We start from the raw sequence: 109,444 nt of genomic DNA, 5'->3' as shown, positions 1-109,444 counted from the left end.
TCGCGATCCTTGGGCGGCACGGAATTCACCAGCCGGTCGCCGATGCGGATCTCGCCCGAGGTCACACTTTCCAGCCCGGCGATCATGGCGAGCAGCGTCGATTTTCCGCAGCCGGAGGGGCCGACCAGCGCAACGAACTCGCCCGGCTGCGCTTCGAGATTGATGCCGCGAAGCACCTCGACGGCGCCGTAGCTCTTCTGCAGGTTGCGGATGGTCAGCGCGGATTGGTTGGTCATTTGATGGCGCCCTGCGTCAGTCCCCGCACGAAATATTTTCCGCCGAACAGGTAGATCAGCAGCGGCGGCAGCGCGCCGATCAGCACGGCTGCGCTCATCACGTCGTAGCTGCGGGCCGTGGTGCCGCTCGCCGTGAGCGCGACCAGCGCGGCGGTGATCGGCTGCTGCTGGCCCGAGGTGAAGACCACGCCGAACAGATATTCGTTCCAGATGCCGGTGAACTGCCAGATCACCGTGACGATCAGGATCGGCGGCGACAGCGGCAGGATGATTTTTCGGAAAATACGCCAGAAGCCGGCGCCGTCGATGCGGGCGGCTTTGATCAGGTCGTCGGGGATGCCGACATAATAGTTGCGGCAGAACAGCGTGGTGAAGGAGATGCCCTGGATGACGTGCACCAGGATCAGGCCGTAGGTCGAGTTGGTGAGGCCGAGCTTGCCGAGCACGAAAGCCCACGGCATCAGCGCAATCTGGCCTGGCATGAACACGCCAAGGAGCATGCAGGTGAACAGCACTTCCGAGCCGCGGAAGCGCCATTTGGAAAGCACGTAGCCGTTGATCGCGCCGAGCAGCGTCGAGAGGATGGTCGCCGGAATGGTCATCCACAGCGAGTTCAGGAAATTGCGCTTCATGCCTTCGCATGTGCCGGCGATGCAGTAGGTGCCCCAGGCGTCGCTCCAGGCATTCAGCCGGAAAGACTGGGGCAGGGAGATCAGCCCGTTGCGAGCGATCTCTTCCTGCTCGCGGAAGGAGTTGAGCACGACCACCAGCAGCGGCACAAGATAGATGACGGCAAACAGAGTCAGCAGGCCGTAGATGGCGAAGCGGCTCCAGAAGTGCCGGCGGCTCGCGGCGGCAGCTTCGGCGTCGAAGGGCAGGGCGATCGCCGTGTCAGCCATGGCCGCTCTCCCGCCTGCGGCGCCACACCACCCAGAGGGAGTAGGGCACCAGCACCACGGCAAGCGCGGTCAGCATCATGACCGCAGCGGCCGCGCCCTCGCCAATCTGGCCGCGCTGGAACATCAGGTCGTAGACATAGATGGCCGGGAAGGTGGTGGAGACGCCGGGGCCGCCGCGCGTCAGCGCCGCGACCAGGTCGAATGTCTTGATCGCGAATTGGATCTGAATGACGGCCACCGCCAGGAAGATCGGCGCGATGGTCGGCAGGATGACCCTCCTGTAGGTGCGGAAAGTGGAGGCGCCGTCGATCTGGGCGGCCTTGATCAAATCCGGATCGACCGAGCGCAGCCCGGCCAGGAACAGCGCCATGGCGAAGCCCGACGACTGCCAGACGCCGGTGATGATGATGGCGTAGATCGCCAGATTGCGGTCGCTGGTGAGCGCGAAGTTGAAGCTGCTCCAGCCGAGACCACGCACCAGCGCCTGGATGCCGTCGGCCGGATTGTAGAGCCAGCTCCATACCGTGCCGGTGACGATGAAGGAGACGGCAAGCGGATAGAGGAAGATGGTGCGCCACACGGCCTCGCCGCGCACCCGCTGGTCGATGAGAATGGCAAGCAGCAGGCCGACCGCCATCGAGCCGAGAATGTAGAAGCCGCTGAAGAAGAAGAGATTGGTGTAGGCGATGTTCCAGCGGCGGTTGGCCCACAGAGACATGTAGTTGTCGAGGCCGGCGAAGCCGTAGCTCGGCAGCAGCGACGACGTGGAAACCGACAGATAGAGCGTCCACGCTGCGAAGACGAAGACATAGACGAAGCTCGCGGCCAGCGACGGGGCGAGCACGAGGATGGGTATCAGCGTGCCGAGACGCTCCCGCCAGGGGCGCGCCGGTGCGGCGATCGGAATGGTCAGGTCGTGGGTGGACATCGCGCCGCCTGGAAACGAAAGCGGGCGCGGGAAACTCCCGCACCCGGCCCGGAGGGCAAGCTACAACTGCGCTTCGGCGGCGTCCGCCATGGCGTTGGCGGCGTCCTGCGCCGACATGCCGGGCGTGGCCACGAACTCGGTGATGGTGTCCATCATGGCGCCGCGCAGCTTCTGCGGCACGGTCATGTTGTGCGCCATAGACCGCACCAGCGTGCCGCCGTCGATCGATGCCTGCAGATCCTTCTGTGCGATCTGCTGGCAGGGATTGAAGCCGTTGGACAGGTCGACGTCGAGCCTCGCCGGGATCGAACCCTTGGTCTGGTTGAAGATGGTCTGGAATTCCGGCGAGAGGATCGTGCTTGCCAACAGCTTCTGGCCCTCCTGATAGTCCGGGTCCTTCTGCTGGAAGAACACGACCGAGTCTGAGTTGAGGATGAAGCCGGGCTTGCCCCAGTCGGTCGGCGCCTGGCCGCAGACATAGTCGGTGCCCTGCTTGAAGCCGCCGGCGGTCAGAAGCCCGAGCGTCCAGTCGCCCATGATGTGGAAGGCGGCCTCGCCGCGGCCGACCAGATGCGACATGGAATCCCAGTCGCGACCGTTCATGCCGGGATCCATGTACTTGGTGGTCATGGTGCGGAACTGCTCGAACGCCTTGACCATGCCGTCGCTGCGCATGGCGTCGATGTCGCCTTCGACGAACGCCTTCTTGTAGAGATCGAGATCCTGCCCGTAGACGACGACCTCGAACACGGTCGAGTCGGTCCAATCGGCGGTCGAGTGCGAGAGGCAGATCTTGCCGGTGGCCACGATCTTGTCGCAGGCCGCGTTGAAATCGGCCCAGGTCTTCGGGATCTCGGTGACGCCGGCGGCTTCCATCACCTTCGGCGAGGCCCAGATCCAGTTGATGCGATGGATGTTCATCGGCGCGGCGACCCATTTGCCGGTCGGCTTCATCACCGGCAGCAGCTCCGGCGCCACCACCTTCTCCCAGCCTTCGGCCGCCGCCAGCTCGTCGAGGTCGGCGGTCATGCCGGTCTCGTTCCACTCGGCGATCTCGGGGCCCTTGAGCTGCACGGCCGGGGGCGCGTTGCCGGCGATCACGTCGGCGCGCAGTTTTGCCAGCGTGTTGGCGGTGTGGCCGGCGATCGAGGTCTGCTGCCAGGTGCCGCCCTTGGCCTGGAACATCTCGCCGAGCTTGGCGATGGCCTGCGCGTCCGAGCCGGTCGCCCATTGATGCAGCAGGTTGGTCTTGGGCTCGGCGAAGGCGGAACCCGCAAGAAAAGTGCATGCCGCGGCGGCGGCGGCCGTCCTCAGATAACTCATCGTTTCACTCCCATTTGGTTCTGCACGGTTCGTTGCGACCGTTTCGGCAGAGACCGGCGGTTCATGCACGCGATCTCTAGTTTTTTCTAGAATGATCAAATACAACGTTCAGTCAAGGAGCTTTTAGGCCTTTATGACAAAAACCCTGCTCAAATCCCTGTTGATCGATCAGCCTTCCGGAACGCCGGAAAGCGTCATTGTGCGCTGCCTCAGCCAGCGCGGCGCCATTTCGGCGGCGCAGATCGCGCGAATGACCGGACTCGCTCGGTCGACGGTGTCGACGGCTCTGACAGGCCTGAGGAAATCAGGGATGGTGGTCGAAATCGTCGGCCCACAGGAGGGTACGAAGGGTGTTGGACGTCCGGCGGCGGCCCTGGCGCTCAACCCGGAAGCCGGCACCTGCGTCGGCATCCACATCAGCCTCGACGAGGTCCGGCTGATGGTGGCCGACGTCTCGCATTCTGTCATTGCTGAACAAAATATCCCTTTAGGCGTGGACTACACGCCGCAGCAGGCCGCCAGGATGGCGAAGGAAGTGATCGCGCAAAGCTATGCTGACAAGGGTCTGCCGGTATCGGGCCTCCTCGGGGTCGGCGTTTCCGTGTCGGGCCCGGTGAGCCCGGATGGCGTCGTGCAGAGGGCCAGCATTGTCCCAACCTGGGCCGGCGTCAACATCCGCAACGTGTTCGGCCCTGTGCTGCAGCAGCCGATTTTCGCCGACAACGAAAGCAACTGCTCGGCCATCGCCGAGATGATGTGGGGCGCGGCGGTGGGCCATGAGGACTTCGTGCTGTTCAAGATCGATCTGGGTGTCGGCGGCGCGATCGTGCAGAACGGCCGCATCCTGACCGGCATCGCCGGAGGGGCGGGGGAGTTCGGGCACATCAGCATCGACCCGACGGGCGATCTCTGCCGTTGCGGCAACCGCGGCTGCCTCGAGCTATATGCCAGCTTTACGCGGCCGCTCGAGCAGATCGCCAGGGTGGTCGGCCGCAGCGTCACCATGGATGACGCGATCCTGATGGCGGAGCAGGGCGACGTACGGGCGCTGCGCATGATCGGGGACACGGCGGAGATCGCCGGGCGCGGCCTCGGCATGATCGGCTCGGTGATCAACCCGCCGCTGATCATCATCGGCGGACGCATGGCGCTGGCCGGCGACATCTTGCTGGCGCCGCTCGTCGCCTCTTACGAAAAGCACACGCTGATCAAGGCGCGCGATCTTCCGCCGGAGTTGCGCACCCGCATTACGATCGGCAAGCATACCGAGAACGACGTCCTGCTCGGAGCGGTCGGCCTGGTGCTGCGCCATCACGGCCGGCTTCAGTAGCGCATCGCCTGACTTCCCAGGTTCGTCCTGCTTTCGCCGACGACGCTTTGTCGGCGACGGCTTCCTGTTTGTAGATATGTCTTCATTCTTGACAATAACCTATTTGAATGTAGGTTTTGCTTCGCCTTGCGCCATCGGCCGGGGTGGAGCTCCGCGGCAATGTGGCCAGCACTGCTCCAGCGATAGTCAAGGCTCTCGGCAGGACCGAGGATTGGGGTCGGCGAGAGCGCAAGCCGGCCTGGAATCCGCAAAAGCAGGTTCGATGCCGAGTGATGCGGCAGTCACGGCGGGCGGCACGGGGGAAGAATGACGATCCGCGACCTGTTGATGAACGAGGGGCTGTCGCTCACGCCGTCGGAAGAGAAGATCGTGCGGCTGCTGCTGGCCGAGTATCCGACGTCGGGTCTGGGTACGGCGACCAGCCTCGCCAGGCGCGCCGGCGTCAGCGATCCCACGGTGGTCCGCCTGGTCATGAAGCTCGGCTATGACGGCTTCGCCGATTTCCAGGCGAAGCTGCTTGCCGAGGTCGAGGCGCGGCTGCACTCGCCGCTGCTGATGATGGAGGCCAAGCGGACGGCCGGCTCGGAGGACAATGCCATCCTGGCCTATCTAGGCTCGGTCGGCACTGCGATCGAGAAGTCGGTGAGCACGACACCTCTGCAGAGCTACGAGCGCGCGGCCAGGCTGCTGATGGAGGCCAAGGGCGACGTGGTGCTGCTCGGCGGCCGGTTCAGCCGCTATGTCGCCGGCATGTTCGCGGGCTACATGCTGCAGTTCCGCCCAGGTGTGCGTGACCTCGGCGCGTTGTCCGCGCAGGCATTCGACGTGTTGGCCGATCTCGGCCGCAGGGACGTGCTGGTGGTCTTCGATTACCGCCGCTACCAGCTCGACGTCGTCGATTTCGCCCGCCAGGCGTCGGCGCGCGGGGTGCGTGTCCTTTTGTTCACCGACCAGTGGCTGTCGCCAGTCGACGAGCTTGCCGAGGTGACGATCGTCAGCCCGCTCGAGGTGGCCTCGCCCTACGACACGCTGGCGCCGGCGATCGCGCAGATGGAGGCGCTGGTCGCCCACATCCTTTCGACGCTGAGCGACGACGCCCGCGTTCGTATCGAGCGGCTGGAGGAAGTCCGGCATGCCAACGCCGTGACGCTTGACAGCGATCCGCAGGAAAACCGGGCGCGCCGCACGCCCGGACCCAAATCAGCAAGGCAGGACCAGAAATCATGACGCCACCCCTCCCGAAGCGGGACGAACCCTATCGCGCCGGCGAGACCGCGCTGCTGGTCGTCGACATGCAGCGCATCTGGCTGGAGCCCGGCGCCGATCCGGATCATCCCGAGCGTGGTCCGGACCACTATTTCTACCGCCAGACGGCAAGCCAGACGATCCCGAACCAGCAGCGGCTGCTCGCGGCGGCCCGCGCCAACGGCGTCGAGGTGCTGCACACCATCATCCAGAGCCTTACCGAGGACGGCCGCGACCGCTCGCTCGATCACAAGCTGACGCCGATCCACATCCCGCCGAGCCTGCCCGAAGGCCTGCCGATCCCCGCTTTGGCACCGGTCGGCGACGAGATCATGCTGCCGAAGACATCGTCCGGCATCTTCAACTCGACCAATGTCGACTACGTGCTGAAGAATCTCGGCATCCGCTATTTGATCGTGGCCGGCGTCCTGACCGACCAGTGCGTGGACATGACGGTGCGCGACGCCGCCGATCGCGGCTATCTCGTCACCTGCGTTTCAGACGCTTGCGCGACCATCACGCAGGAACGCCACGACATCGCCCTGAAAGCGTTCGGCGGCTATTGCTGGATCGCCGACACCGACTCCGTGCTCGCCCGCATCGAAGCCCTGGGGAAGCGCGCATGAACGCCGAATCGCTCGTAGCGGTCGTCACCACCGACCTTGCTGCCATCACGCGCGGCCGCTTCGTGGTGGAAAGCAGGCTGGACAAGATCGCTGCCACCGGCGTCGGCTGGCTGCAGGCGAACCTGTCGCTGACGCCGTTCAACTCGATCGTCGACCCCAATCCGTGGGGTTCTTCGGGCGACCTGCGGCTGATCCCGGATCTCGGAGCGCGCTTCCGCACCGCCGGCACCGGCTCGGCCACGCCGTTCGACATGGTGGCCGGCGACATCGTCGAGCTCGACGGCAGCCCGTGGCTCGGCTGCACGCGCACCATGCTGAAGGACGCGCTCGCCGCATTGAAGGCCGAGACCGGCCTGTCGGTGGTCGCCGCCTTCGAGCAGGAGTTCCAGCTTCTCGGTGGTAGCTTCGCGCCGGCGCATTCGCTGTCGTTCGCGGCGCTGCGGCGCACCGATCCCTTCGCACCCGGGCTGATGGCTGCGTTGGAGGAGGCGGGCGTCTCGCCGGAGGTCATCATCGCCGAGTTCGGCAGCGAGCAGTTCGAGGTGACGCATGCGCCGACCGACGCGCTGGCCGCGGCCGACCGAGCCGTCGCCATCCGCGAGATCACGCGCGAGCTGGCGCGCAACGCAGGCTGCCGCGCCTCATTCGCGCCGAAGACGGCGCCTGACGCCGTCGGCAACGGCGTGCACATCCATTTCAGCTTCGTCGACAGGGAGGGCAAGCCGGCGACCTACGATGCTTCCATGCCGGGCGGTCTGTCGGGGCGGGCAGGAGCCTTCTGCGCGGGCGTGCTGCGGCATCTGCCTGCGATCACAGCGCTGACGGCGTCGAGCGTGCCGTCCTACCACCGCCTCAAGCCGCATAGCTGGAGCTCGTCCTATACCTGGCTCGCCGACCGCGACCGCGAAGCGACGCTGCGCATCTGCCCGACCGTGACCATCGGCGGCCGCGACCCGTCGCGGCAGTACAACGTCGAGTACCGGGCGGCCGATGCGACGGCCAATCCCTATCTGTCGCTGGCGGCGATCGTGCGCGCCGGGCTGGAGGGACTGAAATCCGGGCTGCCGACGCCGCCGCTGGTGTCCGGAGACCCGACGCAGATGAGCGAGGCGGAACTGGACAGGCTGGGCCTCGAGCGCCTGCCCGAGACCTTGCCGGCGGCGATCGACGCGCTGGTCGCCGACGAGACCGTCACCGGCTGGTTCGCGCCGGCCTTCGTCGAGACCTTCGTCGGGCTGAAGCGGCACGAGGCGGAGCATCTTGCCGATCTCGATGCCGAGGCGGTCTGCGAGCTCTACGGGAAGCTCTATTGATGGAGCCCGCAAAAGACTGGCCGGAGGCGGTCGAGGTTCTCAACGAGGACGGCCGCTCCGACATCGTGCTCCTGTGCGAGCATGCATCCAACCACGTTCCCGCCGAGTACCGTGGCCTAGGCCTCGAGCCCCGCCATCTGGAGCGTCACATCGCCTGGGACATCGGCGCTGCCGAAGTCACCCGCCGCCTGTCGGAGCGGCTCGACGCGCCGGCCTTCCTGGGCACCTATTCGCGGCTGCTCGTCGACCTCAACCGGCCGCTTGGCCTCGAGGGCAGCATTCCCGTCCATTCGGAAGACACCGCCATCCCCGGCAATGTCGGCATCGACGTCGCCGAGAGGGCGAGGCGGGCGGCGATCATGTTCGCGCCTTTCCACGATCGCGTAGCGGCGCATCTCGACCGGCGCATCGCCGAAGGCCGGCCGACCCGGATCATCACCATTCACAGCTTCACGCCGGTATTTTTGGGCGTCGCGCGTCCCTGGCATGCCGGCGTGCTGTTCGGCGAGGCGCGGCAATTTGCGACCGCCATCCTTGCCGGTCTCAGAACCGACGGCTCGCTCGATGCCGAGGCCAACGTGCCCTACGTGATCAGCCGCGACGGCGACTATGCCGTGCCCATCCACGGCGACGACCGCGGAATTCCGGCGGTGCTGATCGAGATCCGGCAGGATCTCGTCGCCGATGCGCAAGGCATCGAGGAATGGACCGATAGGCTGGTCGCTGCGCTGCCGGTCCTGCAAACGGAGAGAGCCGGATGAGCACGCCCAGCCTGCGCGAACGGGACGCAAGGGTCATCGCCGAGATCGGCAGGCTGCGCTTCTCGCCGCTCAGCCTGGTCGGCGGCAGGGGCAACCGGCTGATCGAGGAGGGTGGGCGCGAAGTGCTCGACCTCTCCGGTTCGGCCGGTCCGGCCGCGCTCGGCTACGGCCATCCGGCGATCGTCGAGGCGGTGGAGAGGGCGGTCCGCGACATGGCCGGCGCCAGCCTGCTGCTCTATCCCAACGAGCCGGCGGTGTCGCTGGCGGAGCGGCTGCTGGCGGTCACGCCGGGCAGCGGCGAGCGGCGCGTCTGGTTCGGACATTCCGGGTCGGACGCCAATGACTGCACGGTACGCGTGCTCGCCGCCGTCACCGGGCGCTCCCGCTTCATTTCCTTCATCGGCTCCTATCACGGCAATCTGTCCGGCTCGATGGGCATTTCCGGCCACACCGCGATGACCCACACGCTGCCGCGGCCGGGCGTCCTGCTGCTGCCCTATCCCGACCCGTTCCGGCCGAAATTCAGCGCCGAGGACGTGCTGGCGCTGCTCGACTACCAGTTCGAGACGACCTGCCCGCCCGACCAGGTGGCGGCGGTGTTCATCGAGCCGCTGATGTCGGACGGCGGCCTCATCGTGCCGCCGCACGGCTTCCTGAAGGCGTTGCAGGACCGATGTCGCCGGCACGGCATCAAAATCGTCGTCGACGAGGTCAAGGTCGGGCTGGCGCGCTCGGGCCGCATGCACTGCTTCGAGCACGAGGGGCTGGAGCCGGACCTCGTCGTCTTCGGCAAGGGGCTCGGCGGCGGCCTGCCGCTCTCGGCGGTGGTCGGCCCGGCCGAGATCATGGACCATGCGCCGGCCTTCGCTCTGCAGACAACGGCCGGTAATCCGGTGGCGACCGCAGCAGGCGGCGCGGTGCTGAAGACCATTGAACGCGAAGGCCTGGTCGAGCGCTCGGCAAGGATCGGAAAGCTGTTTTCGGACGGGCTGCGCGCGCTGGCCGAAAAACACGAGATCATCGGCGACGTGCGGGGCAGGGGGCTGGCGGTCGGCGTCGATCTCGTCGCTGACCGCGGCACGCGCGACCCGGTGCCGGCGACCACCACCGCCAAGATCATCTACCGCGGCTACCAGCTGGGCGCTGCCTTCACCTATGTCGGGCTGAAGGCCAATGTGCTGGAATTCATGCCGCCGCTGACGCTGACGGACGACGAGGCCGCCGAGGGCGTCGCCATCGTCGACCGGGCGATCGAGGACGTGCTGGCCGGCAAGGTCGCCGACGCCGACGTCGCTTCCTTCATGATGTGGTGAGGACGAGCCATGGGCCTGGGCTGGCGGACCATTCCCGACGACATGCGTGCTTTTATCGAGGCGCAGAAACTGTTCTTCGTGGCGACGGCGCCGACTGACGGGCGGGTCAACCTCTCCCCCAAGGGCCTCGACACGCTGCGCGTGCTCGACGAGCGCACCGTCGCCTATCTCGACCTCACCGGCAGCGGCAACGAGACGGCCGCGCATGTCACCGAGAACGGGCGCATGACCATGATGTTCTGCGCCTTCAACGGCGAGCCGATGACGCTGCGCCTCTACGGCAGAGCCGAGTTGGTCCGCCCGGATCATCCGGAATGGACGAACCTCCTGGCGCTCTTTCCCGAGTTTCCGGGAACGCGCCAGATCTTCCGCCTCGCTGTCGACAGCGTTGCCACCTCCTGCGGCTGGAGCATCCCGGCCGTCGGCGAGATGCGGGAGCGTGACGAGCTGATCGACTGGGCGAAGGCCAAGGGCGAGGATGGGATCGAAGCCTACCGGCTCGCCAACAACGTCGTCAGCATCGACGGCCTGCCGACCGGCTACGTGTCCGACGACTTCTGATGAGCCTTTCCGACGCCATATCGCTTGCCTTCGCCGACGGCGAGGTCATGCATTTCCCTGCTGTGACGGGAGACAGCGTGCTGGCGTCCGCGGAGAAGGCAGGCAACGTGCTCGCGTCCAACTGCCGCGAAGGCACCTGCCGGACCTGCGCGGCGCGCAACAACGAGGGCGAGGAGGTGCTGCTGTGCATCGAGCCTGCCCGCGGCGGCCTATCGCTCAAGCTGCCCTACCGCCGTACCGACGTGACGCCGCCGTCGCTGCGCCGCGCCAAGATCAACGGTTTTTCGCGAGTATCCAGTTCGGTCTGGGAGCTGCGCTACCGCCTGCAGTTTCCCCTGTCGTTCCTGCCCGGCCAGTATGTCGAGGCGACGTTTCCCGGGCTGGACGAGCCGCGCCGTTTCTCCATGGCCAATGCGCCTTCGGAGAAGGAACAAGTTCTGCACGTCCGGGAGCTTCCCGGCGGCGGCATGTCCGCCTATCTCGGCGGGCGGGCGAAGCCGGAGGACGCGTTCACCGTGCGCGGGCCGTTTGGCGTCTTCTACCTGCGCTCGACGTCCCGGCCGAAACTGTTCGTCGCCGGCGGCACCGGACTGGCGCCGATCATGTCGATGCTGGCGAGCATCGATCCCGATACCGCCCCGCCGCTCGCCGTCGTCGCCGGCTTCACATCGGACGAGGACGCCTATGCGATCGAGGAGCTGCGCGGCCTCGGTCAGAGGCTGCCGCTGCAACTGATCCTTGCCGCCGACCGTGCCGGCTCGTCGTGGAGCGGCATGAAAGCCAATCCGGTCGAGGCGGTGCGTTTCGTGAAAGCCGTTCCGCTCGGCCCCGGCACCGAAGCTTATCTGTGCGGCCCGCCCGGAATGGTCGCGGCCGCCCGTCAGGCGCTGTCCGCACATGGCCTGTCGGATTCCGACGTGTTCAACGAGGCATTCACCCATGCTCCCTGACCGATACGGCACCGTTCCAGGGGTGGTATGGACCACTGAAGAGAAACAAACATATCAAATGAGAGATATCATTGGTGAAGAGATATTGACGCAGAGGAACGCCTCGTTCTAGCGTGCGTGCAACAGCGGAGACTGTGGGGAACCCAATGGGGAACGGAAGCGACGTCATCGTCGTCGGCGCCGGCATCGTCGGATCGAGCGCGGCCTATCACCTCGCTGCCGAAGGCGCTTCGGTCACGCTGATCGAGCAGTCGCATCCGGCCGGCGGGCCGACCGGCAAATCCTCCGCCCTGCTGCATGCCTTCTACCTGATGCCCGAACTGTCGCAGCTCGCCATCCGCGGCCGGGACATCCTCGTTTCCTTGCCGGAGATTGCTTGCGAGGGGGCCTTCGTCACCCAGATCGGCATGATGTGGGTATGCGGAAAGGACAATGCGGAAAGCTGGAGTGCCGCCGCCGAGCGCATCCGCGGCGAGGGCGCGGCGATGGAGACGCTGACGCCGCAGGCTTTCGCCGACGCTGCTCCGGGCTTTGCGCTCGACGACGTGGCGCTTGCCATCTGGGAGCCGGAATACGGCTATGCCGACGCCTTCGGTGCCACCAACGCCATCGCCCGCGCCGCGCGCGGCAAAGGCGCCAGGCTCATGCAGAACACGCCCGTTACCCGGCTGCTGCGGCAGGGCGACCGGGTGACGGGCGTCGAGCTGAAGGACGGCGCCTGTCTGGAGGCGGATACGGTCGTGCTGGCCGCCGGGCCGTGGACGCGGCGGCTGCTGGCGACCGTCCAGCTCGACCTGCCGCTGCATGTCGAGCGCCATCCGATGGCGGTGCTGGACGCCGGCGGCAAGGCGCGGCAGGTGATGCCCTTCGCCTGGTGCGACGACATCTCCTGCAACTATGCTCGGCCCGACAATGACGGCGTCATCCTCGCCGGTACCTGGGCCGGCGGCGGCACCGGCGTGCGCCACGAGGAGGCCGTGCGGCCGCGTTTGGTCGAGGACCCCGATCACTACATGGAAGGCATGGACGAGGCCGAGTCGGTGGAGATCGTCGAAACCTTCGCCACCCGCGTCCCGGCCATGCTCGAACTCGGCATCCGGCCGGGCTACGCCGGGCTCTACGACATGAGCCCCGACGATCTGCCGGTGATCGGCGCCATGCCGGGCGTCGAGGGGCTGGTCGTCTCGGCGGGCTCGTCCGGGCACGGCTTCAAGACCGGTCCGGCCGTCGGCGAGGCGATCGCGCATCTGGTGACGCGGGGGCCGCAGCCGATCCTGGCGCCGTTCTCGCCCGCCCGCTTCAGGGCGGCATGATGGTGTCGGTGACGGCGAGCGAAACGAGGTCGCGGCCGTTCCTGCCGGCCGCCTTCCGCAATGCCTTTGTCGATGCGCTCGCCATGGTCGCGGTGCTGGTGCTCGCGGGCTTGGCTGTCTTCCTGTTCGGCGGGGCGGCGATGCAGCGTGTCGTCACTTATGCCGCGATCATGCTGACGGCGGTGCTCGGGCTGCAGATCTTCTCCGGCAACACCGGCATCGTCTCCTTCGGCCATGCCGCGTTCGTGGGGCTCGGCGCCTACGCCACCGGCATTCTCACCATGCCGGCCGCCTTGCAGCGCACCGCGCTGCGCGACCTGCCGCCATTCCTCGCCGGCCACGAGCTCTCCTTCTTCGCCGCGCTCGCCGTAGTGCTGGTGCTGGCCGTGCTGATCGGCCTCCTCACCGGCACGCCGCTGCTGAGACTTTCCGGGTCGAGCATGGCGATCGCCACTCTGGCCATGCTGATCATTGTCTACACGCTGCTGGTGGCGAGCCGCGAGATCACGCGTGGTAGCCAGCCCTTCTACGGCGTGCCGCGCGAGGTGGGCCTGTGGACGGCTGTCGTCGTGGCGTCGATCGCATTGCTCGCGGCGCGGCTGTTTCGTGAGACATCGTTCGGCCTTGCCGCCCGCGCCGCCGCGGACGACGAGCGCGGCGCCGCGGCCGTCGGCGTCGACCACCGCACAGCGCGGATCGCCGCCTGGGTTCTGAGCGCGGTCGCCGCCATGGCCGCCGGCGCGATGATGGCGCAGTTCCTCGGCGCATTCTCGCCGCGCGACTTCTATTTCGACCTCGGCTTCACGCTGCTCGCCATGTTGATCGTCGGCGGCATGAGTTCCTCGCTCGGTGCCTTTGCCGGCGTCGTGGTGACGATCGTCGTCGTCGAGGTGGTGCGCCGCTTCGAGGGCGGCGGGGTGGTGCTCGGCTTCCAGTTGCCCGTCCTGTTCGGCCTGACCCAGGGTATGCTCGCCGTCGCCATGATCCTGGTCATCTGGCGGCGCCCGACCGGCCTGTTCGGCGACCGCGAGCTCGACCTGCTGCGTCGCTCGGAAAGCGCTTCCATCGCAGCCTCGGCGGAGCCGGCGCGGCGGGCGGACAGCGGCCGGGTCGCCGCCGACCATCTGACCCGGCGTTATGCCGGCGTAGTCGCGGTCGACGACGTGACGCTTTCTTTTGGCACCGACAGCATCACCGGCATCATCGGCCCCAACGGCGCCGGCAAGACGACGCTGCTCAACATGCTGGCCGGCGACGTCCAGCCGAGCGCCGGCAGCGTCTCGATCGGCATACCGGTCGGCAAGGCATCGGCCTTTCGTTTCGCCCGCGCCGGTATCGCCCGTACTTTCCAGAACATCCGCATTTTTCCGCGCATGACGGTGCTGGAGAATGTCGTGGTCTCCGCCCGCCAGGTCGAACCGGACCTCGCCGCCGCCGAAGCCGCCGCCATGCGCGAGCTCGCCCGCATGGGGCTGGAGGCGTTTGCCGATCGGCCGGCCGCAGGGCTCGCCTACGGCTTGCGCAGGCGACTCGAGGTGGCGCGCGCTCTGGCGCTGAAGCCGCGCTTCCTGCTGCTCGACGAGCCGGCGGCGGGCATGAACGCGGTGGAGACGGCGGAGCTGGTTGCCATCCTCGCGACGGTGCGCGCCGAGCGGCGCATCGGCGTCATCCTGATCGAGCACGACATGCGGCTGGTCATGAATCTGTGCGAGCGCGTCGTCGTCATCGACCACGGCCGGGTCATCGCCGACGGCGCGCCGCCCGAGGTGCAGACCAATCCGGCCGTCGTCGCCGCCTATCTCGGCAGCCGCACCGCCCGCGCCCACATGGACGCCAAGACAGACTGAACCACAACCGGGAACACAGAAGGAGACAAGACATGCCCACGAGCCTTTACCGCCGTCACCACGCAGCGCTGTGCGCCGCCGTCTTCGGCATTGCCCTGACCGCCGCTCCGGCGCTCGCGGAAGAGATCATCATCGGCGCCGCCACCGCCCAGACCGGAGGGCTGGCGCCCTACGACCAGCCGGCACTGGCCGGCCTTCGCATGGCGCTGGACGAGCTCAACGCCAAGGGTGGGCTCGGCGGCAAGTACAAGGTGAACCTCATCATCAAGGACACCCGCTCCGACACCGCCCAGACCGCTACCGTGGCGCAGGAACTGATCGACGCCGGCGCCAAGATCATGATCACGCCCTGCGACGCCGACCCGTCGATCTCCGCCGGCCAGCTCACTCAGCCGCTCGGCATCCCGACGCTGACGCTCTGCGGCTCCGCGCCGGTGCTCACCGAGGCGGTCGGCGACGTCATGTTCGGCACCTACCCGGCCGACAACGTGCAGGCGACCGCAGTCGCCGACTTCGCCATCGCCGAGGGCAAGAAGAAGGTCTTCCTGCTCACCTCGCCGGACGCCACCTACACCGCCAATCTTCCCGAATATTTCGGAAAAGTGTTCGAGAAAAAGGGAGGAACCGTCGTCGGACGCGGCACTTTTACGATGGGACAGCCTGATTTTTCGGCTGAAATCACCAACATTAAGGGCCTCGCCGACCAGCCGGACCTGATCATGACGGCGGCCTACGAGCCGGATTTCCCGGCTTTCATCCAGCAATTGCGCGCCGCCGGCGTGACCATCCCCGTCTACGGCGCCGACGCCATCGGCACGCCGACCATCAAGGGGCTCGGCAGCCTGGTCGACGGCGTGGTGTTCACCGCCGCCGGTTACGCAGAACCGGGCAGCAAGCTGGAGGCCTTCAACGCCGCCTTCGCCAAGCATGCCGGCCATGCGCCGGAATCGACCTATGAGGTGAACGGCTACGAGATCGGACTGATCCTCGACGAGGCGGTGAAGACGGCCGGCTCCGACGATCCGAAGGCGATCCGCGACGCCATCGCCAACCTCAAGGATTTCGAGGGCATTACCGGCAAGATCACCTATGCCGGCACCGACCGCATGCCGCTCAGGCCGGTGGCGCTGATGCGCTACGAGGGCGGCGAGCAGAAGCATGTCGAGACGGTCACGCCGGACGCAGCCGACGTCCCGGCGCCGTGACGCCATGCTTGCCGTCGAAGCCCTGAAGATCCGGTACGGCGAGGTCGAGGCGGTGCGCCGCGTCGACCTTTCCGTGGGCGGCGGCGAGATCATCGCGCTGGTCGGCGCCAACGGCGCCGGCAAGAGCTCGACGCTCGGCGCCATTGCCGGCCTGGTGGCGCCGGCGGCCGGCCGGATCGTCTTCGACGGCACAGACATAACGGGGAAGCCGCCGGAGACGATCTCGCGCCGCGGCGTCTCGCTGGTGCCAGAGGGGCGACGCATCTTCGCCAGCCTCAGCGTGGCAGAGAATTTGCGCCTTGGCGGGGCGATGCATCTCGCGGCGCCTGAAGCCAAGGCGCGCGAGGAAGAGATGCTCGATCTTTTTCCGATTCTGAGGCGCTACCACCGCATCAAGGGCGGCAACCTTTCCGGCGGCGAGCAGCAGATGCTGGCGATCGCGCGTGCCCTGATGGCCAAGCCCCGCCTCATCCTGCTTGACGAACCGTCGCTTGGGCTCGCGCCGCGGATGATCGACACGGTGTTCGACCTGATCGCCGATTTACGCCGCAACGGCCTCACCGTGCTTTTGGTCGAGCAGAACGTGGCGCTAGCGCTGGAGATCGCCGACCGCGCCACCGTGCTTGCCAATGGCGAGGCGGTGTTGGCTGGCACGGCGAAGGAACTCGCCACCTCCGACCTCGTCCGCCAAGCCTATCTCGGAGCTTAGGAAAAATGGTCGCGCAGCAGATCATCAATGCGGTGAGCCTCGGTGGCGTCTACGCGCTGCTGGCGCTCGGCCTGGCGATCGTCTTCTCCATCGTCGGATTGATCAACTTCGCCCATGGCGAGCTGATGACTGTCTCCGGCTATGCGCTGCTGGCCTCGCTGTTTCTCGGCTTTCCCTTTCCGGCTGCCGTTCTCGCCGCGGTCGCCTGCGGCGCGCTGGCGGCGGTCGCCATGGAGCGTGTCGCCTTCCGGCCGATGCGCGGTGCCAGCATAACCAGCCTGCTGCTCACCAGCTTCGCGGTCTCCAGCCTGCTGAAGGTCGTCTTCCAGAACGGTGTCTCGGCGCGACCGCAGGCGATCGCCATGCCGAGCTGGATGACCGGCGCCTTCTCACTTGGCGACTTCACCATCGGGGTGGGGCCGACCATCTCCATCGTCGTCTCCGTGCTGGCGCTGATCGCGCTGGAGGTTTTCCTGCGCCGCTCGGTCACCGGCACGGCGATGCGTGCCGCGGCCGAGGATTTCGACGTGGTGCGGCTGCTGGGCATTCCGGCGAGCCGGATCATCGCCACCGCCTTCCTCCTCTCCGGCCTGCTCGCTGGGCTCGCCGCCATGCTATGGGTGGCGCAGCGCGCCTCCGTCGACCCGCTGATGGGGTTTACTCCCGTGCTGAAGGCCTTCATCGCCGCCGTCGTCGGCGGCCTGGGCAGCCTGCCCGGCGCGGTCGCCGGCGGCTTCCTGCTCGGCGTGATCGAGGTGTTTTTGCAGGCGACGCTGCCTGCGGCGGCCGCGCCTTACCGCGACGCCATCGTGCTGTCCGGCGTCATCGCCGTGCTGCTCGTCCGCCCACAGGGGCTGATCCCGGCGGTGCGCATCCAGCGGAGCTGAGAAGATCGCCAATCACTGGGCGTCGTTCATCGCGTCGTAGAGCATGCATACGTTCCCGCCCAGCCGCCGCAGCGACGGGCATTTGCCTGCTTCGAGGCCCGGTGTCGGGGATGCGGCTATTGTCCGGTATAGGCGAAGCCATGACCGCGCGTAGGCGGCGGGCTCCTGCGGTGCGCCCGCCGCGTCCGCGAGCGTGGCCGGGTCTTTCGCGGCCCGGTCCACCAGGGACATGAGGCGTGCCAGCCGCGGGTCCTGCACGAAGGGCTCGCCGGCGGATTTGGTCAGGACGAGGGTCAAGCCGAAGAGCGCCTGCGCCGCGAAGGCGTGGTAGGAGGTTGCCTTGCTTCCGCGCTCCAATTCCATCGGCAGGGTGCCGTCTTCCTGGATCGAGGATAGCGCTTCCTCCGCGACGCCCTTGCTCCAGTCCGTCAGTTCTGGATCGTCGAGGAGATAGCCCGTCGCGGCGACGGCGAAACCGATCCAGTGGTAGATGTTCGTCCGCGCCTTGGCGCCACGGTTCTCGACGCGGCGCTCGGCGTAGTCCAGAAGCTCCCGGGCCAGCGCGGAAAGCCATTCCTTCACGATCGCCGGCTGCTCGCGGTTGGTGAAATCGAGCTTGATGAGGCTCGCGGCTATCGTGCCGGCCGCCCAGACGCGGACGGCGTCCGCCTGGGCGGAGAAGGACGAGCCCAGCAGCGAACCTTCCTTCGCCCAAGCTTCCACCAGACCCATCGCGCAGCGCCGGTCGGCCTCGTCGCCGGTGCGTCCGTACCGGTCGGTCGTCTCGATCAGCAGATCGAGAAAACGCTCCAGCGATTGGCGCTTGGCGGTATTTTCGGCGGCGATCTCCGGATCTGCTACGGATCCCTGCCGGTCGACATAGACGTTCTTGGTCTGCAGTTCAGTGACGGCGTCGGGCGGCACCGGGCAAGCGGATGCAGCGCCGATGCCGCCGGCCAGCAGGAGCAGGACCAGCAGGGAGCCGGCAAATCCGCCTCTCATTCCGGACGGCTCATGGGCGATCGGTTCCTTTCCGTCGTGGGGCGCTGGGGAGCATCGAGGGGGAGCCTATCGATGGATCGCAACCATGTCTTCCCCGCAGCCGCGTCTTCGGCCGCTCAACTTCTCCGTGTCGTGGCACGCTCGATCAGGGGCGCCGAGACGATCATCGGCGCGACCGCCGGCGCGCCGCCGGCAGTGGCTGCCGTCACGACCGCGACAGCCTTGTCGACCATGCCCGCGGCATCGTGCAGGAATGTGGTCAGACCGACCGAGGCCCAGGACGCGGCGGGGATGTCGTCGAAGCCGGCGACCAGCACGTCCTCAGGAACGCGCAGGCCGAGCGACTGGCGCAAGGCGTCGATCGCGCCGATGGCAAGCAGATCGTTGGCGCAGAACAGAGCCTCGGGCCTCTGCCTGCCTGAAAACATCCTCAGTGCGGCGGCGAAGCCGCCTTCATAGCGGTAGTCGCCAGGTTCCACGGCCGGCGGCCGGGCGCCGAGTTCGGCCAGCCTGCCCTCGAAACCCTTGCGGCGATCGATGTTGGCACGGCTGCCGGCCGGGCCGGTGATGAATCCGAATGAGCGGGCGCCGCGCGCCACGAACAGGTCGGCGATGGTGCGGCCAGCCTCGACATTGTCGCAGGACACCGACGTGACCCAGTCGTTCTGGATGGCGGTATTGAAGGAGATCACCGGAATCCTCAGCCTGGCAAGCGCATCGGCGGCCTGCGGCGACAGGACGGCCAGGGCGCTGACGATCGCGTCGACCCGGTAGCTCGCCAGCTTCGGGATGACGTCGTCGAGCGCGTGGTCGCTATCGGCATGGACGATGAGGACCTGCTGCCCGGCGGCCTGGAATCTTACGGTGAACTCATCCAGCACCGTCGTGTAGAAGGGGTTGTACAGGCCGCCGACGACGATCGCCACGAGGTTGGACTTGTGGGTGAGCATGATGCGCGGGATCAGGCTCGGCCGGTAGTCGAGGCGCTTTGCGGCGTCCAGCACCTTCTGGCGCGTGACCTCCGAAACCTTGGCGCCGCCGCTGAAGGTCCGGGAGACAGCCGACTGCGACACGCCGGCCATGCGCGCGACATCCACCGAGGAGGCGTATTTCTTGCCGGCCTCGCGCACAAGATCCGCGTGGCCGGCCTGGCCCTGCGTGGCAGCGGCGGATTTCTTTCGGGCAGTCATCGAGCGATGTCCGACGTTCTGTGCTGCTGCCGGATTCCGGTATGGTCCACGCGATCTCCGAGAATTAGACGAAAATTCGGCTGCCAGCATCGCCGGCCCAGGCTTTTGGGACAACTGCCGGCCGTCTGCCCGCTCAGCTCATCCAGTTGCCGCCGTCGACGTTCAGCGTCTGCGCGACGATGTAGTCTGCGTCGTCGCTTGCCAGAAACACCGCCGCGCCGGCGATATCGGCGGGAACACCCATGCGGCCGTATGGGACGGCCTCGCCGACCAGCCGCTTTTTCTCGCCGATCGGGCGGTTCTCGTATTTGGCGAAGAGCGCGTCCACCACGTCCCACATCGGCGTGTCGATCACGCCCGGCGCGATGGCGTTGACGTTGATGCGGTGCTTGATGAGTTCCAGCGCGAGGCTCTGCGTGAGGCTGATCACGGCGGCCTTGCTGGCGCAGTAGACGGCGACGTTGGCCTCGCCGCGCCGGCCCGCCTGGCTGGAGAAATTGATGATCTTGCCGCCCTTGCCGGCGGCGATCATGCGCCTGGCGACGGCCTGGGCGGTGAACAGCAGGCCGCGCACGTTGATGTCGAACTGCCGGTCGAAATCGGCTTCGGTGATCTCGGCCAGCGGCGCCATGTTGAACACGGCGGCGCCGTTCACCAAAATGTCGACGGGGCCGAACCGATCCTGCACGTTCGCCGCCATCTCCTCGATCGAAGCGAGGCGGCTGACGTCGACGGCCGTGGCCGAAGCCTGCGGCCCGATCTCGGCAGCTGTCCTGGTCGCCTCATCGATCAAAAGATCCGCGATCACGACCCTGGCGCCTTCCTCCACATAGCGTTCGGCAATGGCGCGGCCGATGCCGCGGGCACCGCCGGTGATCAGCGCGAGCTTGTCCTTGAGCTTCATGTCTCTCCCCCTTGCGGATGTGGCCATTGACAGCGATAATCGATCGTGCATAGCTATGCACACCCATCGCAGGGGCGTCAATCCGCCCTCCAAGGACTGGATTGTCGATAATGTCCGCGACGGGTCAGGCGGGAGGAGAACCGCCTTCATGCATTGACGGCCGGCTATGAGAGGACATCGCCGGCCGATCCCAATTCGTCAGGAGAATGCAGGGCCGGGAGCCCATAATTCGGGAGGAGACGTCCATGACAAAGCATATCCTTGCCGTCACGATGCGCCGCTCGCTCGGCCGTCGCGATTTTCTGAAAGGGGCCACGCTGCTCGGCGCAGCCGGCGCGTTCCCCGCCATCATCACCAGCCGGAGCCTTGCGCAGGACAAGCCGACGGTGGTGAATTCGATCCGCTCGCTGTCCAATCCTTATCACGCGACCTGGAACAAGGGTGGCGCCGCCTTCGCCAAGTCCGTCGGCACCGAGTATGTGACGCTGGTGACCGAAGGGAACAGCGAGAAGGGTATCGCCGACATCAAGGCGATCCTGGCCAAGACCGGCGGCAATTGCGTCGTCAATGTCGATCCCAATGACAGCCCAGACGCACGGCCTATCGTCGAGGCCTGCAAGGCCGCCGGTGCCTATGTGGTGACGCAGTGGAACAAGCCGGCCGACCTGCATCCCTGGGACTTCGACCCCAACTACGTCGCCCATATCTCGTTCAGCGGCGTGCCCTATGGCAAGGCGATGGCCGAGACGCTGATCAAGGCGATGGGCGGCAAGGGTGGCATCGTCGCGCTGGGCGGCATCGAATCCAACGTGCCGGCTATCGAGCGCAAGGCCGGGCTCGAGGAGGCGCTGAAGGACAACCCGGATGTCAAGCTGCTCGACATGCAGGTGGCCAACTGGTCGGCCACCGAGGCGCTTGAGAAGACCAATGCCTGGCTCACCCAGTTCGGCGACGAGATCGGCGGCATCTGGGCGGCCAATGACGACATGGCGCTCGCCGCCGTGGAAGCGCTGCGCGCCGACGGCCGCGCCGGCAAGGTGCCGGTGACCGGCATCGACGGCATCCAGCTTGCGGTGGAGGCGATCCAGAAGGGCGAACTCGCCGGCACCGTCGCCTGGGACCCGTACTGGCAGGGCGGAATGGGCCTGTCGATCGGCTACCACGCCAAGACCGGCACCTTCGATCCGGCCAAGGAAGGGCACGAGCATCGCGAATTCTACGGCACCGGCGTGATCATCTCGGCGGAGAACGCCCAGTCCTTCTACGACAGCAACATCAAGTCGGAGCCGCAGCTCGACTGGAACGACATCTGGGGCCGCGTCAGCGGCCAGATCAAGTACTGATCGAGGCAGCGCGGGCGGCCAATTCTCGCCCGCGCGTCTTCCGCTCCGCCCCGTCCCGCAGCCGCCGGCTTTTGTTTCCAAGCGCGATCAGATCACGGAATGGCGACCCTGAGCACGACCGAAGCGACAGAGCATGCCCAATCGCCAAAGCCGGTCCGAAAATTCCGGCTGGCGTCGTGGGCGCCGTTGGCCATCCTCCTCCTGCTTTGCGTGATCATCGCGCTGATCAACCCGAACTTCCTGAGCTTCGGCAATCTGGTGCGCATCAGCCAGGCGGCGATGATCCCGCTGGTGCTCGGCCTCGGGGCGACCTTCATCATCCTGATGGGCTCGATCGACCTGTCGGTCGAGGGCGTGCTGACGTTGTCGGCGGTGATGCTGTCGATGCTGGTGCTGAACGGCGCCAACGTCAACGATTACGGCTTGCTGGCGGTGCTGTTCGTGCTCGCGGCCGGCGCGGCGGTCGGTTTCGTCAACGGCGTGGTGCATGTGCGGCTCAAGGTGCCGTCCTTCATGACGACGCTCGGCGTCTGGTTCATCGGCGTCGGCGTCGCCAATGCGCTGCTCGGCGGCATGGCGATCCGCGTCAACGATCCGTGGGTGAGGGGGCTGGCGATCGAGCGTTTCCTCGGCTTTCCCTGGGGCGTCTGGCTGGCAGGCGCATGCCTTGTCGTCGCGCTGGTCATCCAGAACCATACCCGTCTCGGCCGCCACATCTATGCGCTCGGCGGCGGCGAGGAGCTTGCCGCGCTCTCCGGCATCTCGGTGGCACGCGTGCGCATACTGGCCTTTACGCTGGCCGGTATCTTCTATGCCATAGGCGGCATCCTCGCGGCGGCGCAGCTCGGCCTCGGCAATGCTCAGATCGGCAATGGCCGGCTTTTCACCACCGTGACCGCCGTCGTCGTCGGTGGCACGGCGCTGTCGGGCGGGCAGGGCGGCGTGCTGCAGACGCTGGTCGGCGTGCTCATCGTCGTCGTGCTCGCCAACGGCATGGTGCTGATGGGCGTGCCGCCGAGCATCCAGATCGGCGTGCAGGGCCTGATGATCATCGCCGCGGTGGCCATGTCGATCGACCGCAAGCTGATGCGGATCGTCAAATGAGCGCCGCCGTCGTCCAGCCCGTACTGTCGCTGGTTGGCGTCGACAAGCGCTTTCCCGGCGTGCATGCGCTGAAGCACGTGTCGATCGACATCCGTCCCGGCGAGGTGGTCGGTTTGATCGGCGAGAACGGCGCCGGCAAGTCGACGCTGATGAAGATTCTTTCCGGCGTCTACCAGCACGATTCCGGCGAGATCCTGAAAGAAGGCAAGCCGACCCGCTTCCACGATGCCGCCGATGCCAACAGCAAGGGCATCGGCATGGTGTTCCAGGAGCAGTCGCTGCTCACCAACCTGACGGTGGGCGAGAACATCTATCTCGGCAACGAGAAGCAGTTCACGCGGCTGGGCATCGTCGACTGGCGGCGGCTCTACGACGCCGCGGCGCGGCAGCTCGCCAAGGTCAAGGTCGACGTCGATCCGCGTACCCGCACCGACGAACTCGGCTTTGCCACGCGCCAGATGGTCGAGCTCGCCAAGGCGCTGACGCTGGAGGAGAACGCCGCCGGCCATCTCGTCATCCTGCTCGACGAGCCGACCTCGGTGCTGGAGCGGGCCGAGATCGACATCCTGTTCGCGCGCGTGCGGGCGCTGAAGGCACGCGCTTCCTTCATCTTCGTGTCGCACCGGCTGGACGAGGTGCTGGAGCTGTCGGACCGCATCTATGTGATGAAGGACGGCGCCGTTGTCGGGGAACTCGAGGCGGCCGGCGCCGATGTCACCCGGCTGCACCAGATGATGGTGGGGCGCAGCCTGCAGGCCGAGTACTACCGCGAGCCGCTGCAAAAGCCGCACCGCAGCGAGGTGATGCTGGAGGCCGACGGCCTGACGCTGGCTGGCGCCTACAAGGACATAAGCTTCAAGCTGCATGCCGGCGAGATTCTCGGCATCGCCGGGGTCATCGGCTCGGGCCGCGAGGAACTGACGCGCACGCTGGCCGGGTTCGCGCCGCATGACGGCGGGCGCCTCTTGGTCGAAGCCAAGGAGGCGGTGCTGCGGACGCCGGCCGAGGCGGTGGACGCCGGCATCGGCTACATACCGCGCGAGCGCCGCGTCGAGGGGCTGGTGCTGTTCCTGCCGGTCGCGGCGAACATCACGCTGGCCGATCTCGGCGGGCTCACCCGCCATGGCCTGATCGACGCGCGCGAGGAACGCCGGCTGGCGTCGAACTGGGTGGACCGGCTGAAGATCCGGACGCCCTCCATCAACGCGCTCTGCCTCAACCTGTCGGGCGGCAACCAGCAGAAGGTGGTGCTCGCCAAATGGCTCAATGCCAGGGTGAAGATCCTCATCCTCGACCATCCGACGCGCGGTCTCGACGTTGGTGCCAAGGAGGAGGTGTACGAGCTTGTCCGCGCGGTCACGGCCGAGGGCGTCGCCGTGCTGCTCACCTCCGACACGCTGGAGGAAACGATCGGCCTCAGCCACACCGTGCTGGTGATGCGCGACGGCGAGATCACGCATCGCACGTCGGCCAATCCTGGTGAAAAACCGCGCCAGGTCGATCTGATCGGACACATGGTATGAACGGACGTCTCGACGGCTTGAGTGCTGAGCGGCTGCGGCAATGGCTGCCGCTGGCGACGCTTGTCGTCCTGGTGGTTCTGGTCGGCACGCTGCAGCCTGTCTTCCTGCAGCCGGCGACGCTGCTGCAGCTCGCCAGCGACACCGCGGTGCTGTTCATCCTGGCGACGGGCGTCACCTTCGTCATCATGCTCGGCGGCATCGACCTGTCCATCCAGTCGATGGCGTCGCTGGCCAGCGTCGTCGTGGCACTGACGGTGGCGCGGCTGGGCTACGGGGCCTTCGCGCTGGCGATCGCCATCGGGCTGGCAGCCGGCTTCCTCTCCGGGCTGGCGCATGTGCGGCTGAAAATCCCGTCCTTCATCGCGACGCTCGCCATGGGCGGCGTGCTCTACAGCGCTGCCCTGGTGATCTCGGGCGAGCGGTCGATCACGCTGGCCGATGCCGAGCGCTCCTATCAGAGCTGGATCACCGGCACGCTGTTCGGCGTGCCCGGCGTCATTGTCATCGGACTGGTCGTGCTGGTCGGCGCCCATGTCCTGCAGAGCCACACGCGCTTCGGCCGTTACAGCTCGGCGATCGGCGCCGGCGAGCCGGCGGCCTACGCGTCGGGCGTCAAGGTCGGCCGCCAGAAGATCATCGCCTTCGTGCTGTCGGGCGGATTCGCCGCGCTCGCCGGGGTAGTGCTCGCGGGGCGGCTGGCCAGCGGCTCGCCGACGCTCGCCGCCGAGCTGCTGCTGCCTTCCATCGCTGCCGTGGTAGTCGGCGGCACCGCGATCACCGGCGGCGTCGGCAGCATCTGGCGCACGCTGGTCGGCGCCCTGATCATATCGGTCGTGCGCATCGGCATGACCTTCCTTGGCGTCAACATCTTCGCCCAGAACATCGTGTTCGGCATCCTGCTGGTCGCCGCCGTTGCCATCACCATCGACCGGTCGAAGATACCGATCGTCAAATAGGAGTTTAGAGATGGACTTGAACCTTCGCGGGAAAGTCGCGGTGATCACCGGCGGGAGCATCGGCATCGGGCTGGCCGTGGCAGATGCGCTGGCCGCGGAAGGCGTCGACGTCGTCATGGCGGCACGCCAGCCGGAGCGGCTGGAGGAGGAGGCGAAGCGCGTTGCCGGACGCCATGGCGTCAGGACGCTGCCGGTCGCCTGCGACGTCGCCACCGCCGAAGGCACGCAAAAGCTGATCGCGGCGGTCGAAAGCTTCGGCGGCGCCGACATCCTGATCAACAATGCCGGCTCGGGCAGCAACGAGACGATCATGGAGGCGCCGGACGAGAAGTGGCAGCACTATTGGGAACTGCATGTGATGGCGGCGGTGCGGCTGGCGCGGGGCCTCGTGCCGGGCATGAAGCGGCGCGGCGGCGGCGTCATCCTGCACAATGCCTCGATCTGCGCTACGCAGCCGCTCTGGTACGAGCCGATCTACAACGTCACCAAATCGGCGCTGATGATGTTTTCCAAGACGCTGGCCAACGAGGTGATCAAGGACAATATCCGCGTCAACACCGTCAATGCCGGCCTCATCCTCACGCCGGACTGGATCAAGACCGCCAAGCAGCTCACCGCCGACAAGGGCGGCGACTGGGAAGGTTATCTCCAAGGCGTCGCAGACGAATACGCGCCGATCCGGCGCTTCGGCAAGCCGGAGGAACTAGCCGCCTTCTTCGTCTTCCTGTGTTCCGACCGGGCCTCCTACTCGGTCGGCTCGACCTACTATGTCGACGGCGGCATGCTGAAGACTGTGTGAGGCCGTCGCGGCGTACGCGATCCCGAAATGCCCACCGCAACGCTTGTGCCGGGAATCTTTTTCCGGCGGAGTACTTCTTGTGGAATGAATTAACTCTACAAGAACGATAGAATTAAGGGATCATGGAGGTGTCATCCTTTGGAGGTCACATCCATGTCCATTCTTTCCCGGCGCATGCTCCTGCTCTCGACGGCGGCGCTCGCCGCCGCGGTCACCGTCGCACCGGCCTCGGCCGACGACCTCAAGATCACCATCGCCTACCAGACGGTCGTCGAGCCATCAAAGGTGCCGCAGGCCGACGGCGCCTACGAAGCGGCGACCAAGGCCGCCATCGACTGGCGCAAGTTCGATTCCGGTGCCGACGTCATTGCGGCGATCGCCTCCGGCGCGGTCGACATCGGCTATGTCGGGTCGAGCCCGCTGGCCGCCGCGGCCAGCCGCGAACTACCGATCGAGACGATCTTCGTCGTCGGCCTCATCGGCGAATCCGAAGCATTGGTCGCCCGCAACGGCTCAGGCGTGGAAAAAGTAGCCGACCTCGCCGGCAAGAAGGTGGCCGTGCCCTTTGTCTCGACCACCCACTACAGTCTGCTGGCGGCGCTGAAGCATGAGCGCGTCGATCCCAAGTCGGTCGAGATCCTCAACCTCAGGCCGCCGGAGATCACCGCCGCCTTCGAGCGCGGTGACATCGATGCAGCCTATGTCTGGGATCCGGCGCTCGGCCAGATCAAAACCCGCGGCAAGACGGTGCTGGATTCGGCAAAAGTGGCCGAATGGGGCGCGCCGACCTTCGACGCCTGGATCGTGCGCGCCGACTTCGCGGCGGAACATCCGGAAGCCGTGCGCGACTTCGTCAACGTCACCGGCGCGGCCTATGCAGAGTATCTCGCCAAGCCGGAAGCGTGGTCGACGGCGTCGCCGCAGGCGGAGAAGATCGCCAGGCTGACCGGCGCAAAGGCCGAGGAGGTGCCGCGACTGCTGAAGGGCTACGTCTTCCCGACGCTCGAGGAGCAGGCATCGACGACGTTCCTCGGCGGCGGCACCGTCAAGGCGGTCGCCGCTACGTCCGAGTTCCTGAAGGAGCAGGGCAAGATCGACGCGGTGCTGCCCGACTACTCCAAATTCGTCACCAGCAAATACGTCTCCGAGGCGCTCGCCTCCAACTGACGGGGATGCGGCTGGCCTCAAGCCGCGCCCCGTCCGCACGCCGGACGGGATGAGGGCCGCCGGCGGGCGGACGTTCTTTCGTAAAAGCATGATCCTCGGGAAAGCCGATGCCGAAACTCGTCCTCGACCAGGTGTCCATCCGCTATGACGGCCAGCCGCGGCCGGCCGTGGAGCGCGTATCGCTCTCGATCGCCAACGGCGAGTTCGTCGTGCTGGTCGGCCGTTCGGGCTGCGGCAAGACCTCGCTGCTCAACGTCGCCGCGGGTTTCCTATCGCCGGCCGATGGCAAGGCGGCCGTGGATGGCGAGCCGATCGTCCAGCCGGGCGCCGACCACGCCGTCGTGTTCCAGAACGACGCCTTGTTCCCGTGGCTGACGGCGCGTGAGAACGTCGCCTTCGCCCTGCGGCTGCGCGGGGTGGCGCCGGCGCAACGGAGCCGGCGGGCGGACGATCTGCTGTCGCTGGTCAAGCTGCAGGGCAGCGGCGACAAGCGCGTCTGGGAGCTGTCCGGCGGCATGCGCCAGCGCGTAGGCCTTGCCCGGGCGCTTGCGGCCGAGCCGAACTTCCTGCTGCTCGACGAGCCGCTGGGCGCGCTCGATGCGCTGACGCGCGAGCGCATGCAGACCACGCTGCTCGATATCTGGGCCGCCAGCCGGGCGGGTGTGCTGATGGTCACGCATGGCATCGAGGAAGCGCTGGTCCTTGCCACTCGGATCGTCGTCCTGGCGCCGCATCCGGGGCATGTGGTCGGCGTCTTCGAGCCGACGTTCGGCCGCCGCTATCTTGCCGGAGAGCCGATCCGCAACATCAAGGCGGACCCGGCCTTCGCGGCGGCCCGCGGCGACCTGACCGATGCGATCTTCCAGGGAGAGCCGGCATGACGATGTCCTCCTATTCCGAACGGCCGGTGGCCAAGGCCGAACGTCCCGATCCGGTCGCCGTGCCGTGGCCGCCGGTCCGCCGGAGGAGCGGGACTGTCTCGGCGCGCACGATCAGCGCCGTCACGCTGCTCGCGCTGCTGCTCGCATGGACGCTGGCGGCGCGGCTGCAACTCGTCTCGCCGGTGTTCCTGCCGTCGCCGCTCGCCGTCTGGGGCAAGTTCCTGTCGGTGGCTCAGCAGGGTTTTGTCGACGCTACGCTGTTCCAGCATCTTGTCGCCAGCCTGGGGAGGGTCTTCGCCGCGCTGGCGGCGGCGGTGCTCGTCGGCGTGCCGGTCGGCTGGGCTATCGGCGCCACCACGATCGGCCGCGGCATCTTCGATCCGCTGCTGGAATTCCTGCGGCCGATCCCGCCGCTCGCCTATCTGCCGCTGATCGTCATCTGGTTCGGCATCGGCGAGCCGTCGAAGGTGCTGGTCATCGCGATCGCCATGCTGGCGCCGATCGCGCTGTCGACGGCGGCGGGCGTGCGCGGCGTCTCGCGCGAACGCATCAACGCCGCCCGGTCGCTCGGCGCGACCCGCGTCCAGGTGGTGCGGCATGTCGTGCTGCCGAGTGCGCTGCCTTCCACCCTGACCGGCCTGCGCATCGCGCTCGGCGCCGGCTGGACAACGCTGGTGGCGGCCGAACTGGTGGCGGCGACGCGTGGCCTCGGCTTCATGATCCAGTCGGCAGCCCAGTTTCTGGTGACGGACGTGGTGGTGATGGGCATCCTGGTGATTGCGGCGGTGGCGTTCGCGCTGGAATTCGTCATCCGCAGGATCGAGCGGGCGCTGGTGCCCTGGGCCGGACGCGACTAGTCGCCGATGGCGTTCGATTCGTCCGAGGATGCGAGCCGACGTCCCGACTTGCGCCCCGTACGACTGCGGAAATTTTGCCCGTCGGCCGGGCGATCTTTGGTTCGGAAATCTTCCCTTCGCGAATCCGCGAGCTGCCCGATTCCTTCAGACGCGTCGGCAAGCATGGCACTGTTTCGGCGTCGATGCCGCCTGTCATCAGAGGCCGCCCGGAAGAGTATGTCTCGGCCGTCACGACGGCGCTGCATCGCGGCTGCAGGGAAGGACTCCACCATGACCAGACTTGTACCAGTCCTCGACCTTTCCAGTTTCGACAGGGGGCCGTCAGAGCGCCGCGCCTTCTTGGCGGATCTGCGTTCGGCGGCCAGGGATGTCGGATTCTTCTATCTGTCCGGCCACGGCATTCCGATCGACCGGATGGACGAGGTGCTGACCACCGCGCGAAAATTCTTCGCGCTGCCGAACACCGACAAGTTGGCCATTGCCATGGTCAACTCCTCGCAGTTTCGCGGTTACACGCGGGCCGGCGGCGAACTGACGAAGGGCAGGGCCGACTGGCGCGAGCAGCTCGACATCGGCGTCGAGCGCAAGGCGCCCGAACGCCAGCCCGCCGGACCAGCCTGGACGCGGCTGGAAGGACCGAACCAGTGGCCTGCTGCCTTGCCCGAGCTAAAGCCGGCGCTGCTCGGCTGGCAAGACAAGGCGGCAGCCGTTGCGCTACGTCTGCTGCGGGCCTTCGCCCTGGCGCTCGATCAGGCGGAAGACGTCTTCGAGCCCATCCACGCGGGAGGCGCCAACCACCGCATGAAGATCGTTCGCTATCCCGGACGTGACGCCGTCGGAGACGATCAGGGAGTCGGCGCCCACAAGGACAGTGGCTTTCTGACTCTGCTGCTGCAGGATGGAATCGGGGGGCTGCAGGTCGACTACGACGACAAATGGATCGACGTCGACCCCATTCCCGGAACACTGATCGTCAACATCGGCGAATTTCTGGAACTTGCCTCCAACGGATATCTGCGGGCGACCGTCCATCGGGTGGTTGCGCCGCCTGCCGGGGTGGAGCGTATCTCGGTGCCCTTCTTCTTGGGAGCCCGGCTGGACGCCACCATTCCGCTGCTCGACCTGCCGGAGGAGCTGGCCGCGCAGGCGCGCGGCCCGGCCAGCGATCCGGACAATCCGCTGTTTCGCGATGTCGGCGCGAATCTCCTGAAGACTCGGCTGCGCTCCCATCCGGACGTCGCCCGCCGCCACTACGCGGACCTTTTGGAAATCAATTCCTGATCCGGGCGAATCAGTACCGGCAGAATTGGATGTTTTTTTCTCGCGGGACGGGAAATTGAAAATCTGATGATTGGTTTTTTACACGCGTAAAGCCCATAAAGGTCGTGCTACCCGGCGGTTCTCCTCCCATTGTCGCCGGGTGGTGTTCCCCTCTGGAGGTTTATCAACCTTCATTTGGCCGGGCCTATCGAGCCCGGCCTTTTTTCGAACCAATGAAAAGCGAAAGCGCCTTGGGGCGTCATTCGGAGCCGCGCAAGCGCCGGAGCCCGGTGGCGCCATGACATTTCCTGAAGGGGCGGCCTGAACCGCAGGGGCAGGGGTCGTTGCCGCGCCGCTGCAGCTTGCCGACCAGCGGCAGCAGTATCGCCGACGGCAGGAGGGCCGAGGTCAGGATCGCCAGTTTCGCCACCGCGCCGGGCACCACAAGGCGGCGACCGGCCTTGAAGCCGCGCCACGCCTGTTCCGCGACGTCCTGGGCAGAGATTTTCGGCAGGTACTGGAAAAGGCGGGCGCGACCGGCGCCGGAGCGTTCGAGGAACTCGGTCGCGACGGGGCCGGGAGCAACGCAGGTGACGGTGACGCCGGTGCGCCGCAGTTCCTGGTGCAGCGCCGTGGAGAAGGAGCGCACAAAACCCTTGCTGGCGTAGTAGAGCGCCATGTAGGGGCCGGGAACGAAGGAGGCCACGGAACCGAGATTGATGACGCCGCCCCGCTTGCGCGCGACCATGCCCGGCAGGAAATGCAGGGTGAGGGCGGTCAGCGCACGGATGTTCAGGTCGACGATGCCGACCTGATCGGCGGCGGGAAGCGCCGTCGCGGCGCCGCGCAGGCCGTAGCCGGCGCTGTTGACCAGCACATCGCAGGCAAGGCCGTTCTGCGCCAGGAAGCCTTCGAGAGATATCGGCGCGTCGGCCGCCGTGAGATCGAGCGCGAGCGGGAAGGGCTCGCCTCCGGCCGCCCGAACGTCGGCCGCGGCGGCGGTGAGATCGACGGCCGAGCGCGCCACCAGCACAACCGCGCCGCGCTCGCGGGCGGCGACCTTGGCGATCTCGCGCCCGATGCCGCGCGAGGCGCCGGTCACCACGACCGCAGGCCGGACCTCCGGCCGCGTCACGGCGCTGCCCTCGCCGCGGCAGGGCCGCTGCGGATGCGCCGCACCTCGTCGGCCACGGGCCCGTTCAGGATCTGCTCGAATCGCTCCAGCGCACGCGCCACATTGGCACCGTCCATCACCCGGTGGTCGTAGTGGATGCGGACGTCGACGGACCCGTCGGCGCCGATCGGCCCATAGTTGAGCAGGGTGGTGAGCGGCGTCAGCGGATTGAGCGATTCGGCGCCCAAGCCGGAATAGACGGAGAGCTGGAACGTGCCGAAATAGTTGGCGCGCTGGCGGCCGATGTTCAGTCCCAGCCACATCATCAGCCAGCGGACCGGGCCGGGCAGCCGGGCGATCCTGAGGGCTCGGCGGAATTCGCCGAACTCAAGCACCGGCGTGGATCGGGCCGCGCGGATCGCGGCGTCGAGTTCGCCGATCGAACGGCGCTCCGGCGCGCGGATGCGGCTGAGCAGCACCGCGCGCTCGCCATCATGCTCGCGCTCGTGTGCGATGGAAGCGACGCTGGCCGGATATTCATAGAACTGCGGCCAAGGCAGCTTCACATAGGCGCGCCGGAACTCCGGTGTTTCGGCGCAAAGCAGCGCATATCCCTTCAGGAACAGCACGGTCCAGGACGGCCGCGGCTGCTGAGCAGTCCTTGCCCCGAGCAGCGGCGCGAGATTCATCCGCCGCTGCACCGTCACCCTCGGCACCTTCATCGAAAAACGCATCAGGTCGCCGACGAGGCGCCTGGCCGCCGACAGCTTGATGGCGCGGCCTCGCATGCTTCCCCCCCTAGTAGACGTACGGAATGATGCGCTTCGTCCTTTCCATGTAATCGCGGTATTGCGGGCCGAACGCCTCCAGCATCATACGCTCTTCCTTGTCGACACGGAGGAAGAAAAGGACGGCGAAGCCGAGGAGGCCGGCGAGGCCGATGACCCAGTTCGACAGGAGAAACGCCTGGCCGAGCGCGAGCAGCAGGAAGGACGTGTACATGGGATGGCGCACCAGCGCGTAGGGTCCGCCGCTGACCAGCTTGTGCTGGTCGCGGATCTCCAGGGAGATCGACCAGTTGCGGCCGAGTTCCTTGTGCGACCGGCGGAACGTCCACAGGGCGGTGACAAGGATGATCGCGCCGAGCGCGACGCTCCAGGGATTGGCGGAATAGTCGGCAAAGCTCGGAAAGCCGGTCGCGACATGGATCGCGGGCAGGGCGGCCATGCCGAGCAGCGCGGCAGCCAGGCCGACCGTGTCGGATAGTGTGCGCTGGCTGGTGACCACTTGCACGCGCCGCGCCCGCCGTTCGAACGGATAGCGGACCACGTACCAGGCAACGACGCCCAGCACCCATAGGATCTTGCCGGCGAGCGCCGTCGACAGGCTCGAGATCACCTCAGCCCGCTCGGACGGCCGTGGTCAGCGAGACGCGGGTTCCGGCGTTCATCTCGCGCAGTTTGGTGACGAACTGCTGCGGCCGAAGCTGGATCGACGGGGTCTTGTAGCCCATCGACCGGGCGATGTCGGCGACGAAGGCGTTGCAGTTGTAGAGTGCCGCGTGCCAGACGGGCGAACTCGCCTGCAGCTTGCGGATAGAGGCGACCACCTTTCGGTATTCGGGCTCGGTGAGCATGACGCGCCAGCTCGCCGACCGGTATTCCTCTTCCAGGTCGCCGTCGCTCCAGCCGGTTTCGGCCGGCACCGGCACCAAATGGCCGAGCACGTAGGGAACGGCGCTTTCCGACTTGGGATGGAGGCCGGCGACCTCGGGATTGATCATCTCGCCGGTCCTGGTGGCACGGCCGAAGACGACATAGGTATGGCCGTAGCTCTTGGCATAGCGCGAGCGGAATTCGATGAAGTAGCGCTGGTCGCCGCTGGGGACCGACGCCGTCGTCTCCTGCCGCTGCGCTGCGGCGGCAGCGGTGGCAACGACCGGAGAGGCAGGATCATCAGCGCCCGATACGAAGCGAGGTCTCGGACTGGTATCCTGGCATGCAGTAACCGCCATCATCAGCAGGGTAGCGGAGAGTATGCGGCCGACTATGGATTGCATTCCCGCGATTCCACTTCCGAACGCGGACAAGTTCAGACCAGAAGCCAATCCGTGTCTTCAACCTACTATAGAAAACAAGCGACGACGGTCCCAAGGACCGCTGGTCCGGATATGCTCGATGTGGAAGGGCGGTTAGCCCTTCCACATCCAAGCGGGACGAGTCCCTTATTTGTAGACAGGAGCCGGTCCGGTCTCGACGACGGCGGGAGCCGGGGCTTTGCCCTTGCCCTTGCCGATCGTTTCGCAGCCGCTGAGGCTGACGACGGAAATCACGGCCACTACTGCGATTAGAAGTTTGCTCATAAGCAATCCCTCTCCTTACGATGGAATGGGTGTCAACGGCACCGTCCCACAATGGTTGCGGGTCGCAGCAAGGTAGCCGTGAAAGGAGTCCAAGCCTAGTGCAATTAAGACACACCTGCGCTCCGGACTGCCGTTCAGGAGCGACTTTGCGCCCGTAAGCGACGGGCGCGGTTAAGAAATCCTATCGAAGGAGCGGTTCGCGAGGCGGCCGGGCGAATCAATCGCTGATTCGGAAGCGCGAATCAGATGACCAGAACCCGTGTGCCTTCGGGGGTACGGTCGTAGAGGTCGATGATGTCCTCGTTGGTCAGGCGGATGCAGCCGCTCGACACCGCCGTGCCGATGGTCCACGGTTCGTTCGTGCCGTGCAGGCGGAACATCGTGTCGTTTCCGTTGCGATAGAGATACAGCGCCCGTGCACCGAGCGGATTTTGCGGCCCGCCCGGGACACCTCCCGCGTACTGGACCAGATGCGGCTTGCGCCGCATCATGTTGGCCGTGGGAGTCCATGACGGCCATTCCGCCTTGCGCCCGATGGTCGCGATCCCCTTGAGCGACAATCCTTCCTGTCCGACGCCCACGCCATAGCGGGTCGCCCAGCCATCCGGCTCGACGGCGTAGAGATGACGCTCCGAGGTGTTGACGACGATCATTCCCGCCGGCTCGCTGCCGTAATAGCGCACCCGCTGGCGGCGGAAGCGCGGATCGATCCGCACGTTGTGGGCGGACGTCTGCGGCGTCACCGCACGCGCGAACGGCATGCAGCCGCTCACCATCAGCGCAAGGCCGCCTAGTAGCAATCCCCGACGGGTCATCGTGAATTTCACCATCCATAAGTTCGACAACTCGTCGGCAGATACCACAACCGCCTTAATCTCCGGTATCTCCAAAACGTCACACTGGACGCCTTGTGATCGCGCCGGCCCGGCTGCATTGGGTACAGACGCGCTCAAGGGATGGAAACAGGGAACACCCTCTGCTTTGATGTCATTGCATACGATAACCAATTTGCTGCGGCCCTCCGCCGCTCCAGGCCATAAGGAAACAAAACCATGAGGCCTCGCTTCGAAGGAAAGGTCGTGATCGTGACGGGCGGAGGCTCCGGCATCGGCGCGGCGGTTGCCAGACAACTCGGCGACGAGGGTGCCGAGGTCATCGTGGCCGACATCGTTGCCGACACCGCCAGCGGCGTTGCCGGGGAAATCCGGAGCAAGGGCGGCAAGGCCCACGACTTCACCGTCGACGTGTCCGATGCTCAGGCCGTGGAAGAGCTGGTCGAATTCAGCGTGCGCACATGCGGCGGGCTGGACCTTGCAGTCAACAATGCAGGCATCGTCGGTGTCCGCAAGGCTACTGCCGACGTTCCGCTCGAAAGCTGGCACGAACAGATGGGCGTCAATCTGAACGGCGTGTTCTACTGTATGAAATACGAGATTGCCGCCATGTTGAAGCGTGGCGGCGGCGCCATCGTCAACATGTCCTCCGTCCTAGGCACTGTCGGCTTGCCGACCGCGGCCGCCTATACGGCGGCCAAGCACGGCATCATCGGTCTGACCAAGGTCGCGGCAATGGAATATGCGCGGCTGGGCATCCGCATCAATGCCGTGGCACCGGGCCTGATCGACACGACGCTGCTGTCGGAACACGTCGAGGCAGGCGGCCGGCGCATGATGGCGCTGCAGCCGATGGGCCGGCGCGGCAAGCCGGAAGAGGTAGCGGAACTCGTCTGCTTCCTTCTGTCGGAGCAGGCGAGCTTCGTCACCGGCAGCTGTCACCTGGTCGACGGCGCCTACTGCGCGCATTGAAGCCGGTCTCGCCTGGGTGACATTTCGGCCTGGCCGGAATTGCTTGGCTCCAGCGGGCCGGCGGCATGGAGGCATCAGCTCGGCCTCCGCCGCTTGCCTGCGCGTCGTGCTGTGGGGTGCGGCCCTGTCTTCAGCCCTGCCGGGAAGCGCTCCACTCGCCCCCGCCTTCGATGCTGCCGCTCATCGTGTCGTCCGCCCCGACCTGTCCGGTATAGCGGCGGTCGCCTGCGGTGAAGGTGATCGAACGGCCATCCATCCGCGCGTTGCTGATGGGCTGTGTCTCGCCATTGGCGGTAAGCGTGCCGGCAAGCATCTGATAGGTCTGGGTCAGCGTGAGTTCGCCATCACCCAGGCGCCACTGGCCCTCCACCTTGGCCGGAATGGTCCATTTGTAGGCATTGCAATAGCTCGTGCAATCGCCGCCGGCCTCGACCTGTTCATCCGCCTGCCAGTCGTCCATGTCGAAGGAGTTGGAAACCACACGCGTGCCCGGCTCCATATCGAGCAGGATCGGCCGAAGTCTCAGGTTCAGTTCGGGCAGCAGGAACAGCGTGATGACGGTGGCTTCGGAAAAGTCGGATTCGAAGATGTCGCCTTGCGCGAAGGTGGCGCGGTCCGAGAGCCCGGCCGCTTCGGCATTGCGCCGCGAAAGCGCGACCATGTCGTGGTTGTATTCGATGCCGTGGGCGCGCGCGCCGAGCCTGGCCGCGGTGATCACCGTGCGCCCGTCGCCGGAGCCAAGGTCGATGACGTAGTCATCCTTGGTGACTCCGCCCATCTCGAGCATCCGGTCGACGAGTGCTTGCGGCGTGGGCACCCACACCACATCCTTGCCGTCCTGTCCGACCTTCGGAGAGTACGCCTGGTCGGAGGCCATGCCGGCTGGCACGAGAGGGCCGCCGAGCGCCAGGGCGGACACCGTGCAGACGATGGCGATCTTTCGGAAGTTGAACATGGGCTTCTCCTTGTTGGACTTCGGTTCGTCAGTCGCGAAGCGTGGCGGGTGCAGGCGCGGGGGAGCGCTTGGGTCTGGCAGTCTCGCCGTTGCGGCGAAAGAGCAGCAGCACCGCGCCCACGGCGAGAACGCCGACGCCGATGAGCGCCGCGGCGCCCGTATAGGCAAGGCTGGCATGCAGCATGTAGGCGCATGTCAGGCAGAAAAGGATCGGCGTCAGCGGATAGAGAGGCACCTTGTAGGGCAGGACGCGGTCAGGCTCCCGGAGCCGCAGGACGAACACGGCCAGGCCGGTAAGCAGCAGGAACCCCCAGAAGACCGGCGCCGTATAATCGACCATCGCCTGGAAGCCGTCGCGTGTGGCCGCGCCCATCACCACCAGCGCCAGCGCGACGGCACCCTGCGCGATCAAACCGTTCGCGGGATTGCGGCCGCGCTCGTCCCATTCGCCGACGCGGGGCAGCAGCGTCAGGTCGCGCGCCATGGCGAAGTAGACGCGACCGCCGGTGAAGATCGTCGCGTTCAGCGTCGAAACGGCGGCCACGAGAATGGCAAGGCTTACGATGAACGTACCGGACGGCCCCGCCACCAGCGCCATCATGTCGGCGGCGACTGCCTGGGAAGCGCGCAGGCCGTCGAGACCCAGCACGGAAAGGAGCGCGACGTTCGCCAGGACGTAGAGCGTCGTCAGGATTGCGGTTCCCAGCACCAGGACCCTGGCGATGTTCCGCCGTGCGTCCTTGAGTTCGCCGGTCAGATAGGCCGCCTCGTTCCAGCCGCCATAGGTGAGCAGCACGAAGATCATCGCCATGCCGAGGGCAGCCGATTGCGGCGCCGGCGCTGCGGCTTCCAACGCCGGTCCCGGGGAGGCCAGCAGGCCGAAGCCGATGATGGCGGCGATCGCGGCGATCTCCACGAGCGTGACGGCGACCTGCAGCGTCTTGCCCTGCAAGGTCCCGACGACGTTGATCCCTGTGAACAGGATGATCGCCAGCGCAGCGTAGAGAGCGGGGCCGTAGGCGCCGAGCGGCAGGATCCGCGCCGCGTAGTCGCCGAGGACGAAGGCCACTCCGGCGATGGCGCCGGTCTGTATCACCGACGCGCGTGCCCAGCCGAACAGCAGTGCCAGCGGCTTGCCATAGGCGCGGGACAGGAAATGATACTCGCCGCCGGCGTGCGGATGCGCGGCCGACAGTTCGGCATAGCAAAGCGCGCCAATCAGCGTGACGAGCCCGCCAGCGACCCAGACGGCCACGAAAGCGAGTTCGCTGTCGACGTTGGCGGCAACGAGCGAGGGGGTCCGGAAGATTCCGATGCCGACAACCAATCCGACCATGATCGTGACTGCGTCGAAGACCGACAGCGACGCCTGGGGAAGAGAACGATCATGTGCCGGCATTCAGAACCTCGCTTGCCATAGCTGCTCCCACGCCCGCGGCGATCATGACCGCCACATGTCGCAGAGCTCTGTCAGGCAAGCCGGAATGCGTCGCCGAATGTCCCAGGACGCGCGGTCGACATATTTCGGTACAAACTTTCAGGAAGCCGGCGTCGGCATCATGAATATCGCGTAGGTCGACAGCCTCTCGGCATCAGCGTTGCGATTCGCCGAACTCCAAACCGGCGAACGACGGCACCATGCCGCTCGACGGGATGGTTGGGTGCGCTTTTCGCCAGCAAGCGCCGTTCCGGCCTTGCGGAATAGGGCGAGCCGACCGTGTCCGATCCAGAAAATGCGGGCTGGCATGATCCGCCGGAAGGCCGCGGCGTCAGCGTCGGTCGCCGCGCTGCAGGCTTCTATGGCTTAGGATCGGCCTTGAGATAGGCGATCACATTGGCCAGGTCCTCGTCCGACTTCAAGCCGGGAAACGCCATCTTGCCCTTCGGGATGACAGCTTTCGGATCGCGGAGATAGGCCGTCAGATTGGCGTCGTCCCATACGAGCCCGCCGGCGCCCGCCTCCTTGATGTTGTCCGAGAATTTGCCGGCAAAGCTCTCGAGAGTGCCGGCCTTGCGGCCGACCACGCCGAGCAGCGACGGGCCTATCTTGTTCTTGTCGGTCTTCGCATCGTGGCAGGACATGCACTTGTTGAAGACCTTCTTGCCGGCAACGGCATCGCCGTCCGCCTGCGCGGCCGACGATACGAGTAGCGCTGCCATGGCGAGGCTTGCCGTCATTCTCATGGGGTATTCCTCCTGTCTTCAACGCTTGACTGGCCGGGCGCCTCCCGGCAGCACGGCTCGGATCACGGCGTGATCCAGAAGCCGAGCAGCAGCAGCACGATGGCGCCAAGGCCGATGATGAGAAGCGTTCTCGTGTCCATGACGCCACTTCCGCTTGTGCTTTCCTGTCCGTGAGCCTGACGCCGGCCGGCGTCTCTGAAGGATTGGGACTTCAAACGCTGTCGGCGGCCGTCCCTACGGGCTGGGCCCGAAGAAGGTGAGCCGGGTCCACAGCGTGTATTCCGACTCGACGGCCATGATCCACACGAAGACCAGCACGGCGATCGGCGGCACAAGGATGGCGTAGACGAGCGCCAGCCGCTCCCAGGCCATATGCATGAACACGGCGACGATCAGGCCCGCCTTCAGCATCATGAAGATCAGGATCAGCGACCATCGCAGCGCGCCCTGAACGTGGAAATAGTCCACCATGTAGGAGGCGGCGCTGAGGATGAAGAGCCACACCCAGACGACCAGGTAGAGCTTTATCGGGTGCTCCTGATGGGTGTCGGTGAGGACTGCGGCGGTCTGGCCGGCATGCATCTCCTGATGCCCGTGTGCGGTCGCTTCAGCCATGTCCCTTCCTCACCACAGATAGAAGAACGCGAAGATGAAGACCCAGACGAGATCGACGAAGTGCCAGTACAGGCCCATGATCTCGACGCTCTCGTAATTGCCCCGCCGGCTGGTAAAGAAGCCGCGCGCACCGGTGTCGTAGTCGCCGCGCCAGACTTTTCGGGCGATGATGATCAGGAAGATCACGCCGAAGGTGACGTGGGTGCCGTGGAAGCCGGTGATCATGAAGAAGGAGGAGCCGAACTGCGCCGCGCCCCACGGATTTCCCCAGGGACGCACACCTTCCGTGATCAGCTTGGTCCATTCGAACGCCTGCATGCCGACGAAGGTGGCGCCGAGGGCGGCGGTCAGCAGCATCAGGATCGCGGTCTTGCGGCGGTCGCGCCGATAGCCGAAATTCACCGCCATCGCCATCGTGCCGCTGGAGGAGATCAGCACGAAGGTCATGATGGCGATCAGGATCAGCGGGACGTTCTGGCCGCCGATATGCAGGGCGAAAACCTCGCTCGGGTTGGGCCACGGCACGCGCGTCGACATGCGCGCGGTCATATAGGAGAGCAGGAAGCAGCCGAAGATGAAGGTGTCTGAGAGCAGGAAGATCCACATCATGGACTTCCCCCAGGAGACGTTCTTGAACGCCCGCTGGTCGGAGGCCCAGTCGGCGGCGACGCCGCTGAGGCCGGGCCTGAGCTGTCTGTGATCGGTTGCGGTGGTCTCGGCCATCCTCCACTCCCTTAGGTCAGCAGCTGCCGGCAGAGATCGATGAAGTCGTTGGCCCAGCCGGCGAGCAGCACCAGCAGCGCCAGCCAGATCAGCAGCAGGAAATGCCAGTACATGGCGCACAGCTCGACACGCTGGGCGATCCGGGCCGAGGCGCCCTCGCGCCAGGCGCCGGCCATCGCCCAGCCGAGCCCGGAAAGGCCTCCGAGGATGTGCAGCGCATGCATGCCGGTTAGCAGGTAGAAGAAGCTGGTCGCCGGATTGCCGGTCAGGAAATAGCCGCCGTCGGCGAGCGTCCGCCACGCCGTCATCTGGCCGGCGAGGAAGGCAAGCGTCGTGAGACCGCCGGCGACGAGCGCCAGCCGCAGCATGTCCGGCTGGTTCCTGCGGGCGGCCACGACCGCCACATGCAATGCGACGCTGCTCAGGATCAGCAACGCCGTGTTGAGCCACAAAACGCCGGGCAGGGGCGGCGCGCGCCAGTCGGACAGCTCCATGCGCATGAAATAGGCGCTGGCGAACAGGGCGAAGAGGCAGCCGACGACGGCCAGGAACACGCCGAGTCCGAGCTTCGCTGTCGGGACACCCGTGGATTCGAGGCCGGGCAGCACGCCGGCCGCGCCCTGTTCGAGCCAGGGTTTCGACATCAGCCGCTGCTGCGCCAGCCACCAGAAGGAGATGCCGGCGATCACCAGGATGAAGACGATGACGACGCTCATGCCGGCGCCGCCTTCTCGGGCCACGGGTCGTTCTGCGGGATGAAGTCCTGCGGCGCGCCGGGCACGCTGTAGTCATAGGCCCAGCGATAGACCAGCGGCACCTCCTTGCCCCAGTTGCCATGCGGCGGCGGCGTAGTCGGCGTCTGCCATTCCAGGCTGGTGGCGCGCCATGGATTGCCGCCGGCGTCGCGGCCGTGGCGCAGGCTCCAGAACATGTTGAACAGGAACACCAGCTGGGCGAAGCCGACGATCAGCGCGGCAACGGTGATGAAGGCGTTCAGCGTGTGCACCGAATCGGGGATGAAGGCGGTCTCGCCGAGTTCGGGATAGCGCCGCGGCACGCCGACCAGGCCGAAATAATGCATCGGAAAGAAGATCGCGTAGGCGCCGATGAAGGTGACCCAGAAGTGGAACTGGCCCATCCACTCGTTGAACATGCGGCCGGTCATCTTGGGATACCAGTGGTAGATCGCGCCGAAAACCACCATGATCGGCGCGACGCCCATCACCATGTGGAAATGCGCCACAACGAACATGGTGTCGGACAAGGGCACGTCGACCACGACGTTGCCGAGGAACAGGCCGGTCAGCCCGCCATTGACGAAGGTGACGATGAAGGCCAGCGCGAACAGCATCGGGATGGTGAGATGGATGTCGCCGCGCCACAGCGTCAGCACCCAGTTGTAGACCTTTATCGCGGTGGGGACGGCGATGATCAGCGTCGTGGTGGCGAAGAAGAAGCCGAACCACGGATGCATGCCCGAGACGTACATGTGATGCGCCCAGACGATGAAGGACAGCGCGCCGATGCCGACGATCGCCCACACCATCATGCGGTAGCCGAAGATGTTTTTTCGCGCATGCGTGCTGATCAGGTCCGAGACGATACCGAAGGCGGGCAAAGCGACGATGTAGACCTCCGGGTGGCCGAAGAACCAGAACAGGTGCTGGAACAGGATCGGGCTGCCGCCGCCGTAGGAGAGCTGCTCGCCCATCTCCACCAGCGCAGGCATGAAGAAGCTGGTGCCGAGCACGCGGTCGAACAGCATCATGACGCAGGCGACGAACAGCGCGGGGAAGGCGAGCAGCGCCATCACGGTGGCGGTGAAGATGCCCCAGACGGTGAGCGGCATGCGCATCAGCGTCATGCCGCGGGTGCGCCCCTGCAGCACGGTGACCACATAATTGAGGCCGCCCATGGTGAAGCCGATGATGAATAGGATCAGCGACGCCAGCATCAACAGGATGCCGGCCTGCTGGCCGCCGGGCGTGCCGGAGAGGATCGCCTGCGGCGGATAAAGCGTCCAGCCGGCGCCGGTCGGGCCGCCCGGCGCGAAGAAGCTCGCCACCAGCACCAGTACTGCGAGCAGGTAGATCCAGTAGGAGAGCATGTTGACGTAGGGGAACACCATGTCCCGCGCGCCGACCATCAGCGGGATCAGGTAGTTGCCGAAGCCGCCGAGGAACAGCGCGGTGAGCAGGTAGATCACCATGATCATGCCGTGCATGGTCACGAACTGGTAGTAGGCTTCCGGCGTGATGAAGTCGAAGGTGCCGGGGAAGCCGAGCTGCAGGCGCACCAGCCAGGACAGCACCAGCGCCACCAGGCCGATCGCCATTGCGGTGCCGGCATACTGGATGGCGATGACCTTGGCGTCCTGCGAGAAGACGTAGGTCGTCCACCAGCTATGGGGATGATAGAGTTCGACATCCGGGACTTCCGCGGGCGGGATCGCATCGACCGCGCGAGGCGTGATATCGACCATCACGTCACCTCCTCATCCTCCGGCGAGGCCCGGGGCGGTCCGGGCCGCGTCACATGCAGAATTCCGCTATGCCGCCGCCTCCCTGCTCATGGCTGCACCATCTCGGCCGCGCCGACCTGCTCGGGAGCGGTGAGTTGGGCGAAGGTCGACTGCTCCTGCAGCCAAGCCTGGTAGTCTTCCTCCGTGTCGACGGCGACGACGCCGCGCATGAAGCCGTGCCCGGTGCCGCAGAGTTCGGCGCACAGCACCTCGAAGCTGCCGGTGCGGGTCGGCGTGAACCAGAAATAGGTCACCGAGCCGGGGACCATGTCCATCTTGGCGCGGAACTCCGGCACGTAGAAATCGTGCAGCACGTCGATCGAGCGCAGCAGCATCTTGACCGGCTTGCCGATGGGCAGGTGCAGGTCGGCGGCCTCGACGATCACGTCGTCCTGGCCGTTCGGATCCTCCGGATTGATGCCGAGGGGGTTTTCCGCGCTGACCAGGCGGCTGTCGGAGGTGCCGAGCTTCCCGTCGGCGCCCGGCAGGCGATAGCTCCACTGCCACTGCTGGGCGATCACCTCCACATCGGTCGCGTCGTCCGGAACGGTGATGAACTGGCTCCAGACATAGAGGCCGGGGGCAAGCATCGCCGCCACGCCGATCCCGGTGACGACCGTCAGCCAGGTCTCCAGCCGCTTGCTCTCCGGCTCGTAATGCGCCTTGGCGCCTTCCTTGTGGCGGAAGCGCCAGACGCAATAGGCCATGAACAGCACCACGGCGGCGAAGACGACGCCGGTGATCCAGAATGTGATGACGAGGGTGTGGTCGATATAGTCCCAGTTGGACGCTATGGGCGTCCACCACCACGGGCTCAAGAGGTGAAAGAGCACCGAGCCCACAACAACGAGAACGAGTGCAAGCGCAATCGCCATGCTCCGTTCCTCCCGGCGCGTCGAGTATCGACTCGACTCCTCCTCCAAGGTCGCCGAAGGCGCATCATGCTTCATTTATGCGACAAATTCCTGCGACGGATGGTCGCAGAGTGTGAGCCGGCGCGGGGAACGACGACGCGCATGACGTGCAGTCCGTGGCGCCCGAACCGCCGAGCGGAGGCGCCTGCCCGTACCGATGTGACGCCGCCTTACGGGCCTTGCCTGCCCTGTACCCTGAAAGCCGGCAGAGGGGCAGGGGAGGACATCATGACGGCAAGAGGATGCCGCACCGGCTTGGCGGTTGCGGGAATTGTGCTGTTTCTCGGGACCGCCGCGGCGGCCGCGGACGGCGCAATCGTGCTGCGTGGCGCACGTGTGCTCACCATGGATCCCGCCAAACCGGAGGCGCAGGCGATCGCGCTCGTCGACGGCGCCATCGCGGCGGTGGGCTCGGCCGAGGACATCGCGCCTTTCCTTAAGGGAGCGACGGTCTACGACCTGCCCGAAACCGCGCTGGTGCTGCCCGGTTTCCAGGACTCGCATAATCACCTGATCTGGAGCGCGACCGCGGCTGAGGACATCAGCCTGACGGATGTCGCCGACGAAGCGGGGCTGCGCGCCGCCATCGAGCCGACGCTGTCCAAATTGCCTGACGGTGCCTGGCTGCGTGGCGGCGGCTGGAGCGTTGCCGTGTACAAGGATCCGTCCGCCAAGGCGCTGGACGCGATCACCGGCGACCGACCGGCTTACTTCGAGGATGTCGACGGCCACTCCGGCTGGGCGAACTCAGCCGCGCTGAAGGCGGCAGGCATCGATGCCGGCACCAAGGATCCGGAAGGCGGGCGCATCGAGCGCGACGCGCAGGGCAACCCGACCGGGCTGCTGCGCGAGACCGCGATGGCGCTCGTCGGCGACCTTCTGCCCGACTATCCCGAGGCGCAGGTGGATGCCGGCCTGGAGAAGGGCCAGACCGAGGCGCTGAGCTACGGCATCACCGCCATCATCGATCCTTCCGCCACGGAGTGGATGCTGGCCGGCTACCAGCGCGCCGACGGCGCGGAAAAACTCAAGCTCAACGTGGAGGCCGCCGTCAAGATCGAGGCGGAGGAGGGCGCGGCAGGCGCGCAGCGCGTGCTTGGCCTCAAGAACCGTTACACCAGCCCGCACCTCGAGGTGACGTCGGTGAAGCTCTTCGTCGACGGCGTCATCGAGACCGGCACGGCGGCGCTGCTCGAAGCCTATGTCGGCTCCAATTCAGCCGGCGACCCGCTGTTCACCCAGGAGCAACTCGATGCCGTTGCAGTCGCGGCCGACAGGGTCAATCTGCAACTGCACGCACATGCGATCGGCGACCGCGCCGTGCGCATGGCGCTCGACGCCTATGCGGCGGCGCGGAAGGCCAACGGCGCGCGCGACAGCCGCCACCAGATCACCCATCTCGAGCTGATAGACCCGGCCGACATCCCGCGCTTCAAGGAACTCGGCGCCATCGCCAACATCCAGGCGCTGTGGGCCTATCCCGACACCTATATCGTCGACCTGACCGAGCCGAAGATCGGGCCGGAACGCTCGCAATGGCTCTATCCCTTCGGCGCCTTGAAGAACGCCGGCGCGACGCTCGCGGGCAGCAGCGACTGGAGCGTATCGTCGATGAACCCTCTGGAGGCGATCCAGACCGGCGTCTTGCGGCAGGACATCGCCGACCCCAACGGCAAGGTGCTGACGCCGCAGCACAAGCTCGACGTGATGGACATGGTCGCGGCCTATACGATCAACGGCGCCTATGCCGCTTTCGACGAGGACAATTCCGGCTCGCTGACCGTGGGCAAGCGCGCGGATGTGGTCGTGCTCGACCGCGACATCACCAAGGTGCCGCCGACCGAGATTTCCCAAGGCAAGGTGCTGGCCACGATGATCGAGGGCGTGCCGGTCTATGAGGGCGAGGGCCTGCCGAAGCCGGCGGGGCCGTAACCTACCTCGCCGCAGGGAAGGTCCGTCCCAGCCACTCCTTCGGCAGGGCCGGCACGAAATTGCCGTCGCGGCCGGTCATGTCGTCGTTGGCGACGAGGCTGTTGAGGATCGCCTCCTCGGTCGCCTGCACCACAGCGTCGAAAAACGGATCGATGTCGCAATCGGGAATGAAGTCCGCCCGGCAAAGCTTTCCAGCCTCGGCGGTTGCTGCTTCCGCGTTGGCGGTCGAGAAGGCGAGAAAGATGTCGCCCGAGCTGTGATAGCCGAGGCCGCCGGTCATCGCCACGCCGAGCGGTACACGCCGCGCCAGGCGTTTGAGCTGATGCGTAAGCAGCGGCGCGTCGGTCGCCACGATGGCGATGATCGAGCCTTTCTCGGCACGCAGCGTCTTCTCCACGAGTTCGGGCTGCGACAAGGTTGGCGCGGCGCGCAGGCCGCGCACGGTGAAGTTCTTGCGGTTGCCGAAGTTCGCCTGCACGAACACGCCGACGGTGAAGCGCTGGCCCTGCCAGTCGACCAGCCGCGAGGCCGTGCCCGAACCGGCCTTCAAGCCGAAAGCGACCATGCCGGTACCGCCGCCGACGCTGCCTTCCTCGATCGGCCCGGAGGCTGCCGTGTCCAGCGCCTGCGACACGTGCTCGAAGGTTACGTGATGGCCGTTGATGTCGTTGAGGAACCCGTCATAGGTCTCAGCCGCCACCGGCAGGCCCCAGGCCGATTCAACGGCCTTCGGCAAAGCCTTGTTCAGCCAGCGCAAAGTGCCGTCGCGGGTGACACCGCAGGAATGCGTGTTGGTGATGGTTATGGGAAAGTTGAAGGCGCCGATCTCCTCGATCAGGTGCGAGCCGGTCAACTCGCCATTGCCGTTGGCGCTGAAGATGCCGGCATAGACCGGCGTCGCCAGCTCGGCCACCGGTCTCGGCAGGATGGCGGTGACGCCGGTGCGCACCGGTCCCTTGCCGGCGGCGAGCGGACCGTCGCCGGAAACCAGCGTGACATAGCCGACCGAAACGCCCGGCACGTCGGTGATGGCGTTCCAGCGGCCGGGCTCGCCGTCGAAGGGAATGGCGAAGGCGCGGGCACGCGGCTTGCCTGAAGGTGTCGAACGATGATCGGTCGTCATGGCGGGCTCAGCACGAATCGGAACGCCCGTCAGCATAGCGGCCGACGATCGGAAAGTCCGTCACAGCCGCTTTCCGGCCGCGTCGAACCAGTGGAGTTTCGCGGTATCGACCATGGCCGACAGGCTGTCGCCCGCCTGCGTCGCCGTGCGGCCGGGGGCACGCAGGACGAGGCGCTCGCCGGCCATGCGGCAGTAGATGAAACTCTCCGCCCCCACCGGTTCGACGCCTTCGACAGCCATCTCGAGAGACAGGCCGGCCGCTCCATTGCCTGAAGCCCCGCCCCCGCGGGGGTTCAATGTCGCGTCCTCGGGACGGAAGCCCAGGGTTGCCGCATCGGCGTGCGCAGCCAGCGCGGTCAGGCCGGCAGGCAATGCGGCTACGGGCATCAGGTTCATCGGCGGCGCGCCGATGAAGGACGCGACGAAGGTGGAAGCCGGCTTCTCGTACACGTCGAGCGGAGCGCCGATCTGCTCGACCTCTCCGGCATTCATGACGACGAGGATGTCGGCCAGCGTCATCGCCTCGAGCTGGTCGTGGGTGACATAGACCGATGTGACGCCGAGCGCCCGCTGCAGGCTCTTGATTTCTACCCGCATCTGCCCGCGCAGCTTGGCGTCGAGATTGCTGAGCGGCTCGTCGAACAGGAACACCTTCGGGTAGCGCACGATCGCCCGGCCCATGGCGACGCGCTGGCGCTGGCCGCCGGAAAGCTCGCGCGGCCGGCGCTCCAGCAGATGCGCGAGTTCCAGCGTCTTGGCGGTGGCGCGCACGCGGGCGTCGATCTCTTCCTTCGGCGTGCCGCGGTTGCGCAGGCCGTAGGCCATGTTGTCGTAGACGTTCATGTGCGGATAGAGCGCATAGTTCTGGAACACCATGGCGATGTCGCGCTCGGCCGGGCCGACGGTGTTCACCACCTTTTCGCCGATGGACACGGTTCCCGACGTGATCGCCTCCAGCCCGGCGATCATTCGCAGCAGCGTGGACTTGCCGCAGCCCGACGGCCCGACCAGCACGCACAGCGCTTTGTCGGGAATGGCGATCGAGACGCCCTTCACCGCCTCGACATTGCCGAAATAGGTCTTGCGGACGTCCTTCAGGTCGACGGTGGCCACTCACTTCTCCGTTTCGATGAGACCGCGCACGAACCACCGCTGCATCAGCACCACCACCAGGATGGGCGGCAGGATGGCCAGCACCGCCGTCACCATGACGAGATGCCATTCCGTGTCGGCATCGGCGAAAGACACCATCTTTCTCAGACCGATGACGATGGTGTTCATGTCGTTGCGGTTGGTGACCAGCAGCGGCCACAGATATTGTGTCCAGCCGTAGATGAAAAGGATGACGAAGAGCGCGGCGATGTTGGTGCGCGACAGCGGCAGCAGGATGTCCTTGAAGAACTTCCACGGCCCGGCGCCGTCGACGCGCGCGGCCTCGACCAGCTCGCCGGGAATGGTCAGGAAGAACTGGCGGAACAGCAGCGTCGCGGTGGCCGAGGCGATCAGCGGCACGATCAGCCCGGCATAGGTGTCGATCAGCCCGAAATCGACCATCACCTTGTAGGTGGGCAGGATACGGACCTCGACCGGCAGCATCAGCGTGATGAAGATCAGCCAGAAGAAGGTCATCCTGAGCGGGAAGCGGAAGAACACGATGGCATAGGCCGACAGGATGGAGATGACGATCTTGCCGACGGCGATGCCGAGCGCCATCACCGTCGAATTGAACAGCAGCGTGCCGACGCCGACCCCACCGATGCGGCCGACGCCGCCGAAGATCGCCTCGTAGTAGTTGGCGAAGAACCGGTCGCCGGGAACCAGGGGTAGCGGCGGGCGCAAGATGGTCTGCAGCGTCTGCGTCGAGGCGACGAAGGTGTAGTAGATCGGGAAGGCGACGATCACCACGCCGAGGATCAGCAGGACATGGGCGATGTAGGTGCGGAGTGGGGAGGAGCCGATCACGGGCTTTCCTCCCCCCTCGAGGGGGAGGTGCCGCCGAAGGCGGCGGAGGGGGTAGCCTCAGGAGGAACCAACCTTTCGCCGGCGACGAAAGGTTCTCGGCGCCCGGCCCGGCGCGGCTCCACCCCCTTGAGGGGAGGTCGGCGGGCGCTGCCCGCCGGGCGGGGTACGAGCGGCCGTGCTCGACGCCCTGTTGTTCGCGTGCGTTTCAGAAAGGGCCGGCGCGCTGCCGGACTTACCCCACCCGGCCGCTTCGCGGCCACCCTCCCCTCGAGGGGGAGGGATACTTGGCGCGCCGCCTCGGCGACCCCCTCTGTCGGCTTCGCCGACATCTGCCCCTCGAGGGGGGAGAATGCGCCGCGCCTAACCATAATGCACCTTCTTCTCGACGTAGCGGAACTGCACGGCCGTGAGCGCGATGACGATCGCCATCAGGATCACCGACTGGGCGGCGGAGTCGCCGAGGATCAGATTGACGAAGCCGTCATTGTAGACCTTGTAGACCAGCGTCTCGGTCGCCTTGCCGGGGCCGCCGCCGGTCACCGCGTGGATGATGCCGAAGGTATCGAAGAAGGCGTAGGTGGTGTTGATCACCAGCAGGAAGAAGGTGGTCGGCGCGAGCAGCGGGAAGACGATCGTCCAGAACCGCTTCGTCTCGCCGGCGCCGTCGATCGCCGCCGCCTCGATCAGCGTCCTTGGGATCGCCTGCAGGCCGGCGACGAAGAACAGGAAGTTGTAGCTGATCTGCTTCCACGCGGCCGCGGCCACCACCAGCACCATGGCCTGGTTGCCGTTGAGCAGGGGGTCCCAGGCGATACCCATCGCGCGCAAGGCATAGGAAAGCGAGCCGATCGACGGGTTGAACAGGAACAGCCACAGCATGCCGGCGATCGCCGGAGCCACCGCATAGGGCCAGATGAGCAGCGTGCGGTAGATGCCGCGTCCGCGCACCACCTTGTCGGCCATGACGGCCAGCAGCAGCGCCACCGCCATCGCCACCACCGTGGTGGCGACGGAGAAGACCACCGTGACGTAGAGCGAGTTCACGTAGTTCGGATCGGCCAGGACCTTGCGGAAATTGGCGAACCAGACGAACTGCGTCTTCAGCCCGAACGGGTCTTCGCGCAGCATCGACTGATAGAGCGCCTGGGAGGCCGGCCAGTAGAAGAAGATCAGCGTGATGGCGAGCTGCGGCGCGAGCAGCAGATAGGGCAGGATCTTGTTGGGAAAGACGACGCGGGGTGTCATGAGGGCATTACCTCCGCCTTGAGGGGAGGTCGGCGGGTGCAGCCCACTGGGTGGGGCACGAGCGGCAGTGCTCGACGCCACGAATTCGCGTGCGTTCCAAAAAAGGTCGGTGCGCTGCCCCACCAACCCCCTGTGACCGCTGCGCGGCCATCTCCCCCTCGAGGGGGGAGAATACGTCGGCCCGCATCAATTCCCCAGCGCTTCTTGGATCGCCTTGTTGCCGCGCTGGGCGGCGTTGTCCAGCGCCTGCTGGGCGGTCTGATCGCCCGCCAGCATCTTCTCGTATTCCTCGTTCAGGATGTCGCGGACCTGCGGCAGGTTGGCCAGCCGCACGCCCTTGGAATTCTCGGTCGGGGCCTTGCCCATCATCTGCTTGATCGGGATCTCGCGCGCCGGATTCTTCTCGTAGAAGCCGTCCGCCTTGGTCTTCTCGTAGGCGGCAAGTGTCACCGGCAGATAGCCAGAGACCTGGTGCAGGCGGGCCTGGATGTCGGTCTGCGACAGGAAATTGAAGAAGGCGGCGACGGCCTTGTATTCCTCATCCGACTTGCCGCCGAAGACCCACAGCGAGGCGCCGCCGGGAATCGTATTCTGCGGCTCCGTATCGTAGGGCAGCATGCCCGTGCCGAAATTCATGCCCGACTTCACGACGTCGCCGAGGCCGCCGGAGGATTCGGTGAACAGGCCGCATTCGCCGGCCAGGAAGACCTGCTTGGCCTCGGAGGTGCGACCGCCATATTTGAACGTGCCGTCCTTGGCGAGGTCGGCCAGCGCCTGGAAATGCTTCACGAAGGGTTCGGCATTGATCTTCAGCTCGACATTCAGGTCGGCGATGCCGTTTTCGTTGGTGCCCCACTGATAATCGTTCCAAGCGGCGAAATTCTCGGTGTGGATCCAGGTGAGCCAGGTCGAGGTGAAGCCGCAGGGCGCGGCGCCGCTCGATTTGATCTTCCTGGCCGCCTCCCAGACCTCATTCCAGGTCTTCGGCGGGTTGTCGACGTCGAGGCCGGCCTTCTGGAAGATGTCTTTGTTGTAATAGAGGATTGGCGAGGAGGAATTGTAGGGGAAGGACAGCATGGTGCCGTCCGGCTTCGAATAGTAGGAGACTATGCCGGGCAGGTACTGGCTCTTGTCGAACGGCTTGTCTCCCATTGCCAGCACGTCGGCGACCGGCTTGATGGCGCCCTCGGCGGCCATCATCGTGCCGGTGCCGGCGTCGAACACCTGCATGATCGTCGGCGGCTGCTTGGCGCGGAAGGCGGCGATGCCGGCATTCAGCGTCTCCGGATAGGTGCCTTTGAATACCGGCACCACCTTGTAGTCGCTCTGGCTCTCGTTGAACTCCTTCGAAAGCTGCTCGACGACCTCATTGTTGGCGCCGGTCATGGCATGCCACCAGGAGATCTCGGTGACAGCGAAGGAGGAGGTGGTGGAAAGCAGGGTGAAGGCGACGCCGGTGACGGCCGCCACGCCGTTGATCTTCATGGTTTCACTCCCGTTTTGTCATTGGCGAAGGGGTTGCTTCGCATCGGGGAGTATCGGCCGAATGTGACAGGCGGACAACGGGTTTTCGTCAAAACGTGTCCGACCCCCTGGGCTATTTCAGTGAAGCTATAGCGATGGCGGTTCGCTCGCGGCCGAGATCGTTTGGTCGCCGCGCCGGAAGCTTTCCAGCCATCCATCGCCGGAGCAGTTCCCCGATGGGGATGCGCTGCGCCTGCTCGGAAATCCGACGGCATGACACACGGGGCTATCGCCGGACTCCCTACAGCTTTGCCATTGGACAAACGCCAAGAGTTATGTTTGATTGAATATATCGATGCCGCCGTGCCGTGTGAGCGGACGCATTTGTCATGAATGGAGACTTGTCGCGATGAAATGCAACGGCTTGGGGCTGCGGCTGCTGCTGGCCGCCGGCGGAATGACGGCGCTGCTTGCCGCGCCCGGGGCAAACGCCGACGACGGCTTGACGATCTTCGCCGCCGCCAGCCTCAAGAATGGGCTCGACGCGGTGAACACCGCCTGCGAGGCGGATGTCGGCGGCAAGGCGACGATCTCCTATGCCGCAAGCTCGGCGCTGGCCAAGCAGATCGAGCAGGGCGCGCCGGCAGACCTCTTCGTCTCCGCCGATCTCGACTGGATGGCTTATCTGTCGGAGAAGAATCTGACGAAGAAGGACACCGAGGTAAAGCTGCTCGGCAATAGCATCGTGCTGGTCGCGCCAGCCGATTCGCCTGCCGCCGCCGACATCGCGCCCGGTTTCGACATTGCCGGGCTGCTCGGCGACGGCAGGCTCGCCATGGCCAATGTCGATGCGGTTCCGGCCGGCAAATACGGCAAGGCGGCGCTCGAAAAGCTCGGCGTATGGGCCTCGGTCGAAGGCAAGGTGGCGCAGGCGGAGAACGTGCGCGCCGCGCTGGCGCTGGTCTCTACCGGCGAGGCGCCGCTCGGCATCGTCTACCAGACCGACGCCAAGGCCGATCCCAAGGTAAAAATCGTCGGCACCTTTCCCGCGGACTCGCATCCTCCCATCGAGTATCCCGCGGCGGTGACGGCCGGCGCCGACAGCGCCGCCGCGCCGGCCTTTCTGAAGTGCATGCAGTCGGCCAAGGCCAAGGCACTTTTCGAGGAGCAGGGTTTCACGGTACTGGTGCCGCCGGTCTCCAACTGAGCGGCATGATGTGAAGGCATGGAGTGGCTGGACCTCAGCCCGGACGAGTGGAACGCGGTCCGGCTCTCCATAAGGGTGTCTGTCTGGGCGACCGTCGTCGCCCTGCCGTTCGGCATCGCCATCGCCTTCCTGCTGGCGCGCCGGGATTTCTGGGGCAAGTCGCTGCTCAACGGCATCGTGCATCTGCCGCTGATCCTGCCGCCGGTTGTCACCGGCTACCTGCTGCTCATAACCTTCGGCCGGCGCGGCCCGGTCGGCGCGTTCCTGGCCGACAATTTCGGCATCGTCTTCTCCTTCCGCTGGACGGGGGCGGCGCTGGCCTGCGGAGTGATGGCCTTCCCGCTGATGGTGCGGGCGATCCGTCTTTCGATCGAGGCGGTCGACAAAAAACTCGAGGCGGCGGCCGGCACGCTCGGCGCCAACCCAGCCTGGGTGTTCTCCACCATCACGCTGCCGCTGATCTTCCCGGGCATCATCGCCGGCATGATCCTGTCCTTCGCGAAAGCCATGGGCGAGTTCGGCGCCACCATCACCTTCGTCTCCAACATTCCCGGCGAGACGCAGACCCTGCCGTCGGCCATCTACACCTTCACCCAGGTGCCGGGGGGCGATCTCGGCGCCCTGCGGCTCACTTTGGTGTCGATCGTCATCGCCATGATCGCCCTGGTGGCGTCCGAGCTCTTGGCGCGGCGGGTCAGCCGGCGGCTCGAAATCGAATGACGCTGTCGGTCCGCATCAGCCACAAGCAAGGCGATTTCCTGCTTGACGCGGCGTTCGAGAGCAGCGGGCGGCTCACCGCGCTGTTCGGCCCGTCCGGCTCCGGCAAGACGTCGCTGATCAATATGATCGGCGGTTTGGTGCGCCCGCGGGAGGGACGCATCGTCGTAGACGGTCGGGTGCTGGTGGACGCCGACAAGCGCGTGTTCGTGCCCAAGCACCGGCGCCGCATCGGTTACGTCTTCCAGGATGCGCGGCTGTTCCCGCATATGACGGTCGCGCAGAATCTCGGCTATGGCCGCTTCTTCACGCCCGCCGCGGAGCGCTACGCCGACTTTTCCGCCGTGGTCGACCTGCTCGGCATCGGCCATCTGCTCGCCCGCCGGCCGGCCTCGCTGTCGGGCGGCGAGAAGCAGCGCGTGGCGATCGGCCGGGCGCTGATCGCCAGCCCGAAACTCATCCTGATGGACGAGCCGCTCGCCTCGCTCGACGACGCGCGCAAGGCCGAAATCATGCCCTTTCTCGAACGTCTGCGCGACGAGACGAAGATCCCGATCGTCTATGTCAGCCACTCGGTCGGCGAGGTGGCGAGGCTGGCGACGGACGTGGTGGTGCTTTCCGTCGGTACAGTCGCGGCGAGCGGGCCGGCCGCCGATATCCTGTCGCGTTTCGATCTTCTGCCCGAGGAGCAGCGTGGCGAGGCCGGCGCCATGGTCGACCTCACCGTCGCCGGCCAGGAGGAGGCGTTCGGGTTGACGGTGCTGCATGCCGCCGGCGGCGAATGGCGGCTGCCGCGGGTCGATGCGCCGGTCGGCGCAAAAATCCGCGCCCGCGTGCGGGCCCGCGATGTGATGCTATCGCTCGAGCGGCCGCCGGGCATCAGCGCGCTCAACGTGCTTGCAGGAACGATCACCGGCATCTCGGCCGACGGCGGACCGGAGGCGCTGGTCTCGCTGGACTGCGGCGGCGACCGCCTGGCCGCGCGTGTGACGCGCCGTTCGGTGGAGACGCTCGGCCTGCAGCCGGGTGGCCCGGTTTTCGTCGTCGTCAAGGCCGTGACCTTCGACCGCGGAAACATGGGGACGGCCGGCTGATAGCCGGTCGGTTGCGCCGCGCTCCGCCCGGCGTCGTCCAATCTCGCTTTCGTCAAGCTCATGCTTGCTCGGAATGTGGGCGCTGGACGGAAGGCGGTATGCTCCTATTTGGGACCGGTGGGTGGCGTTGTTGCACTGCGCCGCGAGCGAGGAGCCGGCCATGAAAGTCAACCGCATCGTCGCCAACATCGCCACCGATGACGTCGTCGCCGCCAAACGCTTCTACGGCGACGTGCTCGGCCTCGACGTGCTGATGGATCTCGGCTGGATCGCCACCTATGGCAACGCCGAGACGATGAGCGTGCAGGTCAGCATCATGTCGGAAGGCGGATCGGGAACGCCGGTGCCCGACATCTCGGTCGAGGTCGATGATCTCGACGAAGCGCTCCAGCGCGTGCACAAGGCCGGCATTGCCGTCGAATACGGCCCTGCGGAAGAGCCGTGGGGCGTGCGCCGCTTCTTCGTGCGCGACCCGTTCGGACGGCTGGTGAACATTTTGGCGCATCGCTGAGGACGAATGGATCGCGTCGGGCTTGAGGCGGTGCAAACGTCGGCAGGACAGCGGGGCGCTGTCCTGCCACTTTCCATGTACTGGCCGCCAGCCGTCCTGGTTGATAGCTTTCCTTTACACGCGCTCCAGCGCCACCGCGATGCCCTGTCCGACGCCGATGCACATGGTCGCCAGCGCCAGTTTCGCGCCGCGTTCGCGCAGCTCCAGCGCCGCGGTGCCGGTGATGCGAGCGCCCGACATGCCGAGCGGATGGCCGAGCGCGATCGCGCCGCCGTTCGGGTTGACGTGATCCGCATCCTCGGCGATGCCGAGTTCGCGCAGCACGGCGATGCCCTGCGAGGCAAACGCCTCATTCAGCTCGACCACGTCGAGGTCCTCTGGCGAAATGCCCAGCCGCGCGCACAGTTTTTTCGTCGCGGGCGCCGGGCCGATGCCCATGATACGCGGCGCCACGCCGGCGGCCGCGCCGCCGAGGATGCGGGCGATCGGGGTCAGGCCGTGCTTCCTCGCCGCGGCTTCCGAGGCGATGATGAGCGCCGCCGCGCCGTCGTTGACGCCCGACGCATTGCCCGCCGTCACTGTGCCGCCCTCGCGGAACGGCGTCGGCAATCTTGCCAGCGTCTCCACCGTCGTGCCGGCACGCGGGTGCTCATCCTTGGCGACGACGACGGGTTCGCCTTTCCGCTGCGGGATCGTCACCGCAACGATTTCCTTCGTAAGTCGCCCGTTTTCCTGTGCCGCCACGGCTTTATTCTGGCTGCGCACGGCAAAAGCATCCTGATCTGCGCGTGAAATCGCAAAATCCTCGGCGACGTTCTCGCCGGTCTCCGGCATGGAATCGATCCCGTACTGCTTCTTCATCAGCGGGTTGACGAAGCGCCAGCCGATGGTGGTGTCGTAGATCTCGGCGTTGCGCGAGAAGGCGGTGTCGGCCTTGGGCAGGACGAAAGGCGCGCGGCTCATCGATTCGACGCCGCCGGCGATCATCAGCTCGGCCTCGCCCGCCTTGATGGCGCGCGCGGCGGCGATCACCGCGTCCATGCCGGAACCGCACAGCCGGTTGATCGTGGTGCCCGGCACCTCCTGGGGCAGGCCGGCCAGCAGCAGCGCCATGCGCGCGACGTTGCGGTTGTCCTCGCCGGCTTGGTTGGCGCAGCCGAAAATCACGTCGTCGACCGCGGCCCAGTCGACCGCCGCGTTGCGTTCGGCCAGCGCCCGCAGCGGGATGGCGCCGAGGTCGTCCGTGCGCACGGAGGAGAGCGCCCCGCCGAACCGACCGATCGGGGTGCGGATATAGTCGCAGATATAGGCTTCGGTCATGCTAGGCCGCCTTCCCCTTCTTCGCGGTCCCCGCATGCGCCGCCTTGGTGCGGGCCTGCAGGTCGCGCAGCGTCTTCAGTTCCAGTTCGGTCGGGGCAGGGGTCTCCTCCAGCCGCTCGGCGAACTTCACCGTCCAGCCGCAGGTCTCCTGCACCGTCTCGCGGGTGGCGCCGGGATGCAGCGAGACCACGGTGAACTCCCTGGTCTCAGGATCCGGTTTCCAGATCGCGAGGTCGGTGATGAGCAGGGTCGGGCCGACCGTGTCAATACCGAGGCGCTTGCGATGATCGCCGCCGTCGCCATGGCCGAAGGAGGTGAAGAAATCGATCTTCTCGACCATACCGCGCTTCGACTGCGCCATGGTGATGTAGACCTGTTGCGACGAGGTGGCTATCTCCGGAGCGCCGCCGCCACCGGGCAGCCGGGTCTTGGGGTGCGCGTAGTCGCCGATGACGGTCGTGTTGATGTTGCCGAACTTGTCCAGTTGGGCGGCGCCGAGGAAGCCGATGGTGACGCGACCGCCCTGCAGCCAGTAGCGGAACATCTCCGGCACGGGGACCGTGGTGACGGCCGTCTCGCACAATTCCCCGTCGCCGATCGACAGCGGCAGCACGTCGGGCGCGGTGCCGATCGTGCCGCTCTCGTAGATCAGCGTGATGTCCGGCGCGTGCGTCAGCCGCGCCACGTTGCAGGCGGCCGACGGCGCGCCGATGCCGACGAAGCAGACGTCGTCGCTCCTCAGCGCGCGCGAGGCGGCGATCGTCATCATCTCGTTGGGCGTGAAGTCGCTCATGCCGCTTTCCTCAGATGCGCGACGCGCCCGGCGAAATCGTCGGCGCTCTTTTCGATGACGTTTTCCTGCATCCACACCCGAAATCTCTCGCGGTCCGAGGCGATCTCGTCCCATTCCAGGTAGGCGGCATTGTCGCGGGCGTAGTAGCCGTGGGTGTAGGACGGATGCGAGCCGCCGGGCACTACGGCGATCGCATGTACCGTCCAGGACGGCAGGATGCAGGCATTGGGATGGATGCCGGCGAAATCGTCCACGACCTCCTCGACCGTCACCACCGCGCGCTTGGCCGCCAGCACGGCCTCCTTCTGGATGCCGATGATGCCTTCCACCAGCACGTTGCCCTTGTGGTCGGCTTTTTGCGCGTGGATGAAGGTTACGTCCGGCCTGAGCGCTGGAACGGCCGCCAGTTTTTCGCCGGTGAAGGGGCAGACGATCGACTTGATGTTCGGATTGACCCTAGCCAGTTCGGCGCCGCGATAGCCGCGAAAGACCGCGCAGGGCAGACCGGCCGCGCCCGCCTCGTAGGCGTTGGCCATGGCGGCGTGAGAATGCTCCTCGATCTCCAGCGGCTGCGGAAAGCCGTTCTCGACCGCGTCGCGGAGGCGCCGCAGCAACCCGACGCCGGGATTGCCGGCATAGGAGAACACCGCCTTGTTGGCCATGCCCATGCCGATCATCTGGTCGTAGACAAGGTCCGGCGTCATGCGCACCAGCGTCAGGTCCCTAAAACCCTGGCGGATCGCCTCATGCGCGGCCGCGGTCGGGATCAGGTGGGTGAAGCCTTCGAAGGCGGCAGTGTCGCCGTCGTTCAAGTTATCGGACACCGCCCGGCTGAGCGGCAGGAACGTCGCCATGGCACCACCTCAATCCAGAAAGTTCGAATTGCGAACTTTTGTTTTGTATGCGATATTATCCGGCCGATGCCGCCGAAGTCAATGAGGCGGTCTGCCGCTTGGAGAACACCGCGTCCATGCCTGACACCATGCCGTCGCGCGACCTCGTCGGCTCGCTGGAGAAAGGGCTGGGCGTGCTGGAGATTCTTGCCGGCAACCCGGCCGGGCTGACGCTGACCGAGACAGCGGAGCGGGCCGGACTGACGCGGGCCGGCGCCCGGCGCCTGCTGCTCACGCTGGCCTCCGCCGGCTATGCCAATCAGACCGGCCGGCAGTTCGTGCTGTCGCCGCGTCTTCTCTCGTTGGCGCGGACCTGGCTCGAAGGCACATCGCTCTGGTCCTTCGCCGAGCCGTTCATGCGCGAAGTCGCGGCCGGGATGAACGAATCCTGCTCGGCCGCGGTGCTGTCGGGGCATGACGTCGTTTATGTTGCCCGCATTCCCGGCGCCCGCATCATGCGCGTCGCCCTGCAGGTCGGCACGCGGCTGCCGGCCTATTGCACATCGATGGGCAGGGTGCTGCTCACCGGAATGACGCCGGAGCAACTGACCGAATTTCTGGCCGGGGCTCGGATCGAGGCGAACACGTCGAAGACGATCACCGACCGGGGCGAGATCGCCGAAAGGGTGCGGCAGGCCGCGGAGCAAGGGTTTGCGATCGTCGATGAGGAACTGGAACTCGGCTTGCGCTCGATCGCCGTGCCGGTACGCGACCGCCAGGGAAGGATCGCTGCGGCGATCAACGTATCCACCCAGTCGGCGCGTTTTTCGGTGGCGGAGATGAGGCGCACCGTGCTGCCGCCGCTCAAGCGCGCGGCGGCGCGGATCGAGGATTATTTCGCGGTTCAGTGAAGACCGCACCTTCAGTCTAACGTCCCGCCTTGTCCTCGACATAGCCGCGCGCGATCTCGTGCAGGCGCGCCCTGCCGAAGCTGGCGCCATGTCCGCCATGGACGATGCTCACGTCGAGCTCGGCCAGTCGCCGCATGGTGCGGACATAGTCCGGAATATCCGCTCCGGTTATGTCGTCGATCAACTGGTCGTCGTAGATCGCGTCTCCGGAAAAGAATTCGCCGTTCCACTCGTCGAGCAGGCCGATCGACCCCGGCGAATGTCCGGGCAGATGCAGCACGCGAAAGACGCGGCCGCCGGTATCGATCCTGTCGCCTTCGCCGAGCAGCTCGATCAGCGGTGCCGGCATGAGCCTGTAGTCCTCGAGCCGATAGCCGGGTTCCGGCAGCCGCTCCAGAATGTCCTCATGATTGACGAACCACGATGCGAAGGTGCCTTCGTCGTTCATCGTGGAAAAGACCTCGGCCTCGGCTTCATGGCCGGCGCGGCGCGCATATTCGTGGAAACTGCCGACATGGTCGACATGCGCGTGGGTAGCTACCGCGAGCACCGGCCTGCCGGAGCCCGGCAGGGCGGCCGACAGGCTGGCGACGCCGTTGCCGAAGTCCAGCTGGATGTCGAAGTCGCGACCCTCGATCCGGTAGAGATTGGCGCGGAAGAAGGGGTGGACGAAGGGCTCCGTGATCAGCGTGACGCCGGGCGAGATTGGGCGGATCTCGAACCAGGTGTCCGGCATGGCGGCTCTCCCTACAGGTCGATGGACTGCGTCAGCTTAACGGGGAAGGGGCGGGGGCGCCACGTCGTGCTCCCGCTCCCCTGTCCGGCTGGCGCCCTCGTGGTTCGGGAGCCAGATGCAGGCCGGCGCAGGCGCTGCTCCCGAAACCAGAGCCGCCTAATGCTGCGAGTGATCGGCCTCGCCGCTCTTCGCCTCGACGGCGAATTCGACGTCCACCGTGCCGGCCTTCTCGAAGGTCAGGGTTCCTGGGAACTTCACGCCGGCCTTGGGCTCCTGCTTCAGGTCCATGAACATGATGTGGAAGGAGCCGGGCTTCAGCGCGACCTCGCCATGAGCGGGGATGTCGATGCCGTCCGGGACGGGGCGCATGGTCATCACGCCGTCGGCATTGACGCTCATCTCGTGGATTTCCGTCTTGCCGGCGATTGCCGAACTCACGGAGAGGAGGCGGTCGGCCTCCGCTCCGTGGTTGTTGAGCACCAGGTAGCCGGCAGCGACCTTGGCGCCGGCCGGTACCTCGCGCGACCAGGGGTGGTCGATCTCGATCTCCCCGAGCTTGAACTCGTGCGCCCAGAGCGGACGCGAGAGGGCGAAGAGCAGCATGAGCGTGAAAGCCGCGAGGCCGATCCGCTCCTCGATGCTGCGGAAGCGGGCGAGAGCGACGCTGCGCGTCGGCGTGTCTATGAAGGGTTTCATTGGGGTGTCCATGGATTGGGTCGCGGCTCGAATGGCCGCGCGAACGGAAATGAGCGGGATCGACCGCCCGGTGGCGCAGACGCCACCCGGCGGTCCGTCAACCGGCGCGAGGCGGCGCTCGCGGGCTGGCCGGATCATGCGGGTCGGCCGGAACGGCGATTTCCCGCGCGAGCAGAGGCGGCGTACCCGGCCCGGTCGGAAAGGCGACGGCAAGCCACGCATGAAGCGGTGGCAGCGCGGCAAGCGGAGCGCCCGTCGCACAGCCCAGCAGGCAGCATGCGGGCGGCGGGCCGTGCTCGGAGCCGGGCGCCGGCAGGTCATGGTTGGCGCTGGTGATGCAGAGCGGATTGCCGAAGGCATCGAGCGGAACGTGCTGCCTGCCGGCTGCCAGCGCGAAGCTGCCGGAGAGCGCCTGGACGAGCAGCAGCCAGGCCGCGGCGAGCGCGACCCCGAGCCTCCGTGCTGTCCAGCCTTTCCTCACCCGCAAAACCTTCGATCGTTCGACCTTCACGTAGCATGGAGAGGCACGTCAGCGAACCCGCATCGTCGCGCTGCGGCAACGTGCCGTGCTCCGAGCTACAGCCGCGCCCTGGTCGTCCGCGGCGTGGCGAGCAGCAGGCTGGTCTCGGAACCGGTGATGCCGGGGATCAGGCGGATGCGCCGCAGCACGGCGTCGAATTCGGTCAGCGTGGCGGTGCCGAGCTCGACCACCAGGTCCCAGCGGCCGTTTGTCGTATGGACCGTGGAGACCTCGGACAGGCCGCCCAGCGTGCGGATCACCCGGTCGGCGGCGTGGCCCTCGATCTCGATCATCATGATGCCGCGCACCCGCTGGTCGACCGCGTCGGCGCGCAGGATGACCGTGTAGCCAAGAATCTCGCCCGACTTCTCCAGCCGCTCCATGCGCGCACGCACCGTCGCGCGCGACACGCCGAGATCGATCGCGAGGTCGGAGATGCTGCGCCGCGCCTCGTGCCGCAGCAGGGTGATCAGCTTTTCGTCGAGCGTGTTCATTCTGCCGATTTGGTGGTTGAACCGACCGTTTTGCTAGCATGAATGAATGAATTTGCCAATTTTACCTGTTCGTTTCGCCGGTCTTTGCGGGTGAAATCCTTTCCACTCACAAGAACGAAGACGAGGGTTTCACCATGCTGTGCAGGATCGTTGGCGCGCCCGTCCAGGACGGCGCCGGCCGCATGGGCTGCGAGATGGGGCCGAGCGCGCTGCGCACTGCCGGTCTGGTCGCGGCGCTGCGTGAACTCGGCCATGAGGTGGAAGATCTCGGCGCCGTGCAGCCGGCCGCCCCGCGGCCGGTCGTCCATGGCAACGTGGCACTGAAAGCGCTGCCCGAGATTTCAGCCTGGACGGCGGTGATCGCCGAACGCGCCTATCAGGCGAGCGATGGCGGCATGCCGATCTTCCTCGGCGGCGACCATTCGATCTCGGCCGGCACCTTGGCGGGGCTCGCCCGCCGCGCTGCCGAGCGCCGCCGGCCGCTCTTCGTGCTGTGGCTCGACGCCCATCCCGATTTCCACACGCTCGACACCACGAGCAGCGGCAACCTGCACGGCGTGCCGCTCGCCTATGCCGCCGGCCAGCCGGGTTTTTCCGGCTATTTCCCCGATTTGCCGGCGACGGTCGATCCGAAGCGCATCTGTGCACTCGGCCTGCGCAGCGTCGATCCGGCCGAGCGCCGGGCGCTGGCGGAGGCCGGCGTCACCGTTCACGACATGCGCGCCGTCGACGAGCACGGCGTCGCGCCGCTGCTGCGCGCCTTCCTGGAGCGTGTCGCGGCGGAAGACGGCCTCCTGCATGTCAGCCTCGACGTCGACTTCCTCGACCCGTCGATCGCTCCGGCAGTCGGCACGACGGTGCCCGGTGGCGCCACCTTCCGCGAGGCGCATCTGGTCATGGAGATGCTGTCCGACAGCGGGCTCGTCGCCAGCCTCGACCTGGTCGAGCTCAATCCCTTCCTCGACGAGCGCGGCCGCACCGCCACCCTGATGGTCGATCTCACCGCCAGCCTGATGGGCCGCCGCATCATGGACCGTCCGACCAGGAGTTTTTGACATGACCGCGCCCAAGCTGAACATCGTCCCCTTCGTCAGCGTCGACCACATGATGAAGCTGGTGCTGGCGGTCGGCATCGAGCGCTTCCTGACGGAGCTCGCCGGCTACATCGAGCACGATTTCCGCCGCTGGGAATTGTTCGACAAGACGCCACGGGTCGCCTCGCACAGCCATGACGGGGTCATCGAGCTGATGCCGACCAGCGACGGAAAGCTGTACGGATTCAAATACGTCAACGGCCATCCGAAGAACACGCGCGAGGGCCTGCAGACCGTCACTGCCTTCGGCGTGCTCGCCGATGTCGGCAGCGGTTATCCGATGCTGCTCACCGAGATGACCATCCTGACGGCGCTGCGCACCGCTGCCATGTCGGCGGTCGCCGCGAAATACCTGGCGCCGCTGGACGCCCGCACCATGGCGCTGATCGGCAACGGCGCGCAGGCGGAGTTCCAGGCTGTTGCCTTCAAGGCGATCGTCGGCATCGACCGGCTCCGTCTCTACGATGTTGATTCAAGCGCCTCGCGCAAGTGCGCGAAAAACCTGGCGGGAATGGGTTTCGACATCGTCATCTGCGCCTCGGGCCAGGAGGCGGTCGAGGGGGCAGACATCATCACCACGGTCACTGCCGACAAGCAGTATGCGACCATCCTCACCGACAACATGGTCGGCCCCGGCGTGCACATCAACGCCATCGGCGGCGACTGCCCCGGCAAGACGGAACTGCATCGCGACATCCTGCTGCGCTCCGACATATTCGTCGAGTTCCCGCCGCAGACGCGCATCGAGGGCGAGATCCAGCAGCTTGCCGCCGACCATCCCGTCACCGAACTCTGGCAGGTGATCGCCGGCCATGCGCCTGGCCGTTCGGGTGAGCGGCAGATCACGCTGTTCGATTCGGTCGGTTTCGCCATCGAGGACTTTTCGGCGCTGCGCTACGTCCGCGACAAGCTACGCGACACCGGCCTCTACGAGGAGCTCGACCTGCTCGCTGACCCGGACGAGCCGCGCGACCTGTTCGGCATGCTGCTGCGCGCCGAGGCGGCGCAGGCAAAGGCGGTGGTGGGGTAGGGAGCGGCACCAACCCTTATACTGTCAGCCCCGCAAGATTCATGATCAGGCGGAAGGCGAGCGCCACCAGCCCGAGTGCCAGCACGCTCGCCGTCCAGATCAGCACCAGCCAGCCGATCCGCTTCAGCCAGGAATCCGGCGCAGGCGAGGGGGCAGCCATCAGTGGTAGCCTTCGCCGGCCTTCACCTTGCCGCGGAAGACGTAATAAGACCAGGCGGTGTAGGCGAGGATGATCGGGATGATGAACAGTGCCCCGACCAGCGCGAAGCCCATGCTCTGCGGCGGCGCCGCGGCCTCACGAATGGAAACTTCGGGCGGGATGATGTTGGGCCAAAGGCTGATGGCGAGCCCGCTGTAGCCGAGGAACAGCAGGAACAGCGCCAGCACGAAGGGCGCGACATGCGGCGTCCGGCCGAGGCTGTGGAGGATCGCCCAGGCGCTGGCCAGCACCAGGATCGGCACCGGCGAGAAGAAGACGATGTTGGGGAAGGTGAACCAGCGCTCGGCGATCGCGGGATGGGCGAGCGGCGTCCACAGGCTGACCAGGCCGATGACGACGACCAGCGCGATGGTGATCGGCCGCGCCAGCGCCACCATGCGCTCATGCAGCGCCCCCTCGGTCTTGATGATCAGCCAGGTGCAGCCGAGCAGCGCATAGGCGACCAGCAGTCCCAGTCCGGTGAACAGGCCGAAGGGCGTAATCCAGTCGAGCGCGCCGCCCACATAGGCGCCGTTCTGCATCGGAAAGCCGTTGAGAAAGGCACCGAGCGATACGCCCTGGAAGAAGGTGGCGAGATAGGAGCCGCCGGCGAAGGCCCAGTCCCAGTAGCGCTTGTGGTGCTCGTCGGCCTTGAAGCGGAACTCGAAGGCGACGCCGCGCCAGATAAGCCCGAGCAGCATCAGCACCAGAGGCAGATAGAGCGCGCTGAGGATCACCGAATAGGCCAGGGGGAACGCCGCCAGAAGCCCGGCGCCGCCCAGCACGAGCCAGGTCTCGTTGCCGTCCCAGACCGGCGCCACGGTGTTGACCATGACGTCGCGGTCGTCGCGCTCGCCGACGAACGGGAACAGGATGCCGATGCCGAGATCAAACCCGTCCATGACGACATACATCATCAGGCCGAAGCCGATGATGACGGCCCAGATCACCGGAAGATCGATGCCCATGATCTAGCTCCTCGCCTGTTCGGTCGCGTCGGGATGGTCGGGCGCGGCAGAAAGCGGGCGGGCGGGCCGCGCGGCGCTGCTGCTGCCGCCGGTCGGCTCGTCCTCGCCGGTCTCGGGTCCCTTGCCGACCAGCTTCAGCATGTAGCGCGTGCCGATGCCGAATATGAAAAGATAGGCGACCACGAAGATGACGAGGGTGACGCTCATGGTCAGCGCCGAATGATTGGACACCGCATCTCGGGTGCGCATAACGCCGTAGACGATCCAGGGCTGGCGGCCGATCTCGGTCGTGTACCAGCCGGCGAGGATGGCGATCAGCCCGGCCGGGCCCATCCAGGTGGCGAAATGCAGGAAGGGCCGCGACCGGTACAGGACGCCGCGCCAGCGCTGCAATAGCGCCCAGCCGCCGAGCAAAAGCATCAGCAGGCCCATGCCGACCATGATGCGGAAGGTCCAGAAGACGATGGTGGAGTTTGGCCGGTCCTCGGGCGGGAAGTCCTTCAAGGCGGGAACCTGGCCGTCCCAGCTATGGGTCAGGATCAGGCTGCCGAGATGAGGCACCTGCACGGCGAAGCGCGTCGTCTCGGCCTCCATGTCGGGCCAGCCGAACAGGTTGAGCGGCACGGCCTCGCCCGGCGTGTTCTCCCAATGGCCTTCCAGCGCCGCGATCTTGGCCGGCTGGTGCTCCAGGGTGTTGAGGCCGTGCAGGTCGCCGACGACGACCTGGATCGGCGCTGTGACCAGCAGCATCCACATCGCCATCGACAGCATAGTGCGAACGCGGTCGTTGTCGTTGCCGCGCAGCAGGTGCCATGCGGCCGAAGCGCCGACAAACAGCGCCGTCGACAGGTAGGCGGCGATGGTCATGTGGGCGAGGCGATAGGGGAAGGAGGGGTTGAAGATCACCTCGAACCAGTTCACCGGCACCACGATGCCGTCGACGATCTCGAAACCCTGCGGCGTCTGCATCCAACTGTTGGAGGCGAGGATCCAGGTGGCCGAGATCAGCGTGCCCAGGGCCACCATGATGGTGGAAAAGAAGTGCAGCCCCGGCCCGACACGGTTCCAGCCGAACAGCATGACCCCGAGGAAGCCTGCCTCGAGGAAGAAGGCGGTCAGCACCTCATAGGCGAGCAGCGGACCGGTGACACTGCCAGCGAAGGCCGAGAAATAGCTCCAGTTGGTGCCGAACTGATACGCCATGACGAGGCCCGAGACCACGCCCATGGCGAAGTTGACGGCAAAGATCTTCGACCAGAAATGGTAGAGGTCGCGGTAGACCGTGTCGCGCTTCCACAGCCAAAGGCCTTCCAGCACGGCGAGGTAGCTCGCCAGCCCGATGGTGATGGCCGGGAATATGATGTGGAAGGAGATGGTGAAGCCGAACTGGATGCGCGCCAATTCCAGTGCCGTCAGGCCGAACATGCCGCGCCTCCCACGAAGCGGACCCGGCCGGATCGCGCTGGGTCGGGTCCGGCCGTCGCCTGTACGGATGAATACCTCGATCGAGCGGCTATGGTCCTCGGCCGGTGGGTCACGGCAGGTCCTCTCGCTTTGGTTGCTGCACCATAGCCTATTCGGCCGGGAGGGTGCAGTCCTTGCGGCGTTGCGCCACTGCGACGCTCCGTCCCGCGGGCCGGGAACGGCGAGAGGTTCGGCCGCCCACCAGGCCCGCGGGCCGCTTCTCCTTGCGCGTGGATATCTGCCGGGAGGGGCTATTTTCCCCTCAAACCAGCGCGAAAATCCGCGCCGGACCGCCGGTGCCGCCGCGCACCTTCGGCGCACCGACGACGATGGTCGCACCCTTGGCCGGAACATTGCCGAGATTGGCGACGCCCTCGATGCCGTAGCGGCCGGACGACAGCCAGGTCTTGTGGACGATGAAGTCCGGCGAGGCGCCGAAATCGAGCGACAGCGTGTCCACCGCGATCGCCTTGATCGACGGCTGCTCGATCAGATACTGCGCCGCCTCGACATGGAAGCCGGGAAAATGCAGGCTCTTGCCGTCGGCGCTGGCGTTGCGGAATTTTTCGGTGCCGAGATGCGCGCCCCAGCCGGAATGCATGGCCACGACCGCACCGGCCGGCAGATCGCCGTTCTTGTCGACCCAGGCCTTGATGTCGTCGGGGGTCACTTGCGCATCCGCGTTCTCGGCCGCCTTGGCGGCGATGTCGATCACCACCAGCGGCGCGATCAGATCCTCCACCGGCAGTTCTGCGACCGACTTGCCGTCGGCGGTGAAATGCAGCGGCGCGTCGATATGCGTGCCGGTATGCTCGCTCACGCGCAGTTCGTAGAGGTTGAAGGTATCCTTCGCAAAGTCGAACTTCTTGTCATAGAAAAGCTGCTGTCCGCCGAAATAGGTCGGGAAGGTGTCGTAGAGTTCGTGCGTAAGATCCTCGGCCTTGGTCGGGGTCTCGGCCGCGAACAAAGGCGCCGGCGGGGCGGCGACGGCAAGCGCGGCGCCCGCTGCCGCGGCCAGCCCGCCCCTGAAGAAGCTGCGGCGGCTCAGCATGTCGGATTTTACGGCGTCGATGACGCAATGATGGCACATGGTTCTTGCTCCCTCTGGCTGTGCAGGAGACAAGAGTGATTGGTTGGCGAAGTGCGCGCAAGCGGCGTTTTTTGCGAAACTAGTTCCTGCCGAAGAACACGTTTTCCACATGCACCGGCCAGCGCCATGGCAGCACCGCCACCATGTCGAAGCGGATCGACAGGCGGCCGAAATCGCGCTGCCTGGAGAGCCACAGGTCGGCGGCGCCCTCGATGCGGCGCTCCGACTCGCGCGAAAGCGCATCCATGGCCTCGATCAGCGTCGGCCGCGCCTTGACCTCCACGATCAGCACGAGGTCTCCGCGCCTGGCGATCAGGTCGATCTCGCCGAGCTTGGTGCGGTAACGGCGCGCGACGATGCGGAACCCCTTCGCCATCAGCGCGAGCGCCGCCAGCCACTCGCCGCGGTGCCCGCGCCGGTAGGCCTTCAGCCGAAAGCGGGCCTCATCCGTCCGCATCCGCCCTGAGTTCCATCAGCCGGCGGTAGAGGTCGGGCTTGCGGGCGCCGGTCATGCGCGCCGCCTCGGCGGCGGCCTTGGAGGCCGGCATCTCGGCGGCGAGCGCCAGCAGCAACCGGTCGACCTCTCCCGCATCGGCAGCTTCCCGCTCGGCGGGCGGGGCGACACACACCACGATCTCGCCTTTCGGCGTGTCGGCGGCGGCATAGTTTTCCGCCAGTTCCGGCAGGCTGCCGGTACGCATCTCTTCGAACGTCTTGGTCAACTCGCGGCCGACCGCTGCGGCGCGGTCCCCCAGCACCTCGGCCATCGCTGCCAACGTATCGGCCAGCCTGCGAGGCGATTCGAAGAAGACCAGCGTCGCCGGGACCGCCTTCAACTCCTCCAGCCGCGTACGGCGCTGACCGTCCTTGACCGGCAGGAAACCGGCGAACAGGAAGGTGTCGGAGGGCAGGCCGGACGCCGTCAGCGCGGCCAGCACCGCCGACGGGCCGGGAATGGGGACGACGCGGACCCCCGCCTTCAGCGCCTCCCCGACCAGCCGGAAGCCCGGATCGGAGACCAGCGGCGTGCCGGCATCCGAGACCAGCGCGACGCTTCTGCCGGCGGCCAGCGCCTCGAGCAGGCGCGGTCCCGCCTCGGCGGCATTGTGCTCATGATAGGCGGTGGTGCGCCGGCGCATGCCGTAGCGCTCGAGCAGGACGCGGGTGACGCGCGTGTCCTCGCAGGCGAGCACGTCCGCGGCCGCCAGGGTCTCCAGAGCCCGCAGCGTGATGTCGCCGAGATTGCCGATCGGGGTGGCAACCAGATAGAGCGCCTGTTCGAGCGGTCGTGCCGCGATCTCGGCCTGGCCGACGACGAAAACGCGCTTGTCGAGACTGTCCTTCACGCCCCAAGACTCCATTCCGGCGCCTTGTGCCATGCCGCGCCGGCAAATGGCAAAGAAACTCGTTTCGTCGCCGTAATTTCGCCGAGGTGGCGGAACGAAGTCTTCCCATGCGCGTTGACGGCGGCCTGAGGAGGATGTGATGGATTCGCTGCAGATCCAGGACGCTTTTACCCCCTACTATGCCGGCGGCAAGCAGGCGAAAACGCAGGCTGTGCGCAAGCAGGCCGACGCCGTGCCGGGCGAGAAGACGGCAATTTCCGCGGCCGACGTGAGGGCCCGGCTGGAGGCGTGCCGCGAGCGGCTTGCCCGCGCCATCGCCGCCGAGAAGAAAGGCCGCTGATCCGGTGCCGCTGCGTTTCGACGGACTGATCGGGCGGATCGAAAACGCCGCCCGTCGCTCAGGCGCGGTAGGCCAAAAGAACCGCGCCGCCAGCGATCAGAAGAACGCCAAGCCAGTTGGCAAGGGTGAGGCGCTCACCGAGAAAGGCCGCCGCGAAGACCGCGACAAGAACGACGCTTAGCTTGTCGAGCGGCGCGACCCTGGCGGCGTCGCCGAGCTTCAGGGCGCGGAAATAGCAGAGCCACGACGCGCCTGTCGCCAGTCCGGAAAGCACCAGGAACAGCCAGGTGCGCCCACCGACCGTCGCCGGCGGCTGCCACTGCCCGGTGGCCGCCACGATCCCCGCCACCAGCAGCAGGATGACGATGGTGCGCACCAGCGTCGCATAGTCGGGATTGACGCCGCTCACGCCGACCTTGGCGAAGATGGCGGTGAGCGCTGCGAACACGGCCGAGAGGACCGCCCAGAACTGCCAGGTGGTCGCGAGAGAGTTCATCTGCTGTCGACCTCCTTCATATCCACACCGAGGTGAGGCAGGACGCGCGCTTCGATCAAGCGGATCAATTCCGGGTCCATGAGTTCGTATTCGTCGGGAATGTTCAGGCAGATCACGCGCGCCGACTTCAAACTTGCCTTGAACCTCTTTTGGAGCTTGTTGCGATGCGACCGCTCCATGACGAATAGGATATCGGCCCACGAGACAAGCTCATGCGTCAATGGATTGTCCGCGTCGTTGTTGGTGCCCGCCGATGCGACCTCGATATCCCGCCGGGTCGAAAACATCTGCTCCGCGGTCGGGCTTCGCAGGCGGTTCTGGCTGCAAACGAACAGTACGTTCCTCATGACCGCCCAGCCACCTACCGCGCCAGATCGGCCACCACGGCGTTGAGCACCACCATGCCGGCGGGCGTGACGCGCAGGCGCGAATTGCCGATCGGCGCCACCAATCCCTCGCCCTGCAGGACCGCCAGGCGTTCGCGTGACAGCTCCTGCCCGGAGAGGTGTTCGTAGCGGTCGAGTTCGATCCCCTCGGCCAGCCGCAGACCCATCAGCAAAAACTCGTCGGCTTCCTCGGATCGGCTCAATATCTCGCCGTCGACAATGCCGTGCCCCTTCGCCTCGACCAGGTTCAGCCAGGTTTCCGGAGTCTTTTCGGTGACGGTGACGACGCGGCGGCCTTCCTCGACGAAACGGCCATGCGCGCCGGGCCCGATGCCGACATATTCGCCGTAGCGCCAGTAGACGAGGTTGTGCCGGCTCTCGGCACCGGGCCGCGCGTGGTTGGAGATCTCGTAGGCCGGCAGGCCGCGCGCCGCAGTCACCGCCTGCGTGAGGTCGTAGAGGTCGGCGGCATGATCGCCGTCCGGAATGGCGATCTTGCCTGCCGCATGCAGCGCATGGAAGCGCGTGCCTTCCTCGATGGTGAGCTGGTAGAGAGAGAGGTGGTCGGCCGCATAGCCGATCGCCTGTTCGAGCTCCGCCTCCCAGGCGGCGAGCGTCTGTCCCGGCCGGGCATAGATCAGGTCGAAGGAGAGCCTCGGAAAGATGTCGCGGGCCAGTCCGATCGCCTTCAGCGCCTCCTCGACATCATGCAGCCGGCCGAGGAAGCGCAGGTCGGCGTCGTTCAGCGCCTGGACGCCGAGCGACACGCGGTTGACGCCGGCGGCGCGGTAACCGCGGAAGCGTTCCGCCTCGACCGAGGAGGGATTGGCCTCGAGCGTGATCTCGATGCCGTCCGGCACGCTCCAGTGCCTTGCCACCGCCTCCAGCACGGCGCCAACCGTTTCCGGCCGCATCAGCGACGGCGTGCCACCGCCGAGGAAGATGCTGGTGACGGTGCGCGAACCGGTGCGGGCGCGCATCGCCGCCATCTCGCGCTCGAACGCCGCGGCAAACCGCGGCTGGTCGACCGACTGGTGGCGGACATGGCTGTTGAAGTCGCAATAAGGGCATTTGGCCGCGCAGAAGGGCCAATGGACGTAGACGCCGAAACCGGGCTCTCCAGCGAGCGGCATACCGGTCAGGCCGATCCCAGCATGGCACGGGCGAACTTCTGGAAGGCGCGCGCCCGGTGCGACAGGGCCTCCGCCTGTCCCGGCTTCCAGCCGTGCTTTTGTTCAGCGCTCATCTCGCCGAAAGTGAGATCATGGCCGTCCGGCATGAACACCGGGTCGTAGCCGAACCCCTTGTCGCCGCGCGGTGGCCAGACGAGATGGCCTGCCGCCTCGCCGCGGAAATATTCGGCGTGGCCATCCGGCCAGGCGATGCAGATCACCGCAACGAAGCGGCCGGTGCGCTGCGCCGGCTCGACCGCGCCGACCTCCTGCATGGCGACCTCGGCGCGCTGCATGGCGATGCCGAAGTCGCGGCCTCCCTCCGGCGTCTCGGCCCAGTTGGCGGTATAGACCCCCGGCTGGCCGCCGAGCGCGTCGATGCACAGACCGGAATCGTCCGACAGTGCCGGCAGGCCGGTCGCCTTGGCCGCCGCGAAGGCTTTTATGTAGGCGTTTTCCTCGAAGGTGGTGCCGGTCTCGTCCGGCTCGGGCAGGCCGTACTCCTTGGCCGATTTCGCCTCGATGCCGAAAGGTCCCATCAGGTCGGCGAACTCGCGCAGCTTGCCACCGTTGTGGCTGGCGACCACGAGCTTTCTTTCCGTGAGCTGGCGCATCACAGCCCCCATATCTTCGGTTCGGCGAATTCCAGCGAATTGCCGGACGGATCGCGAAAATAGATCGATCGGCCGCCGCTCGGCCATTCGAACTCGGTCTCGACCACGACGCCGCGGCCTTCGAGATGCCGCTTCCAGCGGTCGATCTCGTCGCCGGCCGCTGCAAAGCAGAGATGGCCCTCTCCGACGGTGCCATGCGGCGGCACGGGCAGCTTGGCGTCCGGCGCGGGCGGCACCTTCGTCGCCTCGGCGACGAACAGAAGCAGCACGCCGGTACCGCAGCGGAAGAACACATGCCTGTCCTCGACCTTGGCGATCACCGGCAGGCCGAGCACGCCGCCATAGAAGGCCTCCGCCGCCTCGAGGTCGGTGACGTAGAGCGCCGATTCGAGGATTGCTGAGGGGGTCATGAGACCGCCATCTGCTGCAGGCTCACCAGCCGGGAAATGCCCTTGCGGGCGAGCGCCATCAGCGCAGAAAACTCCTCCTCGCTGAAGGGAACGCCTTCGGCGGTGCCCTGGATCTCAACGATGCCGCCCTTGCCGGTCATGACGAAATTGGCGTCGGTGCCGGCGGAGGAATCCTCGAGATAGTCGAGGTCGAGCACCGGCTGGCCCTCGTAAATGCCGCAGGAGATGGCGGCGACGTGGTCCCTGAGCACCTTGGAGACGGTGGTCATCTGGCGCGCCTCCATCCAGCGGAGGCAGTCGTAGAGCGCCACCCAGCCGCCGGTGATGGAGGCGGTGCGCGTGCCGCCGTCGGCCTGCAGCACGTCGCAGTCGACGGTGATCTGCATCTCGCCCAGCGCCTGCAGGTCGACGACGGCGCGCAGGCTGCGGCCGATCAGCCGCTGGATCTCCAGCGTGCGGCCGCCCTGCTTGCCGGTCGAGGCCTCGCGGCGGGTGCGGTCGCCTGTGGCGCGCGGCAGCATCCCGTATTCGGCCGTCACCCAGCCGCGGCCGCTGTTGCGCATCCAGCCGGGTACCTTCTCCTCGAGGCTCGCCGTGCACAAGACATGAGTGTCGCCGAACTTGACTAGGCACGAGCCCTCGGCATGCTTGGAGACGTTGCGCTCGAAGGAGATCGGACGCATTTCGTCGAACTGTCGCTTGGACGGGCGCATCGGGACTCCTGGAACTCACGGATTCGTTCGCGGCTTGTACCGCCGCCTGCGCCGCCGCGCAAAGCATTTCCCCGGATATCCCGCCGCCGGCCGGCCAGGCGCTATGACCGCGCCACAGTGGCATGGGCAGATGCCCGCTCCGCATGGTCGCCCCGACGGGATGGCCAAAACTCGACAACGCGCGAAAATGACGGTACTCCGGCGCCGGTTTTCCACCTGACGGCGGATTTGGAAAAAGGGCCACGAACGCCTATATCTAACTCATCTCTGCGGCACGCGAATCGGGTGATTGTCCGCGCCTTCCGACGACATAGACACGAAAGCTCTTCATGAACGACGAGACCGAGAACGGCAACGGCGGCGCCGCCGAGTACGGGGCGGATTCCATCAAGGTCCTGAAGGGCCTGGACGCCGTGCGCAAGCGGCCGGGCATGTATATCGGCGATACCGACGACGGCTCGGGCCTGCACCACATGGTCTACGAGGTGGTGGACAACGCGATCGACGAGGCGCTGGCCGGCCACGCCACGCTCGTGACTGTCACGCTCAATCCCGACGGCTCCTGCACCGTCACCGACAACGGCCGTGGCATCCCGACCGACCTGCATCCCTCGGAAGGCGTCTCGGCGGCCGAGGTGATCATGACGCAGCTTCATGCCGGCGGGAAGTTCGACCAGAATTCCTACAAGGTGTCGGGCGGCCTGCATGGCGTCGGCGTCTCGGTGGTCAACGCGCTGTCGGTGTGGCTCAAGCTCAAGATCCGCCGCAAGGGCGAGATCCACGAGATGAGCTTCACCCACGGTGTGCCCGACGCGCCGCTGGCGGTCACTGGCGGGGCCGGCGCCGAGACCGGCACGGAAGTGACCTTCCTGCCCTCGACCGGAACCTTCTCCATGGTCGAGTTCGACTACGGCACGCTGGAGCACCGGCTGCGCGAGCTCGCCTTCCTGAACTCCGGCGTACGCATCGTGCTGACCGACCGCCGCCACGCCGACGTCAAGCAGATCGAGCTGCGCTACGAAGGCGGCCTCGAAGAGTTCGTCAAATATCTCGACCGCGCCAAGAAGCCGCTGATCGCCTCGCCGATCGCCATCCGCGCCGAGCGCGACGGCATCGCCGTCGAGGTCGCCATGTGGTGGAACGACAGCTACCACGAGAACGTGCTGGCCTTCACCAACAACATTCCGCAGCGCGACGGCGGCACCCATCTCGCGGGCTTCCGCGGCGCGCTGACCAGGCAGGTGACCGGCTACGCCGAAGGTTCCGGTATCGCCAAGAAGGAGAAGGTCTCGCTCACCGGCGACGACTGCCGTGAGGGTCTGACCGCGGTGCTCTCGGTGAAGGTGCCCGACCCGAAATTCTCCTCGCAGACCAAGGACAAGCTGGTTTCGTCCGAAGTCCGCCCGGTGGTCGAGAGCCTGGTAAACGAGGCGCTCGGCACGTGGCTGGAGGAGCATCCTTCCGAAGCGAAGGTGCTGGTCGGAAAAGTGGTCGAGGCGGCCGCCGCGCGCGAGGCGGCGCGCAAGGCGCGCGAGCTGACGCGCCGCAAGGGCGTCCTCGACATCACCTCGCTTCCCGGCAAGCTCGCCGACTGCCAGGAGCGCGACCCGGCCAAGTCGGAAATCTTCATCGTCGAGGGCGACTCGGCCGGCGGCTCGGCCAAGAGCGGCCGCTCGCGCCAGAACCAGGCGATCCTGCCGCTGCGCGGAAAAATCCTCAACGTCGAGCGGGCGCGTTTCGACCGCATGCTGTCCTCCGACATGATCGGCACGCTGATCACCGCGCTCGGCACCTCGATCGGCAAGGACGAGTTCAACGCCGACAAGCTGCGCTACCACAAGATCATCATCATGACGGACGCCGACGTCGACGGCGCCCATATCCGCACGCTGCTGCTCACCTTCTTCTTCCGGCAGATGCCGGAGCTGATCGAGCGCGGCCACCTCTACATAGCGCAGCCGCCGCTCTACAAGGTGACGCGCGGCAAGAGCTCGCAATACCTCAAGGACGAGAGCGCCTATGAGGAATTTCTGGTCCAGTCAGGCATCGAAGAGGCCTCGCTGACGCTGTCGTCCGGTGAGGTCCGTACCGGCGGCGACCTGCGCGCCGTCATCGACGACGCGCTTGCCGTACGCGGTCTGATCAACGGCCTGCACACGCGCTACAGCCGCCCGGTGGTCGAGCAGGCGGCGATCGCCGGTGCGCTGAAGCCCGAGATATTCGACGACCTCGGCCGTGCCGCTGCCGTGGCGGACGCCGTGGCGGCTCGTCTCGACGCCGTCGCCGAGGATATCGAGCGCGGCTGGACGGGCCGCATCTCCACCGCCAATGACGGCTCCGGCGGCTATGTGTTCGAGCGCATGCTGCGCGGAGTGAAGGACGCGGTGACGCTCGACATGGCGCTGATCAACTCGGCCGACGCGCGGGCGCTCGACCGCCATGCCGGCCGTCTCGGCGAGGTCTATGCCGCCCCGCCGGTACTGCGCCGCAAGGAGACGTCGGAGACGATTTCCGGGCCGCTGTCGCTGCTCGACGCCGTGTTCAGCTCCGGCCGCAAGGGCCTCACAATGCAGCGCTACAAAGGTCTCGGCGAAATGAATGCCGAGCAGTTGTGGGAGACCACGCTCGACCCAAACGTGCGGTCGCTGCTCCGGGTTCAGGTCCCCGACGCCACCGACGCCGACTCGCTGTTCTCGCGCCTGATGGGCGACGAAGTCGAGCCGCGCCGCGAATTCATCCAGGACAACGCGCTTTCGGTGGCGAATCTGGACGTCTGACGTCCTTCCGCGATGCCAACCGTGAGAAGCTCGGCAGCGTCGGGGCTTCTGGGCGTTTCTGAAGCGACCGCCGTCGCCTGCTCTCTTGGTGTCCCCGTCAGGGGCGGGTTTATCCCGCCAGCCCTTCGAACAGGATCGTCGACAGATAGCGCTCGGCGAAGGAGGGGATGATCACGACGATATTCTTGCCGGCATTCTCCGGACGCGAGCCGACCACGACCGCCGCTTGCAGGGCCGCTCCTGAAGAGATGCCGACCGGCACGCCTTCCAGTTTTGCAACCAGCCGCGCATTGGCGACCGCATCGTCGTTGGAGACTGTGACGATCTCGTCATAGATCGACGTGTCGAGGATTTTCGGCGCGAAGCCGGCGCCGATGCCCTGAATCTTGTGCGGCCCCGGCTGGCCGCCCGAAAGCACCGGCGAGGCCTCGGGCTCGACCGCCACCACATGCAGCGACGGTTTGCGCTGCTTGATAACCTGGCCGACGCCGGTGATGGTGCCGCCGGTGCCGATGCCGGAAATAAGGATGTCGACGCCGCCCTGCGTGTCGTTCCAGATCTCCTCGGCCGTCGTCGTGCGGTGGATCTCCGGATTGGCCGGGTTCTCGAACTGCTGCGGGATGACTGCGTCGGGCAGCGTGGCGGCCAGCTCGTCGGCCTTGGCGATGGCGCCCTTCATGCCCTTGGGGCCTTCGGTCAGCACCAGCTCGGCGCCGAGCAGCGCCAGCATCTTGCGGCGCTCCAGCGACATCGTCTCCGGCATGGTGAGGATCAGCTTGTAGCCCTTGGCGGCGGCTGCGAAGGCGAGGGCGATGCCGGTATTACCCGAGGTCGGCTCGATCAGCGTGGTCCTGCCGGGGGTGATGCGGCCTTCTGCCTCCAGCGCCTCGATCATGGCTACGCCGATGCGATCCTTGACGCTGGCGATGGGGTTGAAGAACTCCAGCTTGGCGAGAATATTGGCGCCGACGCCCTTCTCCCTGGCGAATTTGTCGAGGCGGACCAGCGGAGTGTCGCCGATCGTCTCGGTGATGGAGTTGAAGATGCGCCCGCGGCCGGGGACATGCGTGGAGGTGGTCGGCTGGCTCATCATCGAGGTCCTGATTGCTTTTGGCAGGGAAGATAGCCGAGATTGGACCGTGTGCCGAGACCCGCGACCGGAACAAAACGGCTGCGGCAACCGGCTTCGGCGCAAAGCTCTTCGGCGGCAGGGACGAAAGCGAGAACGAATGCTCTTCATGGTTATCGAGCGCTTCGACAACAACGACATGGTTCCGGTCTACGAGCGCTTTCGCGAGAGCGAGCGCGGCCTTCCCGACGGCCTGGAGTTCGTCGACAGTTGGGTCGAAGCCAATTTCGCGCGTTGCTTCCAGCTCATGCGATGCGACGATCCGAAGCTGTTTCAGCAGTGGATTCTGCACTGGCGCGGAACGGGCGTGACCATGGAGATCGTGCCGGTTGTCTCCAGCGCCGACACCAGGTCGGTGGTCACGTCCTTCATCGAAGCCGGGCGGCCTCGGGTTGACCGGGCCGGCCTACTGCCGCGCCGCGATCGCCAGCGCCGCGCCCGCCATGAAGCCGGCGGCGGTGCGGTTCAGCGCTTTCAGCGCCCGCGGCGTGCGCAGGAGCCAGCGCGCCTGCGCGGCGAGCGCTAGATAAGGCACCAGCACCACTAGCAGCACGACGACGGTCAGCGCTGCCAGGATGCCATAGTCGGCTATCGTGATCGTCTTCAGGTCGAGCAGGGTGGGCGTGATGGCGAGATAGAAGACCATGGTCTTCGGATTGCCGAGGGTGACCGCCAGCCCGGCCAGGAAAGCGCCGACCGCGCCGCCTTCGCCCTTGCGCGCCTCCACCTTCTCTGCCGTGATGCCGCTCGTCCAGAAGGTCCAGGCCAGCCAGGCGAGGTAGGCGATGCCGAGCCATTTGATGACCAGGAACACCGCACCGAAGGTCTGGGCCACGAGGGCGAGGCCGAGGACGACGGCTGTCAGGTAGACCAGGTCGCCGACGACCAGGCCGAGCGACATGATCAGCGACGAGCGGAAGCCCGAGCCGAGTGCGCGGGCGACCAGTGCTGTGATGCCCGGCCCCGGGATGGCGGCCGCGAGCGCCAGCGCGCCGCTATAGGCGATGAAACCGGCAAGGGTCATGATGCTACTCCCAAACTCGCTTTCGCGGTGAGCCGCGGCTTATGCCACGGCCGGGCCACCGGCGGAAAGAGGGCAGGAGCGTCCGGTCTGCGGGCCAGGTTACCTCGACCGCCGGAAGAACCAGGTCGGCGGAACCGTTAGCATCAACGAAGTCAGCCGCCCCTCGGACATATGCGCCACGACAGGAAAGAAACGTTCGGGACCATTGCCGTGCTGCTGCACTGGACGATCGCACTGCTGTTCCTCGGCCAGTTCGCGCTTGGGCTGTCTATGACCAGGGTGAAGGGCATGGCGCTCCAGTTCGAGCTTATCCAGTGGCACAAGTCCTTCGGTTTTCTCATCCTCGGGCTGGCGGTGCTGCGCTTGGGCTGGCGTCTGGGAGCCGGCAGGCCACGGCCGTCGCCGGCCCTGTCGCCGGTCGAAAGAGCGTCGGCGGCGATCGTGCAGGCTCTGTTGCTTGCCGCCACGATCGCCGTGCCGCTCGCGGGCTGGGCATTGGCCTCCACGTCGACGCTGGGCGTCCCCACGCTTGCCTTCAAGCTGGTGCTGATCCCGCACCTGCCGCTCGTGCCGTCCGAGCAGGCCGAGGCGTTCTGGCGGCAGATGCACGGCTTTCTCGCCTGGGCGACCATTCTGCTCGCGGCGGCGCATGCAGGCGCCGCGCTCAGACACCACCTTCTGCTGCGCGACGACGTGCTTGCGCGAATGCTGCCGATCCTTTCGCCGCGCAGGCTGGCCGCTCGGCAAACCACGACGGAGAGCGATGATGCGTGACCTGTTTCGAGTTCGTCCCGCGGCCGCCATCTGGCCCGTCCTGGCCTCGCTGGCGGCCTGGGCCCCTCCGGCCTCCGCCGACGCCCTTACCGAGGCAGCCGGCCGCTATCGCATCGACAAGACCTCGTCGATCCGCTTCAGCGTCGACCAGGCGGGCGGCGGCGGCATCAGGGGCAGCTTCGGCGCTTATAGCGGCGCCTTTCGCATCGATGGGCAGGACATAGCGAAGTCGAGCGTGACGATCACGCTCTATCCCAAAAGCGTGCATGCCAATGAGGCGCGCATGGAGAACTTTCTGCGCTCGGACGCCGTCTTCGACGTGGCGAACCATCCGGAAATCACCTTCCGCTCGACCGCGGTGAAGCGCATCGGCGAGGATGCGGCGCGGATCGACGGCGTGCTGACGGCGAGGGGGAAAGCGCGCAAGGCTCAGTTCGACGCGACGCTGCGCCGGTTGAGTGGCGGCTCGATCTCCTTCCACGTCACCGGGTCGATCTACCGCTCGCCCTACGGCATGGATGTCGGCACGCCGATCTATTCCAACGTCGTGCAGTTCGACATGGTGCTCAACGGCACGCGGCGGTAGGCCTCAATATCCCGCCTCGTCCAGCCGCCGCTCCAGATCCACCAGATCCTGCGGCAGCGGCATGCCGAGCGCGCGGTACTCGGTGAGCTTTTCGCGCACCTGCTCGTGCACCTCGTAGGCGTCCTCGGGCTGGTTCACCATCTGCTGCATCAGCAGCGCGATCTGGGCCTTGAGCTGTTCGAGAGCCATTGCGCCGTCCCCTGGAGAGCTCATCGACGATAGCACAGCTGCGCCGCGTTGGCGCATCCAAATCGATGCCGATGCGCCTGCGGTCGCGCCTCAGCGCCGCGTCACCCGCATCGGTAGCCCGCCCTGCGGCTGTGTCGTCAGCTTCTGCACCGGCCAGGGCTTCGTCTCGGCGACGCTGTCGAAGCGGAAGCGCGACAGAAGCACCGCGAGCGCGATCACCGCCTCCTGCATGGCGAAGGCCGCGCCGATGCAGATGCGCGGACCGGCGCCGAAAGGCAGGTACTGGAAGCGGTCGATCTTTTCGCGGTTGTCCGGATGGAAGCGCGAGGGCAGGAAGGCGTTGGGGTCGTCCCACAGCTTGCGGTGGCGGTGCACAACCCAGGGCATGACCAGCACCTGCGCGCGCGCCGGGATCTTCAGCGTCTTGTAGGTTTCGGGCTCGATCGGCTCGCGGTTGATCGACGGCGCCGGCGGATAGAGCCGCATCGTCTCCTCGAAGGCCGCCCGCGTCAGTGGCATACGCTCAAGCCATTTCGTCGGGTCGGGCTCGCTCTCCAGCACCGCGTCGATCTCGGCCTCGATCGGCGCCCGCTCCCACGGCGCCTCGGCAAGACAGTAGATCGTCCAGCCGAGTGCCCTCGCCGTCGTCTCGTGGCCGGCGCCGATGAAGGTGATGATGTTGTCCTCGACCTCCTGGCGGGTCAGGCCGTCCTTGCCTTCGGCGCGCAGGAGCAGCGTCAAAAAATCCTCGGGCACGTCGTTCGGGTTCTTCTGCATGCGCTCGATGCGCATTGCCACCGTGTCGGTGACGATCTTGCGGAAATAGGCCATAACGCGGCGGCCGCGGATATGGGTGAAGCGCGGCAGCCAATCCGGCGCGCGCAGGATGTCGAGCGGGTCGACCCGCCCCATCGTCTCGAACAGATGCTCGATGTGGTTGCCGAAACTGCCGGGCTCGCCGGCGATCTCGTCGGAGAACAGCGTCTCGGCCATGATGTCGAAGGTGAGCATCGTCATGTCCTGGGAGACGTCGACGGTGCCGTCCTCCTGCTCGTAGCGCTCGGCGAAGGCCAGCGTACGCCGCAGCATCGGTTGCGCGAAACCGAAGATATGGCGCGGCGTGAACACCGGCGCCATCGCCTTGCGCGAGCGCTTCCACACCTGGCCTTCCGCCGTCAGCAGGCCGTCGCGCAGGATCGGCCGCAGCACCTTCTGGCGTACGGTGGCGAGCTTGTAGTTCTTCGCGTTGTCAACCAGCACGTGGCGGATCAGGCCGGGGTCATTGGCGATCACCAGAGGGCCGCCGACGCCGTTCACGACGATCCACGGCTCGTTGTAGGAGGGCTCGCCCCACAGCTCCAGCGGGTTGCGGTAGATGATGCGGATCATCTCCAGCATGGAAGGCGGCCGCGTGCGCGGCGTCGGCGCGGGCGGTCGGAACGGTGTGGGCGCGGTGTCCATGACAGCCGGAAGGTAGTGCCGCCGGGCCCTTGCGTCCATGCGGTGGATCGCCCTTCACTTGGAATTGTGTTCGCGGGCGTGCCGACTATATGCTCTGTCATGGAGTAGCCGACGCCATGAACAAGCCTGTTGCCGATCCGACGCTGCAATCGCTCGACGCGCGCTCGCGCGACATTTTCCGGCGCATCGTCGATTCCTATCTGCTCGACGGCGAGCCGCTCGGCTCGCGCAGCCTGTCACGCATGCTGCCGGCGACGCTGTCGCCCGCCACCGTGCGCAACGTCATGAGCGACCTCGAACAGCTCGGCCTGATCTATGCGCCGCATATTTCGGCTGGCCGGCTGCCGACCCAGAAGGGACTGCGCTTCTTCGTCGACGCGTTCCTCGAGCTTGGCGACCTCACCGAGGACGAGCGGCGGTCGATCGATTCGCAGATCAAGGCGTCGGGCGAAGGGATGTCGATCGAGCAGATGCTGACCGATGCAAGCCAGATGCTGTCCGGCGTTTCGCGCGGCGCCGGCCTGGTGCTGACGGCCAAGCACGAGACGCCGCTGAAGCATATCGAGTTCATTCAGCTCGAGCCGGAGCGGGCCCTGGCCATCATGGTGTCGCAGAACGGCGACGTCGAGAACCGCGTTGTTGACCTGCCCCTCGGCGTCACGATCTCGCAGCTCCAGGAGGCGACCAACTTCCTCAATGCCCATATCCGCGGGCGCACGCTGGGCGAGGCGCGCGCCGATATCGAGCGCATCAAGCAGGAGACGCGGGCCGCGCTCGACACGCTGTCGCAGCAGCTGGTGGAGAAGGGGCTTGCCGTCTGGGCGGGCGCCGAGAGCGGCCTGCCGGCGCGTCTCATCGTGCGCGGCCGCGCCAACCTGCTCGAAAGCGTGACCGCGCAGGCCGACCTCGACCTGCTCAAGCACCTGTTCGACGACCTCGAGACGCAGGACGGCATGATCCAGCTGCTCGACCTTGCCGAGGCTGGATCGGGCGTGCGCATCTTCATCGGCTCGGAGAACAAGCTGTTCTCGCTGTCCGGCTCGTCGCTGGTGGTGGCGCCCTACCGCGACAAGGACGCGCGCGTCGTCGGTGCGCTCGGCGTCATCGGCCCGACGCGGCTCAACTATGCGCGCATCGTGCCGATGGTCGACTACACCGCGCAGCTCATCTCGCGCATGCTGCGGTAGGCTTCAGTTCGGCCGGCTTCGTTCGAGTGCCTCGATCCGCCCCGCAGAAATCAGGGCGAGACAGCGCCCCGATCTCAACCGATCAGTCGGCTTCGCAGCCCGGGCGAGGGGACGTCGCAGCTCTCCTTTCGGCCGAACAGGGCGTAGCGGTTCGCCGCGATCCGCGCATAGAGCCAGTCGCGTGAGCGGCGCGGCAGCAGGTTCAGCGCGGTGGCCGCCTTCCACGGCCAGCCGAGCTCGCGCATGACGGCGACGAGGCTGTCCATGCGCAAGTAGCCGACGCCGCCGATCAGCACGAGATTGGTCTCATAGACGTCCGTCGGCAGGCCGAAGTGCCGGAACAGGCTTTCGCCGAGCGGCGATTGTGCCGTGGCGAACCGGAAGCGCTGCGGCCGATCCAACCGCGCCACCAGGCGGGCGAAGCCTGAACAGAGCACGCAGGCGCCGTCGAAGACGATCAGTGGCCGACCGCCGAGTTCCGCCGGCAGGATGTTCGCCAGTTTTTCGTCTTCGGGCATTTCGGCCCCCTGCTTCGTCATCAACGTAGTGGTGGCCGCGCCTTGCGCAAGCGGCGTCGGCGTCGCAGCCTTGCGGGGATTCGCATTGATCGCAGGCAGGCGATCATCTCTCAGGTTCGGGAGGAACGAATGGCGAAGGCCGACTTCAAGTCCGTGGACGACTATCCGCAAAGACCGTGCTGGCGCGCGTACGGGCAGCCATTTGCAAGGCCTTGCCGGCGGCCGAGGAGGTGATCTCGTATCAGATCCCAGTCTACAAGGTGGAAGGCCCGGAGCGTGATCTACTTCTCGGGCTGGAAGAAGCACTATTCGCTCTATCCGGCGGAAGCGCTGGTCGCGGCTTTCAGGAACGAACTAACGCCGTATGAGGTGGAGAAGGGGACGATGCGCTTTCCGCTGGCGGAGCCGGTCCCCGAGGCGCTGATCGGGAGGATCGCCACATTTCGGGCGAAAGAAACGGGGCGAGGCCGAAAGGGCCAAGGCCGCCGCGCCGAAGATAGCGAGGAGGCCGGTGGCCGGCAGCTAGCTTCGCCAGTCGTCAGCCGATCGAGCCCTGCCGGCGCATTCCGGCCGAGCGCTCACGAAACGAAGCGGGCGAGTGCAACGTCTCGACGCCGCGGCGTCGGGCACAAGCGGGGCCCGGGCCGCGCATGTAGTGCCGCTCCGGCCGATAGGTCGGCGCGATGAATTCGCGAACCGCGAAGGCGCACGTCGTCAGGCGTGTCCAGATAGCCATTTTCGTCGATCCCTGTCCCTCGGATGTCCCGTCCGATTGATCCGGCATGTTAGCCGGCGATCGTGAATCCTCCGTGAATGACATGTTAACGTCCGCCCGAAAATCAGTTGCTTCATGGTCGAAATGCGGTTTTGGCGAGGTATTTTGTTGCCGAATGCCCGCTTTTGCCCTGATGTGACTTTCACACCACATCGGTTTCGCAACGATGACGCCGATCCCTGCTTTGGTTTCGGGTCCCGTTACGGAAGCCCCGCCGCCGGCGGGAAGAAATCCGGCGGGCACGGAACCGCCATGCCCGCCGGGCGTTGGCAAGGCAGCCGGGCGACCGGCTAGGCCAGGTGCAGCGAGGGCACCTCCCTGACCGCCTCAGCAGCAATCAGAACAGGAAAGGGACAGAGCCATGGGCTTTTTCTCGAAAGACATCGCTTCGCTCGACGACCTCTTCGTGCATACCCTGCGCGACATCTACTACGCCGAGAAGGAAATCGAGAAAGCGTTGCCTAAGATGATCGACAAGGCGACTAATCCGCGATTGAAGGCCGGCTTCGAGCAGCATCTCGCCGAGACGAGGGGGCAGATCGCCCGCGTCGAGGAGGTGTTCGAGATGCACGGTGTCAAGGCCAAGGAAGTGAACTGCCCGGCGATCGACGGTATCCTGGAGGAGGCCGACGAGGTGGCAGCCGACGTTGCCGACAAGAAAGTGCTCGACGCCGCCCTGATCGCCGCCGCGCAGGCTGTCGAGCATTACGAGATCACCCGCTACGGCACGCTGATCGCCTGGGCGAAGGAACTCGGCCGTTCCGACTGCGCCTCGGTATTGACGAAGAACCTCAAGGAAGAGGAAGCCACGGACAAGAAGCTCACGCAGATGGCTGAGAGCGGCGTGAACCTGCAGGCCGCCGAATAGGTCTGCCGAACAAGCTTCGCGGGCCGGCGCCGGGAGGCGCCGGCCTTTTTACGCCAGAAACGTTCTCTCGAAAGCCCGGCGTCCCGGCGGCGTGAAGCGGATGGCACGGCTCTGAGCGTCCCGCCGCGCCCATTTCTGCTCGAGAATGCGGTCGAGGATGGCGGCGCCGAGCGAACCGGCAAGGTGAGAACGCCGCACGCTCCAGTCGAGGCAGGCCCGGCAGACCGGCCGGCGCTTGCCGGGCAGGGTGGAGAGGTCGATCCCCGCGGCCGCAAAGAAGGACGGGCCCGCCTTGCCCATGACGACGCCATCCTTTCCCTGATCGAGAATGCCGCGCGCGAAAAAGCCGTCCAGCATGGCGACGGCGTGCTCTCCCGCCAGATGATCGTAGCAGACGCGCGCCTCGCGCATCGAGGCGTCGCGCGGACCGGGGCGGGCGCGTTTCGGCCCGGCCGCCTCGGCAACGCCCATGATGGCTTCCAGCATGGCGGCCACCTGCGGGCTGGCGAGGCGGAAATAGTGGTGGCGGCCCTGGCTCGACTGCGAGAGCAACCCGCCTTCGCCGAGTTTCGCCAGATGCGAGCTCGCCGTCGGCAGGCCGACGCCGGCCTCCAGCGCCAGCTCGCTGGCCGTCAGGGCGCCGCCGTCCATAAGCGCGCTCAGCATGTTGGCCCGTGCCGGATCGCCGACCAGGCTGGCAATTCTGGCTATGTCAGGCCCTTCACGCATGGTTCGACCCTAGTCGAAGCATCTTCGTCAGGCAATCGCTAGTCTGAAGGCATCCCAGACTGGAGACGACGATGCCGACACATCCTGCCACTTCCTTTGCCAACCCCGCGGCCGGCCCCTTCCGCGGCCCGATCTGCTCGGCCGTCGCGATGCTTGCTGCTTGGTACGACCGCTATTGTCAGCGCCGCGACCTCGCCGAGCTTGACGACCGCCTGCTCGCCGACATCGGCATGAGCCGCAAGCAGGCGCTGACCGAAAGCGCGGTTCCCTTCTGGCGCACCAAGCGCTGAGCGGAACGGCAGGCTAACATGTTGGCCTGCCGAACAGTTCGATGCCGGTCGAAGTGCCGGCACAGCAGTTTTCCCAAAAAAGGAGGGCTTCCATGGCCATAACCTGTTTCATCCGCTACGAGATCGACCCGTTCCGGAAGGAGGCGTTCGAGCAGTATGCCCGCAACTGGGGGCAGGCGATCCCGCGCTGCGGCGCTGATCTCATCGGCTACTTCACGCCGCATGAGGGTTCGGCCACGACCGCCTACGGTGTCTACACTATCGAAAGCCTCGCCGCCTATGAGGCCTATCGCGCCCGACTGGCGGCCGATCCGTTGGGCCGGGAGAACTATGAGTTCACCCGCCGGGAGCGCTTCATCCTGCGTGAGGACCGCATCTTCCTGAAGCTCGCTTCGGCGCCGCACGGCAAAAGGCTGGAGCCATGATCGCGGTCATCTTCGAAGTCGAGCCGAGCGCCGGCCGTCGCGACGCTTATCTCGACCTTGCCGCCGATCTCAAGCCGGCTCTGCAGGGGATCGACGGGTTCATCTCGGTCGAGCGTTTCGAGAGCCTTGCCACGCCGGGAAAGCTGCTGTCGCTTTCCTTCTGGCGCGACGAGGACGCGGTGAAGGCCTGGCGCAACACGGACCGCCATCGCCTCGCGCAGGCTGCCGGGCGCGGCGGCGTCTTTGCGGACTACCGGCTGCGCATTGCCCATGTGCTGCGCGACTACGGCCTCGACGACCGTGCCGAGGCGCCGGCCGACAGCCGGCAGGCTCATGGATAGTTCTAGGCATTGCCGATCAGCACGCCGGCGCCGAACACCAGCGCGCCGCCCAGCACCACCTGGAAGGCGGCGCGCAGGAGCGGCGTCTCCATGAAACGGTTCTGGATGAAGGCGATCGCCCACAGTTCGACGAAGACGACGGCCGCGGCGATCGCGGTGGCCGTCCAGAAATGCGGGATCAGATAGGGCAGGGCGTGGCCCAGTCCACCGACCGCCGTCATGATGCCCGAAGACAGCCCACGCGCCAGGGGCGGGCCACGCCCGGACAGCTTTCCGTCGTCGTGGGCGGCCTCGGTGAAGCCCATGGAGATGCCGGCGCCGACCGACGCCGACAGCCCGACGAGGAACGTCTGCCACGTGTCGCCGGTGGCGAAGGCGGCGGCGAAGATCGGCGCCAGCGTCGACACGGAGCCGTCCATGAGGCCGGCGAGGCCCGGTTGCACATAGGTCAGGATGAATTTCCGACGCTCATCGTCCTGTTCCTGCGCGCGCACGTCCTCCGGCAGGTGGGCGGCGCCAAGACGGCGGGCGAGCGATTCGTGGCTCTTTTCCGCCGCCGCCAGATCGCCAAGCAGCTTTCTTGTGCCGGCGTCGGCGCTGCGCTTGGCCGCCTCCGCGTAGAAGCGCTGCGCCGCCTGCTCCATCGCCTCGGCCTGGACGCGAACCTTCTCCAGCCCCAGCGGCCGCACCAGCCAGTCCGGCGTGCGATGATAATAGCCGCTGACATGCTCGCGCCGGATCAGCGGGATGCGCTCGCCGAAGCGGGCGCGGTGCAGTTCGATCAGCGCCGCGCGATGGCGCTCCTCCTCGTCAGCCATCTCGTCGAACACGGCGGCCGAATGCGGATAGTCGTCGCGCAGCCCGTCGGCATAAGCGCGGTAGATGCGGCCGTCATCCTCCTCCGACGAGATGGCTAGCGCCAGCACCTCCTGCTCGCTCAAGGAATCGAAGGAGCGGCGGCCGAAGCCGAAGACACGGGAAAACATGAGATACTTCCATAAGTTTAGAATGATTCTAAACTAGGAGGCCAGGCAAGCATGGTCAAGGACTGCACGTCACGGAGCAGCGCCCCTTCCTATAGGCAAACCATCACCTATATTGACGAAGCTTTGCCTAACGAAAGGAAACCCGATGCCGGACAGGAAGCCGCTCGACACCAAACCCGTGCTCGATCTGATCGCCTCGATCGAGGCGGATCTGCAGCGCCTGAAGGCGATGCTGGAAGTGCCGCCCGAAGTCTTCGACCCGGCCAATCCGCACAACAAGGCGGCGGATGGCAAGCTGACGCCCGAGGGCGTCGAATGCTGCTACCGGATGTTCGACGAAGGCCAGAGCCGCTATTCGGTGGCGCGCGCCATGAAGATCTCCTTCGCCGCCGCCACCCACCGCTTCAATGCCTGGCGCAAGGCGGGCGGGGCCAGGCGCAAGATGGCGCTGATGGGGTGAAGGGTTGGACGGAGCGACGAGATCAGCTCTTGCCCAAAAAATCCGCCCGATGCGGTGTGAAGGAATCGACCAGCCGCCCGGCTTCCAGCGCCTTCACGCCGTGCGTCACATTGGACGGCGCGATAAAGCTGTCGCCGGCCGACAGCACCGCGGTGTGGTCGCCGACCGTCACCTCGAAGCGCCCCGCGGCGACATAGCTCGCCTGTACATGCGGGTGCGAATGCAGCACGCCGACGCCGCCCTTGTCGAAGGCGAACTCGACCAGCATCAACTCGTCGGTATGCAGCAATACGCGGCGGCGGTTGCCGTCGGGCGTGGCAGTCCAGTCGCCTTGCGTACCGTATGCGAACAGTTCTTGTCCGGTCATCGACAGTCTCCCTGGGTTCGGCCGGCCAAGCGCTAGCGCGCCAGCCAGCCGCCATCCACCGGCACCACGGCGCCGTGCATGTATTTCGACGCCGGCGCCAGCAGGAACACGGCGGCGTCGCCGATATCGGCCGCCTCGCCCCACCGCCCGGCCGGGATGCGGCCGAGGATGGCGGCGCTGCGGTCGGGGTCGTTGCGCAAGGCTTCCGTGTTGTTGGTGACGATGTAGCCGGGTGCGACGCTGTTGACGTTTATGCCCTTGCCTGCCCATTCGCACGCGAGCAGCTTCGTCAGCCCGGCGACGCCGTGCTTGGAGGCCGTGTAGGAGGCGACGCGGATGCCTCCCTGGAAGGAGAGCAAGGAGGCAATGTTGACGATGCGGCCCTGCCGCCCGGCGCCGAGCACTTGCCTGCCAAAAGCCTGGCAGAGCAGGAAAGTGGTCTTCAGGTTGATATCCATCACCTCGTCCCAGTCGGCGAGACTGAGCTCGACCGCGTCGGCGCGGCGGATGATGCCTGCATTGTTGACCAGCCCGTCGAGCGGCCCGCTTTTCTGCCAGACCCGGTCGAGCATCTCCTGCACGCCGGCGGTGTCGGCGAGATCGTATCGGACAGCGTCGAAGTGCCCACCGGCCTCCGCCACCAGCGCCGCCGTCTCCTCCATCGACGAGCGGCCGACGCCGATCACCGCGCCGCCGGCTCGCGCCCCCGAGACGCAGATGCCCTGGCCGATACCGGTGTTGGCGCCGGTCACCATGATCCGCTTGCCGGCAAGGCTGAAGGCGGAAGAATCCGTCACCGCATCGTTTCCAGCGACACCGGATCGACGTCGGTATAATCGACGTTGTCGCCGGCCATGGCCCAGATGAAGGTGTAGTTCGAGGTGCCGCAGCCGGAATGGATCGACCAGACCGGCGACAGCACGGCCTCCTCATTGGCCATCACGACATGCCGTGTCTCGGCCGGCTCGCCCATGAAGTGGAAGACCCGCGCCGTCTCGGCGAGGCCGAAATAGAGATAAGCCTCCATGCGCCGGTCGTGCACATGCGCCGGCATGGTGTTCCAGACCGAACCCTCCGCGAGCTGGGTCATGCCGACCACGAGCTGGCAGGTCTTAGCGCCCTCGGCATGGATGAACTGGAAGATCGACCGCTCGTTGGCGCTTGCCTTGCTGCCGAGGTCGAGGCGCTTTGCGTCGCCGATGCGGATCAGCCGGGTAGGGTGGGCCTGATGCGCCGGCGCGCTGAGCAGGTAGAATTTCGCCGGCCGCTGCGGGTCGTCCGAGGCGAAGGACACCGAGCTGCCCATACCGGCATAGAGCATGTCGCGTGTCTCCAGCCGGTGCCGGGTCCCGTCGACCTCGGCTGTGCCGACGCCTCCGATGTTGACGGCGATCAGCTCGCGGCGCTCCAGGAAACTTTTTGTCCCGGTCGGCTTGATGGCTTCCAGGAGAAGCGGCGTGCCGGCCGGCATGGCGCCGCCGACGACCATGCGGTCATAGTGGGTGTAGGTAAGATTGATGCGGCCCGGCTCGAACAGCCCGCCGACATGGAAGTTGGATCGCAATTCCTCCGTGCCCATGCGGCTTGCCGCGGCCGGGTCGATCGCATGGCGGATGCTGGTGCGGATGTGGCTTTCGGTCATCGTCTGTCCCCGAGGAAATCCTGCCGCGGCGTCACGGCGTGGTCCGGCCCGAGCCGTAGTCGGCCTGCTGGTCGTGAAGCCGGCGGCGGTAGCGCTGCTGGCTGGCGGAAAGGTGGGTGCGCATGGCGGCCCGCGCCGCATCCGGATCGCCGTCCGAGATCGCCTTGAGAATTGCCAGGTGCTCCTGCTGCAGCCCTTCCTGGTAGTCGCGCGTCAGCGTCGAATCGGTGCCCCAGGGCGAACTGACGTCGCAGGGGATGGCGCGCGTGCCGAGCGCTTCCAGCACGTCGACATAGAAGGGGTTGTTGGTGGCCGCCGCGATCGCCCGGTGGAAGGCGAAGTCGGTCCTGCCGGTGGCCTCGCCCAGCTCCAGCAACCGGTCGAACTCGAAGAACGCCTCCTGGATCTCGGCGAGTTGGGCATTGTTCCTGCGGATCGAGGCGAGCGCCGCGCTCTCGATCTCGATGCCGAGCCGCACTTCCAGCACGTTCAGCGCGTGCGAGATCTTGTTGCCGATGTCGAGGCTGAAGGGGCCGGGCGATGGCGCCGGCCGCTCGCGCACGAACACGCCGGCACCCTGGCGCGGTTCGACCAGCCCGTCGGCGGCCAGCGTGGCGATCGCCTCGCGGATCACCGTGCGGCTGACGCCGAAGGCTTCCGTCAGCTGCGTCTCGGTCGGCAGCTTGTGGCCGACCGGGATCTCGCCCGCCAGCACCTGGGTGCGCAGCGCCGAGACCACGCGCTCCGACAGCTTCGGCTTCCGCTCGATCCGCATCTCGGGCGACAGGTCCATCGCCATCCCCTACTTGAACACGCCGGGAAGCCACAGCGAGATCGCCGGCACGTAGGTGACCAGTCCCAGCACCACCAGCCCGGCCAAGTAGAACGGCCAGATCGAGCGCATCGCCTCCCACACCGATATCTTTCCCACCGCGCAGGCGACGAACTGGACGGCTCCCACCGGCGGTGTATTCAGCCCGATGCCGAAATTAAGGATCATGATGACGCCGAAATGCACGGGGTCGACACCGTAGGCCATCGCCACCGGCAGGAAGATCGGCGTGCAGATGATGATGGTCGGCCCCATGTCCATGAAGGTGCCGAGGAACAGCATCAGCACGTTGATCAGCAGCAGGATGACGAGCGGGTTCTCCGACACCGCGTTCATCGAGGCGATCAGGGCCGCCGGCACCCTCAGGAAGGCCATCAGCCAGGAGAAGGCGGCGGCCATGCCGATGATCAGGAGCACCATGGCGGTAGTGCGCACCGCGCAATGGGTGGCATGGACGAAATCGCTCCAGCTCATGCTGCGGTAGACGAAGAGGGTGACCAGCAGCGCATAGAGCACGGCGATGCAGGAGCTTTCGGTGGCGGTGAAGACGCCGGAGCGCACGCCGCCGAAGATGATCGCGATCAACAGCAGGCCGGGCGTGGCGATCAGGAGAAAGCGGCCGACGGCCGCAAATCCCGGAAACGCCTCGACCGGATAGCCGCGGCAGCGCGCCACGAAATAGGCGGTGATCATCAGCGCCGCCGCATAAAGCAAGCCGGGCAGGATGCCGGCGGTGAACAGGTCGGCGATCGAGATCTTACCGCCCGCCGAGATCGAATAGATGATCATGTTGTGGGAGGGCGGCAGCAGCAGCGCGATCAGCGCCGCCATCGAGGTCACGTTGACGGCATAGTCGGCGCCGTAGCCGCGCTGCTTCATCTGCGGGATCATCAGCCCGCCGACCGCCGCCGCCTCTGCCACGGCCGAGCCGGAGATGCCGCCGAACAGCGTGGCCGTGACGATGTTGACCTGGCCCAGCCCGCCGCGGATGTGGCCGACCAGCGAGGCGGCGAAGGCGACGATTTTCTGGGCGATGCCGCCGCGCACCATCAGGTCGCCGGCATAGATGAAGAAGGGGATGGCGAGCAGCGAGAACACGCTCATGCCGGAGTTCAGCCGCTGGAACACCACCAGTGGCGGCAGGCCCAGGTAGAGCACGGTGGCGAAGCTGGCGACGCCGAGGCAGAAGGCGATCGGCGTGCCGATCAGCATCAGCAGCGTGAAGGTGCCGAACAGGATCAGCATTTCCATGGTGTCAGGCCTTCACATTGGCTGTGTCGAGTTCGGCCGCCACTTCCGCCGGCGGCAGCTCGTCGAGGACGTCGTCGATCGGCTCGCCGGCGAGCCTGAGCACGATGCGCTCCAGCGCGAACAGGCAGATCAGCACCCCGCCGGCGACCAGTGGCACGTAGTCCCAGCCGCCGGAAATGCGCAGCGACGGCAGCACCGTGTTCCAGGTGAGGCCGACCAGTTCCGACCCGTACCAGACCATGCCGGCCCCGAAGGCGAAGGCGACCACGTCGGAGATCATCCTCAGCCACTTCTTGCCGCCCTTCGCCAGCGCGTAGAGCAGCACGTCGAAGCCGAGATGATAATTTTCGCGCACGCCGACGGCAGCGCCCAGGAAGATGAACCAGCTCATCAGCATGACGGCGCCGGGCTCGGTCCAGCTCGGCGAGTCGTTGAGCACGTAGCGGCAGAACACCTGCCAGGCGACCATCGCCGTCATCGCGACCAGGCCGATGCCGGCCAGCCAGAGCGACAGGGTGCTCAAGGCGGCGAGGACGCGACCGAGACGGGCCAAGGGGGATGTGGCTTCGGACGATGTCATTGCAGTCTCTCGATGCGGCCGGGCGATCGGTCTTCCGCGGCTCTGTTTACCTGACAGCGGCCGGGTTCACGGATGCATTCAACGCGGTCCGATGGACCTTCCGCCCTGCCGGCAGACGTCACCAGCGGTATGGCACGGCCAGTTCGCACCTCGAACTCCATCGCACTTGACCGTTCCATAACCGGTCGAACCGGGCGGGCAGGAGACCTGCCCGCCCAACGTCCGCTCACTGCACCGCCTGAACGTCGGCGACCATCTTCTTCAGCACATCGTCGGTGACGTGCTTCTCGTAGACGGGCTTCATGGCGTCGATGAAGCCCTGCTTGTCCGGCGTGGTGATCTGCGCGCCGGCAGCCTCGACCTTCTTGCGCGATTCCGCATCCTTGGCGGCCCACAGCTCGCGCTGCTTGGCGACGCTGTCCGTGGCGGCCTGCTTGAAGATCGCCTGGTCCTCAGGCGTCAGCTTGTCGAAGGCCGCCTTGTTCATGACGAACACCTCCGGAAGGATGGTGTGCTGGTCGAGCGAATAGTGCTTCGCCACCTCGAAATGCTTGGCGGTGTCGTAGCTCGGAAAATTGTTCTCCGCGCCGTCGATGACGCCGGTCTCGATCGACGAGTAGACCTCGCCATAGGGCATCGGCGTGGCGTTGGCGCCGAGTGCGGCGACCATGTCGACGAAGATGTCCGACTGGATGACGCGGAACTTCAGGCCGGCCATGTCGGCGACCGAGTTGATCGGCTTGGTCTTGTTGTAGAAGGACCGCGAGCCGGCGTCGTAGAAGGCCAGCGCCACCAGCCCGGCACCCTCGAACGCCGTCTTGATCTGGTCGCCGACCGCACCGTCCATCACCTTGTGCATGTGCTCCTCGGAGCGGAAGATGTAGGGCAGCGCCGGCACGATCGATTCCTTTACCGTGCCGTTGAACGGCGCCATCGACACGCGGTTCAGCTCGATCACGCCCGAGCGAACCTGCTCGATCGTGTCCTTCTCCTCGCCGAGTTGGGCGGAATGGTAGACCTCGACGGCGTAGCGGCCGCCGGTGCGCTCCTTCACCAGCTCGCCGAAATACTCGACGGCCTCGACGGTGGGGTAACCGTCCGGATGCGTGTCCGACGATTTCAGCACAGTTTGTGCGCCGGCCGATCCGGCCATCAAGGATGCGGCAAGCGTCGCTGCCGCCGCAAGTTTCGAGAAATGCAGCATTGTTCTCCTCCCGTTGTCCGAGGCGAAAACCGCCCCGCCTAAAGCCGATACGCCTTCTTCGCCAGCGTATGGGCAAGCTCTGTCGCCAGTTCGTAGGCCTCGTCCTCGCGCAGCCTGTGCTCGCACACGAGCCGCGCCAGGAAGGCGCAGTCGACCCGGCGCGCGATGTCGTGCCGCGCCGGAATCGACGGAAAGGCGCGGGTGTCGTCGTTGAAGCCGACGGCGTTGTAGAAACCCGCCGTCTCCGTCGTCATCTCGCGGAAGCGGCGCATGCCTTCCGGGCTGTCGTGGAACCACCAGGCAGGCCCGAGCCGCAGCGCCGGATAGACGCCGGCCAGCGGCGCCAGCTCGCGCGCATAGCTGGTCTCGTCCAGCGTGAAGGCGATGACGGTCAGGTTGGGCTCCAGCCCGACCGCGTCGAGCAGCGGCCTGAGCGCTGCGACATAATCGGTGTGGGTCGGGATATCGAACCCCTTGTCGCGGCCGAAGCGCGCCATCATGGCAGCCGAATGGTTGCGCCACGAGCCGGGATGGATCTGCAGAACCAGCCCGTCGTCGAGGCTCATCTTCGCCATTTCGGTGAGCATCTGGGCGCGGAACAGCCGCTTCTCGCGCTCGTCGGTCGAGCCGGCCCGGATGCGGTTGAATAGCTCGTCGGCCGCCGCATCGGAGAGGTTCGCGGTATCGGCCGTCGGATGGCCGTGGTCGCTGGACGTCGCCCCGTAGGACTTGAAGAAGGCGCGGCGCAGCCGGTGCGCGTCGAGATAGCCCTTCCAGGTTCCGGTGTCGGCGCCGGTGATCTCGGCCAGCCGGTCGAGATTGTCGGAAAAACCCTCGAAGTCGGGATCGACGATGGCGTCGGGACGGTAGGCGGTGACGACGCGGCCGCTCCAGCCGCTCTCCTGTATGATCTGGTGCCAGCGCAGGTCGTCCAGCGCGCCTTCGGTGGTGGCGATCACCTCGATGTTGAAGCGGCTGAACAGGGCACGCGGGCGACAGGCGTCCTCGGCGAGCTTCTCGGCAACGGCGTCATAGGTCGCGTCTGCCGTCCCGGCGGAGAGCGGCGCCTCGATGCCAAACAGCTCGGAAAGCACGTAGTCCATCCACAGCCTGGTCGGCGTGCCGCGGAAGAGACGATAATTCTGCGCGAACAGCCGCCAGATGGCGCGGCCGTCGGTTTCCACCGGGGCGCCGTCGAGACGCGGAACGCCAAGACTCTCCAGCGGGATGCCCTGGCTGAACAGCATGCGGAAGATGTAGTGGTCCGGCACGATCAAAAGCTGTGCGGGGTCCGGAAACGGCTCGTTCAGCGCATACCAGCGCGGATCGGTATGACCATGCGGACTGACGATCGGCAGGTCCTTGACCGTCGCATAGAGCGAGCGGGCGACCGAGCGGACGCCCGGCTCCGGCGGGAACAACAGGTCGGGATCGATCAGGGATTGCATGCCAACCGTGCCGCTCCTCTTCGGCCGTCAATGGCTAGAATGGAGAACTCATCATGTCAACATACAAAAATTGTGTAGTTGTATGATGAGTTCGGTTGCACGTTGGCAGCGTCGTCTATAGGAGAGGGGGCTTCGAAGAGGAGGAGAGGGATGGGATCGAACGTCCGGCTCGGCAATGCTACGCTTGGTGCGATCCATGGTGCTGCCACGCCCGCCTACAACCGCTCCGAAACCATCGAAGGTATCGTCCACCTCGGCGTTGGCGCGTTCCACCGCGCCCACCAGGCCGTCTATGTCGACGACCGGCTGACCGCCGGCGAGTCCGGCTGGGCGATCGCCGGCGTGTCGCTGCGCAGCCCCGACACGCGCGACGCGCTGGCTGCCCAGGACGGCCTTTACACAGTGGCCACGCGCAGCGGCGCCGGCGAGGAGCTGCGCGTTATCGGCGCGCTGACCTCGCTGCTGGTGGCGCCGGAAGACCCTTCGGCGGTGCTGGCCCGCCTGACCGACCCGCGCACCCGCATCGTCACGCTGACGGTGACGGAGAAGGCCTATCTGCGCGGCGCCGGCGGCGATCTCGACGCGAGCCAGGCGGACATCCAGTGGGATCTGCAGAATCCGGATCGCCCGCGCAGCGTCTTCGGCTTCCTCGCCGGCGCGCTCGCCGGGCGGCGCCGGGCCGGCACGGCGCCGTTCACCGTGCTGTGCTGCGACAATCTCCCGGCGAACGGCGAGACGGTGCAGAAACTGCTGCTGCAGTTCGCCGGGCTGAAGGGCGGCGATCTCGCCCGCTTCATCCGTGACGAGGTGGCCTGTCCGTCCACTATGGTCGACCGCATCGTGCCGGCCACTACCGACGCCGACCGCGACCGCGTCTCCGCCGCGCTCGGGGTCGAGGACGCCTGGCCGGTGATGACCGAGCCGTTCATGCAATGGGTGGTGGAGGAGAATTTTTCGGCCGGCCGGCCGCGCTGGGAGGAATGCGGCGTCACCATGGTGAGCGATGTGCGGCCTTTCGAGGAGATGAAGCTGCGGCTGCTCAACGGCGCGCATTCGGCCATCGCCTATCTCGGCCTGCTCACCGGCCACGAGACGGTGTCGGCCGCCTTCGCCGACCCGCGTATCAGAAACTTCGTCGACCGGCTTTGGGGCGAGGCGATGCCGACCCTGCCGAAAGATGCCGGGCTGGAGCCACGAGCCTACACGGCTGCACTTGCCGAGCGCTTCGCCAATCCGGCGCTGAAGCATCGCACCGGGCAGATCGCCATGGACGGCAGCCAGAAGCTGCCGCAGCGCATCCTGTCCACCGCACGGGCGCGGCTCGCCGACGGCGCGCCGGCGTCTCAACTGATGCTGGTGGTCGCGGCCTGGATCGCCTGCTGCCGTGAGCGCGGGCGCTCGCTATCTGTCGCGCATTTTTCCGATCCGCTCGATTCGACTCTCACTGCGATTTTCGCGCGAACAAACGCGCCGGAAGCGCTGGTCGCGGAGGTCTTCGCGGCGGCCGGTCTCGCCGGCGATGAGCCCTTGCGGGCGCTTGCGGCGGGGCATTTGAAGACGATCATCGACAAGGGCGCGGGCGAGGCCATGGCGGCCGCCGCGCGGGAAGGAGCATGACATGAAGCAGACCTGGCGGTGGTTCGGGCCGGACGACACTGTGAAGCTCCCGCATGTGCGGCAGGCCGGCGCGACCGGCATCGTCAGCGCGCTGCACCATCTCAACGACGGCCGCGCCTGGCCGGCCGACGAGATACTCAAACGCAAGGCCGAGATCGAGGCGGCGGGGCTGGAATGGTCGGTCGTCGAGAGCATCGTCGTGCATGAGGACATCAAGACTCGCACCGGCCGCTATCGCGAGTTGCTCGACAACTACAAGGCGTCGATCCGCGCCGTCGCCGCGGCTGGCATCAAGGTGGTCTGCTACAATTTCATGGCCATCACCGACTGGACCCGCACCGACCTCGATTATCCGATGTGGCACGGCGGCACGGCGCTGCGCTTCGACATGGTCGAGTTCTGCGCCTATGACGTGCTGGTGCTGAAGCGCCGCGGCGCCGAAGCCGAGCATCCGCCGGCACGCATCGAGGCGGCGCGCCAGCGCCTCGCCGGCATGAGCGAGAGCCAGCTTGCAAAGCTCGAGCAGAACCTGATCGGCTGGGTGCCGGCGCGCGAGTTCATCTTCGATCGCGAGAGTTTTCGCCGGGCGCTGGACATCTACCGCGACATCTCGCTCGAAGGTTTTCGCGAAAACCTGTTCGCGTTCCTGCGCGAGATCGTGCCGGTGGCGGAGGAGGCGGGCGTCAGGATGGCGATCCACCCGGACGATCCGCCGTTCCCGATCTTCGGCCTGCCGCGCGTCGTCTCGAAGGCGGCCGATGCCCGCGCGCTGATCGCGGCGGCAAAATCGCCGTCCAACGGCATCACGCTGTGCACGGGCTCATACGGCGCCAATCCGGAGAACGACCTGGTTGCCATGGCCGGGGAATTCGGGCCCGACATCCATTTCACGCATCTGCGCAACGTCACCAAGGAAGGCGACTTCTCCTTCCACGAGGCCGAGCATCTGGAGGGCGACACCGATATGGTGCGGGTGGTCGCCGCGCTGATGGCGGAAGAACGTCGGCGGCAGGCGGAGGGCCGCGCCGACTGGCAGATCCCGATGCGGCCCGACCATGGCCACGCCATCGTCGACGACATCGGCAAGAAGGTGAATCCCGGCTATTCCTGCATCGGCCGCCTCAAGGGGCTGGCCGAGCTGCGCGGCATCATGCGCACGCTGGAGAGCCTTCCCGCGGAAAGCTGGCCGCGGTGAAGCGGATCGCCGTCATCGGCCTCGGCATGGCGTCGGGGCCGCATGCGAAAAGCCTGCGCGACCTCGAGGACCGCGTCGCGGTGGCGGCCGCCTACAGCCCGACCGAGGCGCGGCGCAAAGCCTTTGCCGAAGCCTGGGGTTTTCCCGTCACCGACGACCTCGACGGCATCTTTTCCGACGCCGCGATCGATGCGGTGATGATACTTGCGCCGCCCAACACCCATCTCGACCTGGTTGAGCGTGCCGCCGCTGCCGGCAAGCACGTGCTTCTGGAAAAGCCGCTGGAAATTTCCCTCGGCCGCGCCGAGCGCTTGGTGGCGATCGCCGAGCAGGCCGGCATAAAGCTCGGCGTCGTGCTGCAGCACCGCTTCCGGCCGGTCAGCCTGGCACTGTCGGACCTCATCGCCCAGGGCCGTCTCGGCGATCTGGTGAGCGCTTCGGCAAAGCTCGCCAACTGGCGGCCGCAGAGCTATTACGACCAGCCCGGCCGCGGCACCCGGGCGCGCGACGGCGGCGGCGTGCTGTTGACCCAGGGCATCCACACGCTCGACCTCCTGATCTCGTTGGCGGGCATGCCCGCGGAAGTCTCGGCCTTTGCCACGACCACGCCGGTTCATCGCATGGAGACCGAGGATCTCGTCGCCGGCGCCATGCGCTTCGCCGACGGTGCGCTCGGCACCATCCACGCCACTACCACCGCCTATCCCGGCTTGCCGGATTCCATCGAACTGATCGGCACGAACGGCACCGCGCGCATCGAAGGCACGAAGCTCTCCGCCACCTTCCACGACGGCTCCGCGTTTTCGGAAGAGGACGGTGCGCTCGGCGGCGGGGCAGGGGCCGACCCGATGGCCTTTCCGCATCACCACCACCGGGCGGGGCTTTCCGACTTCCTCGACGCCATCGATGAGGATCGCGAGCCGAAAGTCGGCGGCCGCGAGGCGCTGAAGGTGCACCGGCTGATCGATGCGCTGCTCAGGGCAGCGCAGACGGGGCAGCGGGAGCGGGTTTAGCTCGGCTGCCAAGCCCCTCTCCGTCTCGGGCTTCGCCCTCGACACCTCTCCCCGCTTTCGCGGGGCGAGGAACCACTGCCGCGATGCGGCGCCTCTCCAGCCCGGGTTCCTCGCCCCACGAAGTGGGGAGAGGTGTCGAGGGCGAAGCCCGAGACGGAGAGGGGCTTGGCAGCAATCCAGACCGGCGAAGCTCAGGACCGCCGACCACCCGCCCGGACAGTTTCCGGCACCGCCCCCGTCGACGCCCGAGGCACCAGCGGACCGTCGATCTTGATGGTGATCGGCCGCATCGGCTTGCCGTGCACGGTGATATCGAGCAGCGCCTCGGCGGCGCGCTGGCCCATCTCGTAGTTGGGCAGCACCAGCGTCGACAGCGGCGGGTGGGTGTAGCGCGCCAGCTCCTGGTCGTCATAGCCCATCACCGAGATGTCGTCGGGCACCCTCAGCCCGCGCTCGCTCAGCGCCTCCATGACGCCGATCGCCATCAAATCGTTGCCGCAGAAGATCGCTGTCGGTGGGTTCTCCAGCGCCAGCAGGTCGAAGGCGTGGTGGTAGCCGGTCAGCGGCAGCCAGTCGCCGTGCCGCACCAGCGCCTCGTCATAGGCGACGTCGACCGTGGCCAGCGCCTGGCGGTAGCCCTTGAGCCGGTCCTGCGAGGCGTCCATCCAGGGTTCGCCGTTGATGAAGCCGATGCGGCGGTGGCCGAGCGCCGTCAGATGCGCCGTCGCTGTGAAGCCGCCGACCACCTCGCCCGGCAGGATGGAGATATGCTTGCGCGGCTCGGCATAGCAGTTGAGCAGCACAGTCGGCACGTCCTCCAGCGCTTTCGGCAAGGTGACGCGGCGGGTGAAGATGGTCGAATAGATGACGCCGATCACTGAGCGATCGCGCTTGATGGCTGCGATCGTCGCCTCCTCCAGCTCCGGGTTGGAGCGCGTCACATGGGCGGCCACCAGGAAATCCTGTTCGAAGGCGTAGTCGCGGGCGCCGTCGAGATTGACCACCGGATGCGGGCTGGTGGAGATCTCGTCGACCAGGTAGGCGATAGTGCGCCGCTCCGCCCCGTTGGCGCCCTCGCGCCGGATCGCCGGCAGCGCGTAGCCGATCTGCCGCGCCGCCTCGAACACTCGGCTCTGCGTCTCGGCCGAGATGCGTGCGCCGGTCATCTCGTTCAGCACCAGCGACACGCTCGACTGCGACACGCCGGCGATGCGCGCCACGTCGGTCATGGTGGGCCTGCCGCGCCCGCGGTCCGACCGCGCGTTGCCGCTGCCTTCGCCCTCGGCCATCGGTTCCATCCCTGCCTGACGGTTTTTATGCGCATCCGGCGCTGGCCGGGCGTGCGGTCAAGAGTCCGTCAAGTCATACTTTTCCGCTTGACTGCTAATATTATTAGCGCAAGATTTCCGTATGTGAAGCAGGCAATTGCTTCCATCGGCCCGGGAGAAGCCGAAATCCAAGGAGGAGATTCCATGAAACTTCTGACCCGTCGTACCCTGCTGCTTTCCGCGGGCGCCATCGGCGCCGTTGCGGTGACCGGCGGCCTGGCGCTCGCCGACCTGCCGCCGCTGCCCGCCAAGGACAAATACAAGGTCGGCTTCGCCCAGACCGAATCGAACAATCCCTGGCGCATCGCCCAGACCAAGTCGATGCAGGACGAGGCCGGCAAGCTCGGCTATCAGCTCGTCTACACCGACGCCGCCGGCTCGGCCGCCAAGCAGGTTGCCGACGTCAATTCGATGATCGCCCAGGGCGTCGACCTGATCTTCCTCGCTCCGCGCGAGGAGAAGCCGCTTATCCCCGCCGTCATGGCCGCCAAGAAGGCCGGCATCCCGGTCATCCTGCTCGACCGCAATGTCGACCAGGCGCTCGCCAAGGCCGGCGAGGATTACGTCACCTTCATCGGCTCCGACTTCGTCGACGAGGGCAAGCGCATCGCCGAGTGGCTGGTCAAGAACAATGGCGGCAAGACCAAGATCATCCAGCTCGAAGGCACCACCGGCTCCTCGCCCGCCAACGACCGCAAGAAGGGTTTTGACGAGGCGATCAACGCTGCCGGCGGGTTCACCCTGCTCGCCTCGCAGTCCGGCGATTTCGCTCGCGACAAGGGCCGCCAGGTCGCCGAGGCGCTGCTGCAGGCGCATCCCGACGCCGACGTCATCTACGCCCACAATGACGAGATGGCGATGGGCGCCATCGCCGCGCTCGAGGCCGCCGGCAAGAAGCCCGGCACCGACGTGATCGTGCTGTCCATCGACGGTGGCAAGGAGGCCGTGCAGGCGGTGGTCGACGGCAAGATCAACGCGGTGGTGGAGTGCAACCCGCGCTTCGGACCGAAGGCCTTCGAGACCATGGCGCGCTACGCCAAGGGCGAGAAGATCGACGCCTGGGTGAAGAACGACGACAAATTCTACGATCCGTCCAATGCGGCGGCGGAATTGGCGAACGCCTATTGATCGCCATTCGACAAGGCCGGCCGGCGAGCGCGCCGGCCGGCTTTGTTTGTGTAAAGGGTGCAACGTCGAACGCTGCGGTTGGCGTTGACAGACAACCCGCGATGCCCGTTGCACCCCCGCCCCATCACGGGCAAGATCGCTCACGGGAGGAATCCGAAAGCATGCTTTTATCGATGAAGGCCATCGACAAGAGCTTCTCAGGCGTGCGCGTTCTCAATGCCGCCTCGCTTGAGGTTGAACCGGGCGAGGTGATGGCGCTGGTCGGCCAGAACGGCGCCGGCAAGTCGACCATGATCAAGATCCTCACCGGCGCCTATCCGCGCGATGGCGGCAGCGTCACCTTCCAGGGGCGGGAGGTGCATTTCTCCTCCACCGCCGACAGCCAGGCGGCCGGCATCGCTACCATCTACCAGGAGATCAACCTGGCGCCGAACCGCACCGTGGCGGAGAACATCTTCCTCGCCCGCGAGCCGCGCACCGCCTTTGGTCTCGTCGACCGTCGAAAAATGCGGGCGGAGGCGCGGGCGGTGCTGAAGCGCTTCAACCTCGACATCGATGTCGAGCGGCCGCTGGAAAATTTCGGTGCCGCCACCCGGCAGATGGTGGCGATCGCCCGCGGCGTCACCCAGAACGCCAAACTCGTGATCATGGACGAGGCGACTTCCTCGCTCGACGAACGCGAGGTCGCGGTGCTGTTCGAGACTGTCCGCACGCTGAAGCGCGACGGCGTGGCGACCATCTTCATCAGCCACCGCCTCGACGAGCTCTATGCGATCTGCGACCGCGTCACCGTCATGCGCGACGGCCGCACGGTAGCCGTCAGCGCCATGAAGGACATCAAGAAACTCGAGCTGGTGCGCACCATGCTCGGCAAGGAGCTGACCGCCTTCACGGCGGCCCAGCGCAACCGCGAGGAAGCCGACGGCGCCACGCTGGTCGAAGCGAAAAACCTGTCGGCCGGCGTGCGGGTGCGTGACGTCTCGCTCGCCATCGGCAAGGGCGAGATCGCCGGGCTGGCCGGCCTGCTCGGCTCCGGCCGCACAGAGACCGCGCGGCTGATCTATGCGGCCGACCGGCGCGACGGCGGCACGCTGTCGGTCGGCGGCCGGCAGACTGCATATACCGAGCCGGCCGACGCGATTGCCGACGGCATCGGTTTCGTCTCGGAGGACCGCAAGGTCGAGGGCATCGTGCCGGAGATGAGCGTGCGCGAGAATCTGACGCTAGCAATCCTGCCGCGCCTGCAGAAATCCGGCATCGTCGACCGTGCAAGGCAGCAGGAGATCGTCGAGCGCTACATCAAGGCGCTCGGCGTCAAATGCGCCTCGCCGGAGCAGCCGATCCGCGAGCTGTCGGGCGGCAACCAGCAGAAGGTGCTGCTCGCCCGCTGGCTGTGCATGAACCCGCGGCTGCTGATCGTCGACGAGCCGACGCGCGGCATCGACGTCGGCGCCAAGGCCGAGATTCTCAAGCTGTTGCGCGGCCTTGCCGACGAAGGCTTGAGCGTGCTGATGATCTCCTCGGAGCTGGAGGAGCTGATCGCCGCCGCGGACCACGTCACAGTACTCAGCGACGGCCGCTCGGTGGCCCGCATCCCGGCCGCCGAGCTCAGCGAGGAGCGGCTGATGGTGGCCATGGCGCACCAGGACGGCGAGGCGGCGTGATGGCGATGCGGCATTCCTCCTTCACCGCCTTCGGGGAACGGCAATCGCACATGCCCCCTCCACCACGCTACGCGTGGTCCCCCTCCCCCGCTTCGCAGGGGAGGATCCGCGGCGGAGCCGCCGGCACGCCCTGGATCCTCCCCCGTTTACGGCAGGGCTGTCCGGGGAACGGTTTTCGGTTGCAAACCCAGCCTTCGACCACTCGCACTGCTTGCATTTTCCTGGGTTGCAAATCCGTGTCCGAGGACTCGTCTGCATTGCCCAAAAATTTTCCCCGGACAGCCCTGCGTTTACGGGGGAGGGGGACCACGCGTAGCGTGGTGGAGGGGGCGCTGCATCCGACTGGGTGGGTGCCGCCCCTCGTCCAGCCCTTCGTGGCACCTCCTCCCCGCAAACGGAGAGAAAAAGCGAGGGGTACGTCATCATGACCACCCTCGACACTGCCACCCCCGCCCAGACTCCCGCTAAGCGCAGTTCGCTTATCTGGATCAGCCGCTACGGCACGCTGGTCGCATTCCTGGCGCTGATCGCCTTCAACGTCGCGGTCACGCCCAACTTTCTCTCCTGGCAGACGCTCAACGTGAATCTCACCCAGGTCGCCACCATCGTCATCGTGGCGGTCGGCATGACGCTGGTGATCGCCACCGGCGGCATCGACCTGTCGGTCGGCTCGCTGATGGCGATCTCCGGCGCGCTGGCACCGATGATTTTCCTCGGCACCATCTACCCGATCCCCAGCCCGGCGCTGGCGGTCACGCTGGCGTTCATCGTCCCGGTGGTCGTCGCCGGCGCGCTCGGCTGGTTCAACGGTTTTCTCATCACCCGCTGGTCGATCCAGCCGATCGTGGCCACGCTGGTGCTGTTCATCGCCGGGCGCGGCATCGCCCAGGTGATGACCAACGGCAATTTGCAGGTGTTCAGGAACGATGCCTTCCAGTTCATCGCGCTCGGCCGCGTGTTCGGCATCCCGACGCAGGTGATCATCATGGCGGTGGTGGTGGCGCTCGCCGCTTTCGTCATCCGCCGCACCGGCTTCGGCCGCCAGATCATCGCGGTCGGCGGCAACGAGAAGGCGGCCAGGCTCTCCGGCATCCCGGCGGTGCGGGTGAAGCGGCTGGTCTATGTCGTCAGCGGCGCGCTGGCCGGCATCGCCGGGTTGGTCGTGGTCGCCCGCAACTCCGCCAGCGACGCCAATCTGGTCGGGCTCGGCATGGAACTCGATGCGATCGCGGCGGTCGCGGTCGGCGGCACGCTGCTCACCGGCGGGCGGGCATATGTGCTGGGCACGCTGCTCGGCGCCTGCGTCATCCAGCTCGTGCGCTACACGCTGCTCGCCAACGGCGTGCCGGACGCCGCGGCGCTGGTGGTTAAGGCAGGTCTGATCGTGGCGGCGGTGTTCATCCAGCAGCGGGCGGAGCGGGGGTAGGTTTGATGCAGATTTATGGCCCTGCCGAGATGTCCGGCCCCGTCGCACCCCCCTCTGTCCTGCGCTTGTCGAACGGGCCGGACACCTCCCCCGCAAGGGGGGAGATTGCGCCGGCCGCCCGGTTTTTGCCAATCGCCAGCGTCGCAGGAGAGGCGGGGAGCTTGAAGCTGCCAATCTCCCCCCTTGCGGGGGAGATGTCCGGCCCGTTCGACAAGCTCAGGACAGAGGGGGGTGCGAAGGGACGCGATTCCGGCAAGGACTGCCAATGACCACCTACCTGTCCTTCCTCGGCCCTTTGGCGCCGCGCTCGACCATCGCGCTCGCCCGCCTCGGCGTGATCGCGGCGCTGATCGCGCTCATCGTCTTCGGGGCGCTGCGCTACGACAACTTCCTGTCGTCCTACAACGCGCTCAGCTTCCTGCGCTACAACTCCATGTTCGCGCTGATCGCGCTGGGCATGGCGCTGGTGATCATGACCGGCGGCATCGACCTGTCGGTCGGCGGCACCGCTGCGATGGCGAGCGTGGTGGCGGCGATCTTCTCGCCCTACCACTGGGCCGCCGGACTCGCGGGCGGGCTCGCCGCCGGGCTGGTGGTCGGCATCATCAACGGCGTGGTCATCACCCGGCTGAAGATCCAGCCCTTCATAGCCACGCTGGCAGCCATGCTCGCCGCCTATGGTACCGGCCTGCTGCTCGCCGGCAACCAGTCCGTCTCCGTCTCCTACGACAGCGGCTTCACCGAGATCGGCCAGGGCGATTTCCTCGGCTTCCCGATTCCGGCCTGGATCGCGCTTGCCTTCTATATCGCCGGCTGGATCGCGCTGGAGCGGCACCCGGTCGGCCGGCGCGTCCTCGCCATCGGCGACGGCGAGGCGACGGCCAAGCTGATGGGCCTCAAGGTGGAGAAGACGCTGATGGGCGTCTACATCACCTCGGGCCTGTGCGCCGGCATGGCCGGCGTCATCCTCGCCGCGCAATTCGGCGCCGGCCAGCCGACCGAAGGCGTCGGCTGGGAATTGTTCGCCATCGCCTCGGTGGTGGTCGGCGGCACGCTGCTCACCGGCGGCGTCGGCTCGATCGGCGCGACGCTGGCCGGCGCGCTGCTGCTCGCCATGGTGTTCAACATCCTCAACTTCGAGAACGGCCTGGGCTGGATATCGCTCTCGGCCTACTGGCAATCGGTCATCCGCGGCCTGTTCCTGCTGGCCGTGGTCATTCTGCAGGCAAAGATCGCGGGAGCGCGTGCAAATGGTTGATGAAAAATCGGAATTTTCGGGCAAGTCGGTGCTGGTCACCGGGGCCGGCAAAGGCATCGGCCTGGCGACGGCGAGACTCGCCGCCCGGCGCGGTGCCGCGGTCGTCGCCGTAAGCCGCAGCCGCGAGGATCTGGAATCGCTTAGCGCCGAAATCGGATGTCGTACGTTAACCGCGGACCTCGCCGACGCCGAGGCGGCGCGCGCGGCGGCGCGCGATGCGCAGCCGGTCGACTTTCTCGTCAATTGCGCCGGCTTCACCATTCTCGAATCGGTTCTCGACGTCACCGTGGAATCCTTCGACCAGCTGATGGCGGTGAACACGCGCGCGCCGCTGATCTTCGTGCAGGAATACGCCAAGGCACGCATCGCCGCCGGGAAGGGCGGGGCGGTGGTCAACGTCTCCAGCATGTCCGCCTTCACCGGCTTCGCCGACCACGCCGCCTATTGCGCTTCCAAAGGCGGGCTCGACGCGATGAGCCGGGTCATGGCCAACGAGCTCGGCCCGAAAGGCATCCGCGTCAATTGCGTCAACCCGGCGATCACGCTGACCGCCATGGCCAGGAAGGCGTGGAGCGACCCCGAAAAATCCGCGCCGATGCTGGCACGCATGCCGCTCGGCCGCTTCCTCGAGCCGGAGGAGGTGGCCGAGGTCATCCTGTTCCTGCTGTCCGACCGCGCCTCCATGGTCAACGGCCTGTCCATGCCGGTGGATTCGGGCTTCAAGGTGACGTAAGGCAGGCGATGCCCTCGCTCAGCCTGCGCATCAATCTCGATCCCGACGGACGCATCGGCCCCGGCAAGATCGAGCTTCTGGAACACATCGCCGCCTTCGGCTCGATCTCCGCGGCGGCGCGGCGCATGGACATGTCCTACAAGCATGCCTGGGACCTGGTCGAGGAGATGAACGTGCTGTTCGGCAAGCCGGTGGTCGCCGCCCAGACCGGCGGCAAGAAGGGCGGCGGCGCCCAGCTCACCGCCGTCGGCCTGGCCGTGGTGGCGCGCTTCCGCGCCATCGAGCGCGCCGCCCTGGCCGCCGCAGCGCCGCATATGACGGCATTGCAGGCGGAGATCGACGCGGCGTGACGCGCGCTGCACTGGGAGTGCCGCTGTCTGTATGTCAGCTTTTGCTTGCATGCTCTTGATGAATCGTAAGCGATCTGCTTACATTCGCCATGATAAAGTCCTTCAAACACAAGGGCCTCTCCGACCTGTTCGAGAGTGGCAAAACGTCGAAGATCGACGCCAGGATGCACAAGCGGCTGGACCGCCTGGATGCTGCGACACGCCCGGAAGACATGAACCTGCCGGGTTTCGACTACCACGCTTTGATCGGCTTCAACCCGACGCGCTACACCGTTCACGTGAACGGGCCCTAGTGCATGACATTCGAATTCGACGGAACCGACGCCGCGAAGGTCGATTTCGAGCAATACCACTGATCACCGATGTGATGGAGAATATGATGGTCCTCTACGAAGTATGCCGGCCGACCGAGCGGTGCCCGTCGCATCCGGGGGCGCTGCTTGATGACATCATTCCCGCAACCGGTCGGAGGAAGGGGGAGATCGCCAGCCTGCTGGGGATTTCCCGGCAGCATCTCTACGACATCGTCCGGGAGCGCAAGCCGGTGTCTCCGGAGGTGGCTGCTCGGCTGGGCAAGCTGTTCGGTGATGGCGCCGCCGTTTGGCTCAGGATGCAAGCTGCCTACGATGCCTGGCACGCCGAGCGGGAAGTGGACGTCAGCAACATACCCACGCTGAGGACGGCCGCCTGACAGCATGGCGGATCTTCTTCTTTTCGCACTGCAATAAACGCTTGGCGGGCCTTGCCGATTTGTGGGAGTGTGGCGAAATCGACCCCGGCGAAAGGTTTTCGCGCAGCCCATGGCCATCCTGGCAGCCGTCCATCATCTGACCCACTATCGATACGACCGGCCGGTCGTGCTCGCGCCGCAGGTCGTCCGGCTGAAGCCCGCCCCGCATTCGCGCACCAAGGTGCCGAGCCATTCGCTGAAGGTTTCGCCGGCCAACCACTTCGTCAACGTCCAGCAGGACCCCTACGGCAACTTCCTGGCGCGCTACGTCTTCCCCGATCCGGTCAGCGAGTTGAAGATCGAGGTCGACCTCGTCGCCGACATGACGGTCTACAACCCGTTCGACTTCTTCGTCGAACCCTCCGCCGAAACCTGGCCGTTCGACTATCCGGAAGAGCTCGCCGAGGACCTTTCCATCTACCGTAAGCCCGAGCCGGCCGAGCAGGCGCTCGACGCTTTTCTCGCCTCGATCGACCGCTCGCCGCAGAACACCGTCACCTTCATCGTCGACCTCAACGCCCGCATCCAGCGCGAGGTCGCCTATATCGTGCGCATGGAGCCCGGCGTGCAGGCGCCGCAAGAGACGTTGGCGCTGGCAAAAGGCTCGTGCCGCGACTCGAGCTGGCTGCTGGTGCAGGTGCTGCGAAACCTCGGCTTTGCCGCCCGCTTCGTCTCCGGCTACCTCATCCAGCTCAAGCCTGATCTCGTCGCGCTCGACGGCCCGCCCGGCACCGCGGCCGACTTCACCGACCTGCATGCCTGGTGCGAGGTCTACCTGCCCGGCGCCGGCTGGATCGGCCTCGACCCGACGTCCGGCCTGCTCACCGGCGAAAGCCACGTGCCGCTCGCCGCCACGCCGCATTACCGCAACGCCGCGCCCATTTCCGGCATGGCGAGCTTCGCCGAGGTCGATTTCGACTTCGACATGCAGGTGACCCGCATCGCCGAGCATCCGCGCATCACGAAACCTTTCTCCGACGAATCCTGGGAAGCGCTGGAGAGGCTCGGCAACGAGGTCGACGTGGTGCTCGACAAGCAGGACGTGCGCCTCACCATGGGCGGCGAGCCGACCTTCGTGTCGATCGACGACTTCGAATCGGCCGAGTGGAACACCGCCGCCGTCGGCCCGACCAAGCGGCAGAAGGCCGACGTGCTGATCCGCCGACTGCGCGACAAATTCGCGCCGGGCGGTTTTCTCCACTACGGCCAAGGCAAATGGTATCCCGGCGAATCGCTGCCGCGCTGGACCTTTTCGCTCTACTGGCGCGCCGACGGCGAGCCGGTGTGGCGCGATCCCAGCCTGATCGCGACGGAGAAGGGCGCGCCAAAGGCCGGCCACAAGGACGCCGAGGTGCTGCTCAAGGCGATGGCGATCGGGCTCGGCATCGACGCCGGCATGGTCGACGAGGCCTATGAGGATCCGGCCGAGTGGGTGCTGAAGGAAGCGAAGCTGCCGGACAATCTCGATCCGACCAACTCCAAGCTCGCCGACCCGGAGGAGCGCAGCCGCATGGCGCGCGTCTTCGAGCGCGGACTGACCGCGCCCTCCGGCTACGTGCTGCCGATCCAGCGCTGGAACGCCGCGGCGAGCGACGGGCGCCGATGGCGCTCGGAGAAGTGGAAGACGCGGCGTGGCCGGCTGTTCCTGGTGCCGGGCGATTCGCCCGTCGGCTACCGCCTGCCGCTCGGTACTCTGCCCCATGTCCCGCCCGCGCAATTCCCCTATGTCGTGCCGGTCGACCCCTCGGTGCCGCGCGGACCGCTGCCGCCCAATCCGCAACCGCCGGCGGCTGTCGCCCCGGCGGGCGGCGACCCCCCCGGCCGTGCCCAGATCGAGGCGTCGTTCACGGCCGCGACCGGCGGGCAGGAGATCGTCGAGCAGCAGCTTTCCGGCATCGACGGGGCGGTGCGCACCGCGATCTCGGTCGAGCCGCGCGACGGCCGCCTGACCATCTTCATGCCGCCGGTCGAATCCCTGGAGGATTATCTCGAACTGGTCGCGGCGGCGGAGGCGGCGGCGCGCGACACCGGGCTTCCCGTCCATATCGAAGGCTATGCGCCGCCGCACGATCCGCGCCTCAACGTCATCCGCGTGGCTCCCGACCCCGGCGTCATCGAGGTCAACGTCCATCCGGCCAAGAGCTGGGCCGACTGCGTCGCCACCACCACGACGCTCTACGAGGAGGCCCGCCAGAGCCGTCTCGGCGCGGAAAAATTCATGATCGACGGCCGCCACACCGGCACCGGCGGCGGCAACCATGTCGTGGTTGGCGGGGCCACGCCGAACGACAGCCCGTTCCTGCGCCGCCCCGACTTGCTGAAGAGCCTGGTGCTCTACTGGCAGCGGCATCCGGCGCTGTCCTACCTGTTCTCCGGCCTGTTCATCGGCCCGACCAGCCAGGCGCCGCGCTTCGACGAGGCCCGCCACGACAGCCTGTACGAACTGGAGATCGCGTTGGCGCAGGTGCCGATGCCGGGCGAGGGGGCCGCGCCGCTGCCCTGGCTGGTCGACCGGCTGTTCCGCAACCTGCTCGTCGACGTCACCGGCAACACGCATCGCTCGGAGATCTGCATCGACAAGCTGTTCTCGCCCGACGGGCCGACCGGCCGGCTCGGCCTCGTCGAGTTCCGCGGCTTCGAGATGCCGCCCAATG

The 109,444-nt window shown here is 66.5% G+C and carries 115 protein-coding genes and 1 pseudogene (1 of these 116 cut by a window edge); 54 read left to right on the top strand and 62 right to left on the bottom strand.

All coding sequences use genetic code 11. The annotated features are described in order from the left end of the window. The 4 genes in view from AC5JDC_RS01410 to AC5JDC_RS01395 are tightly spaced (at most 60 nt apart) and all read right to left on the bottom strand, a layout consistent with a single transcriptional unit that may run on beyond the window. Positions 1–236 carry the 5' end (the start) of an ABC transporter ATP-binding protein gene (locus tag AC5JDC_RS01410; protein WP_495838446.1) on the bottom strand. The gene continues 880 nt to the left of window position 1, outside the view, so the window shows 236 of its 1,116 coding nt (coding positions 1–236); it begins with the start codon at positions 234–236; its stop codon lies off the left edge, out of view. Next, the gene (locus AC5JDC_RS01405) at positions 233–1,135 is read right to left on the bottom strand and encodes a carbohydrate ABC transporter permease (RefSeq protein ID WP_495838444.1); all 903 of its coding nucleotides are present in this window, start codon (positions 1,133–1,135) and stop codon (positions 233–235) included. Before AC5JDC_RS01405 ends, AC5JDC_RS01410 begins: the two co-directional genes overlap by 4 nt. Then, on the bottom strand, positions 1,128–2,063 hold the full coding sequence (locus AC5JDC_RS01400) for a carbohydrate ABC transporter permease (protein WP_495838442.1): 936 nt from the start codon (positions 2,061–2,063) through the stop codon (positions 1,128–1,130). Before AC5JDC_RS01400 ends, AC5JDC_RS01405 begins: the two co-directional genes overlap by 8 nt. Positions 2,064–2,123: 60 nt before the next feature. Further along, positions 2,124–3,386, bottom strand: a complete 1,263-nt coding sequence (locus AC5JDC_RS01395) for an ABC transporter substrate-binding protein (RefSeq protein WP_495838440.1) — start codon at positions 3,384–3,386, stop codon at positions 2,124–2,126. 133 nt (positions 3,387–3,519) lie between these two features. On the opposite strand from AC5JDC_RS01395, the gene AC5JDC_RS01390 reads away from it, so the two are divergent. From AC5JDC_RS01390 to AC5JDC_RS01330, 13 genes are all read left to right on the top strand, one after another. Continuing rightward, on the top strand, positions 3,520–4,716 hold the full coding sequence (locus AC5JDC_RS01390) for an ROK family transcriptional regulator (RefSeq protein WP_495838438.1): 1,197 nt from the start codon (positions 3,520–3,522) through the stop codon (positions 4,714–4,716). Between the two features lie 306 nt (positions 4,717–5,022). Continuing rightward, on the top strand, positions 5,023–5,943 hold the full coding sequence (locus tag AC5JDC_RS01385) for a MurR/RpiR family transcriptional regulator (protein ID WP_495838436.1): 921 nt from the start codon (positions 5,023–5,025) through the stop codon (positions 5,941–5,943). Further along, positions 5,940–6,587, top strand: coding sequence for a cysteine hydrolase family protein (locus AC5JDC_RS01380; protein ID WP_495838434.1), 648 nt, complete (start codon positions 5,940–5,942; stop codon positions 6,585–6,587). Before AC5JDC_RS01385 ends, AC5JDC_RS01380 begins: the two co-directional genes overlap by 4 nt. After that, a complete protein-coding gene (locus tag AC5JDC_RS01375; protein WP_495838433.1) occupies positions 6,584–7,900 on the top strand; it encodes a type I glutamate--ammonia ligase in 1,317 nt (438 codons plus the stop codon). Before AC5JDC_RS01380 ends, AC5JDC_RS01375 begins: the two co-directional genes overlap by 4 nt. Next, complete coding sequence (locus tag AC5JDC_RS01370) at positions 7,900–8,661, top strand: N-formylglutamate amidohydrolase (protein WP_495838431.1); 762 nt, start codon at positions 7,900–7,902, stop codon at positions 8,659–8,661. The genes AC5JDC_RS01375 and AC5JDC_RS01370 overlap by 1 nt, the downstream gene beginning before the upstream one ends. Further along, positions 8,658–9,974 carry an aspartate aminotransferase family protein gene (locus AC5JDC_RS01365; protein ID WP_495838429.1) on the top strand — a complete coding sequence of 439 codons (1,317 nt, stop codon included), beginning with the start codon at positions 8,658–8,660 and terminating at the stop codon, positions 9,972–9,974. Before AC5JDC_RS01370 ends, AC5JDC_RS01365 begins: the two co-directional genes overlap by 4 nt. 9 nt (positions 9,975–9,983) lie before the next feature. Further along, positions 9,984–10,535, top strand: a complete 552-nt coding sequence (locus tag AC5JDC_RS01360) for a pyridoxamine 5'-phosphate oxidase family protein (RefSeq protein ID WP_495838427.1) — start codon at positions 9,984–9,986, stop codon at positions 10,533–10,535. After that, a complete protein-coding gene (locus AC5JDC_RS01355; protein WP_495838425.1) occupies positions 10,535–11,485 on the top strand; it encodes an FAD-binding oxidoreductase in 951 nt (316 codons plus the stop codon). Before AC5JDC_RS01360 ends, AC5JDC_RS01355 begins: the two co-directional genes overlap by 1 nt. Positions 11,486–11,631: 146 nt before the next feature. Beyond that, positions 11,632–12,798 carry an NAD(P)/FAD-dependent oxidoreductase gene (locus AC5JDC_RS01350; protein WP_495838423.1) on the top strand — a complete coding sequence of 389 codons (1,167 nt, stop codon included), beginning with the start codon at positions 11,632–11,634 and terminating at the stop codon, positions 12,796–12,798. After that, positions 12,798–14,645: a branched-chain amino acid ABC transporter ATP-binding protein/permease gene (locus tag AC5JDC_RS01345; RefSeq protein WP_495838421.1), complete on the top strand. Its 1,848-nt coding sequence runs from the start codon at positions 12,798–12,800 to the stop codon at positions 14,643–14,645. The genes AC5JDC_RS01350 and AC5JDC_RS01345 overlap by 1 nt, the downstream gene beginning before the upstream one ends. Positions 14,646–14,677: 32 nt before the next feature. Further along, the gene (locus tag AC5JDC_RS01340; protein ID WP_495838419.1) at positions 14,678–15,850 is read left to right on the top strand and encodes an ABC transporter substrate-binding protein; all 1,173 of its coding nucleotides are present in this window, start codon (positions 14,678–14,680) and stop codon (positions 15,848–15,850) included. Positions 15,851–15,854: 4 nt separating this feature from the next. Then, complete coding sequence (locus tag AC5JDC_RS01335; protein ID WP_495838417.1) at positions 15,855–16,559, top strand: ABC transporter ATP-binding protein; 705 nt, start codon at positions 15,855–15,857, stop codon at positions 16,557–16,559. Positions 16,560–16,564: 5 nt separating this feature from the next. Next, positions 16,565–17,446, top strand: a complete 882-nt coding sequence (locus AC5JDC_RS01330) for a branched-chain amino acid ABC transporter permease (RefSeq protein WP_495838415.1) — start codon at positions 16,565–16,567, stop codon at positions 17,444–17,446. Positions 17,447–17,458: 12 nt separating this feature from the next. On the opposite strand, the gene AC5JDC_RS01325 is transcribed toward AC5JDC_RS01330, so the two are convergent. The 3 genes from AC5JDC_RS01325 to AC5JDC_RS01315 all read right to left on the bottom strand — a co-directional run bounded on the left by AC5JDC_RS01325 (position 17,459) and on the right by AC5JDC_RS01315 (position 20,542). Next, entirely contained in the window at positions 17,459–18,448 is a 990-nt protein-coding gene (locus AC5JDC_RS01325) for an alginate lyase family protein (RefSeq protein WP_495838413.1), read from the bottom strand. A 116-nt stretch (positions 18,449–18,564) separates the two neighbouring features. Beyond that, a complete protein-coding gene (locus AC5JDC_RS01320; RefSeq protein ID WP_495838411.1) occupies positions 18,565–19,638 on the bottom strand; it encodes a LacI family DNA-binding transcriptional regulator in 1,074 nt (357 codons plus the stop codon). 133 nt (positions 19,639–19,771) lie between these two features. Continuing rightward, positions 19,772–20,542, bottom strand: coding sequence for an L-iditol 2-dehydrogenase (locus tag AC5JDC_RS01315; protein WP_495838409.1), 771 nt, complete (start codon positions 20,540–20,542; stop codon positions 19,772–19,774). A 245-nt stretch (positions 20,543–20,787) separates the two neighbouring features. Here AC5JDC_RS01315 and AC5JDC_RS01310 point away from each other — a divergent pair, with 245 nt between their 5' ends. From AC5JDC_RS01310 to AC5JDC_RS01270, 9 genes are all read left to right on the top strand, one after another. Further along, positions 20,788–21,885: a sugar ABC transporter substrate-binding protein gene (locus tag AC5JDC_RS01310; protein WP_495838407.1), complete on the top strand. Its 1,098-nt coding sequence runs from the start codon at positions 20,788–20,790 to the stop codon at positions 21,883–21,885. A 186-nt stretch (positions 21,886–22,071) separates the two neighbouring features. Then, positions 22,072–22,989, top strand: coding sequence for an ABC transporter permease (locus AC5JDC_RS01305; protein ID WP_495838405.1), 918 nt, complete (start codon positions 22,072–22,074; stop codon positions 22,987–22,989). Then, positions 22,986–24,512 (top strand): sugar ABC transporter ATP-binding protein, encoded by a 1,527-nt coding sequence (locus AC5JDC_RS01300; protein ID WP_495838403.1) that lies wholly within the window; start codon positions 22,986–22,988, stop codon positions 24,510–24,512. The genes AC5JDC_RS01305 and AC5JDC_RS01300 overlap by 4 nt, the downstream gene beginning before the upstream one ends. Next, positions 24,509–25,468 carry an ABC transporter permease gene (locus tag AC5JDC_RS01295; RefSeq protein WP_495838401.1) on the top strand — a complete coding sequence of 320 codons (960 nt, stop codon included), beginning with the start codon at positions 24,509–24,511 and terminating at the stop codon, positions 25,466–25,468. The genes AC5JDC_RS01300 and AC5JDC_RS01295 overlap by 4 nt, the downstream gene beginning before the upstream one ends. Before the next feature lie 10 nt (positions 25,469–25,478). Further along, positions 25,479–26,267, top strand: coding sequence for an SDR family NAD(P)-dependent oxidoreductase (locus AC5JDC_RS01290; RefSeq protein WP_495838399.1), 789 nt, complete (start codon positions 25,479–25,481; stop codon positions 26,265–26,267). A 153-nt stretch (positions 26,268–26,420) separates the two neighbouring features. Continuing rightward, positions 26,421–27,434, top strand: coding sequence for a taurine ABC transporter substrate-binding protein (gene tauA / locus AC5JDC_RS01285; RefSeq protein WP_495838397.1), 1,014 nt, complete (start codon positions 26,421–26,423; stop codon positions 27,432–27,434). 107 nt (positions 27,435–27,541) lie between these two features. Continuing rightward, complete coding sequence (locus AC5JDC_RS01280) at positions 27,542–28,315, top strand: taurine ABC transporter ATP-binding protein (protein WP_495838395.1); 774 nt, start codon at positions 27,542–27,544, stop codon at positions 28,313–28,315. Then, a complete protein-coding gene (locus AC5JDC_RS01275; protein ID WP_106770772.1) occupies positions 28,312–29,172 on the top strand; it encodes an ABC transporter permease subunit in 861 nt (286 codons plus the stop codon). The genes AC5JDC_RS01280 and AC5JDC_RS01275 overlap by 4 nt, the downstream gene beginning before the upstream one ends. 270 nt (positions 29,173–29,442) lie before the next feature. After that, on the top strand, positions 29,443–30,453 hold the full coding sequence (locus tag AC5JDC_RS01270) for an isopenicillin N synthase family dioxygenase (RefSeq protein WP_495838514.1): 1,011 nt from the start codon (positions 29,443–29,445) through the stop codon (positions 30,451–30,453). A 238-nt stretch (positions 30,454–30,691) separates the two neighbouring features. Here AC5JDC_RS01270 and AC5JDC_RS01265 read toward each other — a convergent pair whose 3' ends face one another. From AC5JDC_RS01265 to AC5JDC_RS01240, 6 genes are all read right to left on the bottom strand, one after another. Beyond that, complete coding sequence (locus AC5JDC_RS01265) at positions 30,692–31,567, bottom strand: SDR family NAD(P)-dependent oxidoreductase (protein ID WP_495838393.1); 876 nt, start codon at positions 31,565–31,567, stop codon at positions 30,692–30,694. Further along, positions 31,564–32,334: a dihydrolipoamide acetyltransferase family protein gene (locus tag AC5JDC_RS01260; RefSeq protein ID WP_495838391.1), complete on the bottom strand. Its 771-nt coding sequence runs from the start codon at positions 32,332–32,334 to the stop codon at positions 31,564–31,566. The genes AC5JDC_RS01265 and AC5JDC_RS01260 overlap by 4 nt, the downstream gene beginning before the upstream one ends. Before the next feature lie 10 nt (positions 32,335–32,344). Next, on the bottom strand, positions 32,345–32,932 hold the full coding sequence (locus AC5JDC_RS01255; RefSeq protein WP_495838512.1) for a protein-S-isoprenylcysteine O-methyltransferase: 588 nt from the start codon (positions 32,930–32,932) through the stop codon (positions 32,345–32,347). Positions 32,933–32,945: 13 nt separating this feature from the next. Then, positions 32,946–33,605, bottom strand: coding sequence for a hypothetical protein (locus tag AC5JDC_RS01250; protein WP_106770776.1), 660 nt, complete (start codon positions 33,603–33,605; stop codon positions 32,946–32,948). Positions 33,606–33,770: 165 nt separating this feature from the next. Then, on the bottom strand, positions 33,771–33,908 hold the full coding sequence (locus AC5JDC_RS01245) for an ABC transporter (RefSeq protein WP_106770777.1): 138 nt from the start codon (positions 33,906–33,908) through the stop codon (positions 33,771–33,773). Positions 33,909–34,150: 242 nt separating this feature from the next. Next, positions 34,151–34,738, bottom strand: coding sequence for a L,D-transpeptidase (locus tag AC5JDC_RS01240; RefSeq protein ID WP_495838388.1), 588 nt, complete (start codon positions 34,736–34,738; stop codon positions 34,151–34,153). Positions 34,739–34,960: 222 nt separating this feature from the next. On the opposite strand from AC5JDC_RS01240, the gene AC5JDC_RS01235 reads away from it, so the two are divergent. Further along, positions 34,961–35,713: an SDR family NAD(P)-dependent oxidoreductase gene (locus tag AC5JDC_RS01235; RefSeq protein ID WP_495838386.1), complete on the top strand. Its 753-nt coding sequence runs from the start codon at positions 34,961–34,963 to the stop codon at positions 35,711–35,713. A gap of 130 nt (positions 35,714–35,843) precedes the next feature. Here the strand turns inward: AC5JDC_RS01235 and AC5JDC_RS01230 are convergent, their stop codons facing one another. From AC5JDC_RS01230 to AC5JDC_RS01195, 8 genes are all read right to left on the bottom strand, one after another. Then, positions 35,844–36,668, bottom strand: coding sequence for an SAM-dependent methyltransferase (locus AC5JDC_RS01230; RefSeq protein WP_495838384.1), 825 nt, complete (start codon positions 36,666–36,668; stop codon positions 35,844–35,846). A 28-nt stretch (positions 36,669–36,696) separates the two neighbouring features. Further along, complete coding sequence (locus AC5JDC_RS01225; RefSeq protein WP_495838383.1) at positions 36,697–38,067, bottom strand: APC family permease; 1,371 nt, start codon at positions 38,065–38,067, stop codon at positions 36,697–36,699. 398 nt (positions 38,068–38,465) lie between these two features. Next, the gene (locus tag AC5JDC_RS01220; protein WP_495838381.1) at positions 38,466–38,852 is read right to left on the bottom strand and encodes a c-type cytochrome; all 387 of its coding nucleotides are present in this window, start codon (positions 38,850–38,852) and stop codon (positions 38,466–38,468) included. A gap of 234 nt (positions 38,853–39,086) precedes the next feature. Continuing rightward, positions 39,087–39,467, bottom strand: coding sequence for a cytochrome C oxidase subunit IV family protein (locus tag AC5JDC_RS01215; RefSeq protein WP_495838379.1), 381 nt, complete (start codon positions 39,465–39,467; stop codon positions 39,087–39,089). Between the two features lie 9 nt (positions 39,468–39,476). Then, positions 39,477–40,190 carry a heme-copper oxidase subunit III family protein gene (locus AC5JDC_RS01210; protein WP_106770784.1) on the bottom strand — a complete coding sequence of 238 codons (714 nt, stop codon included), beginning with the start codon at positions 40,188–40,190 and terminating at the stop codon, positions 39,477–39,479. An 11-nt stretch (positions 40,191–40,201) separates the two neighbouring features. Then, positions 40,202–40,906, bottom strand: coding sequence for a cytochrome c oxidase subunit 3 (locus AC5JDC_RS01205; RefSeq protein WP_495838376.1), 705 nt, complete (start codon positions 40,904–40,906; stop codon positions 40,202–40,204). Beyond that, complete coding sequence (locus AC5JDC_RS01200) at positions 40,903–42,672, bottom strand: cbb3-type cytochrome c oxidase subunit I (protein WP_495838374.1); 1,770 nt, start codon at positions 42,670–42,672, stop codon at positions 40,903–40,905. The genes AC5JDC_RS01205 and AC5JDC_RS01200 overlap by 4 nt, the downstream gene beginning before the upstream one ends. A gap of 86 nt (positions 42,673–42,758) precedes the next feature. Then, positions 42,759–43,586 (bottom strand): cytochrome c oxidase subunit II, encoded by an 828-nt coding sequence (locus tag AC5JDC_RS01195; RefSeq protein ID WP_495838372.1) that lies wholly within the window; start codon positions 43,584–43,586, stop codon positions 42,759–42,761. Positions 43,587–43,853: 267 nt separating this feature from the next. On the opposite strand from AC5JDC_RS01195, the gene AC5JDC_RS01190 reads away from it, so the two are divergent. Then, positions 43,854–45,557: an amidohydrolase gene (locus AC5JDC_RS01190; RefSeq protein WP_495838370.1), complete on the top strand. Its 1,704-nt coding sequence runs from the start codon at positions 43,854–43,856 to the stop codon at positions 45,555–45,557. Between the two features lies 1 nt (position 45,558). Here the strand turns inward: AC5JDC_RS01190 and AC5JDC_RS01185 are convergent, their stop codons facing one another. From AC5JDC_RS01185 to ugpB, 5 genes are all read right to left on the bottom strand, one after another. Next, the gene (locus AC5JDC_RS01185) at positions 45,559–46,680 is read right to left on the bottom strand and encodes a DmpA family aminopeptidase (RefSeq protein ID WP_495838368.1); all 1,122 of its coding nucleotides are present in this window, start codon (positions 46,678–46,680) and stop codon (positions 45,559–45,561) included. Positions 46,681–46,740: 60 nt separating this feature from the next. Then, entirely contained in the window at positions 46,741–47,793 is a 1,053-nt protein-coding gene (gene ugpC / locus AC5JDC_RS01180) for a sn-glycerol-3-phosphate ABC transporter ATP-binding protein UgpC (protein WP_495838366.1), read from the bottom strand. Beyond that, complete coding sequence (ugpE, locus tag AC5JDC_RS01175) at positions 47,794–48,642, bottom strand: sn-glycerol-3-phosphate ABC transporter permease UgpE (RefSeq protein ID WP_495838364.1); 849 nt, start codon at positions 48,640–48,642, stop codon at positions 47,794–47,796. A gap of 360 nt (positions 48,643–49,002) precedes the next feature. After that, complete coding sequence (ugpA, locus tag AC5JDC_RS01170; protein WP_106770790.1) at positions 49,003–49,887, bottom strand: sn-glycerol-3-phosphate ABC transporter permease UgpA; 885 nt, start codon at positions 49,885–49,887, stop codon at positions 49,003–49,005. 186 nt (positions 49,888–50,073) lie between these two features. Continuing rightward, entirely contained in the window at positions 50,074–51,372 is a 1,299-nt protein-coding gene (gene ugpB / locus AC5JDC_RS01165) for a sn-glycerol-3-phosphate ABC transporter substrate-binding protein UgpB (RefSeq protein ID WP_495838361.1), read from the bottom strand. Between the two features lie 388 nt (positions 51,373–51,760). On the opposite strand from ugpB, the gene modA reads away from it, so the two are divergent. The 4 genes from modA (at position 51,761) to AC5JDC_RS01145 (ending at position 54,880) form a co-directional block, all read left to right on the top strand. Next, on the top strand, positions 51,761–52,558 hold the full coding sequence (modA, locus tag AC5JDC_RS01160) for a molybdate ABC transporter substrate-binding protein (protein WP_495838359.1): 798 nt from the start codon (positions 51,761–51,763) through the stop codon (positions 52,556–52,558). Positions 52,559–52,576: 18 nt separating this feature from the next. Then, positions 52,577–53,278: a molybdate ABC transporter permease subunit gene (gene modB, locus AC5JDC_RS01155; RefSeq protein WP_106770793.1), complete on the top strand. Its 702-nt coding sequence runs from the start codon at positions 52,577–52,579 to the stop codon at positions 53,276–53,278. After that, positions 53,275–54,369: a molybdenum ABC transporter ATP-binding protein gene (modC, locus tag AC5JDC_RS01150; protein ID WP_495838357.1), complete on the top strand. Its 1,095-nt coding sequence runs from the start codon at positions 53,275–53,277 to the stop codon at positions 54,367–54,369. The genes modB and modC overlap by 4 nt, the downstream gene beginning before the upstream one ends. Positions 54,370–54,529: 160 nt before the next feature. Then, positions 54,530–54,880, top strand: coding sequence for a VOC family protein (locus tag AC5JDC_RS01145; RefSeq protein WP_495838355.1), 351 nt, complete (start codon positions 54,530–54,532; stop codon positions 54,878–54,880). A 114-nt stretch (positions 54,881–54,994) separates the two neighbouring features. Here the strand turns inward: AC5JDC_RS01145 and pcaF are convergent, their stop codons facing one another. From pcaF to AC5JDC_RS01130, 3 genes are read right to left on the bottom strand one after another with little or no spacing between them, the layout of a single operon-like run. Continuing rightward, positions 54,995–56,200 carry a 3-oxoadipyl-CoA thiolase gene (gene pcaF / locus AC5JDC_RS01140; protein ID WP_495838353.1) on the bottom strand — a complete coding sequence of 402 codons (1,206 nt, stop codon included), beginning with the start codon at positions 56,198–56,200 and terminating at the stop codon, positions 54,995–54,997. Position 56,201: 1 nt separating this feature from the next. Continuing rightward, on the bottom strand, positions 56,202–56,993 hold the full coding sequence (locus AC5JDC_RS01135) for a CoA-transferase subunit beta (protein ID WP_495838351.1): 792 nt from the start codon (positions 56,991–56,993) through the stop codon (positions 56,202–56,204). Beyond that, positions 56,990–57,847: a CoA transferase subunit A gene (locus AC5JDC_RS01130; RefSeq protein WP_495838349.1), complete on the bottom strand. Its 858-nt coding sequence runs from the start codon at positions 57,845–57,847 to the stop codon at positions 56,990–56,992. The genes AC5JDC_RS01135 and AC5JDC_RS01130 overlap by 4 nt, the downstream gene beginning before the upstream one ends. Positions 57,848–57,963: 116 nt before the next feature. On the opposite strand from AC5JDC_RS01130, the gene AC5JDC_RS01125 reads away from it, so the two are divergent. Further along, entirely contained in the window at positions 57,964–58,737 is a 774-nt protein-coding gene (locus tag AC5JDC_RS01125) for an IclR family transcriptional regulator domain-containing protein (protein ID WP_495838347.1), read from the top strand. Positions 58,738–58,753: 16 nt separating this feature from the next. Here AC5JDC_RS01125 and AC5JDC_RS01120 read toward each other — a convergent pair whose 3' ends face one another. The 4 genes from AC5JDC_RS01120 to AC5JDC_RS01105 form a co-directional block, all read right to left on the bottom strand. Continuing rightward, positions 58,754–59,473 (bottom strand): MBL fold metallo-hydrolase, encoded by a 720-nt coding sequence (locus tag AC5JDC_RS01120; RefSeq protein WP_495838345.1) that lies wholly within the window; start codon positions 59,471–59,473, stop codon positions 58,754–58,756. A 156-nt stretch (positions 59,474–59,629) separates the two neighbouring features. Next, positions 59,630–60,169: a copper chaperone PCu(A)C gene (locus AC5JDC_RS01115; RefSeq protein ID WP_495838343.1), complete on the bottom strand. Its 540-nt coding sequence runs from the start codon at positions 60,167–60,169 to the stop codon at positions 59,630–59,632. A 97-nt stretch (positions 60,170–60,266) separates the two neighbouring features. Further along, the gene (locus tag AC5JDC_RS01110; RefSeq protein WP_495838341.1) at positions 60,267–60,650 is read right to left on the bottom strand and encodes a hypothetical protein; all 384 of its coding nucleotides are present in this window, start codon (positions 60,648–60,650) and stop codon (positions 60,267–60,269) included. A gap of 95 nt (positions 60,651–60,745) precedes the next feature. Then, a complete protein-coding gene (locus AC5JDC_RS01105; protein WP_495838339.1) occupies positions 60,746–61,183 on the bottom strand; it encodes an Lrp/AsnC family transcriptional regulator in 438 nt (145 codons plus the stop codon). Positions 61,184–61,317: 134 nt separating this feature from the next. Between AC5JDC_RS01105 and rocF the strand changes: the two genes are divergently transcribed. Further along, entirely contained in the window at positions 61,318–62,238 is a 921-nt protein-coding gene (rocF, locus tag AC5JDC_RS01100) for an arginase (RefSeq protein WP_495838337.1), read from the top strand. A gap of 1 nt (position 62,239) precedes the next feature. After that, on the top strand, positions 62,240–63,307 hold the full coding sequence (gene ocd, locus AC5JDC_RS01095; RefSeq protein WP_495838335.1) for an ornithine cyclodeaminase: 1,068 nt from the start codon (positions 62,240–62,242) through the stop codon (positions 63,305–63,307). 16 nt (positions 63,308–63,323) lie between these two features. On the opposite strand, the gene AC5JDC_RS01090 is transcribed toward ocd, so the two are convergent. The 6 genes from AC5JDC_RS01090 to rsmI all read right to left on the bottom strand — a co-directional run bounded on the left by AC5JDC_RS01090 (position 63,324) and on the right by rsmI (position 68,389). Beyond that, positions 63,324–63,467, bottom strand: coding sequence for a DUF2474 domain-containing protein (locus AC5JDC_RS01090; RefSeq protein WP_106770804.1), 144 nt, complete (start codon positions 63,465–63,467; stop codon positions 63,324–63,326). Next, positions 63,467–64,474, bottom strand: coding sequence for a cytochrome d ubiquinol oxidase subunit II (gene cydB, locus AC5JDC_RS01085; RefSeq protein ID WP_495838333.1), 1,008 nt, complete (start codon positions 64,472–64,474; stop codon positions 63,467–63,469). The genes AC5JDC_RS01090 and cydB overlap by 1 nt, the downstream gene beginning before the upstream one ends. Before the next feature lie 3 nt (positions 64,475–64,477). Next, the gene (locus AC5JDC_RS01080) at positions 64,478–65,899 is read right to left on the bottom strand and encodes a cytochrome ubiquinol oxidase subunit I (protein ID WP_495838331.1); all 1,422 of its coding nucleotides are present in this window, start codon (positions 65,897–65,899) and stop codon (positions 64,478–64,480) included. A 301-nt stretch (positions 65,900–66,200) separates the two neighbouring features. After that, positions 66,201–67,028 (bottom strand): cyclase family protein, encoded by an 828-nt coding sequence (locus AC5JDC_RS01075; protein WP_106770807.1) that lies wholly within the window; start codon positions 67,026–67,028, stop codon positions 66,201–66,203. A 79-nt stretch (positions 67,029–67,107) separates the two neighbouring features. Further along, the gene (locus AC5JDC_RS01070; RefSeq protein ID WP_495838329.1) at positions 67,108–67,485 is read right to left on the bottom strand and encodes a YraN family protein; all 378 of its coding nucleotides are present in this window, start codon (positions 67,483–67,485) and stop codon (positions 67,108–67,110) included. Next, entirely contained in the window at positions 67,472–68,389 is a 918-nt protein-coding gene (gene rsmI, locus AC5JDC_RS01065; protein ID WP_495838327.1) for a 16S rRNA (cytidine(1402)-2'-O)-methyltransferase, read from the bottom strand. Before rsmI ends, AC5JDC_RS01070 begins: the two co-directional genes overlap by 14 nt. Positions 68,390–68,513: 124 nt before the next feature. Between rsmI and AC5JDC_RS01060 the strand changes: the two genes are divergently transcribed. Next, complete coding sequence (locus tag AC5JDC_RS01060) at positions 68,514–68,714, top strand: hypothetical protein (protein WP_495838325.1); 201 nt, start codon at positions 68,514–68,516, stop codon at positions 68,712–68,714. Positions 68,715–68,772: 58 nt separating this feature from the next. On the opposite strand, the gene AC5JDC_RS01055 is transcribed toward AC5JDC_RS01060, so the two are convergent. The 6 genes from AC5JDC_RS01055 to rph are packed head-to-tail and all read right to left on the bottom strand — an operon-like array spanning position 68,773 to position 72,505. After that, positions 68,773–69,210 carry an EamA family transporter gene (locus AC5JDC_RS01055; protein ID WP_495838323.1) on the bottom strand — a complete coding sequence of 146 codons (438 nt, stop codon included), beginning with the start codon at positions 69,208–69,210 and terminating at the stop codon, positions 68,773–68,775. Next, positions 69,207–69,557 carry a low molecular weight protein tyrosine phosphatase family protein gene (locus AC5JDC_RS01050; RefSeq protein WP_495838321.1) on the bottom strand — a complete coding sequence of 117 codons (351 nt, stop codon included), beginning with the start codon at positions 69,555–69,557 and terminating at the stop codon, positions 69,207–69,209. Before AC5JDC_RS01050 ends, AC5JDC_RS01055 begins: the two co-directional genes overlap by 4 nt. A gap of 14 nt (positions 69,558–69,571) precedes the next feature. Beyond that, positions 69,572–70,729 (bottom strand): radical SAM family heme chaperone HemW, encoded by a 1,158-nt coding sequence (gene hemW, locus AC5JDC_RS01045; RefSeq protein WP_495838319.1) that lies wholly within the window; start codon positions 70,727–70,729, stop codon positions 69,572–69,574. Between the two features lie 5 nt (positions 70,730–70,734). Next, positions 70,735–71,382 carry an RdgB/HAM1 family non-canonical purine NTP pyrophosphatase gene (gene rdgB, locus AC5JDC_RS01040; protein WP_106770814.1) on the bottom strand — a complete coding sequence of 216 codons (648 nt, stop codon included), beginning with the start codon at positions 71,380–71,382 and terminating at the stop codon, positions 70,735–70,737. Further along, positions 71,382–71,792 (bottom strand): VOC family protein, encoded by a 411-nt coding sequence (locus tag AC5JDC_RS01035; RefSeq protein ID WP_495838316.1) that lies wholly within the window; start codon positions 71,790–71,792, stop codon positions 71,382–71,384. Before AC5JDC_RS01035 ends, rdgB begins: the two co-directional genes overlap by 1 nt. Beyond that, complete coding sequence (gene rph, locus AC5JDC_RS01030; protein WP_495838314.1) at positions 71,789–72,505, bottom strand: ribonuclease PH; 717 nt, start codon at positions 72,503–72,505, stop codon at positions 71,789–71,791. The genes AC5JDC_RS01035 and rph overlap by 4 nt, the downstream gene beginning before the upstream one ends. Before the next feature lie 329 nt (positions 72,506–72,834). Here rph and gyrB point away from each other — a divergent pair, with 329 nt between their 5' ends. Next, on the top strand, positions 72,835–75,282 hold the full coding sequence (gene gyrB / locus AC5JDC_RS01025; RefSeq protein ID WP_495838312.1) for a DNA topoisomerase (ATP-hydrolyzing) subunit B: 2,448 nt from the start codon (positions 72,835–72,837) through the stop codon (positions 75,280–75,282). 109 nt (positions 75,283–75,391) lie between these two features. On the opposite strand, the gene cysK is transcribed toward gyrB, so the two are convergent. Further along, positions 75,392–76,372: a cysteine synthase A gene (cysK, locus tag AC5JDC_RS01020; protein ID WP_495838310.1), complete on the bottom strand. Its 981-nt coding sequence runs from the start codon at positions 76,370–76,372 to the stop codon at positions 75,392–75,394. On the opposite strand from cysK, the gene AC5JDC_RS01015 reads away from it, so the two are divergent. After that, a complete protein-coding gene (locus AC5JDC_RS01015; RefSeq protein ID WP_495838308.1) occupies positions 76,350–76,937 on the top strand; it encodes a DUF3303 domain-containing protein in 588 nt (195 codons plus the stop codon). The genes cysK and AC5JDC_RS01015 overlap by 23 nt on opposite strands. Here AC5JDC_RS01015 and AC5JDC_RS01010 read toward each other — a convergent pair. Next, entirely contained in the window at positions 76,818–77,435 is a 618-nt protein-coding gene (locus AC5JDC_RS01010) for a LysE family translocator (protein WP_106770819.1), read from the bottom strand. The genes AC5JDC_RS01015 and AC5JDC_RS01010 overlap by 120 nt on opposite strands. A gap of 171 nt (positions 77,436–77,606) precedes the next feature. On the opposite strand from AC5JDC_RS01010, the gene AC5JDC_RS01005 reads away from it, so the two are divergent. Both AC5JDC_RS01005 and AC5JDC_RS01000 read left to right on the top strand, forming a co-directional pair. Continuing rightward, a complete protein-coding gene (locus AC5JDC_RS01005) occupies positions 77,607–78,209 on the top strand; it encodes a cytochrome b (protein WP_495838305.1) in 603 nt (200 codons plus the stop codon). After that, positions 78,202–78,795, top strand: a complete 594-nt coding sequence (locus tag AC5JDC_RS01000) for a YceI family protein (RefSeq protein ID WP_495838303.1) — start codon at positions 78,202–78,204, stop codon at positions 78,793–78,795. Before AC5JDC_RS01005 ends, AC5JDC_RS01000 begins: the two co-directional genes overlap by 8 nt. Positions 78,796–78,798: 3 nt before the next feature. Here AC5JDC_RS01000 and AC5JDC_RS00995 read toward each other — a convergent pair whose 3' ends face one another. After that, entirely contained in the window at positions 78,799–78,984 is a 186-nt protein-coding gene (locus tag AC5JDC_RS00995; RefSeq protein WP_106770822.1) for a hypothetical protein, read from the bottom strand. A gap of 90 nt (positions 78,985–79,074) precedes the next feature. After that, positions 79,075–80,445: a cytochrome P450 gene (locus AC5JDC_RS00990; RefSeq protein WP_495838510.1), complete on the bottom strand. Its 1,371-nt coding sequence runs from the start codon at positions 80,443–80,445 to the stop codon at positions 79,075–79,077. A gap of 116 nt (positions 80,446–80,561) precedes the next feature. On the opposite strand from AC5JDC_RS00990, the gene hrcA reads away from it, so the two are divergent. Beyond that, the gene (gene hrcA / locus AC5JDC_RS00985) at positions 80,562–81,632 is read left to right on the top strand and encodes a heat-inducible transcriptional repressor HrcA (protein WP_495838301.1); all 1,071 of its coding nucleotides are present in this window, start codon (positions 80,562–80,564) and stop codon (positions 81,630–81,632) included. Between the two features lie 74 nt (positions 81,633–81,706). Here hrcA and AC5JDC_RS00980 read toward each other — a convergent pair whose 3' ends face one another. Beyond that, positions 81,707–82,150 carry a thiol-disulfide oxidoreductase DCC family protein gene (locus tag AC5JDC_RS00980; RefSeq protein WP_495838298.1) on the bottom strand — a complete coding sequence of 148 codons (444 nt, stop codon included), beginning with the start codon at positions 82,148–82,150 and terminating at the stop codon, positions 81,707–81,709. A 538-nt stretch (positions 82,151–82,688) separates the two neighbouring features. Beyond that, positions 82,689–82,886 (bottom strand): hypothetical protein, encoded by a 198-nt coding sequence (locus tag AC5JDC_RS00975; protein WP_106770978.1) that lies wholly within the window; start codon positions 82,884–82,886, stop codon positions 82,689–82,691. 400 nt (positions 82,887–83,286) lie between these two features. On the opposite strand from AC5JDC_RS00975, the gene AC5JDC_RS00970 reads away from it, so the two are divergent. Further along, entirely contained in the window at positions 83,287–83,793 is a 507-nt protein-coding gene (locus AC5JDC_RS00970) for a YciE/YciF ferroxidase family protein (RefSeq protein ID WP_495838296.1), read from the top strand. Between the two features lie 48 nt (positions 83,794–83,841). Here the strand turns inward: AC5JDC_RS00970 and AC5JDC_RS00965 are convergent, their stop codons facing one another. Then, positions 83,842–84,522 (bottom strand): ArsR/SmtB family transcription factor, encoded by a 681-nt coding sequence (locus AC5JDC_RS00965; RefSeq protein ID WP_495838294.1) that lies wholly within the window; start codon positions 84,520–84,522, stop codon positions 83,842–83,844. 71 nt (positions 84,523–84,593) lie between these two features. Between AC5JDC_RS00965 and AC5JDC_RS00960 the strand changes: the two genes are divergently transcribed. The 3 genes from AC5JDC_RS00960 (at position 84,594) to AC5JDC_RS00950 (ending at position 85,578) form a co-directional block, all read left to right on the top strand. Further along, a complete protein-coding gene (locus AC5JDC_RS00960; RefSeq protein WP_165815974.1) occupies positions 84,594–84,812 on the top strand; it encodes a DUF1127 domain-containing protein in 219 nt (72 codons plus the stop codon). Between the two features lie 92 nt (positions 84,813–84,904). Next, entirely contained in the window at positions 84,905–85,237 is a 333-nt protein-coding gene (locus AC5JDC_RS00955; RefSeq protein ID WP_495838291.1) for an NIPSNAP family protein, read from the top strand. Then, positions 85,234–85,578: an antibiotic biosynthesis monooxygenase family protein gene (locus AC5JDC_RS00950; protein WP_495838289.1), complete on the top strand. Its 345-nt coding sequence runs from the start codon at positions 85,234–85,236 to the stop codon at positions 85,576–85,578. The genes AC5JDC_RS00955 and AC5JDC_RS00950 overlap by 4 nt, the downstream gene beginning before the upstream one ends. Before the next feature lie 2 nt (positions 85,579–85,580). On the opposite strand, the gene mbfA is transcribed toward AC5JDC_RS00950, so the two are convergent. Further along, on the bottom strand, positions 85,581–86,564 hold the full coding sequence (gene mbfA / locus AC5JDC_RS00945; protein WP_495838287.1) for an iron exporter MbfA: 984 nt from the start codon (positions 86,562–86,564) through the stop codon (positions 85,581–85,583). 145 nt (positions 86,565–86,709) lie between these two features. Here mbfA and AC5JDC_RS00940 point away from each other — a divergent pair, with 145 nt between their 5' ends. Continuing rightward, positions 86,710–87,024 (top strand): hypothetical protein, encoded by a 315-nt coding sequence (locus AC5JDC_RS00940; RefSeq protein ID WP_495838285.1) that lies wholly within the window; start codon positions 86,710–86,712, stop codon positions 87,022–87,024. 22 nt (positions 87,025–87,046) lie between these two features. Here the strand turns inward: AC5JDC_RS00940 and AC5JDC_RS00935 are convergent, their stop codons facing one another. The 8 genes from AC5JDC_RS00935 to uxaC form a co-directional block, all read right to left on the bottom strand. After that, positions 87,047–87,391, bottom strand: coding sequence for a cupin domain-containing protein (locus AC5JDC_RS00935; protein ID WP_495838283.1), 345 nt, complete (start codon positions 87,389–87,391; stop codon positions 87,047–87,049). A 32-nt stretch (positions 87,392–87,423) separates the two neighbouring features. Then, positions 87,424–88,188 (bottom strand): 2-dehydro-3-deoxy-D-gluconate 5-dehydrogenase KduD, encoded by a 765-nt coding sequence (gene kduD, locus AC5JDC_RS00930; protein WP_495838281.1) that lies wholly within the window; start codon positions 88,186–88,188, stop codon positions 87,424–87,426. Next, a complete protein-coding gene (gene kduI / locus AC5JDC_RS00925) occupies positions 88,185–89,033 on the bottom strand; it encodes a 5-dehydro-4-deoxy-D-glucuronate isomerase (protein ID WP_495838279.1) in 849 nt (282 codons plus the stop codon). The genes kduD and kduI overlap by 4 nt, the downstream gene beginning before the upstream one ends. 31 nt (positions 89,034–89,064) lie before the next feature. Beyond that, on the bottom strand, positions 89,065–89,826 hold the full coding sequence (locus AC5JDC_RS00920) for a FadR/GntR family transcriptional regulator (RefSeq protein WP_495838277.1): 762 nt from the start codon (positions 89,824–89,826) through the stop codon (positions 89,065–89,067). A gap of 9 nt (positions 89,827–89,835) precedes the next feature. Continuing rightward, the gene (locus tag AC5JDC_RS00915; RefSeq protein WP_495838275.1) at positions 89,836–91,116 is read right to left on the bottom strand and encodes a TRAP transporter large permease; all 1,281 of its coding nucleotides are present in this window, start codon (positions 91,114–91,116) and stop codon (positions 89,836–89,838) included. A gap of 4 nt (positions 91,117–91,120) precedes the next feature. Next, positions 91,121–91,696, bottom strand: coding sequence for a TRAP transporter small permease (locus AC5JDC_RS00910; protein WP_495838273.1), 576 nt, complete (start codon positions 91,694–91,696; stop codon positions 91,121–91,123). A gap of 226 nt (positions 91,697–91,922) precedes the next feature. Then, positions 91,923–92,900, bottom strand: coding sequence for a TRAP transporter substrate-binding protein (locus AC5JDC_RS00905; RefSeq protein ID WP_495838271.1), 978 nt, complete (start codon positions 92,898–92,900; stop codon positions 91,923–91,925). Between the two features lie 38 nt (positions 92,901–92,938). Further along, the gene (gene uxaC / locus AC5JDC_RS00900; protein WP_495838269.1) at positions 92,939–94,348 is read right to left on the bottom strand and encodes a glucuronate isomerase; all 1,410 of its coding nucleotides are present in this window, start codon (positions 94,346–94,348) and stop codon (positions 92,939–92,941) included. 150 nt (positions 94,349–94,498) lie between these two features. Between uxaC and AC5JDC_RS00895 the strand changes: the two genes are divergently transcribed. From AC5JDC_RS00895 to AC5JDC_RS00885, 3 genes are read left to right on the top strand one after another with little or no spacing between them, the layout of a single operon-like run. Next, positions 94,499–95,965 (top strand): mannitol dehydrogenase family protein, encoded by a 1,467-nt coding sequence (locus tag AC5JDC_RS00895; protein ID WP_495838267.1) that lies wholly within the window; start codon positions 94,499–94,501, stop codon positions 95,963–95,965. Between the two features lies 1 nt (position 95,966). After that, positions 95,967–97,160: a mannonate dehydratase gene (gene uxuA / locus AC5JDC_RS00890; RefSeq protein ID WP_495838265.1), complete on the top strand. Its 1,194-nt coding sequence runs from the start codon at positions 95,967–95,969 to the stop codon at positions 97,158–97,160. Beyond that, complete coding sequence (locus AC5JDC_RS00885) at positions 97,157–98,173, top strand: Gfo/Idh/MocA family protein (RefSeq protein ID WP_495838263.1); 1,017 nt, start codon at positions 97,157–97,159, stop codon at positions 98,171–98,173. Before uxuA ends, AC5JDC_RS00885 begins: the two co-directional genes overlap by 4 nt. A 191-nt stretch (positions 98,174–98,364) precedes the next feature. Here the strand turns inward: AC5JDC_RS00885 and AC5JDC_RS00880 are convergent, their stop codons facing one another. Further along, the gene (locus tag AC5JDC_RS00880) at positions 98,365–99,462 is read right to left on the bottom strand and encodes a LacI family DNA-binding transcriptional regulator (protein ID WP_495838261.1); all 1,098 of its coding nucleotides are present in this window, start codon (positions 99,460–99,462) and stop codon (positions 98,365–98,367) included. 183 nt (positions 99,463–99,645) lie between these two features. Here AC5JDC_RS00880 and AC5JDC_RS00875 point away from each other — a divergent pair, with 183 nt between their 5' ends. The 9 genes and pseudogenes from AC5JDC_RS00875 to AC5JDC_RS00835 all read left to right on the top strand — a co-directional run. Further along, a complete protein-coding gene (locus AC5JDC_RS00875) occupies positions 99,646–100,629 on the top strand; it encodes an ABC transporter substrate-binding protein (protein WP_495838259.1) in 984 nt (327 codons plus the stop codon). Positions 100,630–100,790: 161 nt separating this feature from the next. Next, positions 100,791–102,293, top strand: coding sequence for a sugar ABC transporter ATP-binding protein (locus AC5JDC_RS00870; RefSeq protein ID WP_495838257.1), 1,503 nt, complete (start codon positions 100,791–100,793; stop codon positions 102,291–102,293). 424 nt (positions 102,294–102,717) lie between these two features. Continuing rightward, positions 102,718–103,719: an ABC transporter permease gene (locus AC5JDC_RS00865; RefSeq protein ID WP_495838255.1), complete on the top strand. Its 1,002-nt coding sequence runs from the start codon at positions 102,718–102,720 to the stop codon at positions 103,717–103,719. A gap of 265 nt (positions 103,720–103,984) precedes the next feature. Next, the gene (locus AC5JDC_RS00860; protein WP_106770843.1) at positions 103,985–104,977 is read left to right on the top strand and encodes an ABC transporter permease; all 993 of its coding nucleotides are present in this window, start codon (positions 103,985–103,987) and stop codon (positions 104,975–104,977) included. After that, positions 104,970–105,710, top strand: coding sequence for an SDR family oxidoreductase (locus AC5JDC_RS00855; protein WP_106770844.1), 741 nt, complete (start codon positions 104,970–104,972; stop codon positions 105,708–105,710). Before AC5JDC_RS00860 ends, AC5JDC_RS00855 begins: the two co-directional genes overlap by 8 nt. An 8-nt stretch (positions 105,711–105,718) precedes the next feature. Continuing rightward, positions 105,719–106,060 carry a winged helix-turn-helix domain-containing protein gene (locus tag AC5JDC_RS00850; protein WP_106770845.1) on the top strand — a complete coding sequence of 114 codons (342 nt, stop codon included), beginning with the start codon at positions 105,719–105,721 and terminating at the stop codon, positions 106,058–106,060. A gap of 89 nt (positions 106,061–106,149) precedes the next feature. Next, a pseudogene (locus AC5JDC_RS00845) lies at positions 106,150–106,416 on the top strand (type II toxin-antitoxin system RelE/ParE family toxin). A 23-nt stretch (positions 106,417–106,439) separates the two neighbouring features. Continuing rightward, the gene (locus AC5JDC_RS00840; protein WP_106770984.1) at positions 106,440–106,751 is read left to right on the top strand and encodes a HigA family addiction module antitoxin; all 312 of its coding nucleotides are present in this window, start codon (positions 106,440–106,442) and stop codon (positions 106,749–106,751) included. Between the two features lie 109 nt (positions 106,752–106,860). Beyond that, on the top strand, positions 106,861–109,444 hold a 2,584-nt coding region (locus AC5JDC_RS00835), incomplete at its 3' end, for a transglutaminase family protein (protein ID WP_495838250.1).

The organism is Kumtagia sp. (assembly GCF_059502445.1).
Note: the sequence above shows the minus strand (reverse complement) of the source record. Positions and strands in the feature narration are given on the sequence as shown.

Bases quoted from the DNA above. Each gene is read 5' to 3' on its own strand.
- AC5JDC_RS01405 (WP_495838444.1), bottom strand. From the start codon at position 1,135: ATGGCTGACACGGCGATCGCCCTGCCCTTCGACGCCGAAGCTGCCGCC.
- AC5JDC_RS01400 (WP_495838442.1), bottom strand. From the start codon at position 2,063: ATGTCCACCCACGACCTGACCATTCCGATCGCCGCACCGGCGCGCCCC.
- AC5JDC_RS01395 (WP_495838440.1), bottom strand. From the start codon at position 3,386: ATGAGTTATCTGAGGACGGCCGCCGCCGCCGCGGCATGCACTTTTCTT.
- AC5JDC_RS01390 (WP_495838438.1), top strand. From the start codon at position 3,520: ATGACAAAAACCCTGCTCAAATCCCTGTTGATCGATCAGCCTTCCGGA.
- AC5JDC_RS01385 (WP_495838436.1), top strand. From the start codon at position 5,023: ATGACGATCCGCGACCTGTTGATGAACGAGGGGCTGTCGCTCACGCCG.
- AC5JDC_RS01380 (WP_495838434.1), top strand. From the start codon at position 5,940: ATGACGCCACCCCTCCCGAAGCGGGACGAACCCTATCGCGCCGGCGAG.
- AC5JDC_RS01375 (WP_495838433.1), top strand. From the start codon at position 6,584: ATGAACGCCGAATCGCTCGTAGCGGTCGTCACCACCGACCTTGCTGCC.
- AC5JDC_RS01370 (WP_495838431.1), top strand. From the start codon at position 7,900: ATGGAGCCCGCAAAAGACTGGCCGGAGGCGGTCGAGGTTCTCAACGAG.
- AC5JDC_RS01365 (WP_495838429.1), top strand. From the start codon at position 8,658: ATGAGCACGCCCAGCCTGCGCGAACGGGACGCAAGGGTCATCGCCGAG.
- AC5JDC_RS01360 (WP_495838427.1), top strand. From the start codon at position 9,984: ATGGGCCTGGGCTGGCGGACCATTCCCGACGACATGCGTGCTTTTATC.
- AC5JDC_RS01355 (WP_495838425.1), top strand. From the start codon at position 10,535: ATGAGCCTTTCCGACGCCATATCGCTTGCCTTCGCCGACGGCGAGGTC.
- AC5JDC_RS01350 (WP_495838423.1), top strand. From the start codon at position 11,632: ATGGGGAACGGAAGCGACGTCATCGTCGTCGGCGCCGGCATCGTCGGA.
- AC5JDC_RS01345 (WP_495838421.1), top strand. From the start codon at position 12,798: ATGGTGTCGGTGACGGCGAGCGAAACGAGGTCGCGGCCGTTCCTGCCG.
- AC5JDC_RS01340 (WP_495838419.1), top strand. From the start codon at position 14,678: ATGCCCACGAGCCTTTACCGCCGTCACCACGCAGCGCTGTGCGCCGCC.
- AC5JDC_RS01335 (WP_495838417.1), top strand. From the start codon at position 15,855: ATGCTTGCCGTCGAAGCCCTGAAGATCCGGTACGGCGAGGTCGAGGCG.
- AC5JDC_RS01330 (WP_495838415.1), top strand. From the start codon at position 16,565: ATGGTCGCGCAGCAGATCATCAATGCGGTGAGCCTCGGTGGCGTCTAC.
- AC5JDC_RS01325 (WP_495838413.1), bottom strand. From the start codon at position 18,448: ATGAGAGGCGGATTTGCCGGCTCCCTGCTGGTCCTGCTCCTGCTGGCC.
- AC5JDC_RS01320 (WP_495838411.1), bottom strand. From the start codon at position 19,638: ATGACTGCCCGAAAGAAATCCGCCGCTGCCACGCAGGGCCAGGCCGGC.
- AC5JDC_RS01315 (WP_495838409.1), bottom strand. From the start codon at position 20,542: ATGAAGCTCAAGGACAAGCTCGCGCTGATCACCGGCGGTGCCCGCGGC.
- AC5JDC_RS01310 (WP_495838407.1), top strand. From the start codon at position 20,788: ATGACAAAGCATATCCTTGCCGTCACGATGCGCCGCTCGCTCGGCCGT.
- AC5JDC_RS01300 (WP_495838403.1), top strand. From the start codon at position 22,986: ATGAGCGCCGCCGTCGTCCAGCCCGTACTGTCGCTGGTTGGCGTCGAC.
- AC5JDC_RS01295 (WP_495838401.1), top strand. From the start codon at position 24,509: ATGAACGGACGTCTCGACGGCTTGAGTGCTGAGCGGCTGCGGCAATGG.
- AC5JDC_RS01290 (WP_495838399.1), top strand. From the start codon at position 25,479: ATGGACTTGAACCTTCGCGGGAAAGTCGCGGTGATCACCGGCGGGAGC.
- tauA (WP_495838397.1), top strand. From the start codon at position 26,421: ATGTCCATTCTTTCCCGGCGCATGCTCCTGCTCTCGACGGCGGCGCTC.
- AC5JDC_RS01280 (WP_495838395.1), top strand. From the start codon at position 27,542: ATGCCGAAACTCGTCCTCGACCAGGTGTCCATCCGCTATGACGGCCAG.
- AC5JDC_RS01275 (WP_106770772.1), top strand. From the start codon at position 28,312: ATGACGATGTCCTCCTATTCCGAACGGCCGGTGGCCAAGGCCGAACGT.
- AC5JDC_RS01270 (WP_495838514.1), top strand. From the start codon at position 29,443: ATGACCAGACTTGTACCAGTCCTCGACCTTTCCAGTTTCGACAGGGGG.
- AC5JDC_RS01260 (WP_495838391.1), bottom strand. From the start codon at position 32,334: ATGCGAGGCCGCGCCATCAAGCTGTCGGCGGCCAGGCGCCTCGTCGGC.
- AC5JDC_RS01250 (WP_106770776.1), bottom strand. From the start codon at position 33,605: ATGCAATCCATAGTCGGCCGCATACTCTCCGCTACCCTGCTGATGATG.
- AC5JDC_RS01245 (WP_106770777.1), bottom strand. From the start codon at position 33,908: ATGAGCAAACTTCTAATCGCAGTAGTGGCCGTGATTTCCGTCGTCAGC.
- AC5JDC_RS01240 (WP_495838388.1), bottom strand. From the start codon at position 34,738: ATGGTGAAATTCACGATGACCCGTCGGGGATTGCTACTAGGCGGCCTT.
- AC5JDC_RS01235 (WP_495838386.1), top strand. From the start codon at position 34,961: ATGAGGCCTCGCTTCGAAGGAAAGGTCGTGATCGTGACGGGCGGAGGC.
- AC5JDC_RS01230 (WP_495838384.1), bottom strand. From the start codon at position 36,668: ATGTTCAACTTCCGAAAGATCGCCATCGTCTGCACGGTGTCCGCCCTG.
- AC5JDC_RS01225 (WP_495838383.1), bottom strand. From the start codon at position 38,067: ATGCCGGCACATGATCGTTCTCTTCCCCAGGCGTCGCTGTCGGTCTTC.
- AC5JDC_RS01220 (WP_495838381.1), bottom strand. From the start codon at position 38,852: ATGAGAATGACGGCAAGCCTCGCCATGGCAGCGCTACTCGTATCGTCG.
- AC5JDC_RS01215 (WP_495838379.1), bottom strand. From the start codon at position 39,467: ATGGCTGAAGCGACCGCACACGGGCATCAGGAGATGCATGCCGGCCAG.
- AC5JDC_RS01210 (WP_106770784.1), bottom strand. From the start codon at position 40,190: ATGGCCGAGACCACCGCAACCGATCACAGACAGCTCAGGCCCGGCCTC.
- AC5JDC_RS01205 (WP_495838376.1), bottom strand. From the start codon at position 40,906: ATGAGCGTCGTCATCGTCTTCATCCTGGTGATCGCCGGCATCTCCTTC.
- AC5JDC_RS01200 (WP_495838374.1), bottom strand. From the start codon at position 42,672: ATGGTCGATATCACGCCTCGCGCGGTCGATGCGATCCCGCCCGCGGAA.
- AC5JDC_RS01195 (WP_495838372.1), bottom strand. From the start codon at position 43,586: ATGGCGATTGCGCTTGCACTCGTTCTCGTTGTTGTGGGCTCGGTGCTC.
- AC5JDC_RS01190 (WP_495838370.1), top strand. From the start codon at position 43,854: ATGACGGCAAGAGGATGCCGCACCGGCTTGGCGGTTGCGGGAATTGTG.
- AC5JDC_RS01185 (WP_495838368.1), bottom strand. From the start codon at position 46,680: ATGACGACCGATCATCGTTCGACACCTTCAGGCAAGCCGCGTGCCCGC.
- ugpA (WP_106770790.1), bottom strand. From the start codon at position 49,887: ATGACACCCCGCGTCGTCTTTCCCAACAAGATCCTGCCCTATCTGCTG.
- ugpB (WP_495838361.1), bottom strand. From the start codon at position 51,372: ATGAAGATCAACGGCGTGGCGGCCGTCACCGGCGTCGCCTTCACCCTG.
- modA (WP_495838359.1), top strand. From the start codon at position 51,761: ATGAAATGCAACGGCTTGGGGCTGCGGCTGCTGCTGGCCGCCGGCGGA.
- modB (WP_106770793.1), top strand. From the start codon at position 52,577: ATGGAGTGGCTGGACCTCAGCCCGGACGAGTGGAACGCGGTCCGGCTC.
- modC (WP_495838357.1), top strand. From the start codon at position 53,275: ATGACGCTGTCGGTCCGCATCAGCCACAAGCAAGGCGATTTCCTGCTT.
- AC5JDC_RS01145 (WP_495838355.1), top strand. From the start codon at position 54,530: ATGAAAGTCAACCGCATCGTCGCCAACATCGCCACCGATGACGTCGTC.
- pcaF (WP_495838353.1), bottom strand. From the start codon at position 56,200: ATGACCGAAGCCTATATCTGCGACTATATCCGCACCCCGATCGGTCGG.
- AC5JDC_RS01135 (WP_495838351.1), bottom strand. From the start codon at position 56,993: ATGAGCGACTTCACGCCCAACGAGATGATGACGATCGCCGCCTCGCGC.
- AC5JDC_RS01130 (WP_495838349.1), bottom strand. From the start codon at position 57,847: ATGGCGACGTTCCTGCCGCTCAGCCGGGCGGTGTCCGATAACTTGAAC.
- AC5JDC_RS01125 (WP_495838347.1), top strand. From the start codon at position 57,964: ATGCCTGACACCATGCCGTCGCGCGACCTCGTCGGCTCGCTGGAGAAA.
- AC5JDC_RS01120 (WP_495838345.1), bottom strand. From the start codon at position 59,473: ATGCCGGACACCTGGTTCGAGATCCGCCCAATCTCGCCCGGCGTCACG.
- AC5JDC_RS01115 (WP_495838343.1), bottom strand. From the start codon at position 60,169: ATGAAACCCTTCATAGACACGCCGACGCGCAGCGTCGCTCTCGCCCGC.
- AC5JDC_RS01105 (WP_495838339.1), bottom strand. From the start codon at position 61,183: ATGAACACGCTCGACGAAAAGCTGATCACCCTGCTGCGGCACGAGGCG.
- rocF (WP_495838337.1), top strand. From the start codon at position 61,318: ATGCTGTGCAGGATCGTTGGCGCGCCCGTCCAGGACGGCGCCGGCCGC.
- ocd (WP_495838335.1), top strand. From the start codon at position 62,240: ATGACCGCGCCCAAGCTGAACATCGTCCCCTTCGTCAGCGTCGACCAC.
- AC5JDC_RS01090 (WP_106770804.1), bottom strand. From the start codon at position 63,467: ATGGCTGCCCCCTCGCCTGCGCCGGATTCCTGGCTGAAGCGGATCGGC.
- cydB (WP_495838333.1), bottom strand. From the start codon at position 64,474: ATGGGCATCGATCTTCCGGTGATCTGGGCCGTCATCATCGGCTTCGGC.
- AC5JDC_RS01080 (WP_495838331.1), bottom strand. From the start codon at position 65,899: ATGTTCGGCCTGACGGCACTGGAATTGGCGCGCATCCAGTTCGGCTTC.
- AC5JDC_RS01075 (WP_106770807.1), bottom strand. From the start codon at position 67,028: ATGTGCCATCATTGCGTCATCGACGCCGTAAAATCCGACATGCTGAGC.
- AC5JDC_RS01070 (WP_495838329.1), bottom strand. From the start codon at position 67,485: ATGCGGACGGATGAGGCCCGCTTTCGGCTGAAGGCCTACCGGCGCGGG.
- rsmI (WP_495838327.1), bottom strand. From the start codon at position 68,389: ATGGAGTCTTGGGGCGTGAAGGACAGTCTCGACAAGCGCGTTTTCGTC.
- AC5JDC_RS01060 (WP_495838325.1), top strand. From the start codon at position 68,514: ATGGATTCGCTGCAGATCCAGGACGCTTTTACCCCCTACTATGCCGGC.
- AC5JDC_RS01055 (WP_495838323.1), bottom strand. From the start codon at position 69,210: ATGAACTCTCTCGCGACCACCTGGCAGTTCTGGGCGGTCCTCTCGGCC.
- AC5JDC_RS01050 (WP_495838321.1), bottom strand. From the start codon at position 69,557: ATGAGGAACGTACTGTTCGTTTGCAGCCAGAACCGCCTGCGAAGCCCG.
- hemW (WP_495838319.1), bottom strand. From the start codon at position 70,729: ATGCCGCTCGCTGGAGAGCCCGGTTTCGGCGTCTACGTCCATTGGCCC.
- rdgB (WP_106770814.1), bottom strand. From the start codon at position 71,382: ATGCGCCAGCTCACGGAAAGAAAGCTCGTGGTCGCCAGCCACAACGGT.
- AC5JDC_RS01035 (WP_495838316.1), bottom strand. From the start codon at position 71,792: ATGACCCCCTCAGCAATCCTCGAATCGGCGCTCTACGTCACCGACCTC.
- rph (WP_495838314.1), bottom strand. From the start codon at position 72,505: ATGCGCCCGTCCAAGCGACAGTTCGACGAAATGCGTCCGATCTCCTTC.
- gyrB (WP_495838312.1), top strand. From the start codon at position 72,835: ATGAACGACGAGACCGAGAACGGCAACGGCGGCGCCGCCGAGTACGGG.
- cysK (WP_495838310.1), bottom strand. From the start codon at position 76,372: ATGAGCCAGCCGACCACCTCCACGCATGTCCCCGGCCGCGGGCGCATC.
- AC5JDC_RS01010 (WP_106770819.1), bottom strand. From the start codon at position 77,435: ATGACCCTTGCCGGTTTCATCGCCTATAGCGGCGCGCTGGCGCTCGCG.
- AC5JDC_RS01005 (WP_495838305.1), top strand. From the start codon at position 77,607: ATGCGCCACGACAGGAAAGAAACGTTCGGGACCATTGCCGTGCTGCTG.
- AC5JDC_RS01000 (WP_495838303.1), top strand. From the start codon at position 78,202: ATGCGTGACCTGTTTCGAGTTCGTCCCGCGGCCGCCATCTGGCCCGTC.
- AC5JDC_RS00995 (WP_106770822.1), bottom strand. From the start codon at position 78,984: ATGGCTCTCGAACAGCTCAAGGCCCAGATCGCGCTGCTGATGCAGCAG.
- AC5JDC_RS00990 (WP_495838510.1), bottom strand. From the start codon at position 80,445: ATGGACACCGCGCCCACACCGTTCCGACCGCCCGCGCCGACGCCGCGC.
- hrcA (WP_495838301.1), top strand. From the start codon at position 80,562: ATGAACAAGCCTGTTGCCGATCCGACGCTGCAATCGCTCGACGCGCGC.
- AC5JDC_RS00980 (WP_495838298.1), bottom strand. From the start codon at position 82,150: ATGCCCGAAGACGAAAAACTGGCGAACATCCTGCCGGCGGAACTCGGC.
- AC5JDC_RS00975 (WP_106770978.1), bottom strand. From the start codon at position 82,886: ATGGCTATCTGGACACGCCTGACGACGTGCGCCTTCGCGGTTCGCGAA.
- AC5JDC_RS00970 (WP_495838296.1), top strand. From the start codon at position 83,287: ATGGGCTTTTTCTCGAAAGACATCGCTTCGCTCGACGACCTCTTCGTG.
- AC5JDC_RS00965 (WP_495838294.1), bottom strand. From the start codon at position 84,522: ATGCGTGAAGGGCCTGACATAGCCAGAATTGCCAGCCTGGTCGGCGAT.
- AC5JDC_RS00960 (WP_165815974.1), top strand. From the start codon at position 84,594: ATGCCGACACATCCTGCCACTTCCTTTGCCAACCCCGCGGCCGGCCCC.
- AC5JDC_RS00955 (WP_495838291.1), top strand. From the start codon at position 84,905: ATGGCCATAACCTGTTTCATCCGCTACGAGATCGACCCGTTCCGGAAG.
- AC5JDC_RS00950 (WP_495838289.1), top strand. From the start codon at position 85,234: ATGATCGCGGTCATCTTCGAAGTCGAGCCGAGCGCCGGCCGTCGCGAC.
- mbfA (WP_495838287.1), bottom strand. From the start codon at position 86,564: ATGTTTTCCCGTGTCTTCGGCTTCGGCCGCCGCTCCTTCGATTCCTTG.
- AC5JDC_RS00940 (WP_495838285.1), top strand. From the start codon at position 86,710: ATGCCGGACAGGAAGCCGCTCGACACCAAACCCGTGCTCGATCTGATC.
- AC5JDC_RS00935 (WP_495838283.1), bottom strand. From the start codon at position 87,391: ATGACCGGACAAGAACTGTTCGCATACGGTACGCAAGGCGACTGGACT.
- kduI (WP_495838279.1), bottom strand. From the start codon at position 89,033: ATGACCGAAAGCCACATCCGCACCAGCATCCGCCATGCGATCGACCCG.
- AC5JDC_RS00920 (WP_495838277.1), bottom strand. From the start codon at position 89,826: ATGGACCTGTCGCCCGAGATGCGGATCGAGCGGAAGCCGAAGCTGTCG.
- AC5JDC_RS00915 (WP_495838275.1), bottom strand. From the start codon at position 91,116: ATGGAAATGCTGATCCTGTTCGGCACCTTCACGCTGCTGATGCTGATC.
- AC5JDC_RS00910 (WP_495838273.1), bottom strand. From the start codon at position 91,696: ATGACATCGTCCGAAGCCACATCCCCCTTGGCCCGTCTCGGTCGCGTC.
- AC5JDC_RS00905 (WP_495838271.1), bottom strand. From the start codon at position 92,900: ATGCTGCATTTCTCGAAACTTGCGGCGGCAGCGACGCTTGCCGCATCC.
- uxaC (WP_495838269.1), bottom strand. From the start codon at position 94,348: ATGCAATCCCTGATCGATCCCGACCTGTTGTTCCCGCCGGAGCCGGGC.
- AC5JDC_RS00895 (WP_495838267.1), top strand. From the start codon at position 94,499: ATGGGATCGAACGTCCGGCTCGGCAATGCTACGCTTGGTGCGATCCAT.
- uxuA (WP_495838265.1), top strand. From the start codon at position 95,967: ATGAAGCAGACCTGGCGGTGGTTCGGGCCGGACGACACTGTGAAGCTC.
- AC5JDC_RS00880 (WP_495838261.1), bottom strand. From the start codon at position 99,462: ATGGCCGAGGGCGAAGGCAGCGGCAACGCGCGGTCGGACCGCGGGCGC.
- AC5JDC_RS00875 (WP_495838259.1), top strand. From the start codon at position 99,646: ATGAAACTTCTGACCCGTCGTACCCTGCTGCTTTCCGCGGGCGCCATC.
- AC5JDC_RS00870 (WP_495838257.1), top strand. From the start codon at position 100,791: ATGCTTTTATCGATGAAGGCCATCGACAAGAGCTTCTCAGGCGTGCGC.
- AC5JDC_RS00865 (WP_495838255.1), top strand. From the start codon at position 102,718: ATGACCACCCTCGACACTGCCACCCCCGCCCAGACTCCCGCTAAGCGC.
- AC5JDC_RS00860 (WP_106770843.1), top strand. From the start codon at position 103,985: ATGACCACCTACCTGTCCTTCCTCGGCCCTTTGGCGCCGCGCTCGACC.
- AC5JDC_RS00855 (WP_106770844.1), top strand. From the start codon at position 104,970: ATGGTTGATGAAAAATCGGAATTTTCGGGCAAGTCGGTGCTGGTCACC.
- AC5JDC_RS00850 (WP_106770845.1), top strand. From the start codon at position 105,719: ATGCCCTCGCTCAGCCTGCGCATCAATCTCGATCCCGACGGACGCATC.
- AC5JDC_RS00840 (WP_106770984.1), top strand. From the start codon at position 106,440: ATGGTCCTCTACGAAGTATGCCGGCCGACCGAGCGGTGCCCGTCGCAT.